The 113,807-nt window shown below is 67.7% G+C and carries 113 protein-coding genes, 3 tRNA genes and 2 pseudogenes (2 of these 118 running past the window's edge); 55 read left to right on the top strand and 63 right to left on the bottom strand.

The annotated features are described in order from the left end of the window. On the bottom strand, positions 1-1,158 hold the 5' portion of the coding sequence (locus BST17_RS11135) for a wax ester/triacylglycerol synthase family O-acyltransferase (protein WP_083057871.1). Its footprint begins 312 nt before the window's first position; the window shows 1,158 of its 1,470 coding nt (coding positions 1-1,158); it begins with the start codon at positions 1,156-1,158; the stop codon falls past the left edge of the window. A gap of 243 nt (positions 1,159-1,401) precedes the next feature. Then, on the bottom strand, positions 1,402-1,707 hold the full coding sequence (locus BST17_RS11130) for a group I intron-associated PD-(D/E)XK endonuclease (protein WP_234807627.1): 306 nt from the start codon (positions 1,705-1,707) through the stop codon (positions 1,402-1,404). A gap of 95 nt (positions 1,708-1,802) precedes the next feature. On the opposite strand from BST17_RS11130, the gene BST17_RS11125 reads away from it, so the two are divergent. Continuing rightward, positions 1,803-1,875 (top strand) — tRNA-Arg (locus BST17_RS11125). 212 nt (positions 1,876-2,087) lie between these two features. On the opposite strand, the gene BST17_RS11120 is transcribed toward BST17_RS11125, so the two are convergent. Then, complete coding sequence (locus BST17_RS11120; RefSeq protein WP_083057869.1) at positions 2,088-2,465, bottom strand: STAS domain-containing protein; 378 nt, start codon at positions 2,463-2,465, stop codon at positions 2,088-2,090. Between the two features lie 256 nt (positions 2,466-2,721). Between BST17_RS11120 and BST17_RS11115 the strand changes: the two genes are divergently transcribed. From BST17_RS11115 to BST17_RS11105, 3 genes are read left to right on the top strand one after another with little or no spacing between them, the layout of a single operon-like run. Further along, positions 2,722-4,929, top strand: a complete 2,208-nt coding sequence (locus BST17_RS11115; protein WP_234807626.1) for a SpoIIE family protein phosphatase — start codon at positions 2,722-2,724, stop codon at positions 4,927-4,929. Positions 4,930-4,989: 60 nt separating this feature from the next. Further along, on the top strand, positions 4,990-5,283 hold the full coding sequence (locus BST17_RS11110) for a putative quinol monooxygenase (RefSeq protein ID WP_083057954.1): 294 nt from the start codon (positions 4,990-4,992) through the stop codon (positions 5,281-5,283). A 6-nt stretch (positions 5,284-5,289) separates the two neighbouring features. Beyond that, the gene (locus BST17_RS11105; RefSeq protein ID WP_083057868.1) at positions 5,290-5,943 is read left to right on the top strand and encodes a class I SAM-dependent methyltransferase; all 654 of its coding nucleotides are present in this window, start codon (positions 5,290-5,292) and stop codon (positions 5,941-5,943) included. On the opposite strand, the gene BST17_RS29275 is transcribed toward BST17_RS11105, so the two are convergent. The 6 genes from BST17_RS29275 to BST17_RS28985 form a co-directional block, all read right to left on the bottom strand. Beyond that, the gene (locus BST17_RS29275) at positions 5,900-6,400 is read right to left on the bottom strand and encodes a hypothetical protein (RefSeq protein ID WP_109750090.1); all 501 of its coding nucleotides are present in this window, start codon (positions 6,398-6,400) and stop codon (positions 5,900-5,902) included. The genes BST17_RS11105 and BST17_RS29275 overlap by 44 nt on opposite strands. Then, positions 6,397-6,960 (bottom strand): hypothetical protein, encoded by a 564-nt coding sequence (locus BST17_RS28730; protein ID WP_109750089.1) that lies wholly within the window; start codon positions 6,958-6,960, stop codon positions 6,397-6,399. Before BST17_RS28730 ends, BST17_RS29275 begins: the two co-directional genes overlap by 4 nt. 75 nt (positions 6,961-7,035) lie before the next feature. After that, positions 7,036-7,527, bottom strand: coding sequence for a hypothetical protein (locus BST17_RS11095; protein WP_133053537.1), 492 nt, complete (start codon positions 7,525-7,527; stop codon positions 7,036-7,038). Between the two features lie 348 nt (positions 7,528-7,875). Further along, positions 7,876-8,184, bottom strand: a complete 309-nt coding sequence (locus tag BST17_RS28995) for a hypothetical protein (RefSeq protein WP_133053536.1) — start codon at positions 8,182-8,184, stop codon at positions 7,876-7,878. A gap of 84 nt (positions 8,185-8,268) precedes the next feature. Continuing rightward, a complete protein-coding gene (locus BST17_RS28990; protein WP_165762262.1) occupies positions 8,269-8,607 on the bottom strand; it encodes a hypothetical protein in 339 nt (112 codons plus the stop codon). 3 nt (positions 8,608-8,610) lie between these two features. Beyond that, positions 8,611-8,982, bottom strand: coding sequence for a hypothetical protein (locus BST17_RS28985; RefSeq protein WP_133053534.1), 372 nt, complete (start codon positions 8,980-8,982; stop codon positions 8,611-8,613). Positions 8,983-9,410: 428 nt separating this feature from the next. On the opposite strand from BST17_RS28985, the gene BST17_RS11085 reads away from it, so the two are divergent. Then, positions 9,411-10,163, top strand: a complete 753-nt coding sequence (locus BST17_RS11085) for an enoyl-CoA hydratase (RefSeq protein ID WP_083057863.1) — start codon at positions 9,411-9,413, stop codon at positions 10,161-10,163. Here BST17_RS11085 and BST17_RS11080 read toward each other — a convergent pair. The 8 genes from BST17_RS11080 to BST17_RS11045 form a co-directional block, all read right to left on the bottom strand. Continuing rightward, positions 10,160-11,266: a dihydrolipoamide acetyltransferase family protein gene (locus tag BST17_RS11080; RefSeq protein WP_083057861.1), complete on the bottom strand. Its 1,107-nt coding sequence runs from the start codon at positions 11,264-11,266 to the stop codon at positions 10,160-10,162. The two genes, BST17_RS11085 and BST17_RS11080, sit on opposite strands and share 4 nt — an antisense overlap. Beyond that, positions 11,263-12,294: an alpha-ketoacid dehydrogenase subunit beta gene (locus tag BST17_RS11075; RefSeq protein WP_083057860.1), complete on the bottom strand. Its 1,032-nt coding sequence runs from the start codon at positions 12,292-12,294 to the stop codon at positions 11,263-11,265. Before BST17_RS11075 ends, BST17_RS11080 begins: the two co-directional genes overlap by 4 nt. Position 12,295: 1 nt before the next feature. After that, the gene (gene pdhA / locus BST17_RS11070) at positions 12,296-13,363 is read right to left on the bottom strand and encodes a pyruvate dehydrogenase (acetyl-transferring) E1 component subunit alpha (protein WP_083057858.1); all 1,068 of its coding nucleotides are present in this window, start codon (positions 13,361-13,363) and stop codon (positions 12,296-12,298) included. Between the two features lie 95 nt (positions 13,364-13,458). Next, a complete protein-coding gene (locus tag BST17_RS11065) occupies positions 13,459-14,271 on the bottom strand; it encodes an HpcH/HpaI aldolase/citrate lyase family protein (protein ID WP_083057857.1) in 813 nt (270 codons plus the stop codon). Next, positions 14,268-14,765, bottom strand: coding sequence for a MaoC family dehydratase (locus tag BST17_RS11060; RefSeq protein WP_083057855.1), 498 nt, complete (start codon positions 14,763-14,765; stop codon positions 14,268-14,270). Before BST17_RS11060 ends, BST17_RS11065 begins: the two co-directional genes overlap by 4 nt. Further along, complete coding sequence (locus tag BST17_RS11055; RefSeq protein WP_083057854.1) at positions 14,765-15,925, bottom strand: acyl-CoA dehydrogenase family protein; 1,161 nt, start codon at positions 15,923-15,925, stop codon at positions 14,765-14,767. Before BST17_RS11055 ends, BST17_RS11060 begins: the two co-directional genes overlap by 1 nt. Next, a complete protein-coding gene (locus BST17_RS11050; protein WP_083057852.1) occupies positions 15,922-17,961 on the bottom strand; it encodes an acetyl-CoA carboxylase biotin carboxylase subunit in 2,040 nt (679 codons plus the stop codon). Before BST17_RS11050 ends, BST17_RS11055 begins: the two co-directional genes overlap by 4 nt. Before the next feature lie 8 nt (positions 17,962-17,969). Beyond that, the gene (locus BST17_RS11045; protein ID WP_083057851.1) at positions 17,970-19,508 is read right to left on the bottom strand and encodes a carboxyl transferase domain-containing protein; all 1,539 of its coding nucleotides are present in this window, start codon (positions 19,506-19,508) and stop codon (positions 17,970-17,972) included. Positions 19,509-19,600: 92 nt separating this feature from the next. Here BST17_RS11045 and BST17_RS11040 point away from each other — a divergent pair, with 92 nt between their 5' ends. Together BST17_RS11040 and BST17_RS11035 are read left to right on the top strand one after the other, a co-directional pair. Further along, positions 19,601-20,191: an SACE_7040 family transcriptional regulator gene (locus BST17_RS11040; RefSeq protein ID WP_083057953.1), complete on the top strand. Its 591-nt coding sequence runs from the start codon at positions 19,601-19,603 to the stop codon at positions 20,189-20,191. Between the two features lie 42 nt (positions 20,192-20,233). Next, complete coding sequence (locus BST17_RS11035; protein ID WP_109750088.1) at positions 20,234-20,977, top strand: MmpS family transport accessory protein; 744 nt, start codon at positions 20,234-20,236, stop codon at positions 20,975-20,977. Here BST17_RS11035 and BST17_RS11030 read toward each other — a convergent pair. Further along, entirely contained in the window at positions 20,974-22,272 is a 1,299-nt protein-coding gene (locus BST17_RS11030) for an MFS transporter (protein WP_083057849.1), read from the bottom strand. The two genes, BST17_RS11035 and BST17_RS11030, sit on opposite strands and share 4 nt — an antisense overlap. Positions 22,273-22,306: 34 nt before the next feature. On the opposite strand from BST17_RS11030, the gene cmrA reads away from it, so the two are divergent. Further along, positions 22,307-23,113 (top strand): mycolate reductase, encoded by an 807-nt coding sequence (gene cmrA / locus BST17_RS11025; protein ID WP_083057848.1) that lies wholly within the window; start codon positions 22,307-22,309, stop codon positions 23,111-23,113. 58 nt (positions 23,114-23,171) lie between these two features. Here the strand turns inward: cmrA and BST17_RS11020 are convergent, their stop codons facing one another. Next, positions 23,172-24,752: a helicase HerA-like domain-containing protein gene (locus tag BST17_RS11020; RefSeq protein ID WP_083057847.1), complete on the bottom strand. Its 1,581-nt coding sequence runs from the start codon at positions 24,750-24,752 to the stop codon at positions 23,172-23,174. A gap of 81 nt (positions 24,753-24,833) precedes the next feature. Between BST17_RS11020 and orn the strand changes: the two genes are divergently transcribed. The 3 genes from orn (at position 24,834) to BST17_RS11005 (ending at position 26,838) form a co-directional block, all read left to right on the top strand. Further along, complete coding sequence (gene orn, locus BST17_RS11015; protein ID WP_083057845.1) at positions 24,834-25,463, top strand: oligoribonuclease; 630 nt, start codon at positions 24,834-24,836, stop codon at positions 25,461-25,463. 46 nt (positions 25,464-25,509) lie between these two features. Beyond that, positions 25,510-25,582: transfer RNA gene (locus tag BST17_RS11010), tRNA-His, on the top strand. A 107-nt stretch (positions 25,583-25,689) separates the two neighbouring features. Beyond that, a complete protein-coding gene (locus tag BST17_RS11005) occupies positions 25,690-26,838 on the top strand; it encodes a hypothetical protein (RefSeq protein WP_133053533.1) in 1,149 nt (382 codons plus the stop codon). Here the strand turns inward: BST17_RS11005 and BST17_RS11000 are convergent. Further along, positions 26,835-27,590 (bottom strand): SDR family oxidoreductase, encoded by a 756-nt coding sequence (locus BST17_RS11000; protein ID WP_083057842.1) that lies wholly within the window; start codon positions 27,588-27,590, stop codon positions 26,835-26,837. The two genes, BST17_RS11005 and BST17_RS11000, sit on opposite strands and share 4 nt — an antisense overlap. A gap of 132 nt (positions 27,591-27,722) precedes the next feature. On the opposite strand from BST17_RS11000, the gene BST17_RS10995 reads away from it, so the two are divergent. Next, complete coding sequence (locus BST17_RS10995) at positions 27,723-28,415, top strand: DUF899 domain-containing protein (RefSeq protein ID WP_083057840.1); 693 nt, start codon at positions 27,723-27,725, stop codon at positions 28,413-28,415. Next, positions 28,405-28,871: pseudogene (locus BST17_RS10990) on the top strand (SRPBCC family protein). Before BST17_RS10995 ends, BST17_RS10990 begins: the two are co-directional and overlap by 11 nt. Before the next feature lie 21 nt (positions 28,872-28,892). Here the strand turns inward: BST17_RS10990 and BST17_RS10985 are convergent. Next, positions 28,893-30,113 carry a L,D-transpeptidase gene (locus tag BST17_RS10985; RefSeq protein WP_083057839.1) on the bottom strand — a complete coding sequence of 407 codons (1,221 nt, stop codon included), beginning with the start codon at positions 30,111-30,113 and terminating at the stop codon, positions 28,893-28,895. A 159-nt stretch (positions 30,114-30,272) separates the two neighbouring features. On the opposite strand from BST17_RS10985, the gene BST17_RS10980 reads away from it, so the two are divergent. The 3 genes from BST17_RS10980 (at position 30,273) to BST17_RS29270 (ending at position 31,519) form a co-directional block, all read left to right on the top strand. After that, a tRNA-Lys gene (locus BST17_RS10980) sits at positions 30,273-30,348 on the top strand. 326 nt (positions 30,349-30,674) lie between these two features. Further along, entirely contained in the window at positions 30,675-31,001 is a 327-nt protein-coding gene (locus tag BST17_RS10975) for a hypothetical protein (RefSeq protein WP_083057837.1), read from the top strand. A 341-nt stretch (positions 31,002-31,342) separates the two neighbouring features. Continuing rightward, positions 31,343-31,519 (top strand): hypothetical protein, encoded by a 177-nt coding sequence (locus BST17_RS29270; protein WP_165762261.1) that lies wholly within the window; start codon positions 31,343-31,345, stop codon positions 31,517-31,519. Here BST17_RS29270 and BST17_RS10970 read toward each other — a convergent pair. Next, on the bottom strand, positions 31,506-31,733 hold the full coding sequence (locus BST17_RS10970) for a DUF3618 domain-containing protein (RefSeq protein ID WP_083057951.1): 228 nt from the start codon (positions 31,731-31,733) through the stop codon (positions 31,506-31,508). The genes BST17_RS29270 and BST17_RS10970 overlap by 14 nt on opposite strands. 92 nt (positions 31,734-31,825) lie before the next feature. On the opposite strand from BST17_RS10970, the gene bcp reads away from it, so the two are divergent. Beyond that, positions 31,826-32,299, top strand: coding sequence for a thioredoxin-dependent thiol peroxidase (gene bcp, locus BST17_RS10965; protein ID WP_083057836.1), 474 nt, complete (start codon positions 31,826-31,828; stop codon positions 32,297-32,299). Positions 32,300-32,323: 24 nt separating this feature from the next. Here bcp and BST17_RS10960 read toward each other — a convergent pair whose 3' ends face one another. The 4 genes from BST17_RS10960 to BST17_RS10945 all read right to left on the bottom strand — a co-directional run bounded on the left by BST17_RS10960 (position 32,324) and on the right by BST17_RS10945 (position 44,717). After that, positions 32,324-33,661: a dipeptidase gene (locus BST17_RS10960; RefSeq protein WP_207573614.1), complete on the bottom strand. Its 1,338-nt coding sequence runs from the start codon at positions 33,659-33,661 to the stop codon at positions 32,324-32,326. Positions 33,662-33,747: 86 nt separating this feature from the next. Next, positions 33,748-34,137: a holo-ACP synthase AcpS gene (acpS, locus tag BST17_RS10955; RefSeq protein WP_019511614.1), complete on the bottom strand. Its 390-nt coding sequence runs from the start codon at positions 34,135-34,137 to the stop codon at positions 33,748-33,750. Between the two features lie 29 nt (positions 34,138-34,166). Then, entirely contained in the window at positions 34,167-43,394 is a 9,228-nt protein-coding gene (locus BST17_RS10950) for a type I polyketide synthase (protein WP_083057834.1), read from the bottom strand. Positions 43,395-44,099: 705 nt separating this feature from the next. Next, positions 44,100-44,717 (bottom strand): MerR family transcriptional regulator, encoded by a 618-nt coding sequence (locus BST17_RS10945; protein ID WP_083057833.1) that lies wholly within the window; start codon positions 44,715-44,717, stop codon positions 44,100-44,102. Between the two features lie 218 nt (positions 44,718-44,935). Between BST17_RS10945 and BST17_RS10940 the strand changes: the two genes are divergently transcribed. After that, positions 44,936-46,213, top strand: coding sequence for an MFS transporter (locus BST17_RS10940; RefSeq protein ID WP_083057831.1), 1,278 nt, complete (start codon positions 44,936-44,938; stop codon positions 46,211-46,213). On the opposite strand, the gene BST17_RS10935 is transcribed toward BST17_RS10940, so the two are convergent. Further along, entirely contained in the window at positions 46,210-47,415 is a 1,206-nt protein-coding gene (locus tag BST17_RS10935) for a low temperature requirement protein A (protein WP_083057948.1), read from the bottom strand. The two genes, BST17_RS10940 and BST17_RS10935, sit on opposite strands and share 4 nt — an antisense overlap. 123 nt (positions 47,416-47,538) lie before the next feature. Between BST17_RS10935 and BST17_RS10930 the strand changes: the two genes are divergently transcribed. Further along, complete coding sequence (locus BST17_RS10930; RefSeq protein ID WP_165762265.1) at positions 47,539-48,243, top strand: IspD/TarI family cytidylyltransferase; 705 nt, start codon at positions 47,539-47,541, stop codon at positions 48,241-48,243. On the opposite strand, the gene BST17_RS10925 is transcribed toward BST17_RS10930, so the two are convergent. From BST17_RS10925 to BST17_RS10900, 6 genes and pseudogenes are all read right to left on the bottom strand, one after another. Then, complete coding sequence (locus tag BST17_RS10925) at positions 48,227-48,829, bottom strand: 2-C-methyl-D-erythritol 4-phosphate cytidylyltransferase (protein WP_207573613.1); 603 nt, start codon at positions 48,827-48,829, stop codon at positions 48,227-48,229. The genes BST17_RS10930 and BST17_RS10925 overlap by 17 nt on opposite strands. A 16-nt stretch (positions 48,830-48,845) precedes the next feature. Then, positions 48,846-49,280: pseudogene (locus BST17_RS10920) on the bottom strand (hypothetical protein); the annotation flags it as partial. Between the two features lie 83 nt (positions 49,281-49,363). Then, positions 49,364-50,152, bottom strand: coding sequence for an Rv1363c family protein (locus tag BST17_RS29265; protein ID WP_083057829.1), 789 nt, complete (start codon positions 50,150-50,152; stop codon positions 49,364-49,366). Next, positions 50,149-51,621, bottom strand: coding sequence for a FadD3 family acyl-CoA ligase (locus BST17_RS10910; RefSeq protein ID WP_083057828.1), 1,473 nt, complete (start codon positions 51,619-51,621; stop codon positions 50,149-50,151). The genes BST17_RS29265 and BST17_RS10910 overlap by 4 nt, the downstream gene beginning before the upstream one ends. Before the next feature lie 8 nt (positions 51,622-51,629). After that, positions 51,630-52,820 carry an amidohydrolase family protein gene (locus tag BST17_RS10905; RefSeq protein WP_083057827.1) on the bottom strand — a complete coding sequence of 397 codons (1,191 nt, stop codon included), beginning with the start codon at positions 52,818-52,820 and terminating at the stop codon, positions 51,630-51,632. A 35-nt stretch (positions 52,821-52,855) separates the two neighbouring features. Continuing rightward, the gene (locus tag BST17_RS10900; RefSeq protein ID WP_083057945.1) at positions 52,856-54,451 is read right to left on the bottom strand and encodes an AMP-binding protein; all 1,596 of its coding nucleotides are present in this window, start codon (positions 54,449-54,451) and stop codon (positions 52,856-52,858) included. A 58-nt stretch (positions 54,452-54,509) separates the two neighbouring features. On the opposite strand from BST17_RS10900, the gene BST17_RS10895 reads away from it, so the two are divergent. From BST17_RS10895 to BST17_RS10875, 5 genes are all read left to right on the top strand, one after another. Next, the gene (locus BST17_RS10895; RefSeq protein WP_083057826.1) at positions 54,510-55,229 is read left to right on the top strand and encodes an enoyl-CoA hydratase/isomerase family protein; all 720 of its coding nucleotides are present in this window, start codon (positions 54,510-54,512) and stop codon (positions 55,227-55,229) included. Positions 55,230-55,323: 94 nt separating this feature from the next. Continuing rightward, on the top strand, positions 55,324-56,028 hold the full coding sequence (locus tag BST17_RS10890; protein ID WP_083057825.1) for a hypothetical protein: 705 nt from the start codon (positions 55,324-55,326) through the stop codon (positions 56,026-56,028). Then, on the top strand, positions 56,025-56,765 hold the full coding sequence (locus tag BST17_RS10885) for a hypothetical protein (RefSeq protein ID WP_083057824.1): 741 nt from the start codon (positions 56,025-56,027) through the stop codon (positions 56,763-56,765). Before BST17_RS10890 ends, BST17_RS10885 begins: the two co-directional genes overlap by 4 nt. Before the next feature lie 59 nt (positions 56,766-56,824). Further along, positions 56,825-57,346, top strand: coding sequence for a cytochrome c oxidase subunit 3 (locus BST17_RS10880; protein ID WP_407937743.1), 522 nt, complete (start codon positions 56,825-56,827; stop codon positions 57,344-57,346). Positions 57,347-57,351: 5 nt separating this feature from the next. Next, positions 57,352-57,630: a cytochrome C oxidase subunit IV family protein gene (locus BST17_RS10875; protein ID WP_083057944.1), complete on the top strand. Its 279-nt coding sequence runs from the start codon at positions 57,352-57,354 to the stop codon at positions 57,628-57,630. Here BST17_RS10875 and BST17_RS10870 read toward each other — a convergent pair. Continuing rightward, positions 57,627-58,298 carry a TetR/AcrR family transcriptional regulator gene (locus BST17_RS10870; protein ID WP_083057822.1) on the bottom strand — a complete coding sequence of 224 codons (672 nt, stop codon included), beginning with the start codon at positions 58,296-58,298 and terminating at the stop codon, positions 57,627-57,629. The genes BST17_RS10875 and BST17_RS10870 overlap by 4 nt on opposite strands. 159 nt (positions 58,299-58,457) lie before the next feature. Between BST17_RS10870 and BST17_RS10865 the strand changes: the two genes are divergently transcribed. From BST17_RS10865 to BST17_RS10850, 4 genes are all read left to right on the top strand, one after another. Continuing rightward, positions 58,458-59,735 (top strand): cytochrome P450, encoded by a 1,278-nt coding sequence (locus BST17_RS10865; RefSeq protein WP_083057821.1) that lies wholly within the window; start codon positions 58,458-58,460, stop codon positions 59,733-59,735. A gap of 214 nt (positions 59,736-59,949) precedes the next feature. After that, positions 59,950-60,366, top strand: a complete 417-nt coding sequence (locus BST17_RS10860) for an Rv2576c family protein (protein WP_083057820.1) — start codon at positions 59,950-59,952, stop codon at positions 60,364-60,366. Between the two features lie 73 nt (positions 60,367-60,439). Beyond that, positions 60,440-61,312, top strand: a complete 873-nt coding sequence (locus tag BST17_RS10855; RefSeq protein WP_083057818.1) for an Rv1363c family protein — start codon at positions 60,440-60,442, stop codon at positions 61,310-61,312. Continuing rightward, a complete protein-coding gene (locus BST17_RS10850) occupies positions 61,309-61,821 on the top strand; it encodes a twin-arginine translocation pathway signal (protein WP_083057817.1) in 513 nt (170 codons plus the stop codon). Before BST17_RS10855 ends, BST17_RS10850 begins: the two co-directional genes overlap by 4 nt. On the opposite strand, the gene BST17_RS10845 is transcribed toward BST17_RS10850, so the two are convergent. Continuing rightward, positions 61,818-62,279, bottom strand: coding sequence for a hypothetical protein (locus BST17_RS10845; RefSeq protein ID WP_407937742.1), 462 nt, complete (start codon positions 62,277-62,279; stop codon positions 61,818-61,820). The two genes, BST17_RS10850 and BST17_RS10845, sit on opposite strands and share 4 nt — an antisense overlap. Further along, positions 62,276-62,740 (bottom strand): hypothetical protein, encoded by a 465-nt coding sequence (locus tag BST17_RS10840; protein WP_234807625.1) that lies wholly within the window; start codon positions 62,738-62,740, stop codon positions 62,276-62,278. Before BST17_RS10840 ends, BST17_RS10845 begins: the two co-directional genes overlap by 4 nt. A gap of 111 nt (positions 62,741-62,851) precedes the next feature. On the opposite strand from BST17_RS10840, the gene BST17_RS10835 reads away from it, so the two are divergent. Then, positions 62,852-63,364 (top strand): Rv2253/PknI dimerization domain-containing protein, encoded by a 513-nt coding sequence (locus BST17_RS10835; protein WP_083057814.1) that lies wholly within the window; start codon positions 62,852-62,854, stop codon positions 63,362-63,364. Positions 63,365-63,444: 80 nt separating this feature from the next. Here the strand turns inward: BST17_RS10835 and BST17_RS10830 are convergent, their stop codons facing one another. From BST17_RS10830 to BST17_RS10775, 12 genes are all read right to left on the bottom strand, one after another. After that, complete coding sequence (locus BST17_RS10830) at positions 63,445-65,106, bottom strand: MCE family protein (protein ID WP_083057812.1); 1,662 nt, start codon at positions 65,104-65,106, stop codon at positions 63,445-63,447. Further along, positions 65,107-66,396, bottom strand: coding sequence for an MCE family protein (locus BST17_RS10825; protein ID WP_083057810.1), 1,290 nt, complete (start codon positions 66,394-66,396; stop codon positions 65,107-65,109). It lies immediately after the preceding gene. Next, positions 66,393-67,853 (bottom strand): MCE family protein, encoded by a 1,461-nt coding sequence (locus tag BST17_RS10820; protein WP_083057809.1) that lies wholly within the window; start codon positions 67,851-67,853, stop codon positions 66,393-66,395. Before BST17_RS10820 ends, BST17_RS10825 begins: the two co-directional genes overlap by 4 nt. Further along, positions 67,850-68,992, bottom strand: coding sequence for an MCE family protein (locus BST17_RS10815; RefSeq protein ID WP_083057807.1), 1,143 nt, complete (start codon positions 68,990-68,992; stop codon positions 67,850-67,852). The genes BST17_RS10820 and BST17_RS10815 overlap by 4 nt, the downstream gene beginning before the upstream one ends. Before the next feature lie 40 nt (positions 68,993-69,032). After that, positions 69,033-70,061: an MCE family protein gene (locus tag BST17_RS10810; RefSeq protein ID WP_083057806.1), complete on the bottom strand. Its 1,029-nt coding sequence runs from the start codon at positions 70,059-70,061 to the stop codon at positions 69,033-69,035. Beyond that, on the bottom strand, positions 70,058-71,257 hold the full coding sequence (locus tag BST17_RS10805; RefSeq protein ID WP_083057804.1) for an MCE family protein: 1,200 nt from the start codon (positions 71,255-71,257) through the stop codon (positions 70,058-70,060). The genes BST17_RS10810 and BST17_RS10805 overlap by 4 nt, the downstream gene beginning before the upstream one ends. A gap of 7 nt (positions 71,258-71,264) precedes the next feature. Next, entirely contained in the window at positions 71,265-72,122 is an 858-nt protein-coding gene (locus BST17_RS10800; RefSeq protein WP_083057802.1) for an MlaE family ABC transporter permease, read from the bottom strand. 3 nt (positions 72,123-72,125) lie between these two features. Beyond that, positions 72,126-72,935: an MlaE family ABC transporter permease gene (locus tag BST17_RS10795; RefSeq protein ID WP_083057801.1), complete on the bottom strand. Its 810-nt coding sequence runs from the start codon at positions 72,933-72,935 to the stop codon at positions 72,126-72,128. Next, positions 72,925-74,094 (bottom strand): thiolase C-terminal domain-containing protein, encoded by a 1,170-nt coding sequence (locus tag BST17_RS10790; RefSeq protein WP_083057799.1) that lies wholly within the window; start codon positions 74,092-74,094, stop codon positions 72,925-72,927. The genes BST17_RS10795 and BST17_RS10790 overlap by 11 nt, the downstream gene beginning before the upstream one ends. A 147-nt stretch (positions 74,095-74,241) precedes the next feature. Then, on the bottom strand, positions 74,242-75,417 hold the full coding sequence (locus BST17_RS10785) for an OB-fold domain-containing protein (protein WP_083057797.1): 1,176 nt from the start codon (positions 75,415-75,417) through the stop codon (positions 74,242-74,244). A gap of 30 nt (positions 75,418-75,447) precedes the next feature. Then, positions 75,448-76,656 carry a CaiB/BaiF CoA transferase family protein gene (locus BST17_RS10780; RefSeq protein ID WP_083057795.1) on the bottom strand — a complete coding sequence of 403 codons (1,209 nt, stop codon included), beginning with the start codon at positions 76,654-76,656 and terminating at the stop codon, positions 75,448-75,450. Next, a complete protein-coding gene (locus BST17_RS10775; protein ID WP_083057794.1) occupies positions 76,656-78,116 on the bottom strand; it encodes an aldehyde dehydrogenase family protein in 1,461 nt (486 codons plus the stop codon). Before BST17_RS10775 ends, BST17_RS10780 begins: the two co-directional genes overlap by 1 nt. Before the next feature lie 222 nt (positions 78,117-78,338). Between BST17_RS10775 and BST17_RS10770 the strand changes: the two genes are divergently transcribed. The 5 genes from BST17_RS10770 (at position 78,339) to BST17_RS10750 (ending at position 82,115) form a co-directional block, all read left to right on the top strand. Continuing rightward, complete coding sequence (locus BST17_RS10770) at positions 78,339-79,040, top strand: SDR family NAD(P)-dependent oxidoreductase (protein ID WP_083057786.1); 702 nt, start codon at positions 78,339-78,341, stop codon at positions 79,038-79,040. A gap of 17 nt (positions 79,041-79,057) precedes the next feature. Continuing rightward, complete coding sequence (locus BST17_RS10765) at positions 79,058-79,939, top strand: mycofactocin-coupled SDR family oxidoreductase (protein WP_083057785.1); 882 nt, start codon at positions 79,058-79,060, stop codon at positions 79,937-79,939. 34 nt (positions 79,940-79,973) lie between these two features. Further along, positions 79,974-80,165 (top strand): ferredoxin, encoded by a 192-nt coding sequence (locus tag BST17_RS10760; RefSeq protein ID WP_083057783.1) that lies wholly within the window; start codon positions 79,974-79,976, stop codon positions 80,163-80,165. A 52-nt stretch (positions 80,166-80,217) separates the two neighbouring features. Continuing rightward, positions 80,218-81,585, top strand: a complete 1,368-nt coding sequence (locus BST17_RS10755) for a cytochrome P450 (protein WP_083057782.1) — start codon at positions 80,218-80,220, stop codon at positions 81,583-81,585. Between the two features lie 191 nt (positions 81,586-81,776). Next, positions 81,777-82,115, top strand: coding sequence for a hemophore-related protein (locus BST17_RS10750; RefSeq protein ID WP_083057780.1), 339 nt, complete (start codon positions 81,777-81,779; stop codon positions 82,113-82,115). An 82-nt stretch (positions 82,116-82,197) separates the two neighbouring features. Here the strand turns inward: BST17_RS10750 and BST17_RS10745 are convergent, their stop codons facing one another. Further along, the gene (locus BST17_RS10745; RefSeq protein ID WP_083057779.1) at positions 82,198-83,385 is read right to left on the bottom strand and encodes an acyl-CoA dehydrogenase family protein; all 1,188 of its coding nucleotides are present in this window, start codon (positions 83,383-83,385) and stop codon (positions 82,198-82,200) included. Then, positions 83,369-84,391, bottom strand: coding sequence for an acyl-CoA dehydrogenase family protein (locus tag BST17_RS10740; protein ID WP_083057777.1), 1,023 nt, complete (start codon positions 84,389-84,391; stop codon positions 83,369-83,371). The genes BST17_RS10745 and BST17_RS10740 overlap by 17 nt, the downstream gene beginning before the upstream one ends. A 207-nt stretch (positions 84,392-84,598) precedes the next feature. On the opposite strand from BST17_RS10740, the gene BST17_RS10735 reads away from it, so the two are divergent. From BST17_RS10735 to BST17_RS10720, 4 genes are read left to right on the top strand one after another with little or no spacing between them, the layout of a single operon-like run. After that, positions 84,599-85,711: an amidohydrolase family protein gene (locus BST17_RS10735; RefSeq protein WP_083057775.1), complete on the top strand. Its 1,113-nt coding sequence runs from the start codon at positions 84,599-84,601 to the stop codon at positions 85,709-85,711. Beyond that, positions 85,708-86,853, top strand: coding sequence for an amidohydrolase family protein (locus tag BST17_RS10730; RefSeq protein ID WP_083057774.1), 1,146 nt, complete (start codon positions 85,708-85,710; stop codon positions 86,851-86,853). Before BST17_RS10735 ends, BST17_RS10730 begins: the two co-directional genes overlap by 4 nt. A gap of 3 nt (positions 86,854-86,856) precedes the next feature. Further along, positions 86,857-87,270 (top strand): Rieske (2Fe-2S) protein, encoded by a 414-nt coding sequence (locus tag BST17_RS10725; RefSeq protein ID WP_083057772.1) that lies wholly within the window; start codon positions 86,857-86,859, stop codon positions 87,268-87,270. After that, the gene (locus BST17_RS10720) at positions 87,267-88,157 is read left to right on the top strand and encodes an alpha/beta fold hydrolase (RefSeq protein WP_083057771.1); all 891 of its coding nucleotides are present in this window, start codon (positions 87,267-87,269) and stop codon (positions 88,155-88,157) included. Before BST17_RS10725 ends, BST17_RS10720 begins: the two co-directional genes overlap by 4 nt. A gap of 5 nt (positions 88,158-88,162) precedes the next feature. Here the strand turns inward: BST17_RS10720 and BST17_RS10715 are convergent, their stop codons facing one another. Beyond that, positions 88,163-88,624, bottom strand: a complete 462-nt coding sequence (locus BST17_RS10715) for a hypothetical protein (protein ID WP_083057769.1) — start codon at positions 88,622-88,624, stop codon at positions 88,163-88,165. Positions 88,625-88,644: 20 nt separating this feature from the next. On the opposite strand from BST17_RS10715, the gene BST17_RS10710 reads away from it, so the two are divergent. The 11 genes from BST17_RS10710 (at position 88,645) to BST17_RS10660 (ending at position 99,013) form a co-directional block, all read left to right on the top strand. Further along, positions 88,645-89,928 (top strand): NADH-ubiquinone oxidoreductase-F iron-sulfur binding region domain-containing protein, encoded by a 1,284-nt coding sequence (locus BST17_RS10710; protein WP_083057768.1) that lies wholly within the window; start codon positions 88,645-88,647, stop codon positions 89,926-89,928. 8 nt (positions 89,929-89,936) lie between these two features. Next, positions 89,937-90,230, top strand: coding sequence for a ferredoxin (locus BST17_RS10705; RefSeq protein ID WP_165762264.1), 294 nt, complete (start codon positions 89,937-89,939; stop codon positions 90,228-90,230). Continuing rightward, the gene (locus BST17_RS10700) at positions 90,227-91,873 is read left to right on the top strand and encodes a thiolase C-terminal domain-containing protein (protein ID WP_083057765.1); all 1,647 of its coding nucleotides are present in this window, start codon (positions 90,227-90,229) and stop codon (positions 91,871-91,873) included. Before BST17_RS10705 ends, BST17_RS10700 begins: the two co-directional genes overlap by 4 nt. A 61-nt stretch (positions 91,874-91,934) precedes the next feature. Further along, complete coding sequence (locus BST17_RS10695; RefSeq protein WP_207573612.1) at positions 91,935-92,789, top strand: alpha/beta hydrolase; 855 nt, start codon at positions 91,935-91,937, stop codon at positions 92,787-92,789. Then, on the top strand, positions 92,789-93,610 hold the full coding sequence (locus BST17_RS10690) for an NAD(P)-dependent oxidoreductase (protein WP_083057761.1): 822 nt from the start codon (positions 92,789-92,791) through the stop codon (positions 93,608-93,610). Before BST17_RS10695 ends, BST17_RS10690 begins: the two co-directional genes overlap by 1 nt. Continuing rightward, positions 93,607-94,419, top strand: coding sequence for an NAD(P)-dependent oxidoreductase (locus BST17_RS10685; protein ID WP_083057760.1), 813 nt, complete (start codon positions 93,607-93,609; stop codon positions 94,417-94,419). The genes BST17_RS10690 and BST17_RS10685 overlap by 4 nt, the downstream gene beginning before the upstream one ends. A gap of 44 nt (positions 94,420-94,463) precedes the next feature. Continuing rightward, positions 94,464-95,666: a cytochrome P450 gene (locus BST17_RS10680; protein WP_083057758.1), complete on the top strand. Its 1,203-nt coding sequence runs from the start codon at positions 94,464-94,466 to the stop codon at positions 95,664-95,666. 61 nt (positions 95,667-95,727) lie between these two features. Next, positions 95,728-95,922: a ferredoxin gene (locus tag BST17_RS10675; RefSeq protein ID WP_083057756.1), complete on the top strand. Its 195-nt coding sequence runs from the start codon at positions 95,728-95,730 to the stop codon at positions 95,920-95,922. Between the two features lie 4 nt (positions 95,923-95,926). Then, the gene (locus BST17_RS10670) at positions 95,927-96,688 is read left to right on the top strand and encodes an alpha/beta fold hydrolase (protein ID WP_083057755.1); all 762 of its coding nucleotides are present in this window, start codon (positions 95,927-95,929) and stop codon (positions 96,686-96,688) included. A 40-nt stretch (positions 96,689-96,728) separates the two neighbouring features. Continuing rightward, positions 96,729-98,126, top strand: a complete 1,398-nt coding sequence (locus BST17_RS10665) for an aldehyde dehydrogenase (protein ID WP_234807624.1) — start codon at positions 96,729-96,731, stop codon at positions 98,124-98,126. Between the two features lie 29 nt (positions 98,127-98,155). Further along, positions 98,156-99,013, top strand: a complete 858-nt coding sequence (locus BST17_RS10660) for an SDR family NAD(P)-dependent oxidoreductase (protein ID WP_083057941.1) — start codon at positions 98,156-98,158, stop codon at positions 99,011-99,013. A gap of 60 nt (positions 99,014-99,073) precedes the next feature. On the opposite strand, the gene BST17_RS10655 is transcribed toward BST17_RS10660, so the two are convergent. From BST17_RS10655 to BST17_RS10600, 12 genes are all read right to left on the bottom strand, one after another. Then, a complete protein-coding gene (locus BST17_RS10655; protein WP_083057751.1) occupies positions 99,074-99,922 on the bottom strand; it encodes a TauD/TfdA dioxygenase family protein in 849 nt (282 codons plus the stop codon). A 14-nt stretch (positions 99,923-99,936) separates the two neighbouring features. Further along, positions 99,937-100,272: a hypothetical protein gene (locus BST17_RS10650; RefSeq protein WP_083057750.1), complete on the bottom strand. Its 336-nt coding sequence runs from the start codon at positions 100,270-100,272 to the stop codon at positions 99,937-99,939. Beyond that, positions 100,269-101,495 (bottom strand): aromatic ring-hydroxylating oxygenase subunit alpha, encoded by a 1,227-nt coding sequence (locus BST17_RS10645; protein ID WP_083057748.1) that lies wholly within the window; start codon positions 101,493-101,495, stop codon positions 100,269-100,271. Before BST17_RS10645 ends, BST17_RS10650 begins: the two co-directional genes overlap by 4 nt. Then, positions 101,492-102,235, bottom strand: coding sequence for an SDR family NAD(P)-dependent oxidoreductase (locus BST17_RS10640; protein ID WP_083057747.1), 744 nt, complete (start codon positions 102,233-102,235; stop codon positions 101,492-101,494). The genes BST17_RS10645 and BST17_RS10640 overlap by 4 nt, the downstream gene beginning before the upstream one ends. Before the next feature lie 9 nt (positions 102,236-102,244). After that, positions 102,245-103,261: a ferredoxin--NADP reductase gene (locus BST17_RS10635; RefSeq protein ID WP_234807623.1), complete on the bottom strand. Its 1,017-nt coding sequence runs from the start codon at positions 103,259-103,261 to the stop codon at positions 102,245-102,247. Positions 103,262-103,308: 47 nt separating this feature from the next. Beyond that, positions 103,309-103,776: a MarR family winged helix-turn-helix transcriptional regulator gene (locus BST17_RS10630; protein ID WP_083057743.1), complete on the bottom strand. Its 468-nt coding sequence runs from the start codon at positions 103,774-103,776 to the stop codon at positions 103,309-103,311. A 16-nt stretch (positions 103,777-103,792) separates the two neighbouring features. After that, positions 103,793-105,031 (bottom strand): metal-dependent hydrolase family protein, encoded by a 1,239-nt coding sequence (locus tag BST17_RS10625; RefSeq protein ID WP_207573611.1) that lies wholly within the window; start codon positions 105,029-105,031, stop codon positions 103,793-103,795. Continuing rightward, entirely contained in the window at positions 105,028-105,357 is a 330-nt protein-coding gene (locus BST17_RS10620) for a hypothetical protein (protein WP_083057740.1), read from the bottom strand. The genes BST17_RS10625 and BST17_RS10620 overlap by 4 nt, the downstream gene beginning before the upstream one ends. Continuing rightward, on the bottom strand, positions 105,354-106,619 hold the full coding sequence (locus tag BST17_RS10615; RefSeq protein WP_083057739.1) for an aromatic ring-hydroxylating oxygenase subunit alpha: 1,266 nt from the start codon (positions 106,617-106,619) through the stop codon (positions 105,354-105,356). Before BST17_RS10615 ends, BST17_RS10620 begins: the two co-directional genes overlap by 4 nt. Positions 106,620-106,680: 61 nt before the next feature. After that, positions 106,681-106,965 carry a DUF1330 domain-containing protein gene (locus BST17_RS10610; protein ID WP_083057737.1) on the bottom strand — a complete coding sequence of 95 codons (285 nt, stop codon included), beginning with the start codon at positions 106,963-106,965 and terminating at the stop codon, positions 106,681-106,683. Between the two features lie 33 nt (positions 106,966-106,998). Next, positions 106,999-107,187, bottom strand: coding sequence for a ferredoxin (locus BST17_RS10605; RefSeq protein WP_083057736.1), 189 nt, complete (start codon positions 107,185-107,187; stop codon positions 106,999-107,001). Next, positions 107,184-108,461, bottom strand: coding sequence for a cytochrome P450 (locus BST17_RS10600; RefSeq protein ID WP_083057734.1), 1,278 nt, complete (start codon positions 108,459-108,461; stop codon positions 107,184-107,186). Before BST17_RS10600 ends, BST17_RS10605 begins: the two co-directional genes overlap by 4 nt. Positions 108,462-108,633: 172 nt before the next feature. Between BST17_RS10600 and BST17_RS10595 the strand changes: the two genes are divergently transcribed. The 6 genes from BST17_RS10595 to BST17_RS10565 form a co-directional block, all read left to right on the top strand. Then, entirely contained in the window at positions 108,634-109,407 is a 774-nt protein-coding gene (locus BST17_RS10595) for an emopamil-binding protein (protein WP_083057732.1), read from the top strand. Between the two features lie 212 nt (positions 109,408-109,619). After that, a complete protein-coding gene (locus tag BST17_RS10585) occupies positions 109,620-110,324 on the top strand; it encodes a TetR/AcrR family transcriptional regulator (RefSeq protein WP_083057729.1) in 705 nt (234 codons plus the stop codon). Positions 110,325-110,326: 2 nt separating this feature from the next. Then, positions 110,327-111,628, top strand: a complete 1,302-nt coding sequence (locus BST17_RS10580) for an acyl-CoA dehydrogenase family protein (RefSeq protein WP_083057728.1) — start codon at positions 110,327-110,329, stop codon at positions 111,626-111,628. Positions 111,629-111,666: 38 nt separating this feature from the next. After that, a complete protein-coding gene (locus BST17_RS10575; RefSeq protein ID WP_083057727.1) occupies positions 111,667-112,650 on the top strand; it encodes a phosphotransferase family protein in 984 nt (327 codons plus the stop codon). Continuing rightward, positions 112,647-113,624 carry an NADPH:quinone oxidoreductase family protein gene (locus BST17_RS10570; RefSeq protein ID WP_083057726.1) on the top strand — a complete coding sequence of 326 codons (978 nt, stop codon included), beginning with the start codon at positions 112,647-112,649 and terminating at the stop codon, positions 113,622-113,624. The genes BST17_RS10575 and BST17_RS10570 overlap by 4 nt, the downstream gene beginning before the upstream one ends. Positions 113,625-113,757: 133 nt before the next feature. Then, a protein-coding gene (locus tag BST17_RS10565) for a cytochrome P450 (RefSeq protein WP_083057725.1) crosses the window boundary here: on the top strand, positions 113,758-113,807 show its 5' portion. 1,135 nt of this gene lie beyond the right edge of the window; 50 of the gene's 1,185 nt are visible here — the first part of the coding sequence; its start codon is at positions 113,758-113,760; its stop codon lies off the right edge, out of view.

The following is a 113,807-nucleotide window of genomic DNA, read 5'->3' as shown; positions in this document are numbered from 1 at the left end:
GTTGACCACCGACCCGGCGACCGACTCCAGCACGGCATCCGGCAGGAAGCTGGCGATCGGCGCGATGGATCCCACCATGTCGATGGCGCGTTCCTCACGCTTGCTCGTCATCTGCGAGCGGATGGCCTTGATCCGTCGCTGCGGGTCGGCGATTCCGATGGGTGCGGCGAGATTGATTCCGGCGAAGCGGTTTCCGCCGGCCGGGTCGTCATCGGATCGCAGGTTCACCGGTACCGCCATCGGCAGCGTGTCGATCGGCATGCCCTTGGCGACGTGGTAGTGCCGCAGTGCCCCGCACAGGCCGGCCAGGTAGACGTCGTTGATCGAGCCGCCCGCCGCCTTGGCGGCCTGGTGCAACTCGGAGAAGACGATGTCGATCGCCTCGCTGCGGGAGTTCAGGCTGCGCCGGCGCAGCAGCGGCGAGTGATCGGCCACCGGCCGGGACACCCGGGTGGTCGACAGCGCGTAGTCGACGACACCGCTGACCGCCGACGCGGGATCACGCACCACATTGGTGACCGCCTGTACCGCCCCACCGACGAGACCCAGCACGCTGTTGGTGATCTTCATCGGCATCCGGTTGATGCCCAGCTTCATCAGGTCGGCCGACGACAGATCCTGCGGGATCGGCAGCGGCGCAAGGGCGCCGAGCTCCACATCGCGTTCCAGGTTGTAGATATGGGCGAACATCTCGACGGTGCCGACCCCGTCGGCGACGGCGTGGCTCAGGTGCAGGATGGTCGCGGCGCGGCCGTCGGCGAGGCCCTCGACCAGGGTGGCGTTCCACAGCGGACGGGTGATGTCCATCGGCGACTGCAGGTAGATCTCGGCGAGGTCGAGGACCTCGCGCAGGCCACCCGGCTCCGGGACCCGGACCCGTCGTACGTGGAAATCGAGGTTGAAGTCGGGATCGACCACCCAGCGCGGCGATGCCGTCGGCAGCGTCGGCATCACGACCTTCTGCCGCAGCCGGAGCACCTTGCGCGACGCCTGTTCGAACACAGCGCGGAACCGTTCCCAATCGGGGGTGGTGTCAAGAAGTTCGACGCCCATGATCCCCGAGCGCGTCCGCGGATTCGCCTCGCCCCGGTGCAGTAGCGTGTCGACGCCGTTCAACTTCTGGGGCAGCCCCGCCGCGTCCAACGGCACTCTGCTCATCGCGCGAACTCTCCTCCTGATAACGCCGCTTGTGCAGCGTCCACGCTAGTCGGCGCGGCGTGGGCGTGACGCCCCTTTCGTGGGGAGCGCCGAAGCTCACAGGCTTCAGGCAGAAGCTCGCGTTTTGCCGGGTGGGTCCGGCAGATCGCGGAATGCCGCAGCCTCCAGGATGCGCTTGTGCTGACCGTTCTTGGTCGGGGTGGTCCGGAGATTGACCGACGCGCCGTGGTCGGTGGGCTGGATCTAGTAGCACTCGTCGGTGTCGGGGCAGTAGATGCAGATGGCGTCGACGGCGGTCTTGTCCATGGGCGTGTTGTGCACGCCGTGACGGTCGGTCCAATTCGAACTCAGTTTCAAGGTGACCATCCCCCGCCGCATCGCCCGGTATTTGACCTGAATGCGGTGGAATGCGCCCGCTGAGTAAGCGACAAGGTCGAACGGCGCATGCTCGGTGGCTGGGATGAGAACGTCAAAGCCCTTGAAGACCAGATCGGCGTACGCCTTCGCGACACCGAGGTCGCCTTTGTCCTTGGTGTGGTGTCGAGCCATCGGCCGCCCATCCGTCAGCGCTGCGCATCGACACAGCGGTCCCTCCGCGATGAGAAAAGCCGCCGGCGAGGTGTAAATTACGTACGTTCCACCTTGCCCCCGTGGCGCAATGGATAGCGCAGTCGGTTTCTACCCGATAGGTTGCAGGTTCGAGTCCTGTCGGGGGTACTTTTGAAGTTCTTCCGCGCGGTTTCGACGGCAGCCTTTCCTCGTTGACCGCACCGTAGCGCAGACCTCTGACAAGCGACGCCACGCTCAGGTCAGACCGATGTACACCCCATCGACGACCGGGTCGTCGGCCTTGCGTCCTTTCGCCTCGGGCGTGAGGTTACGCGCGTAACTACTTTATATCCAACCCCGCCATGATCACGGAAGGGAAATCAGTCCTGCGCGCCGCGGAGCTCGTCGAAGGCTGCGCCCAGATCGGGGCGGATAGTCAGCACACTGGCAAGTCCGACCAGTTCGAGCGGCCGCCGGGTGATCGGCCCATCGGCCACCACGACCAGCGGTACGTCGGGCACCAACCGCTCATGGGTCTCCACCAGCACCGACATCCCGTAGGAGGCCAGCAGCTCGGTGTCGGTAAGGTCCACGATCATCGCCGTGGGTTGCTTCTTGAGTGCCGCCGAGATCACGTGTTGCAGGTCCGGCGCGGTCACCATGTCGACCGGGCCGGCGCAGCTCACCACCACCGTCGTATCGTGCCAGGATTCGGAGCACACGATCGGCGACGGAATGGGCTCAACTTTGTCGGACATCGAAAACCTCGCGGGAGCTTCGGCTCGGGGCGCAATGTCTCGCGGGCTGCTTCTTAACCAAACAAGCTAGAACGCCGAGTACCACGAGCCTAACGTAAACGCCCGGGCGCCGGTGTATCGCGGCACCGGCGCGAAGCCGGTTCCAGGGGCCTGGCACGCTGGTGAACAGACAGTCGGGGACAGATTCGGGGAGGTTTCCATTTCGCGTCAAGACGCCGATGACGTCGCCGTCGAGGGCCTGCTGCCGCCCGGCACCGTGATCGACCTGGATAACTGCGCCCGCGAGCCGATCCACATCCCCGGCAGCGTCCAGCCGCGCGGAGTGCTGGCCGTGGTGCGGGAACCGAGCTTCGAGATCCGTCAGGTCAGCGCGAACGTCGAGGAACTGCTGGGCAAGCCCGTCGCCGAGGTTCTCAACAAGGATCTGTCGGCGCTGATCGGTGTCGACCAGGCCTCGATGATCCGCCAGGCTGCCTCAGCGTTCGGCGACTTGCGGCAGCGCAATCCGCTGGAGCTGACCCTGGCGGTCGACGGTCTCAACCGGCCGTTCGACGCCTTGTTGCACCGCGAACCCGGCGGCGTCCTGCTGATCGAGATCGAGATGGCATACGGCGAGCGGCCGTTCTCGTTCCCGAACACCTACCAGGCCGTGCGCAACTCCGTCGAGGAGCTCAACAGGGCCGACGGGCTGACAGCGCTGTATGACACCGCGGCCCGAGCGGTCCGCGAACTCACCGGTTTCGACCGTGTCATGGTGTACCGCTACGACCGGGACTACAACGGGGAGGTGGTCGCCGAGAACAAGCGCGAGGACCTCAATTCGTTCCTGGGCCTCCACTACCCGGCGAGTGACATTCCCGCCCAGGCGCGCGCGATGTACGAGAAGAGCTGGCTACGCCTGATCTCCGACGTCGACTACACCCCCGCCCCGCTGGTTCCGGCCATGAACCCTGACAGCGGAACGCCGGTCGACCTGACGCACGCCACCCTGCGCAGCGTCTCCCCCATCCACATCGAGTACCTGCAGAACATGGGCGTGCGCGCGTCGATGTCGATCTCGTTGCTGCGACACGGCAAGCTGTGGGGGCTGATCGCCTGTCACCACTATTCCGGCCCGCATCTGCCGCCCTATGGCGCGCGCGCCGCCGCCGAATTCCTGGGTTCCACACTGTCGCTGCGGATGGTCGACCGATTCGACGAGGACCAGCTGCGCGAACAGCTCGCCGCACAATCGCTGCTCAACCATTTGACTGCCGCCACCCGAAACGACGCCGAGCCGCTGGCTGTGACGCTACTGGGCACACCCAGCGCGCTGGACCTGCTGCCGGCCGCGGGCGTCGCCGTCAACGTGGGCGGTGACTACCGGGTGTTGGGCTCCACCCCGCCGCCCTCGGTCGTCGCCGCGGTCGCGGCGTGGGCCCGTGGCACCGGCGATGAGATCGCGGTCAGTGAATGCCTGTCGCGCGACCTGCCTTCGGTACCGCTGGAGCCCGACGTGGCCGCCGGCGCACTCGCGCTCAACCTGCCCGACGACCAGTACGTGATCTGGTTCCGGGACGAGGCGTTGCGCTCGGTGGACTGGGGAGGGGATCCGCACAACAAGGCGATCGCGGTGCGGGAGGGCGATGAGGTCCGGCTGAGCCCGCGCAAATCCTTCGAACGCTGGCGCGAGGTCGTCGACAAGTGCAGTGAGCCGTGGGCGCCGATCCAGCTGGACTCCGCGGAGGCATTGCGCAGCCACCTGGTCGAGGAGCTGTACCGCCGCACCCGCAGCGCGCTACGGGTCGCCGAGGTGCTGCAGCGCAGCCTGCTGCCGGACTCCATCCCGACGATCGCGAACTGGGAGCTGTCCGCGGATTATCTTCCGGCGGCCGGCGGTCGCGTCGGCGGGGACTGGTATGACGCCTTCGAGTTGCGCGACGGCAAGTTGGTCGTCCTGCTCGGTGATGTCGCCGGCCACGGACTGACCGCCGCCGGCACCATGGCGCAGCTCCGAAACGTCCTGCGGGCCAACCTTTTTGCCGGCACCTCCCCGGGTGCCGCCATCGACGAGCTGAACACGTTCAGCGTGCACCTGATGCCGCGGACGTTCGCGACCGTGATCGTGGCCCGCATCGACCTGGACACCGGCCAGGTCGAGGCGTCCTCGGCCGGTCACCTGATGCCCTTCCTCACCGAGACGGGCGTCGCGACCGCCGCCGCCCCCATCCAGCTGTCCCCGCCGATCGGCCTGAAGAGCGCAACGTACGCCACCAGTGAGTTCACCATCGGTCGCGGGCAGAGCATGGTGATGTTCTCCGACGGCCTGGTCGAGCGTCGCACGGCCTCCATCGACGAGGGCCTGGACCGGTTGTCCGCCGAGCTCGCGGCCGCCACCGACACCAGGGCGACAGAGGTTTCCGCCGCGATGACCCCCAACGACACCGATGACGACGTCACCGTCATTGTCCTGCGCCGTCGCTGAGAAGCTATGTTGGCGGCGGTGGCGCGGCACGCCGGTGCCGGCCCGGACCGAGGAGATGACATGTCGGTGACAGTGCTGCTCGAACTTCGTTTTCAGCCCGATGCCGTGGATCGCGCGCGCGAGGTGATGGGCCGTGCGCTCACCGACACCAGAGCCTTTGCCGGCAATGTGGTCACCGATGTGCTGATCGACGAAGACGACGAAACGCACTGGATCATCTATGAAGTCTGGGAGTCGGTGGATCACGACGAGGCTTACCGCGCCTTCCGCGCCGGTGAGGGCAAGCTGACCGATCTGCCGCCCCTGCTGGCTGCGCCGCCGAACAAGACCCGGTACACCACCTCCGACGTCTGATCGCGCGTGGCAGCGGCCGACGAGTACTGGAACCACAACACCGCCTACCACCCGTGGTTGCTCGGACTGGCCGAGCGCCGACGGGGCCGCGTGCTCGATGTCGGCTGCGGGGACGGTTTGCTGGTGCAACGTCTCGCGGAGGTGGCAGATTCGGTGACCGGTATCGATCCCGATCCGGTGGCCGTCCGTCGGGCTTGCGAACGGGTCGGGCCCGATGCCTCGATTACGCTGCTGCACTGCCGATTCGACGAGTTCGACCCCGGCGACAGCGGCTTCGACCTGATCACATTCGTCGCCAGCCTGCACCACATGGATCTGCGCGGCTCGTTGGTGCGCGCCCGGGAGCTGCTCAACCCCGGCGGTTCGATCGCAGTCGTCGGGTTGAGCGCCAACGCATCTGCGGCCGACTGGCTGTTCTCTGCGCTCTGCCTACCTGCGGTACGCATCGGGTCGCGTTGGCACCGTGAGCAATCCGATGTCGGCGTAACCGTCGCCGACCCGCGCGAATCTCTTGCCGAGATCCGGCGCGTGGCCGGCGACGTGCTACCTGGCGCCCAGATCCGGCGCGCCCTCTACTATCGCTATCTGTTGTTCTGGACCCGAGACACCGGACCGGTCACCAGTCGTCGGACCGGATGGCGGCCGTCGCGTCGGGCATGACGCTGCCGGTGCCCGGCGTCGAGAGCGACCACCCGCCGACTCCCTCACACACCAGGTCGGTCGGCATCGACACCTGCGAGGGCACCGGGACGCCGAGCCCGGAGATGCCCGGCATGTTCAGTTGCGGGGTGGGCAGCAGCCCGGTGACGCCGCCGACACCCGAGGGAGCCGCCAGTGAGGGCTGCGGCAACATCTCTGCCAACACACCCGTCACACCGGCCAGCGGTGCCATCACCAGACCCGGGATACCTGACGCCGCCCCGGCTGCCGGGACGATGGCGCCCGGGATACCGGCGAACGCCGTTCCACCGCCGGCCGTCGCCGCCGGGGCTCCGACACCGACCGCACCGGCCGGCGCGGCTGCCTGAACCGCGGCCACCGCGGGAGCGGCCACCGCCTGGACGGCTCCGAGACCACCCGTGCTGGCCATCAGCGGACCGACGGCCGCGGCGTTCACGCCGCCGGCGCCTCCGGTCGCGCCGCCACCGGCAGCACCTGCGCCACCGCCTGCGGATCCACCACCAGCGGCACCTGCACCACCGGCCGCACCGCCACCACCGGCACCGCCCGCACCGGCCCCGCCGGCCCCAGCACCGCCACCACCGGCCGCACCACCACCAGCGCCTCCTCCGCCGGCTGCGCCGCCACCACCGGCGCCACCTGCGCCACCACCGGCCGCACCACCGCCGCCCGCACCAGCACCGCCGCCACCGGCTGCACCGCCGCCGCCACCACCACCGGCTGCACCGCCACCGGCACCACCTGCGCCACCACCGGCCGCACCACCGCCACCGGCACCAGCACCGCCTGCACCGGCTCCGCCTGCGCCACCACCACCGGCGCCTCCGGCACCGGGCACGGCGACCGCAGCCGCGTCTTCGATCGGCGCACCCACCGGCGCACCGGCCGCCCGTGCGGCGGCATCATCGAGCGCCGCGCCGGGCAATCCACCGGCACCGGGGCCACCACCCGCACCGGGAACACCGGCACCGGGGCCACCTGCAGCGGCAGCCGCATCGACCAACGCTGCCGCGGGACCGTCGCCGTTGAGTCCGGTGCTGGCCAGCAGGGGACCGACACCTGCGGTGTCCATCAACGGCGCGCCGCCGCCGGCCGCATCCGCCAGCGGTGCGCCGAGGGCCGCAGGCGCAGCGCCACCGACCGGAGCACCACCACCCACCGGAGCGCCACCACCCACCGGGGCACCACCACCCACCGGGGCGCCACCACCCACCGGAGCACCACCACCGACCGGGGCACCGCCACCGACCGGGGCGCCACCACCCACGGGGGCACCGCCACCGACGGGAGCACCACCACCGGCCGGAGCGCCGCCGGCCGCAGCTCCACCGGCGGGAGCACCACCACCGGCCGGAGCGCCGCCGGCCGCAGCTCCACCGGCGGGAGCTCCGCCGCCGGCCGCACCGCCCGCGGGAGCACCACCGGCTGCGCCACCCGCCGCGGGGGCTCCGCCGCCTGCGCCGCCGGCACCAGCACCGCCTGCGCCACCGGCGCCGCCACCCGCGGCACCGGCACCACCTGAAGCACCTGCGCCGCTCGCACCCGCGGCCTGGACGACGGCACCAGAGCCACCGCCGGCCGCCGCGCCTGCGTCAGCAATCACCGCGCCAGGGGCTCCCCCGACCACAGCACCGGGGGCGCCACCCGCCACCGCGCCAGGAACACCGATCCCGCCCGGAACACCGATGCTCGGAACCTCGAGATCGATCGGAACGGACAGCTCCACGGGTGGGGACGAAATCTGGGCCGGCGGACCGGAAACCTGCACCGGAGGGGCGTGCACCTCGACCGGAGGCGCCGCCACTTCCACCGGCGGAGCCGCGATTTCGACCGGCGGAGCATGCACCTCAACCGGCGGTGCCGCAACCTCAACCGGCGGCACGGTGACTTCTGCCGGGGGCAGCGCCACCTCTACCGGCGGTGCCGCGACCTCGACCGGCGGAGCCGCAACGGCAAGTTCGACCGGCGCACCGGCCGCTCCTCCACCCTCGATGGCGCCGGCAACCGGGACAGCACCACCACCGGCAGCACCGCCACCGGCCGCACCGCCGCCACCTGCACCACCCGCACCACCGCCAGCAGCTCCACCGCCACCGGCACCACCCGCACCACCGCCAGCAGCTCCACCGCCACCGGCACCACCCGCACCACCGGCACCACCGCACCGCCCACCCGCACCACCGCCACCGGCACCACCCGCACCGCCGGCGTCTCCGCCACCAATCGCTGCCGCGGGGGCAGCGGCTTCGCCGCCACCGACAACGGGAGCCGCTGCAGCCGCCGGGGCGGCCGCCGCTCCGTCGATCACCGCCGCTGCGGGGACAGGCACCTCGACCGCGGGCGGGGGCGCCACAGCGGCCGCGTCGACGAGTGCGCCGGCAGGCGGACCCGCCGGAGCCGCCTCACCCGCGGCCGGATGAATCGCGGCACCACCGGGCGCTCCACCGGGTGCTCCGCCACCACCTTCACCGGCGCCCGGGGCACCTCCTCCGCCGACTCGTGCGGCTGCGTCCGCCAGCGGGGCCCCGCCGGGAGCACCTCCACCACCCGGCGCCACTCCCGCTGCGTCCACGATTCCTGCGCCCGGAGCACCTGCTGCGCCCGGAGCACCACCGCCCAGCGGGGCACCTGCACCAGCGGCATCAATCAGGGGGGCGCCACCCGCGACGGGAGCGCCAGCGCCGCCGGCACCACCCGCACCGCCACCGGCACCGGCACCACCCGCACCGCCACCGGCACCACCCGCACCGCCACCAGCAGCGCCCGCACCCCCGGCACCGCCACCAGCAGCGCCCGCACCGCCACCGGCACCGCCCGCACCTCCAGCAGCGCCCGCGCCACCTCCGGCGGCACCGGCACCACCCGCACCGCCACCAGCAGCACCGGCACCACCCGCACCGCCACCAGCAGCACCGGCACCACCTGCACCACCTGCGGCACCACCACCGGTGACGCCTGCCGCCGGGAACGCCCCGGCTGCGGTGGCCGGCGGCACGACCACCGGAGCAGCACCGCCACCGGTGAACGGTGCCGCGATGCCCTGCAGGGACTGACCGAGGTCAGGCGGGGACGCAGCGAGGTTCTGCACCATGCCGACACAGGGCACACCGCCCGCACTCGACTGCAACGCAGGTTGCGCCTCGGCCGTCGCTATCGCCAACAGCGGCGGCGTGCACAGAGCCGCCGCAGCAAAAATGCTGACAGCCAAACGATTTGACCTACTCACCATGTCATCCCCAAGCGTTTTCAAATTGACGTTGCAGTCAGGGAAGAAGGTAAATGACACGGATGAAACTCTCCGGCGCGCCAAACGGGACGGTTACCGTTCCGATGCAAAGGAGATCCGGGCCCGTGACAGAACGGCCCCGAAACGGGCCGAAAGCTGGGCCTACGCCGATCACGACCTCGCGGCCCCGCGATATCGCCCGGACCGTAGCCTGAACGCCATGACCGACCTCGTCCTCGTCGACATCGCCGATCGCATCGCGACCATCACCGTCAACGATCCCGACCGGCGCAATGCGGTCACCGCCGAGATGTCGGCCGGCCTGCGCGCCGCAGTCCAGGCCGCCGAGGCCGACGCCGATGTGCACGCGGTCATCGTCACCGGCGCAGGCAAGGCGTTCTGCGCCGGCGCCGACCTGACCGCCCTCGGCGAGGCAGCCGAGGACGGACTGCGCATCATCTACGACGGCTTCCTGGCCGTCGCGAACTGCACCCTGCCGACCATCGCGGCGGTCAACGGCGCCGCCGTCGGCGCCGGCCTGAACCTGGCGCTCGCCGCCGATGTCCGGATCGCCGGTCCGGCAGCACTTTTCGACCCACGCTTCCAGAAGCTGGGCATTCATCCCGGCGGCGGCGCCACCTGGATGCTGCAGCGTGGGGTCGGACCGCAGGTTGCCCGCGCCGCGCTGCTGTTCGGTAAGCGCTTCGACGCGCAGGAGGCGGTCCGCTATGGGCTGGCCCTCGACGTGGCCGACGACCCGGTGGCCGCGGCCCGTGAACTGGCCGGCGGGCCGGCCGGCGCGCCGCGCGACGTGGTGATCGCCACCAAGGCCTCCATGCGCGCCACCGCCAATCCAGGCGTCGTGGACAGCGAGCAGCACGCCATTGCCGTGGACGTCGAGATCACCCCGCAGGCGCGATCCATCGAGTCCCCGGAGTTCCAGAGCCGCCTCGCCGCGGCCAAGAAACGCTAGAGGTCGGCCAGCGCCATCTCGGGCGCCTCGATCAGGTCCCGCAGATCGGTCAGGAACGCGGCCGCCTGTGCGCCATCGGCGATTCGATGATCGAAGACGCAGGTCAGCTCCATCGTCGGGCGGGCCAGCACCGCACCGTCGATGACCACGGGCCGCGGCTTCAACGACCCCATGCCCAGGATCGCCGCCTCCGGATAGTTGATCACCGGCACGCCCGAGTCCAGGCCGAGCGCCCCGAAATTCGACACCGTGAACGTCGACCCCATCAGTTCGCCCGGACGCAACGTCCCGCCGCGCGCCCCGTCGATCAGCCGCGTCACTTCTGCGGCGAGCGCGCGGGTGCTGCGCTGCTGCGCGTCGGTGACCACCGGTACCAGCAGCCCGCGCGGCGTAGCCACCCCGACGCCCAGGTGCACCGACGCATGCCGATGGATCCGCGGACCGTCGGCGGTGTCCACCCACGTCGCATTGAGCATCGGATGCCGCCCCAACACCAGCGCCAACAGCCGCAATGCGAGGACGAACGGGGTGATCTGCAGACGGTGCGAAAGCTGCTGCAGCGCAGTTCCGTCCACCTGGACAGACGCATGCGCGTCGGCGATTCTGCTGCGCGAGAGCACCATCCGCTTGGCCATCTCGGTCTGTACACCGGACAGCGCCATCATGTCCGGGGTTGCCGCTGCGGCCAGCACGTCGTCGCGCGTGACGATGCCGTCCGGCCCGGCCGGCTTCAGCGAGGTCAGATCAACACCGTTCGTGCGAGCCAACTTTCGGGTGGACGGCTTCGCGCGCACCCGCCGGGATCCGTCCAGCCGGTCATCGGCGCCGTAGCCCACCAGGACCGGCCCGGGCCCGGCAGACTCGTCCGCCCCGATCCGTACCAGCAGTGCGCCGACGGCCAGCGTGTCCCCGACCGCGCCACCGAGTTCGGCGATCTGACCGGCATGTGGACTGGGTATCTCCACCTCGGCCTTGTTGGTCTCCAAGGTGCACAGCACCTGGTTCAGCTCCACCGTGTCACCCACCGCCACGGCCCAGCCCGTGATGGTGGCCTCCTCCAGCCCCTCGCCCAGGTCGGGAACCCGGAACTCGTAGCCGCTCACTGGTCCACCACCTTCTCGACGCAGTCCAGCAGCCGATCCACTCCGGGTAGCCACAACTTTTCCAGCCGCGCCGGTGGGTACGGGGTGTCGAACCCGGTGGCGCGCAGCACCGGGGCCTCCAGGTCGTAGAACAACTCTTCGGAGATGCGCGCCGCCAGTTCGGCACCGAAACCCAGCGTGCGCGGACCCTCGTGCATCACCACGCACCTGCCGGTCCGGCGCACCGACTCGGCGATGGTGTCGAAGTCCAGCGGATTCAGCGTCCGCAGGTCGACGACCTCGATGCCGACACCGCGCTCGGCCGCCAACTCGGCGGCGTTGACGGCGGTGTCGACCAGGCCGCCGTAGGTCAGCACCGTGACGTGTTCACCGGGGCGACGGATGGCGGCGCGCCCGAATGGCAGCGGTGCGGCCTCGGTGTCGACGGTTCCCCTGGTCCAGTACCGTCGCTTGGGTTCCAGATAGATGACCGGATCCGGGCAGCTGATCGATTGTCGCAGCAGCCAATAGGCATCCGACGGCGTCGACGGCACGACCACCTTCAGTCCCGCGGTGTGCAACCAGTATGTCTCGGTGGACTCGGAATGGTGTTCGACCGCACCGATTCCCCCGAACGACGGAATGCGCACCGTCACCGGCATGTCGACATCACCGTGCGTACGCATCCGGTACTTGGCCAGATGGCTGACCATCTGGTCGAAGGCGGGGGCCGAGAAGCCGTCGAACTGGATCTCCGGCACCGGGACGAAACCGCGGATCGCCATCCCGATCGCGATACCGATGATCGCCGACTCGGCCAACGGCGTATCGAAACACCGCTGTTCCCCGTATGTTTCGGCCAGACCGTCGGTCACCCGGAATACCCCGCCCAGTCGCGCGACGTCCTCGCCGAACACCAGGACCCGCTCATCGGCAGACATGGCGTCGTGCAAGCCCTGATTGATGGCCTGCGCCACGGTCAACGTGAGCAGTGCCGGTCGGGGTTCTCCGAAGTCGCCCATGGCCGGTCGTTCGATGATCTGTGTCATGTCAGGACTCCTTCCCCAGTTCGACGAGCAACTCCTCGCGTTGGCGGGCCAGCTCCGGGGTGATGTCGTGATAGACGGTGTCGAACACCTCGGCGATATCGGGGTCGGGCGCGCCGACCAGCGCCGCTCGCAGTTCCGTTCGCATCCGCGCCGCCTTGGCGCCAACTCGCTCCTCGAGCCGGTCGGTCAGGTCTCCGGTCGCTCGCAGATAGGCGGTGTACCGGGCGATCGGGTCACGGGCGGCCCAGTCCTGGACGTCTGCGTCGGCGCGGTAGCGGGTGGGGTCATCGGAGGTGGTGTGTGGTCCCATTCGATAGGTGACCGCCTCGACGAACGTCGGTCCGCCACCGTCGCGGGCCCGCTGGGCCGCCTCGGCCATCACGGCGAAGCAGGCCAGCACGTCATTGCCGTCGACGCGCACCGCGGGCATGCCGTATCCGGCGGCGCGATCGGCCAGCGAGATCGCCGCGTGCTGGCGGCGCTCCGGCGTCGAGATGGCGAACTGGTTGTTCTGGATGAAGAACACGGTGGGCGCGGCGAACACCGCGGCCAGGTTCAGGGCCTCGTGCGCATCGCCCTCGGAGGTGGCGCCGTCGCCCATGAACGCCACCGTGAGCGAGTCCTCACCGAGGCGCTGGGCGGCCATCGCCGCGCCCACGGCGTGCAGTCCGTGGGTGCCGATCTGAATGGATATCGGCGCGCAGCACCGGTCGGTGAACGACATCCCGCCGTGCCACGATCCGCGCCACACCGCGCCCATCTGCGCCGGCGCGATACCGCGCGTCAGGAACGCGCCGAGCTCGCGGTACTGGGGAAACAGCCAGTCGGTTTTACGCAGGCATGCCGCAGCTCCGACCTGGGCCGCCTCCTGCCCCCGACAGGACGCGTAGAGCGCCAGCTCACCCTGCCGCTGCAGGTTCACGAACTCGGTGTCGAGCTCGCGGGTCAGCACCATCAGCTCGTAGAGCCAACTCAACGTCTCGGGTGGCAGATCGCGTCGATAGCGCGTCTCGGAGGTCGGGGCGCCATCGGCACCGACCAGTTGTAGGGGTGCAGAAATGACAGCCATACCGCCTCCTTCAGGGTGGCGGCATGTTCGGCCGCCGTTTCCTCGAGGTGCTCGGCACAGAGGCGGTCGTGCGACCCCCTGGTCAGGGGCGCCGGCTAGCTACCGGGGTGAGGCGCAAGCTGGACTATCCGCTCCGCCCGCCGCAGTACCGGGGCATCCACCATTATGCCCTCGAAGGCGAATGCACCCCGGTGGTTCGTCGCGGCGGCCAGAACGTGTCGCGCCCACTCGACCTGCTCCCCGGTGGGCGCGTACCCGTCTCGGATCACGCTCACCTGCGTCGGGTGCAGGGCCACCTTGATGTCGAAGCCGACGGCGACGGCGTCGTCGGTCTCGCGCCGCAGCCCTTCGAGATCCTTGATGTCGATGTACACCGAATCCAACGCCAGCTTGCCGTAGGCCTTGGCAGCCAGCAGTGACTGGGACCGGACGTGCTTGGCGACCTCCCGGTAGGTCCCGTCGGGGAAACGGTTGGCGGTGCCGCCGAGTGAACCGAACAGGTCCTCGGCACCCCACATGACGCCGATGGTGTTGGCCGCGGCGGCCGTCTCGACCACGTTCAGCGCGCCCAGCGGTGTCTCGACGATGAGGACCACCTCCAACGGCGCCAGCGCGGTCACCTGATCGGGCGCCTCGCATTTGGGCAGCATCACGGTGGTGTAGCCGGTGCGACCCAGGGCCTCCAGATCCAGCCGCTGGTCGTCGGTGCCGTGCGGGTTGATCCGGATGACGGTGCGGGCCGGATCCAGCGGGGTGTCGACGATCGCCTTCCGCGCGGCGGGCTTGTCACCGGCGCCATCCTCCAGGTCGAGGATGACGACATCGGCGGCGGCCGCCGCCTTGGCGAAGCGTTCGGGGCGGTCGGCCGGGCAGAAGATCCACGCCGGACCGTTGCTGGCGATCGTCACTGATCCTCCTGAGGCTTCTTGCGCACCATCGTCTTTCGCGATGCGGTCGCCACGATGTCACCGTGCTGGTTGCGGCCGACGTGGGAGAAGGTGACGATCCCCTCGCCCGGACGGCTCTTGGATTCCCGCTTGTCGACGACCTCGGATTCGGCGTAGAGCGTGTCACCGTGGAAGAGCGGCTTGGGGAACGCGATCTCGGAGAACCCGAGGTTGCCGACGATGGTGCCCTGGGTCAACTGCGCCACCGACAGCCCGACCAGCGTCGACAGGGTGAACATGGAGTTCACCAGCCGCTGGTTGAACGGGGGCAACGCATCGGAGAATGCCGCGTCCAGATGCAATGCCTGGGTGTTCATCGTCAAGGTGGTGAACAGGACGTTGTCGGCCTCGGTGATCGTACGGCCGGGGCGGTGCAGGTAGAGCACCCCGGTCTCGAACTCCTCGAACCACAGCCCGCGCTGCTCGACCGTTCGCTTCGGCGTCTGGTCACTCATCACAGACCCAGCCCCCGCGCGATCAGCATCAGCTGCACTTCGGTTGTCCCCTCGCCGATTTCGAGGATCTTGGAGTCGCGGTAATGGCGGGCCACCGAGTACTCGTTCATGAACCCGTAGCCACCGAAGATCTGAGTGGCGTCGCGGGCGTTGTCCATGGCCGCCTCACTGGACACCAGTTTGGCCACCGACGCCGCCTTCTTGAACGGCTTGCCCGCCAGCATCAGTGCGGCGGCGTCGTAGTAGGCGGTGCGGGCGACGTGGGCGCGTGCCTCCATCCGGGCGATCTTGAAGGCGATCGCCTGGTATGTGCCGATCGCCGCGCCGAATGCCTCGCGTTCCTTGGCGTACTTCACGCACTCGTCCACGCATCCCTGGGCGGCGCCCACCGACAGCGCGGCGATCGCGATGCGGCCCTCGTCGAGGATGCTCAGGAAATTGGCATACCCGCGGCCGCGGGCGCCGAGCAGATTCTCCTGCGGCACACGCACGTCATCGAAGCTGAGCGGATGGGTGTCCGAGGCGTTCCAGCCGACCTTGTTGTAGGCCGGTTCGGCGGTGAACCCCTGGGTCGGAACCGGAACCAGGATGGCCGATATCTCCTTCCTGCCCGCGGTCTCACCGGTGACGGCCGTGACGGTGACCAGCTTGGTGATATCGGTTCCGGAGTTGGTGATGAACTGCTTGGAGCCGTTGATGACCCAGTCCGAGCCGTCCTCCTTGGCGGTGGTCTTGGTGGCGCCGGCATCGCTGCCGCCGCCGGCCTCGGTGAGCCCGAAGGCACCCAGGGCCTTGCCGCTGGCCAGCAGCGGCAGCCACTGCTGCTTCTGCGCGTCGTTGCCGAACCGGTAGACGGGCATGGCGCCCAGGGACACACCGGCTTCCAGGGTGATGGCCACGCTCTGGTCGACCTTGCCGAGTTCCTCCAACGCCAGGCACAGCGCGAAGTAGTCGCCACCCATGCCGCCGTACTCCTCGGGGAACGGCAGGCCGAACAGGCCCATCTCGGCCATACCGTCGACGACCTCGTACGGGAAGCTGTGCTCCTCATCATGTTTGGCGGCCACCGGCGCCACGACGCTCTGCGCGAAGTCACGCACGGTCTTGGCCAGCTGGGCGTAGTCGTCGGGCAGTGTGCCCGTGGACAGGTAATCACTCATTGTTCGGACTCCTTGCTTGCGGTGATGCGGGCCAGCGGCTGCCCGACCTTGACCTGGTCGCCGACGGCGACGAGTAGCTCCACGACACCGTCGACCGGCGCCTTGAGCGCGTGCTCCATCTTCATCGCCTCGACGGTGACGACGACCTCGCCCGCGGTCACACCGGCTCCGTCGTCGACACCCACGGCGACCACCGATCCCGGCATGGGGCTGTGCAGTTCGGCGTCGCCCGCGTGCTCGTCGTCGGCGCGTACCGGTGCCTCACGCACCTCGTGTACCACGACGGTGCGGGCCGGACCGGCCAGCCAGATATCGGCGCCGTCGGCGGCAGCAACATATTCGGTGCGCAGCCCGTCGACGTTGAGGGTGAGCACCCGACCGGACAGGGCAGCGCGGATCTCGTAGGTCTGCCCGTGTTCGACGGTGGCCGTTGCCGATTCGGGCACGCCCGTGAGGCTGACATGCTCGACACGCTCCCCCGCCCCCAGCCGTGCGACGGTCGGTGCGTGCGCACCGGTACGCCAGCCCGACGGGACCGACCATACATTGTCGTCGCGGTCCTGCCAGGCCTGCAGCCACCGGTAGGACGCGGCGGCGATCAGGTCGATGTCATCTGCCTGGGGTGCGGCGTAATCCGGCAGCCGTCGATCCAGCAGCCCGGTGTCGAGTCGGCCCGCCCGCACATCGGCATCGGCGAGCAGGAAGCGCAGGAAGTCGATGTTGGTGGTGACCCCGAGGACGGCGGTTCCCGACAGCGCGCGGTCCAGGCCCCGCAACGCAGCGGCCCGGTCCGGACCGTGGGCGATCACCTTGGCGAGCATCGGGTCGTAGTCGCTGCCGACCACCGTGCCCGGATAGATCCCGGAATCGACCCGCGCGGTGCAGTATCCGTGATCGCCCGCCGGTTCGACGACGTCGAGGACCGTTCCGCCGGTCGGCAGGAACCCGCTGCCGGGGTCCTCGGAGTACACCCGCGCCTCGATGGCGTGCCCGGTCAACGTGACGTCCTGTTGAGCGATGTGCAACGGGTCGCCGGCGGCGATGCGGACCTGCTGTTCGACGAGATCCACCCCGGTGACCATCTCGGTCACCGGATGCTCGACCTGCAGCCGGGTGTTCATCTCCATGAAGAAGAACTCGTCGGGCCGGTCGGCCGAGACGATGAACTCCACCGTGCCCGCCCCGGTGTAATCGACGCTGCGGGCGGTGTTGCAGGCGGCCTCGCCGATGCGGGCGCGGGTGGCCGCGTCCAGCAGCGGGGACGGCGCCTCCTCGATGACCTTCTGATGGCGCCGCTGCAGACTGCATTCCCGCTCACCGAGGTGGATCACATTGCCGTGCTGGTCGGCGAGCACCTGCACCTCGATGTGCCGGGGATTCAACACGAACCGTTCCAGGAACAGCGTGTCGTCACCGAACGCCGAGGCCGCTTCGCGCCGCGCGGAGGTCAGCGCGCCTGGTAAGTCGGCGGCGTCGTGCACCACCCGCATGCCCTTGCCGCCGCCGCCCGCGGACGGTTTCACCAGGACCGGGAAGCCCACCTCGGGTGCGCCGGCGATCAGGTCCGCATCGGTCAGTCCGGGTCGCGAGATGCCGGGCACCACCGGGACATCGAACTCCGAGACCGCCGCCTTGGCCGCGATCTTGTCGCCCATCGTCTTGATGGCGTTCACCGGCGGGCCGATGAACACGATGCCCGTGGCATCCAGAGCGGCCGCGAAATCCGCGTTCTCGGCCAGGAATCCGTACCCCGGGTGGACGGCCTGGGCGCCGGTGCGCCGGGCGGCATCGACGATGGCCCCGATGTCCAGGTAGCTCAGCCGGGCCGCGGCCGGACCGATGCGCACCGCGATATCGGCCTCGCGGACATGCCGGGCGCCGGCGTCGGCGTCGCTGTAGACGGCGACCGAGGTGATCCCCAGTGCGCGCAGTGTGCGGATGACGCGGACGGCAATCTCACCCCGGTTGGCGACCAGGACCGTGTCGAACAATCCGCCGCTGTGCTCGCCCGTGGCGCTGAACAGCTGTGTAGTCATCGTGTGCCTCACATCCTGAAGACGCCGTAGGACACCGGCTCCAGCGGAGCCTGTGCAGTCACCGAGAGCGCCAGCCCGAGAACGGTTCTGGTGTCGGCAGGGTCGATCACCCCGTCATCCCACAACCGTGCGGTCGAGTAGTACGGATTGCCCTGGTGCTCGTACTGTTCGCGGATCGGGGCCTTGAAAGCCTCCTCCTGCTCCGGTGTCATCTCACCGCGCACGGTGGCCAGCACCGAGGCGGCCTGCTCCCCGCCCATCACCGAGATGCGGGCATTCGGCCACATCCACAGGAAGCGGGGCGAATACGCCCGGCCACACATCGAGTAGTTGCCCGCGCCGTAGGAGCCGCCGATCACCACCGTGAGCTTGGGCACCCGCGCACACGCGACCGCGGTGACCATCTTGGCGCCGTGCTTAGCGATACCGCCGGCCTCATAGTCGCGGCCGACCATGAACCCGGCGATGTTCTGCAGAAACACCAGCGGCGTGTTGCGCTTGTCGCAGAGTTCGATGAAATGCGCGCCCTTGACTGCGGATTCACCGAACAGCACGCCGTTGTTGGCGATGATGCCGACCGGATGACCATGGATGTGGGCGAACCCGGTGACCAGTGTGGTGCCGTATTCGGCCTTGAACTCCTGGAATTCGCCGCCATCGACGACCCGGGTGATCACCTCGTGCACGTCGTAGGGCACCCGGGAGTCGACCGGCACCACGTCGTAGAGCTCGGACTGGTCGGCGATCGGCTCGACGACCGGCCGCGTCTGCCACGGCGGATCCTGGCGGGGCCCGAAGGTGGACACGATGCGCCGCACGATGCGCAGTGCGTCCCGGTCGTCGTGGGCCAGATGGTCTATCACCCCGGAGGTCTTGGAGTGCAGGTCCCCACCACCGAGTTCCTCCGCGGTGACCACCTCACCGGTCGCGGCCTTCACCAGGGGCGGCCCACCGAGGAAGATGGTGCCCTGGTTGCGGACGATGACGGCCTCGTCGCTCATCGCCGGGACATACGCACCACCGGCGGTGCAGGATCCGAGCACCGCGGCGATCTGCGGGATCCCTTGCGCGCTCATGGTGGCCTGGTTGAAGAAGATCCGGCCGAAGTGTTCGCGGTCGGGGAACACCTCGTCCTGGCGCGGCAGGAAGGCGCCGCCGGAATCGACCAGATAGATGCACGGCAGTCGGTTCTGCGCGGCGATCTCCTGGGCGCGCAGGTGCTTCTTGACCGTGATCGGATAGTAGGTGCCGCCCTTGACGGTGGCGTCGTTGGCCACCACCATGCATTCGCGTCCGCTCACCCGGCCGATGCCGGCGATCATGCCGGCGCCGGGGCATTCGTCGTCGTACATCCCGTCGGCGGCCAGCGGTGCGATGTCGAGGAAGGGGCTGCCCGGGTCGAGCAGGGTGTCCACCCGGTCCCGGGGCAGCAGCTTGCCGCGCCCCACATGGCGTTCCCGCGCCTTGTCCGGTCCGCCGCGCGCAGCGGTGGCCAGCTTCTCGCGCAGTTCGGTCACCAGCGCGGTGTGCGCCTCGCGATGCGTCATCGGTGAACCCGTCCAGTTGAGTTAATGATGATTAACTCGTACGATGTTAATTGGCATTAACTCAAATGTCTACGGGGAAGATGGAGCCGGGCATGTCCACTGAGACTCCGCGCAGCAGAGCCAAATCCGACCGGCGCGGCCAACTGATCGCCGCCGCCGAGCGGTTGGTCGCCGAACACGGCTATCTGTCGGTCCGGCTGGAGGACATCGGCGCGGCCGTCGGCGTGAGCGGGCCGGCGATCTATCGCCACTTCTCCAACAAGGAGGCGCTGCTGGTAGAACTGCTGGTCGGTATCAGCACCCGCCTGCTGGCCGGTGCGCAGACCGTCGTCGCCGAGGCCCCCGACGCGCGCGCCGCGCTGGACGGCCTGATCGACTTCCACCTGGACTTCGCACTCGGGGAGTCCAACCTGATCCGCATCCAGGATCGTGACCTCACCCACCTGCCGGCGGCAGCGGCACGACAGGTCCGGAAAGCGCAGCGCCAGTATGTGGAGATGTGGGTCGATGTGCTGCGCCGGATCGACCCCGATCTGGACGAGGCCGACGCCCGGGTGCAGGCGCACGCCGCGTTCGGCCTGCTCAACTCCACCCCGTACAGCCTCAAGGCGCCCAGTACCACCCACGCGTCGCGCGCGGTGCTGCGCGCGATGACGGTCGCAGCGCTGACCGCTGCGCACTGAAATCCGCAGCCGCGCGGGTACCGTGGGGCTCATGAGGTGGGCATGACCGAATATCCACGTCGGGACGAGCCGACCCGTCGGCTCGACGGTGGTCCGTACGGCAACCCCGGATACTCCGACCCCGCCTACGCGGATCAGACCCCCTATGGCGCGCGGCCCACCGAGCAGATGCCCGCCTATCCGGCCTACGGGTACGACCCCTACACCGGTCAGTACGGAACTCCGCCCCCACCGCCGGGCGCGCCCGGCCCCCCGGAACCGCCCCGCGCACCGCGCTGGCTGTGGATCGTCGCCGGCATAGCGGTACTCACCGTCCTGGGACTCGTCATTGCGTTGGTGATCGTCAACAGCAGCCAGCAGCAGACCGTGGTCGCGCCGGTCCCCTCGCTGACCGAGCCGACGGCCGCGCCCGCCCCGCCCAGCACCAGCCGACGCCCGACGACCACTCCCCGTACGGTCGCCCCGACGCCGAGCACCACACCGTCGACCCCGACCACGACCGCCCCGGCCACCCCCGGTGCCACCCAGACCGTCATCTACAACGTCATCGGGCAGGGCCGCGCCATCAACATCACCTATGTGGACAACGGTGGCGTACTACAGACCGAGTTCAACGTGGTGCTGCCGTGGAGCAAGGAGGTGGCGCTGCCCGAGCCGGCCAAACAGTCCGCCAGCGTCAGCATCATCAACGTCGGCCGCGAGGTCACCTGCTCGATCGACATCGAGGGCGCACCGGTGCAGCAGCGCACCGGGTCCGGGCTCACGATCTGCAGCCCGCTGCCCTAACGGGCCGTCCGCGGCGTCTTCACTCCCAGCATCAGGATCAACCCGAGCGCCAGCACCACACACAACCCGCCCATTCCGGCGCGGTCGGTGCCGAACATGTCGATGAACAGGAAGAACAGCCACGGCGCCAACGGTGCGGCCGCCCGCCCCGTCGTCATGTACAGCCCGAAGGCGACACCTTCCTTGCCCTCGGTCGACATCCGCAGCATCTGGGTCCGCGCCGCCGACAGCGTCGGGCCGATGAACAGGCACAGCAGCAGGCCGCACACCCAGAACGCGAGCTGACCGGACAGCGTCATCAGCGTCAACCCGACCGCGATCATCAGCGTCAGCGCGCCCAGGATCACCGGCTTGGCCCCGAACCGGTCGTCGAGCAGCCCGCCGACGACCGCGCCGGCGGCGGCCACCAGGCAGGCGCACACGCCGAACAACAGCACACTGGCCGGTGAGATGCCGTAGACGTTGACCCCGAGCACCGCACCGAAGGTGAACACACCGGTGAGGCCGTCGCGGAACACCGCACTGGCCACCAGGTAGAACACGACATTGCGGTCGCGGCGCCACTCGCTGCGCACCTCGTCCCACAGCCTGCGGTAGGAGGCGAAGAAGCCGACCGGCCGGTGCGCGGCATCGGCGGGCGGGTTGGGTCCGCGGAGCACCAGCGGCAGCGCGAACACCAGGAACCAGACCGCGGTGAGCAGCATCGCCGCCCGCACGTTCTGTCCGTCGTCGGTGGGCAGCCCCAACAGGCCGCCGTCGCCGGAGATGAAGAGGGCGTAGACGATCAGCAGCAGACCCACGCTGCCGCCGTACCCGACGGCCAGGCCCGCTCCGGAGATCCGACCCGATGTCGCCGGTGTCGACAGCTGGCTCAGCATCGCGTTGTACGGCACGGTCGCCAGGTCGTTGCAGGCCGCGGTGATCGCCAGCAGCGCCAGCCCGGCCCACAGATAACTGTGGTCGGTGCGGATGAAACTCATACTGGCCACCAGCAGCACGACCGCGCCGGTGAGCAGGGCGAGCGCACGCCGGCGCCGGTGCGGCGCGTCCACCCAGATGCCGGTGACCGGCGCCAGCAGCGCCACGATCACGCCGGCCACCGTCAACGCCCGACCCAGCCAGCTCGACGGTGTCGTCTCCCCCGGCAGGCCTTCCCCGACGGCATTGGTGAGGTAGACGGAGAAGACGAAGGTCACCACGATCGCGTTCACCGCGGTGGCCCCGCAGTCGTAGAGAACCCACGATCGGACCTGGGACCGCCGGGCCGTATCGGGCGCCGACCCGGGGCTGCTCATGGCCGCCACCCTAACGCTCCCTACGATTCCCCCCATGCCTGTACCCGCACCCCATCCCGATGCCCGCGCGGTCGTCACCGGCGCCTCCCAGGGCATCGGCGAGGCACTCGCCTTCGATCTGGCCGGACGCGGCCACCACCTGATCATCACCGCGCGCCGCGGCGATGTGCTGACCGACCTCGCCGAGCGGATCACCGCCCGCCACGGCGTCACCGTCGAGGTCCGCGCAGTCGATCTGGCCGACCCGGCGGCCCGCGATGTCCTGTGCGAGGAACTCTCCGGGCGCAACATCTCGATCCTGTGCGCCAACGCGGGCACCGCGACCTTCGGACCGCTGGCCAAGCTGGATCCCGCCGGCGAGAAGGCCCAGGTTCAGCTCAACGCCATTGCGGTGCACGACCTTTGCCTCGCGGTCCTGCCGGGCATGCTGGCCCGCAGAGCCGGCGGCATCCTCATCTCGGGGTCCGCGGCGGGCAACTCCCCGATCCCCAACAACGCCACCTATGCCGCCACCAAGGCGTTCGCCAACACCTTCAGCGAGTCGCTGCGCGGCGAGGTCAAGAAGGACGGCGTGCACGTCACGCTGCTCGCGCCGGGCCCGGTGCGCACAGAGCTGCCCGACGTGTCCGAGCAGTCGCTGGTGGAGCGGCTGATCCCGGATTTCCTGTGGATCGACACCGAGTACACCGCCAAGGTGTCACTCGACGCGCTGGAGGCCAACAAGATGCGCGTGGTGCCGGGACTGACCTCCAAGGCGATGTCGGTGGCCAGCGGGTACGCACCCCGCGCAATCGTCACCCCGATCGTCGGGGCGGTCTACAAGAAGCTCGGCGGCGACTGAGGCCCCCTTGCGATTTCGGTGAGGAAACGTGCGGTGGGCGCACGTATCCTCACCGAAATCACCGGCGCCGACGCCGGCCGGTGCCGAAGATGCTGCGGGTGATCTCCCGCCCGATCACGGTTCCGGCCGAGCGCATCGCACTCTTGAACGCCGGGTTGGCCGCCATCTTCTCCAGAAATCCGGGCTGATCCGGCGGCGGCGGCAGATCCGGGGCCGATACCGGGTCCGGGTACACCGGCGGCGGCAGGTCCGGGACCGGCGTGGGGACCTGCTCCGGCGGCGCCAGCCGGGCGTTGAGCATCTCGTAGGCCGATTCGCGGTCGACGGTGCGCCCGTAGGTCGCCTGCAACGGGCTGACCTGGGCGGCGGCCCGGATGGCGTCGGGTCCGATGGTGTCCATCAACGAACGCGGCGCCCGCATCCGCGTCCAGGCCACCGGGGTCGGGGCGCCGTTCTCGGCGAGCACCGTGACGATCGCCTCGCCGATGCCCAGCGAGGTCAGCGCGGTCTCCAGGTCGTAGATCTTCGTCTTCGGGTAGGTGCGCACCGTCTTCGACAATGCCTTCTGATCGTCGGGAGTGAAGGCGCGCAACGCATGCTGTACCCGGGCGCCGAGTTGGCTGAGCACGTCGTTGGGGACATCGGTGGGCAGCTGGGTGCAGAAGAAGACGCCGACACCCTTGGACCGGATCAGCTTGACGGTCTGTTCGACCTGCGCCAGGAACGCCTTCGACGCGTCGTCGAACAGCAGGTGCGCCTCGTCGAAGAAGAACACCAGCTTCGGTTTGTCGACGTCGCCGACCTCGGGCAGCGTGGTGAACAGGTCGGCCAGCACCCACATCAGGAAAGTGGAGAACATCACCGGGCGGGCGGCCTGCGCGCCGAGTTCCAGCAGGGTGATCACACCGCGCCCCTGCGCGTCCACCCGGATCAGATCCTTGGGTTCCAGTTCCGGCTCACCGAAGAAGGTGTCCGCGCCCTCGGCCTCCAGGTTCAGCAGCGCCCGCAGGATCACCCCGGCCGTCGTCGTCGACACCGCGCCCAGCGCCTTGAGCTCGGGCTTTCCCTCGTCGCTGATCAGGTAGCCGATGACCGCGCGCAGATCCTTCAGATCCAGCAGGGCCAGTCCCTTCTGATCGGCGAAGTGGAAGATCAGCCCCAATGTCGATTCCTGGGTGGCGTTGAGCCCCAACACCTTCGACAGCAGGATGGGTCCGAAGCTGGTGATCGTGGCGCGCACCGGAACGCCGATCCCATCGGTGCCCAGTGACAGGAACTCCACCGGATATGCGGTCGCAGCCCAGCTGTCCCCCGTGTCGGCCGCGCGCTGGGCTGTCTTGTCATTGTTGTCCCCCGGCCGCGACAGGCCGGACAGGTCCCCCTTGACATCGGCCATCAGCACCGGCACCCCGGCGGCCGACAACTGCTCGGCCATGACCTGCAGTGTCTTCGTCTTACCGGTCCCGGTGGCGCCGGCGACCAGCCCGTGCCGATTGACCATGGACAGCGGTATCCGCACCGCGGCGCTCGCGTCGACCATGCCGTCGACCACCACGGTGCCCAGCTCCAACGCCTGTCCCTGGACGGCGTAACCTGCGGCGATCTGCTGCGCGGGGGTAGCGGCCGGTTCGGTGCTCATGGCGCAGACCTTACTGACAACGGCACTGTCGGGGCGGGTTCAGGCGGCTGAACGGCGGGGGTGCGAATACTGTGGATCGCTGTGCGCGAAGAACTGGTGTGGATCGACTGCGAGATGACCGGGCTCGACCTGAAGTCCGACAAGCTCATCGAGATTGCCGCGTTGGTCACCGATGCCGACCTCAACGTCCTCGGCGAGGGTATCGACGTGGTGATCCACGCCGATGCCGAGGACCTGTCCGGCATGGTCGAGGTGGTTGCCAAGATGCATTCCAGCTCCGGGCTGGACAAGGAGGTGCTGGCCTCCGACGTGGACCTGGCCACCGCGGAGACGATGGTGCTCGATTACATCCGCAGCCACGTCAAGGCGGCGAAAACCGCGCCGCTGTGCGGGAATTCGATCGCCACCGACCGCGGCTTCATCGCCCGTGACATGCCGACCCTCGACGAGTACCTGCACTACCGGATGATCGACGTCAGCTCCATCAAGGAACTGTGCCGGCGCTGGTATCCGCGGATCTACTTCGGGCAGCCCGAGAAGGGGCTGGCGCACCGCGCGCTGGCCGACATCCACGAGTCGATCCAGGAACTCAAGTACTACCGGCGCACCGCGTTCGTGACCGCGCCCGGGCCCACGACCAGCGAGATCGCCGCGGTGGCCGCCGAGCTGGGACCTGCAGGCAGCGCGCCGAAGGAAACCGATTCGGTGTAACGACCTCCATGCGGTTAAGATCGTCAACGCCGCGCGAGCGGTGATGGTGGCTGTAGTTCAGTTGGTAGAGCACCAGGTTGTGATCCTGGCTGTCGCGGGTTCGAGTCCCGTCAGCCACCCCGATGATCGGGAACGCCGTCCACACACGTGGGCGGCGTTTTCGTATTTCGGATCGATGCGGCGCGTTCGCCTGACGCCGCGGGGTCTCACCTGCATGATTTGGCAGGTGGGCACCCCGAGAGCCGGCACCGCGGGCGCCAGGATCCAGCTCGCCGTCGCGTGCGCGGCGCTGCTGACGGCCGCCTGCGCGACGGCGGTGTCCAGCGGGCCGGTCACCGCGCAGGACACCCCCGCCCAGTTGATCGACCGTTCCGTCCCCTGGGCACAGGTCGGATCGGGCTGGACGCTGGCCACCTGGACCGTCGGGCAGACGACGACGCTGACGATGGTCAGCCCGGCCGGGGACCGGCATCCCATCACCGAACTGTCCGAACGGCACCGGCTCACCGACTGGTCCGGTGACGGCCGGCGCGCGCTGTTCAGCGCGAGCGACTACGACTCGGGTACCTACGGCACCACCACCCTGACCGAGATCGATCTGAGCACCGGGGCCACCGACACCATCACGATGGAGGGTCGGGTCACCGCGCGCTACACACGGCCGACCGGCAAGGCGCTGTTCGTCTCGGACATCGACCGCAGGACGCTGCGCCGGGTCGATCTCACCGGTGTCGAACAACTCTCCTATCCCACCGACCGGCTGGGCGCGGCGGGCACGTACAACGGCCACCACCTGGCCAGCATCGACGGGACGCTGCTGGTGCTGGGCGGCGACCGGGGCCTGGCGGTGATGGGCAACAACGGCCGGCTGCGCGACCATCTGAGCGTGCCCGGCCCGCACACGAACTGTGTGCCGGTGCGGTGGTGGAGCAGCGGGTCGGTCCTGGCGCGCTGCTCGGATGCCGACCAGATCGGCACCCAGCTGTGGCAGGTGCCGCTCGACGGCGGCCCGCCGACGGCGTTGACGCCCTACAGTTCCGGACGCCGCGACGACTACGGCGACGTCGCGGCCTGGCGGCTGCCCACCGGATCGTTCGTCCAGTCGCTGGGGGCGTGCGGGGCGACGTTCCTGTCGCGGGGTAATCCGCAGCGCGGCAACGAGATCCTGCGGGTGCCGGGGGTGGATGCCGGCCGGTCGGTGGTGGTCGTCGGGGCCGGTGGGCCCACGCTGCTGCTGCGGGTCACCGAATCGTGCGGGCCGGGCATCGCGCTGCTGGCCTACGACCCGGCGGCCGGCACATCGCGGGTATTACTCGGCCCACCGGCCACCGAGGGCGGGGTGTCGGCGGCCCTGGCGTTCAGCGACGACCGCTAGCCGCGCCGGATCCGCGGCGCCAGCTGCACCACCTCGGGCACCACGGAGGGGTTCAGATAGGCGGTGCCGACCAGCGACACCAGCGTGTTGGCGACATCGGTGAGCGCCGACATCTGTTCGGGTAACTGCCCGTGCGCCTGCCAGGACTTGAACAGCAGCGACAGCAGCTCGCGGTCGGCGCCACGCAGGATCTCGGTGTCCTCGGTCGGTCCGATGCCCACCCGCACGATCGCCAGGTCGGGGTGCTCGCTGCGCCACGAATGCAGGATCTCGTTGAGCGCGGCCTTGCTGGCGTTGTATGCGGCCACCCCGGCGCGCGGCCGGCCCACATCGTGGCTGGAGGTGATCAACACGACGCCGGTGTCGGACAGGTGCGGGCGCACTGCCCGCAGCACATTGTGCGCGCCGAGGGTGTTGACGCTGTAGGCGTGGATCCAGGTGGCCAGGTCGGTGTCCTCGATGTGCGCCATCGGGGCGACGGTGCTGGTGAACACCACCGCATCCAGGCCCCCGAGGGCTGCGACGGCATCGTCGACCACCCGCGGGATCGAGGTCGGGACCTCGACGTCGAGTTCGTGCGCCGACCCGCCGATCTGCTCGGCCAGCGTCGCCAGCAGGTCGGTGCGGCGGGCCGCGACGGCCACCTTGGCGCCACGCTCGGCCGCCTGCCGCGCCACCGCATGCCCGATCCCCGACGACGCGCCGACCACCAGCAGTCGCAAGCCGGCGATATCCGAACCTTCACCACTCATTGTTGTGCGACTCGCTTTCCGTCCACCGTGTCTTAGGGCACCCTTTGTTGTGTCGGACAGTACCGCGCGCGATGAGTAACGGCCGCACGGCGGGTCTACCCGTTGACCCTGTGTTGGCAGAAGGAGACCGCGATGACAGCCAAACCACCCGTGGTGGACCAGGACACCTGGCGCACCGCACTCGACGATCTGCGCCGGCGCGAGAAGGCCGCCACCCGCGAATTGGACGCCATCGCCGCGCAGCGGCGCCGGCTCCCGATGGTGGAACTGCCCGCCTACACCCTGACCGGCGCGGCCGGGCCCGTCCGGCTCGCCGACGTGTTCGACGGGCGGTCCCAGCTGATCACCTACCACCACATGTGGAACGACGGCGCGCAGTGGCAGTGCGGCGGCTGCACCGGATTCACCTCACAGTTCACCCGTCTGGAGTTCCTGCAGAACTACGACGCCCGCTTCGTCATCGTCACCAACGGGCCGATCGAGGAGGCGCTGGCCTACCGAGAGCGGGTCGGCAACAAGATGGACTGGTATTCCGCGGCAGGCACCAGCTTCGGGGCCGATGTGGACGCCGCTCCCGGCGAGGGGTTCGCGGTGAACGTCTTCTTCCGCGACGGGGAGACCGTGTACCGCACCTGGCACACCAACGGCCGTGGCACCGAACAACTCAGCCATTCGTTCGCACTCATCGACCTGCTGCCATGGGGCAGGCAGGAGGAGTGGCTGGACTCCCCCGATGGCTGGCCGTCGCGCCCGACGTACTCGGGTTGGCTGGACAGTCCCGATATCGCCCGCTTTTACGGAAAGGACTCCGCACGTGTCCAGTGAACGTTTCGTCGTCACCCGCACCATCGCAGCCCCGCCTGCCGAGTGTTCGCGGTGCTGGCCGACCCGCAGCGGCATCAGGACACCGAGCCCGGCGACTGGGTACGCGACGCCGTCAGCCGGGAGCCCATCACCGGGACCGGCCAGATCTTCGTCATCAACATGTTCCTGGAGTTCGCGGGCGGCCATTACGTCATGCACAACCTGGTGACCGACTTTGAGCAGGACCGCACCATCGCCTGGCTGCCGGGCCAACTCGACGAGTCGGGCGTCCATCAGCCGGGCGGCTGGTGGTGGCGCTACGACCTGACGCCCAATGGCGACGGCACCGATGTGACCATCACCTACGACTGGACGGACACGCCACAGAGCTTCCGCGACCAGGTCGGTGGCATGCCGCCGTTCCCGCAGCAGTACATCGAAGAGTCCCTCGCCGCCCTGGAGCGTTCAGCGACGTAATAATGAAGAGCGCTCGGCGGTCTAGGCGCTGGCGTTGCCGGCCTTCCACTGCGGCCACGGGATGTTCCAGTCCCCGAGACCATCGGTGCCGGGCAGTTGGGAGCCCACGGTGCCGACGACCTCGACGATATCGCCGCGCTTGGTGTTCTCGTAGAACCACTGCGCGTTGGAGGTGCTGACGTTGAGGCAGCCGTGGCTGACATTGCTGTAGCCCTGGCTGCCCACCGACCATGGAGCGCCGTGCACGTAGATGCCGCTGTAGGACATCTGCGTGGCGTAGTCGACCTCGGTGCGATATCCGTTGGGCGAGTTGACCGGAACGCCATAGGTGGACGAGTCCATCACCAGCTCGGCGAACCGGTCGCCGATGATGTACACGCCGTTGTTGGTCGGGGTGCTGTCCTTGCCCATCGAGATCGGCATGGTCTTGACGACCTCGCCGTTGCGTCGGACGGTCAGCGTCTTGGTCGCGTCGTCGGCGACGGCGATGACCTGATCGCCGATGGTGAATTCGGTGCTGACGTTCTCCTGGCCGAACAGCCCGTCGCCCACCTCGACACCGTAGGTGTTCACGTCGACCGAGACCTTGGTGCCGGGCTTCCAGTATTCGGCGGGGCGCCACCGGACTTCACGGTTGTTCAGCCAGTAGAAGGCGCCTTCGACCTTCGGGGTGGTGGTGACCTTGATGGCCTTCTCCGCTGCGGCCCGGTTGGTGATGTTCTCGTCGAAGCGCACCGCGATCGGCTGACCGACGCCGACGACCTCGCCCTCGTTGGGCAACAGGTAGGGCATGGTCAGGTTCTCCGGGGAGTGCGTCTCGAAGCTCATCCGGCTGGACGCTTCCCCGGCCAGTCCCTGCGAGCTGGCCGTCAGGGTGTAGCTGGCGTTGTAGTCCAGCGGGTCGGTGGTCGACCAGGTGAGCCCGTCCTTGCTGAGCTCACCGGGCACCGCGACGCCATCCTCGTCGACCAGGCTGACCGGTCCGAGCACGCCGCCCTCGGTGCTGACGGTCACCGGCTCGTCGACGGTGACGCCGACGGCGCCGTTGGTCACCGACGCGGTCAGCTTGGGCACCAGCAGATCGCCGAAGGGCGTGCCCTTGTCGGCAATGGTCTTGGGGTGCTCGGGGGCCTGCTGGGTGCTGCAGGCACTGAGGGTGATCACGGCGATCAGCCCCACTGCGAGCGCGGTCGACCACGTCTTGACACGACGCGCGCCCACCTTCGGCGAATCCTGCACCATCTACTTGCCCCACCTCATGACACGGACCCGCGGGGGTCACAACTTCTTGGCGATAGTCTAAGGGAACGACCGACAGCCGGCCGCCCAGCGAGCCCCGAAACCGCCTCTGTCATGCGGATTTCACCTATACGCGGCAGTCCTGTTATTGTTTCTCCCGCCGCGCCGTTAGCTCAGTTGGTAGAGCAGCTGACTCTTAATCAGCGGGTCCGGGGTTCGAAACCCTGACGGCGCACCAGACCTCTGGTCGCAGACGCCCCCTTCCTCGAAGGGGGCGTTTTTGTTTTCCGGCAGGAAAAGGCTGCACATTCCGCCCGGCCGTGTAAAGATCACTGCCTTGCAGCAAATTGATGACCATCGAATTAAATTTGCACCTTCGTAAATTCAATAAGGCGCCATTCTTCGCTTTTCCACCCTTTGTTGGACCGTGACCGTCAGTGAACTTCACACAGCAGCCGGGGTACTGGAAGGAGAGCCGAGACGATGCCATCTCATACCGCCTTGGCGCGCCGAATTACCCTGTCCGCATTGGTTTTCTCCTGCCTCGTCAGCAGCGCGTGCGGGGTGCGCTTCGAGACCATCGCCGCGCCGCCGCCGCTACCCGCAGCGCCGGTCGCGGCCTTCGGACCGGCCGAGGCTGCCGGGCTGATATTCACACCCTGCATTCCCGGGGCCGGTCGACCGCACGCTTTTTCCGGGATCAGCGATCGACTTCTGGGCAAAGACCCATTCGCTGTCGATTGCGAGCATCGCACCAACGGTCCGGCCAGGCCCGCGCCGCCCGTCGACCGCGCGGTCAGCGCCGACCTGGTCGTGACAGACGAATTGATCAACGCGGTGCTGACCGGGACCGGCGAATATTGGTATCAGCCGGGGATCGGGCCCGCCTGAGACCTTGTGTCGCGGGTAAACAGCAACCGATTCGGGCAACGAGCTTGTACGAAGCAAATGGCAAACTCCGTCACCGCGCCGGCGCCGTTGCGATCGACGCGGACGTCAATTGCCTCCCGCTCGATCATCCGTATAGCGAAGAATGTGCTGTGATTGCGCTGTTCGGCGCGGTTCGGTCACATGACCGGATCAAAAATGCTTGCTGACAAATGTAAAAAGCCAGGTCGAGCGGCAATCATCTGTTGACCGCCAGGCGCTCGATCGTGCTAATCTCAAGTTAGCTGTACGCCGCCAGATCAGGCGTCGGCGCTTTGTCGGGGGACGAAACGAGGTATTAGCTGATGCAGAGCGAGAGCGCATCCAGGCCACCGGCCGCCATCCACGATGGCGCCGCGCCCGCTGATACCGCCGTCGACGTCATCAGCTGCAGCCGCCTCGGGCGGGTCGCGAATCCGCCGACCCGGTCCCTCACCGACTGGCTGCGGCCGCGTTGGCGGCGCAGCGTCAGCGGCGTGTGATCCTGCGGATCACCAGAACGACGACCACCGTGCCGACGCCGGCCAGCGAGACCAGGACCGGCGGCTTCGTCACGAACGCCAGCACCTGAGCCTTCACATCATCGGCGATCCGCTGCGGATTGGCCCGCACGGCCAGGGAGTCCACCGTCGCGGCCAGCTGATCGCGAGCCTGGTCGATGTCCTTCTTGATCGCCTCGGGGTCCCGATCAGCCACTGTGTCCTCCATGTCGTCGGCGTACCGAATTACCCTAGAGCAGCCGGAGCCGACCACGTTGCCCCGGTCGCGAAAGAAAGGCGCATCCACGCATGGCACAGACCCCGCGGTTGGCAGTCGGCGACAAGGCACCCGCCTTCAGCCTCCCCGATGCCGACGGCAACACCGTCACGCTGTCCGACTTCAAGGGCCGCAAGGTCATCGTGTACTTCTACCCGGCAGCGTCCACGCCGGGCTGCACCAAGCAGGCCTGCGACTTCCGGGACAGCCTCGCCGAGCTCAACGATGCCGGCCTCGACGTCATCGGCATCTCCCCCGACAAACCCGCGAAGCTGGCCAAGTTCCGCGACGCCGAGGGGCTGACGTTCCCACTGCTGTCGGACCCCGAGAAGAAGGTGCTGACCGCGTGGGGTGCCTTCGGCGAGAAGTCCATGTACGGCAAGACGGTGCAGGGCGTCATCCGGTCGACGTTCCTGGTCGACGAGAGCGGCACGATCGAGGTCGCCCAGTACAACGTCAAGGCCACCGGGCACGTCGCCAAGCTGCGCCGGGATCTATCGGTCTGAATCACACCCCCGGTCGCTGCGCTCCTACCCCCCGATATTCCCGAGCGCTTCCAGGAACAACGCCTCCGAGACAGCGGCCCGTTCCAGCACACCCAGGTGCAGGCTCTCGTTGATGCTGTGCGCCTGGGTGCCGGGGTCCTCCACCCCGGTGACCAGGATCTCCGCATTCGGGAACGCGGCCGCGAACTCGGCGATGAACGGGATCGAGCCGCCCATCCCCATATCGATCGGCTCGCGTCCCCAGGCGGTTCGAAAGGCTTGTCGCGCAGCCTCGTACACCGGCCCGGTCGCGTCGATCGCGTAGGGCTGCCCGACGTCTCCGGGTGTCACCGTGACGTGTGCGCCCCACGGCGCATGCGTCTGCAGATGCCGGGTCAGGGCCGCCAGATGCGCGCGGGCATCGCCGCCGGGGGCCACCCGCATGCTGACCTTGGCTCGTGCCCTGGGCACCAGCGTGTTGGATGCCTTGTCGATCGGGGTGGTGTCGATGCCGATCACCGTGATCGCGGGCCGCGCCCACATCCGTTGCACCACCGGGCCGCTCCCGATCTGGCGCACTCCGTCCAACAGCCCGGCGTCGGCCCGCACGCGGTCGTCGCCGAACTCCACCTCCGCGGCCGTGGCCTCGTAGAGACCGTCGACGGCGACGTTGCCGTCGTCATCGTGCAGGCTGGCCAGCAGTCGCACCAGCGCGCTCAGCGCGTCGGGCACCACCCCGCCCCACAGCCCGGAGTGCAGCCCATGGTCCAGCGTCGACACCTCGACCACGCAGTCGGCCAGGCCACGCAGCGAGACCGTCAGCGCCGGGATGTCGACGGCCCAGTTGTCCGAGTCGGCGATGATGATGACGTCGGCCGCCAGCAGATCGCGGTGGGCGGCCAACAGAGCCGGTAGCGACGGCGAACCGGACTCCTCCTCGCCCTCGACGAAGACCGTGACCCCGACCGGCAGGTCGCCGCCGAACGCCCGGATGGCCGCCAGATGTGTTGCGATACCGGCCTTGTCGTCCGCGGTACCGCGGCCGTAGAGCCGGCCGTCGCGCTCGGTGGGGTGAAACGGCGGCGAATGCCACTGGGTCGGGTCACCCTCGGGCTGCACATCATGGTGGGCATACAGCAGCACCGTGGGCGCGCCCTCGGGTGCCGGACGCCGGGCGATCACCGCCGGCGCGCCACCTTCGGAGACGGTCCGGATGTCCTCGAAACCGGCCTGGGACAACAGCGTCGCCGTCAGCTCGGCGCTGCGGTACACCTCGGGGCGACGGGCCGGGTCGGCCCACACCGACTCGATGCGCACCAGCTCTTCCAGATCGGCCCGCACCGAGGGCAGCAGCTCGCGGACACGCGCGGCAATATCGGTCATGGCTCAAGGCTAATGACCCGCGAGCGTGCGCGAACTCCCGTCCGCGAGCGGCGTGTCTGGGTGCAGACACGCACGCTCGCCGGGGACTAGGCCTCCAGGATGGCCACTGCCGCGGCGGTGTCCGCCTCGTGGGTCAGCGACAGGTGGATCGTCACATCTTTGAGGTGCTCGGCGATGGCGCCCGTCAGGCGTACCTTCGGCCGGCCCCACATGTCGGTGACCACCTCGATGTCGCGGTGGATACCCTCGGGCAGCATCGGCCGCTTGGAGAACCGCGACCCCGACCACGCCTTGATCACGGCCTCCTTGGCCGCCCACCGCGCCGCGAGGTGGCGCGCCGCCGACGAACTCTTGTCCGCGGCGTCGCGCCTCTCCCCCGGCGTGAAGGTCTCGGCGAACACCGTTCCCGGCTGGTCGACCTGCTCGGCGAAATCCGGAATCGACACGAGATCGATCCCTACTCCCACGATGCCCATTCCCGAAACGGTATCCGACGTCCCCTCACTCACTTCGAGTAGTGGTTGTCAGCACCCAGGCGCGCCTCGGGATCGAGCAGCATGGCCGCTTCCTGAGGCTTCTCCGGGGTGTCGTTGCCGAACCGGCGGTCGGCCGGCTTCTCGTACAGCGCGGGTCCACCGGCGATGGCCGAGGCCAACCGGCGCTGACCGTCCAGCACGCGGGCGTTGGCCCGGGCCTGGTAGTCGGCGCGCTGATCGGCGGGCAGGGCGGCCAGCAGCGCCTGCGGATGCACCAGCGCCACCAGACCGGACACGTGCCCGAAGCCCAGGCTGGTCACCAGACCGGCCTTGATCGGGAACTTCTCGCCCAGGTGCAGCGCCTCCCGGACCCAGACGAAGTGCTGTGCATGCGACAGCTCGTCGTCGACGCAGTCCAGGCTGCGGTTCGGCGGGATGACGCCGTCGCGCAGGATCTGGCACAGACCCATCATCTGGAAGGCCGCCGCGCCACCCTTGGCGTGCCCGGTGAGGCTCTTCTGGCTGACGATGAACAGCGGTGCGCCCTTGGAACGGCCCATCGAGGCGGCGAGGCGCTCGTGCAACTCGGTCTCGTTGGGGTCGTTGGCCAGCGTCGAGGTGTCGTGCTTGGACACCACGGCGATGTCGTCGGCGGTCACGCCGAGCTTGGCCAGCGAGCGCGCCAGCCGCGACTGCGCGCCACCGCGGCCCGCGCCCAGGGCACCCAGGCCCGGAGCCGGGATCGAGGTGTGCACACCGTCGCCGAAGGAGGACGCGTAGCCCACCACCGCGAGCACCGGCAGACCCATCTGCACCGCGAGGTCACCGCGGGTCAGCAGGATCGTTCCGCCGCCCTGCGATTCGACGAACCCGAGCCGGCGCCGATCGTTGGCGCGGGAGAACTTCGAATCGCTGATGCCCTTGGCCCGCATGACCTCGGTCTCGGCGGTGGCCGACATGTCGCCGAAGCCGGTGATGGCCTCCAGCGTCAGGTCGTCGTAACCGCCGGCGACCACGAAATCGGCCTTGCCCAGCTGGATCTTGTCGACGGCCTCCTCGACCGACACCGCCGCCGTGGCACATGCCGCGACCGGGTGGATCATCGAGCCGTAGCTGCCGATGTAGGACTGCACGACGTGCCCGGCGAAGACGTTGGGCAGCACCTCCTGCAGGATGTCGTTCGGCTTGCTGCGACCCAGCAGGTTGCCGTGGTACATCGTCTGCATCGAGGTCATGCCGCCCATGCCGGTGCCCTGCGTGCTGGCCACCAGGCTGGGGTGCACCCAGCGCATCAGCTCGGCCGGGCTGAAGCCGGCCGACAGGAACGCGTCCACGGTCGTCACCAGGTTCCACAGCGCCACCCGGTCGATCGAGGTCGCCATGTCCGGCGAGACGCCGTAGACCTGCGGATCGAACCCGGTCGGGATCTGCGCGCCGACGGTGCGCGACAGCTTCACCTTGCGCGGCACCCGGATCTCGGTACCGGCCTTGCGGGTGACCTGCCAGTCCGCGCTGTCGGGAACCGGGGCGATGACGGTGTGCTCCGGGTCGTACTTCGCGAACTCGCGGGCGTCGTGCTCGGAGGACACCACGAAGGTGAAGTCCTTGTCGAGGAACACCGAAACCAGCAGCGGCGCAGCGTGATCCGGATCGATCGCACCATCGTCGACCCACTCGCGGATGCCGACCTTGGCGACCACGGCGTCGTGGTAGCGCTCGACCAGTTCGGACTCGTCGACCAGGTCACCGGTCTCGGTGTCGTACCAGCCCGGCTTGGGATCGTCCTCCCACTTGACCATGCCGGTGGTCCACGCCAGCTCCAGGACGCCGGCCGCGGACAGCTCGCCGGCGACCTCCATCTCGAAGCGGGTACGCGACGAGCCGTACGGGCCCAACTCGGCACCACCGACGATGACCACCATGTCGGCCGGATCGATGTCCAGGTCGTCCCAGGCCGGAGCCGGGGCCGCCTGATAGCCGCGCGGCGGCGAGGGCAGCGCCTTGATGGTGCCCGCCTGGTCGTCGGCGTCCTCCTCGGTGGCGGCGGCCGACATGTCCTCGCGGGCCTTGGCCGCCAGCTCGGCCATGTCGATCTCGATCTCGCCGAGCCCACCGGTCATGTCGACCTGGATCGGCTCACGGGCGGCGGCGACCTTGGAGTTGATATCGCACAGCGACAACAACATCGAGGCCATCTCGTCGGTCGTGTAGGTGGTCAGGCCGGCCTCTTCGACCGCGCCGACGATGGCGTCGTTGTGACCCATCAGGCCGGTGCCCTTGGTCCAGCCGATCAGCGCGTGCGCCAGCGAAACGCGCTGGCTCCACGAGGATTCGGCCTTCCACCGGGTGACCACCGCATCAAGGGCGGCCTTGGCCTCACCGTAGGCGCCGTCACCGCCGAACATGCCGCGGTTGGGCGAGCCCGGCAGCACCACGTGCAGGCGCGAGGCGATATCGCGCTCGGCACCCAGGTGCGACAGGCCGGCGATGAGCCGCTGCACGGCCCACAGCAGCACCTTCATCTCCATCTCGGAGCGCGCGCCCGCCTCCGACAGGTCCCCGCCGACACGCGGTGCGGCGAACGGGAACAGCAGCGTCGGGTTCTGCGCGTCCTTGAGGTGGATGGCCTTGGGACCCAGGTTCTCGGTCTGTTCGCTGCCCACCCACTCGACCAGCGCATCGATATCGGAGTAGGACGCCATGTTGGCCGGCACCACCCACAATGTCGCGTTGAAGCGGGCGCTGTCGCGGTACAGGTTGCGGTAGAAGGCCAATCGGTCGTCGTCCAGCCGCGAGGTGGTGGCGATGACGGTGGCACCGCCGGCCAGCAGCTGGGACACCACCGACGCGGCGATGGACCCCTTGGAGGCACCGGTCACGACGGCCACCTCGTTGGCGTAGCCACCCTTGTCCGGGTTCTCCGCACCCGCGGCCGCGCGACCGTACAGCGCCGCGTGCACGTTGCGGCCGGCCGCCAGGGCCTTGCCCTGCCACCAGCTCGCCTGGGTGCCGACGACGTTGCCCGCGCCTTCGAACCGCTCCGACCACTTCTGCCAGTCCGCGTCGATCTCGCTCTCGTCGAGCAGCCACAACCGGGCCAGATCCTCACGGGCACTTGCCCACCGGTCGTCGAAGACGACGGCCTTGCGGGCGTCGAACACCGGCGAGACCAGCCGCGGCCAGTCCGACCCGAGCTCGGCGGTCACCAGATCGATCAGATCGGCGTCGCTGACGGTCTCGGGGGCGCTGACCGGGTTGTCCAGGCCCAGCTGGCCCAGGATGGTGCGGGCCGCGTTGGCCAGCACACCGTTGGGCCCGGTGACCTGCTCGGCGAATTCGCCGAGGGCCGCCGAGTCCACCACGCCACCACCGGCGGCACCGGAGGACGGCAGGCTGACCGCGACACCCTTGCGGGCGCCGACCGCGGCTACCGCGGCATCGATGACCTTGTCGACCGAGGCCGCGTCGGCCAGGGCGCCCTCGTGCAGACCGCCCATGTTGCCGCCACGGACGCTGGAGCCCTCACGGGTGCCCAGCGCGACCTCGGCGGTCACGTGCTTGGCCCAGCCCGGTCCCAGTTCCCAGGTCTTGGACACACGTTCGGCGATGTAGGCCGGACGCTTGCCGGACGGACCGAACACCGTGCGCAGCTGGTCGTTGATCGAGTCCGAGAGCACCGGACCGAACGGCTTGTAGGTGCGGGCCAGCTTGGTGACCTGTGCCTTCAGACCGGACAGATCGGCCTCGGCGGCACCGTCGATGGCACCGAGGTTCAGCTCGGAGCCCAGGTCGACCAGCATCTGGTTGCGTCGCGAGGACGCGCCGTCGGTGATCGACTCGATGGAGTCCAGCGGCTCGATCTGGTCGATGCGCATCTTGGCCGCCAGCGCGATCAGCACCAGCGTGGCATCGGCCGCGTCGAAGGTGATGTCGTCCGGACGGGGCCCGCCCGACGGCGCGGCCGCCGGGGCCGGCGCCGCGGCGGGAGCCGCCGCCGGTGCGGCCTCGGGAGCCGCGGCAACCGCCGGGATCTCCTCGACCTCGGGCTCCGGATCGGTGTCGGTGGCGAACAGCACCGCGGCATCCCGTTCGGCGTTGAGCACCTCGGTGGTGTTGTGCGAGTACTCCGGCAGCTTCAGCGTGTTGGTCGCCAGGCCCGCCACCGTCGGCGCGGTCTTGACACCGATCTCGACGAACCGCTCGATGCCGAGGCCGCCCGCGGCCTCCTCGATGAAGAGCAGGTCCTGGGTCTCGATCCAGCGCACCGGGCTGGCGAACTGCCAGGCCAGCAGCTCGATGACGATCTTGCGCATCAGCTCGCGGGGACGCTCGTTACGCCAGGTGTCGTAGTCGGCGAGGACCTCGTCCAGCGGCTCGGCGGGCACCAGATCCCGGATCTCCTGGATGAAGTCGCGGTCCAGGGTGAACGGGCGCGGCACCAGGTTCGGGATGTACTTGCCGATCAGCAGTTCGGGATCCGCATCGACGGGCATGACCCGCTCCAGGCTACGGCGAAAGTCGGCGACGCCGACCCGGAGCACCTCGGAGTGGAAGGGCACGTCGATACCGGGCACCAGGATGAACGACCGCTTGCCGCCGCTGATCTCGCGGCGCCGCTCGATCTCCTCCTCCAGCGCCTCCAGACCGCGCACGGTACCGGCGATCGCGTACTGCGAACCGCGCAGGTTGAAGTTCACGATCTGCAGGAATTCACCCGTGCGCTCGGCGATCTCGGCGACGAACGCGGTGACGTCGTCGTCGGGCAGATCGATCTGCGACGGCCGGATGGCGGCCAGCCGGTAGTTGGACCGGCCCTTCTCGTCACGCGGGACGATGTCGTGCATCTTGGAGCCGCGGTGGAACACCACCTCCAGCAGTGCTGGCAGCTCGTAGACACCGGATACACAGGCCAGCGCCGTGTACTCGCCGACCGAGTGACCGCAGGCGATCGCGCCCTCGACGAAGGCACCCTGCTCGCGCATCTCGGCGACCTGCGCCGCGGCGACGGTGGCCATGGCGACCTGGGTGAACTGCGTCAGGTACAGCACGCCCTCGGGGTGGTGGTAGTGCACACCGGAGGCGATCAGGCTGGTCGGGTTGTCCTTGACCACGTGCAGCACCGAGAAGCCCAGCGTGTCGCGGGTGAACTTGTCGGCGGTGTCCCACACCTTGCGGGCGGCCTTGGACCGGGCGCGGACCTCCATGCCCATGCCCTTGTGCTGGATGCCCTGACCGGGGAAGGCGTACACCGTCTTCGGGGCGGCCAGCTGCGCGGAGGCGGCCATCACCAGGTTGCCCTCGACCTTGGCGGTCACCTCGATGATCTCCGCACCGCGGTCGATGCCGACGCGGTCGACGCGGAACTCGATCTCGTCGCCGGGCAGCACCATGCCCAGGAAGCGCGAGGTCCAGCCCACCAGCCGGGCGGGCGGGGTGGCCCGGCCGTCGGTGGCGGTCACCACGTGCTGGGCGGCGGCCGAAAGCCACATGCCGTGCACGATCGGGCCCTTCAGACCGGCCAGCAGCGCGGCGGCCCGGTCGGTGTGGATCGGGTTGTGGTCACCGGACACCACGGCGAACGCGCTCATGTCGGTGGGCGCGGTCAGCGTGACGTCGCGACGGCGACGGCGCGGGGTGTCGGTGGCGTTGTCGGTCATCGCACCGCCGGCGCGGATCGGATCCTCCAGCTCGACGGCACCGGTGCGGCCGCGGATGGCGAAACGCTCGACCAGACGGGCCAATTCGGTGCCCGCGGCGTCACTGATCACGACGTTGACCGGGACGACGCGACCGACCTCGGTGTCGACCGCGGCCGAAGCCGTTGCGGTGACCGTCAATTCGGCGACATCCTTGGGCATCGGCGCGAGCAGGTGCGCGGCGTGGTCCAGGTGGACCAGGCTCAGCAGACCCTCGATGACCGGGAATCCGGCGTCGGTGACCGCGGCGCCGATGGTGGCGAACACCGCGGGCCAGCACTTGCCGACCAGGGCATCGGGCACCAGGGTCAGGCCCGGGGCGAGCGGGGCGCCGAAGGTGGCGGTGACGCCGGTGTGGTCGGCGACCTCCTCGGGATCCCAGCCGACGGTGACGGTGGCCGTGTTGTCCGACACCGCGGGCAGCGCGTCCACCCCGTCGACACCGGCGGCGATGGCCAGCACGGCGCGCATGGCGGCGGCGGCATCCTCGGTGGTGACGACCGGCATACCGCCGTTGACGGTGGCGGCCGGCAGCGTCAGCTTGATGTCGATCCAGATGTCACTGAGCGGGACGCTCAACGTCACACCCTCGTCGGTGAGCTCCAGGCGCGACCCGGTGGACGGGTGTGTGGCGGCCCGGTTCTCGTTGACCTGCCATTCGCTCGGCGCGCCGATGCGGTGCACCGGGTTGATGGCGGTGCGGCCGGCCCACAGCACATCGGGCGAATCCAGCACGACGGCAATGGGTCCGGTGGCGCCCGGGTTGGCCTGGCGGCGCGAGACGACCGGCACCGGATCGGCACCGCTGGCCACGACCTCGTCGATGGCGGCCTGCTCGAAGCGGTCGAGCAACTCGCCGACCGGCTCGTCGATGCGGGTGATACCCGCGACGGCGGCCGTACCCGGGATGATGCACACCTGATCGGCGGTGTAGCGGGCGTCGTGGGCCTGCCACAGCGAGTCGCTGCGCCACCAGCGGCGGACATCCTTGTCGATGACCGGCACGAAGTTGACCGGCTTGCCCGGCGTCTTGCACAACGTGATGAAGAACGGGACGTCGGCCGGGTGCAGCTTGATGGTCTCGGCGTCCGGGTAGCGGTTGAGCAGGGTGTCGACTGCGGCGGCCGGATGCTCCAGCAGCGCAGCACCTTCGGGGGTGCCCGCGAACAGCGTGTCGATCGGTCCGGAATCCTTGGGATGCAGGCGGGCCTCGGCGCGCTTGAGCATCTCCTCGAACCGGTCCCGCCAGGTGACGTCGAGCCACGGCGAGTCCGCGGACTTGGTGTCGGCGGTCGAGTCGCCGTCGCCGATCGCCAGTTCCACATAGCGGTCCAGCCACTGCAGGTAGGTCATATCGGACACGTCGCCGAAGTACGGCTTGGCGGTGTCGGCCATCGCGGCGATGATCTCGTCGCGGCGGTCCGCCACGGCATCGGCGTCACCAGCGACCTCGTCGAGCAGACGGCCGCAACGGGACGCGGTGTTGTCGATCTCGTGGATGTCGGCACCCAGCTGGCTACGGCCGGAGGCCATGCCGCCCTGGGCTTTTCCGGCGCCGACCCACACATCGGTGCCCTTGGTGTCGACCAGCAGCTGCTTGACCGCAGGGGAGGTGGTGGCCTCCAGGGTGGCCATCGCGGCGGTGCCGACCAGGATGCCGTCGACCGGCATCAGCGGGAAGCCGTAGGTCTGTGACCACCGGCCGGCCAGGTAGTCCGCGGCCCGCTCGGGCGTGCCGATGCCACCACCGACGCAGATGGTGATGTTGGACAGCTTGCGCAGATCGGCGTAGGTGCTCAGCAGCAGATCATCGAGGTCCTCCCACGAGTGGTGACCGCCGGCGCGGCCGCCCTCGATGTGGGCGATGACGTCCTTACCCGGAACCTCGGCGGCGATCTTGATGACGGCCTTGATCTGGTCGACGGTGCCCGGCTTGAACACCACGTGGGTGATACCGATCTCGTTGAGCTCCTCGATCAGCGCGACGGCCTCGTCGAGCTCGGGGATGCCTGCGGTGACGACGACACCGTCGATGGGCGCGCCGGACTGCCGGGCGCGCTGCACCAGTCGCTTACCGCCCAGCTGCAGCTTCCACAGGTAGGGGTCCAGGAACAGCGAGTTGAACTGGATGGCCCGGCCGGGCTCCAGCAGCTCGGTCAGTTCGGCGATGCGGTCGTCGAAGATCTTCTCGGTGACCTGACCGCCACCGGCCAGCTCGGCCCAGTGGCCGGCGTTGGCGGCCGCGGCGACGATCTTGGCGTCCACCGTCGTCGGCGTCATGCCGGCGAGCAGGATCGGCGAGCGACCGGTGAGGCGGGTGAACTTGGTGGACAGCTTCACCGAACCGTCGGGCAGGGTCACCGTGGAGGGGGCGTAGCTGGTCCACGGCGCGGGCACCTCGGGAACGGCGCCGACGGTGAACAGGCTGCGCTGGCCGGCGCGGGTGGCGGCCGGCACGATGCCGATCCCGAGCCCGCGGATGACCGGGGCGGTCAGCCGGGTGACGGTGTCGGCGGGGCCGAGGTCGATGATCCAGCGGGCGCCCGCGGTGTGCAGCGCCTCGACGTCGGAGACCCAGTCGATCGGGCTGACGAAGATGGACTCGGTCATCGCGTGGGCGAGTTCGGTGTCGATACCGCACTTGGCGGCCCACCGGTCGACCAGGGCGACGCCGTCGGCCAGCCGCGGGGTGTGGAAGCCGACCTCGACCTGGATCGGGTTGAACACCGGGGAGAACACCGCGCCACCGCGCGTCTTGTTCTTCCGCTCGGCCTCTTCCTTCTCGGTGATCTTGGAGCAGTACAGCTCGAAGCGGCCGAGCTGTTCGGGGGTGCCGGTGATGACCACCGAGCGGCGGCCGTTGCGGATCGAGAGCACCGGGGGCAGCACGGTGCGCACATCGGTGGAGAATTCTTCGAGCAGTTCGGCGATCCGGTCGGGGTCGACGTTGGTCACCGACACCATCGGGGTCTTGTCCCCACGGCCGACCATGCCGCGGCGGCGCGACACCAGCGAGCCGGCCGCACCGATCAGCTGCAGCAGGGCGAGCAGTTCGGCGTCGCGGGTGCCCTTGGCCTTGAGCGACTCGACACCGAGGATGCCCTGGGAGTGACCGGCCATGGCGACCGGCGGGGTGCCCATCAGGTCGAGGCCCTGGCGGGTGAGCGCACGGATGGCGGCCATCTGGGTCAGCAGGATGCCGGGGCCCGAGATCGCGGCGGTGGTCAGCTGCTTGGTATCGGGCAGCGGCTCCTCGGCGGCCAGCGCACGGACCCACTGCAGCGGCTCGAAGCCGATCGGGCGGACCACAACGAGCTCACGGGCCACCGGCTCGAGCAGCAGCGCGGCCTCGCCGACGAGTTCGCTCAGTTCGGACTCGATGCCCGCGGAGCTGACCAGCTCCTCCAGGCTCTCCAGCCAGGCGCCGCCCTGTCCGCCGAACGCGACGGCGTACGGCTCGCCGGCGTTGAGCAGATCCACCAGTGCGTGCGCGCCACCCAACGAACCGTCGTTCAGGCCGTTCTTGCCGGCTGTCACCCTGTCGTGTTCGTTGATCGTCACGTCTTTTATCTCCCTCGGTGCAGTCTTGTCGCGCAATATCACTGGTCGTGCCCGGTGTGCCGCGTCATCGCGGCGAGGATGCGAATCGGGATCCCCGACTGGCCCGATTCGTCCTGTGGTCTGTGGTGGTGATTCAGCGTTGAAACACCATGTGGTCGGTTTACGTCCGGGCGGTCCGGGTATCAGTCGATCCGGCCCAGGCGTGTCCAACGGACAGTCCGACCCCATAAGAGTGTCATAAGGATCGCGCCGGTTTTTCGTACTTAAATGGTTACTGGCGAGTTCTACGCCCGGGTAACCAGACGTTGGGTAACAACACCCTACGAGGCGCCCAAACCGCTGCGGGACAAACGTCCTGCATGCGGGTGGTTACGGTCGAGTAGCTATAACTTCCCAGATCAGCGCGATGCCGTTACCAAATCGTTATCTAAGAATTCCGTGGTCTTCGCCACTCTCACGCGCCGCGCAACGGCGGTCCGAAAAGTGACAGATCGGACCGAAGTGTCTGCCGCGACGTACCGAGATCGGAATTGAGTTTGCTGGAAATTATTACTGATCGGTAAGTTTTCGGTTGCCCGGTGCGGCGATGGCGAACCCGATCACGGCGACAACGCAGTCGCAGCCGCGACATCGAGCGCCGCAGCGGGCCGCACCGGCCGGTTGCATCGTGGCGGCCGGACCGACGAGCCGATGTAACTGCCGGGATCAGGGTCGGACATCCGGCCGGCGTCGCAAGGCCCGGCTCACCCGATCGACGATCAGCCCGGCCATCTCATCGCGCATGACGGGGGCCGCGCGCTGCAGGACACCCTCGGCCCGCGCAATCAGTGCTGCCACGTGGTCGCCGGTGGCGTCGAGCAGGTCCAGCATGATCCGGGCGTCGCCGCGCGGATCGTCCGAGCGCGCGATCACCCGGTCGACGGCGTCATCGGTGAACACCAGCCCCGCACCGGACCGCTGCGCCAGCCCGGACGCCACCAGTCGCACGCCCTCGGCGCTGTGCGGGTCGATACCGACGAGCGGTTGACCACCCGGTGCGGGACGCGGCTGCAGCACCGCCCGTCGCAGACCGAGGAATTCCGCCAGGCTGCCGCCGGTGCGGACGACATCGAAGAAGTCGGCGATGTGCGCCGAGGTGAACCCGCGCGCGAGCAGCGCGTTGATGGTCTGCAACTGCGCCAGGTGATGGGCGTCGTAGAAGGCGGACCGACCCTGCCTCCGGGGTGGATCCAGCAGGCCTCGTTCGCGGTAGGCCCGGATGTTGCGTGCGCTGACCCCGGAGACTCGTGCGAGATCCTGCAGCCGGTACTCGGTCAGCGCCATGCGGCCGCCACCGCACCATCGCCCCCGAGAATCGCAGTCATGAACACACTCTAGCGCGCGAACGTGCAATTTGAGCAAACTGATAAACCACTGAGAAACAGCGGCTATGCAAACTGCCGCAACGCGGGTGAGGGATGTCACCGGAAAAGGATTCGCAATTCATCCCACCAATTTGGAACGATGGACGCATTCATCCACCGCGACGAGAGGGGCACGTCATGCGTCCCTGGATCGTGTGGGCCACCGGATTGCTCGCCTACATCGTCGCGGTGCTCAACCGGACCACACTGGGCGTCTCCGGCCTGGAGGCCGGTGAACGGTTCCACGCCGGGCCCAGCGTCTTGTCCACGTTCGTGGTGTTGCAGATCGTCGTCTACGCCGGCGCCCAGGTCCCGGCCGGTGTGCTGTTGGACCGCTTCGGTTCCAAGGTGCTGATCATCAGCGGTGGCGCGCTGATGGCGGCCGGCCAACTCGCCATCGCCGTCACCGACTCACTCCCTCTGGCCCTTGCCGCGCGCGCCGTCGTCGGACTGGGCGACGCCGTCACCTTCATCTCGGTGCTGCGCCTGGTGCCGCACTGGTTCCCGGCCCGCCGGGTGCCGCTGCTGACCCAGCTCACCGGCATCAGCGGACAGCTCGGACAGATCCTGTCCGCCGTGCCGTTCCTGGCCCTGCTGGGCGTCGCGGGCTGGACGTCGGCCTACCTGTCGGTCGCGGCCTTCGCCGTGATCACCCTGGTGCTGGCGGCCGCATTGGTGCACAACACCCCACACGGTCGGTTGACCACCACCTCGTCGATGAGCGTGCGCGGCACGCTGGCCAGCGTGCGGACGGTCTGGATGCGTCCGGGGACCCGGCTCGGTTTCTTCACCCACATGGGCACCCAGTTCTCGGTGACGGCGTTCGCGCTGATGTGGGGTGTGCCGTACGTGACCACCGCACAGGGCCAGACGCGTGGCGTCGCCGGGATGTTACTGACCATCTCGGTCGTCACCGCGATCGCCGCCGGAATCGTGCTGGGCATCCTGTGCGGCCGCTTCCCGCACCGCCGGTCCCGGTTCGTGCTGGCGATCATCACCAGCAACGCCGTCATCTGGACGGTGGTGCTGGCGCTGCCCGGGCGGGCTCCGCTGTGGCTGCTGATCGTGCTGATCGTGATCATCTCGGTAGGCGGCCCCGGGTCGATGGTCGGATTCGATTTCGCCCGCACCTTCAACCCCAGTGCCACGCTGGGAACCGCCCAGGGCATGGTCAACATGGGCGGGTTCCTCGCCTCGCTGCTGCTCATGCAGGCGATGGGGTGGATCCTGGACGCCGCGGGCGGCTACTCCCCCGAGTCGTTCCGGTTGGCCTGGACGCTGCAGTACGTGGTGTGGGCGCTGGCCGTCGTCGGCATCCTGATCACCCGCGGCAAGACGCGACGCCAGCTAGGTCTGCAGGGCAACGCCTCGGACCGCTCGTTGCTGGAGACGTTCGAACCCGAACCCGCGCGCTAACCGGTCCGCGCCGCCACCGCTGCGGCGGTGTGCCGGTGCCCGATCACCTCATGGCCGATCACCACGACGACCGGTGCGGCCGTGGTGACCAGCAGACACACCGAGATGGCCACCCCGGCCGCCGCGAGCAGCACCGCGCCCGCGAGCACCCCGGTGGCCAGTACGCCGAGCCCGAGATGCACCGCACTGTGGGTCTTCAGCATCAGCGACTGCAGCAGATAGACCAGCCAGATGTACACCCCGACCGGCACCGCGACGGTGGCCACGCAGGCCGCCGATCCCAGCTCCGAATGCTCGTCCAGGTAGTAGGCGGCCAGGTGCAGACCGGCGCCGGTCCCCACGATCGCACCGAACAGCACGATCGGCAGATAGCCGAACCAGAACGACGTCTCGCGGTGCGCGTGCAGCAGCTCGCCGGTGGGCACCATGAAGTACATCCACCACATGCCGAAGGTCAGGCCCACCCCGGCGACGGCGACCAGGATCGCATCGGTGCTCCAGCCGTGGTCGTGCACCACCGCGGTGAGTGTCGCGACGGTACCGACCACCCCCTCGCCCAGGGCGATGATCGCCATCAGCCCGTACCGCTCGGCGATGTGGTGGGCGTGCCACGGGGTGCCGCCCGCGCGGCGTTCGGCGATCACCGGTCCCGCCATCTCGAACAGGGTCAGCGCCACCACCAGCAGCGCCGTCACCGCGAGCCCGGTGTGCAGCAGGATCACCGCGATCCAGCCGATCTGGGCGACGGAGATGATGCCGGCATAGGTCAGGCAGGCGCGGCGCCGGGCCGGGTCCTGCCGCGCGGCCCGCAACCACTGCGCCACCATCGCCACCCGCATCACCACGTAACCGGCCACCATGACGACGTTGTCGACGTGTCCGCCGTGCTCCAGTGACGCGAACATGTCCGGCAGGCCGAGCGCCAGGATCAGCACGCCGACCATCTGCAGCATGGTGGTCAACCTGTACACCCAGTCATCGGTGTCGTACGCCGAGGCGAACCAGGTGAAGTTGATCCACGCCCAGCAGACCGCGAAGATCGCGAACGCGAATCCGGCCAGGCCCGCGCCGACGTGCCCGGCAGCGAACGCATGCGCGAACTGCGAGGCGGCCACTCCGAATGCGACCACGAAGGTCAGGTCGAACAGCAGTTCCAGCGGGGACGCCACCCGGTGCGATTCATGCGGGTCGCGCCCGGACATCACGACGATCCCGCGCGGCCGCGACGGCCCGGTCTCCGACAAGTTCACCTGACATCCCCTCCCCACCGGCACACGCCGGCATCACGACAGGATGCAACACGCTAGCGTGAGCGCGTGCCCCGGATCGGTGACCCGCCCCTCGCCGTCGGCGTCGTGCTGGCCGCGGGCATCGGATCACGGATCGGAGCCGACGGCAACAAGGCGTATCTGACGCTGGCCGGCCGGCCGATGCTGGCCTGGTCGGTGCGCGCGGTCGCCGACACCACCGAGATAGGCCGGGTGATCCTGGTGTACCGGCGCGGTGAGTACGACATGGCCGCCGAGCTGGTGCGCACGGAGTTACCGGACCGCACAATCGAACTCGTCGAGGGCGGCGACAGCCGGCACGAGTCCGAGTTCAACATGCTGCGCCACATCGCGCCCGACATCGATTCCGGCGCCGTCGACGTGGTGCTGATCCACGATGCGGCCCGGCCGCTGGCCGGTCCCGCCATGATGCGCGCCGCCCTGGACACCGCGCGTCGGTTCGGCGGGGCGGTACCCGCCATCGAGGCGGTCGGCCTGGCCCGGTGCACCGCGAGCGGTCCGGCACCGCTCACCGAAGCCGTCGTACGCGTGCAGACGCCACAGGCCTTCCGCGCCGCGCCGCTGCTGGCTGCCTACCGCAGGGCCGACACCGAGGCCTTCGACGGCACCGACACCTCCTCCTGCGTGCAGCATTTCACCGATGTCGACGTGCGGGTGTTCCCGGGCGCGGCAACCAATCTCAAGGTCACCTATCCCCCGGACATCCGGCTCGCCGAACATCTGCTCACCGGCAGGCGATGACGGCCTCCAGCAGCGCCGCGTCCGCGGGCAGTTCGGCGGCCACGGCGTCGGCGTTGCCGGCGACGGTGACCGCACCGGCCAGGTCGTCGACGGTCAGGCGGTCGATTGTCGAACCGCGAGGATACTGCAGCAGTTGCAGCGTGGCGCGGTCGACCGTGGCGGTGATGGCGCCGCCGGCGTCGACGACCTTGACGGTGTCGGTGACCGGCAGCACCGGGATCACCAGCTCGGCGCCGCCGGCCAACGCCTCGGTGACCCGCTCGATCAGATCGCCCGCCAGCAGCGGATGCCGGTGATCGGCGAGCAACACATGGGTGATGTCGTGCCGGCGCAGGTGGCCGGCGGCCGCGGTCAGACAGTCTGCACGACGGTGTGATTCGTCGATCTCGAGGATCTCGGCGGGCAGCCCGTCGAGCGCGGCGACGACCCGGGCGGCCAGCGTCGCCCCGGCGAGCACCAGGATCCGATCGGTCGCGGTGGCCAGCGATCGGACGATCCGGCGCACCGCGGGTTCGCCCGCCAGCGGGGTGAGGGCGGCGGCCGGGTCCTCGTCCGGGGGCAGCGGCAGGATCGCGCAGAGTCTCACGGCCGCCAGGGTAGCGTCACACCGGGTCGAACGCCGCGATGCGCCAGGCACCGTCGACCTTGGACAGCCCGACCTTCACGCTGCTGGTGGAGAACGACCCGTCCGGGTTGTCGGTACTGGTGGTGGACTGATTCAGGAAGACCAGCACCACCGCGCGGTCCGGATACAGCTCGGAGACAGCGGCATTGACCACCGACGCCGAGGTGGTGACGGCGTTCTTCTTGGCCGCCGGGCTGACGATCTGCTCGGTGAACTGGTTGTAGTAATTCAGGAAGTCACCGGTGAGGTGCGAGCGCGCGTTGGTGAAGTCCGTCTCGAGGTTCTCCGGCGAATAGGACAGCAGCGCAATGGTTCCGTCCGAGGCGGCCTTCACGGCGGCGTCGGCCGCGGCGCTACCGGTGGCCTGGTCCGGTCGATACTGCGTCTGATACAGCCATCCGGTGACACCACCGGCAACCGACAACAACACCACCAGCACGATGGCGACCCAGAACCGGCGCAGGGTGCGCCGCACCCGCTGCACGGGGCCCGCGGTCACGGCGCGAACTCCACTTTCGCGACCTTGAGCTGGTCACCGTCGCGGGCCATGCTGACGATCAACCTCCAGGTTCGCGGTTCCTCCTCGGCCCCTTGGGCATTGGTGACCGTCGAGTAGGCGGCCACCAGGACATCGGCGGTGTCCTCGGTCATGTTCTTGACGCCGGTGGCGGTGACGGTGGCGTCGGTGATGACCTTGGACTCCTCGGCCACCCGGATGAAGTCCGCGGACTGGCCCTCGAAGTCCTCCTTGAACGGTCCGGTCGAGTTGTCCACGATCCGCTGGACGTCGTCGGCGGCGCTGTTGAAATTCAACGACATCAGCGTCACCACGCCCTGGCGGGCGGCGGCGGCGAACTCGGCGTTCAGGCTGCGTTGCTGCTCGGCCTGCTGGTGTTTGACGATGATCCAGGCGCTGGTACTGGCCAGTCCCGCGATGCCGAGCACCGCGATGATCACGGCGAGGGCCTTGGCGGCGAACATCACCCGGCGGCGGCGCACCGGCACGGGCGCCGCCTCGCCCGCGTCGCCGTCGACGTCCGCGTCGTCGGCCTCGGTTGTCTCGCTGGTGGCGTCGGATCCCTCGGTGACGGATTCCTCGGTGTCGGATTCCTCGGTGTCGGATTCCGGGGCGGGTGCGGCGGCCGACTCGGCCTCCTGACGCAAGCGCGCCACCTTGGCGCGCGCGGCCTCGGCCGCGGCGGCCGCCTCGGCGGCCAGCGCCTCGGCTTCCTCCGCGGTCAGGTTCTCCTCGGCGCGCTCCATCGATCCGACCATACCGTTCATCGCGCCAGCTCCTGCAGACGATCCTTCATCACCTTGCCGGTCGCGTTGAGCGGTAACTCGTCGAGGAATTCGACCGTGCGGGGCACCTTGTAGCCGGCCATCCGCGCCCGGCTCCAATCGATGAGATCACTCTCGCTGACACCGTCGGCGCCGTTGGCACCACGGTGCAGGACCACGAACGCCTTGCCCACCTGGCCCATCCGGTCGTCGGGCACGCCGATCACGGCAGCCTGGTGGATCGCGGGGTGCTCGAGCAGGAAGCCCTCGATCTCGGCCGGGTAGGCATTGAAGCCGCCGACGATGAACATGTCCTTCTTCCGGCCGACGATCTTGAGCCGGCCGGCATCGTCGAAGGTGCCCAGATCCCCGGTGTGCAGCCACCCGTCGGCGTCGATGGTCTGCGCAGTGGCCTCCGGATCGTTCAGATAGCCCTGCATCACGCTGTAGCCGCGCACCAGTACCTCGCCGTCGTCGGCGATGCGCACCTCGACCCCGTCGCACGGCAGACCGGCGGTGGTGGCGATGTCGGTGAACGAGTCCCCGGGCCGCGACAGCGTCACGGTGCCGGCCTCGGTCAGTCCGTAACCGGTGGCCAGCGTCTGGAACGGAAGCTCTTGGTGCACACGGCGGATGAGTTCGACGGGGATGTCGGCGGCACCGGTGACCCCGGCCCGTAGCGTCGCCAGCCGCGCCTTGTCGGGTACCGCCAGCAATTCGTGATACAGCGTCGGCGCGCCCGGCAGCATGGTGATCCGCTCGGATTCGATGAGGTCGACCACCGCGGGCACATCGAACACCGGCACCGGCAGGATGGTCGCGCCGCGGATCAGCGCGGCGATGCAGCCGGCCTTGTAGCCGAAGGTGTGGAAGAACGGGTTGACGATCAGGTAGCGGTCACCCTCGCGCAGATCGGCCAGCTCACACCACTCGGTGTAAAGCCGCAGCGTCTGTTCGTGATTCATCATCACGCCCTTGGCGCGACCGGTGGTTCCGGAGGTGTAGATGATGTCGGCGGTGTCGGTGCCGCGCAGTCCGGTCGCCACATGAGGGCGCCCGCTGCTCAGGAAGTCCGAGGTGATCTCGATGGCCGGCACCCCGGCCGGGACGCTGAAATCCTGCCCCAGGAAACCGTTCTGGATCAGCACCGCCTTGGCGCCGCTGCGGGTGATGATGTCCGCGGCTTCCTCGGTCTTGAATCTGGTGTTGACCGGGACCACGATCGCGCCTGCGGTCAGCGCACCGAAGGCGGCGATGAGCCAGGCCGCGGAGTTGGGCGCCCAGATCGCCACCCGGTCTGCCCGCGTGATCCCCAAGTCGGCGAAGGCGCCGGCAGCGCGGCAGATCCGGTCGGCCAGCTCGGTGAAGCTGAGTCGCAGTGGCCCGTCGACGACCGCTTCGGAATCACCGAAGCGGTCGCCGACGCTCAAGACCATCTCGGGGATGGTCTCCCACTGTGGGTGGTAAGCCACCAGGGGAACTACGTCGTGATGAGGCGACCCAGGTTGCCGCCCATGATCTTCGCCTGGTCCTCCACCGAGAGATGATCCAGCGCGGTGACATAGTGCGTCGGTTCCGCCAGGCCCTCCGGGTGCGGCCAGTCCGAACCGTAGAGGACCTGGTCGACGCCGATCAGGTTGATCAGATCGTCGATGCCCTCCTCATAGAACGGGCTGACGTAGATCCGGTTCTTGATCTCTTCCATCGGGTTGCCCAGGAAGGCTTCCGGCGCCTTCTTGTAGACCTCGGTCATGGAATCCAGGAGCGGGAACATCCACTTCGAGCCGGCCTCGACGATGCCGACCTTGAGCTTCGGGTGCCGGAACAGCGCGCCGTGAATCACCCAGGACGCCACCGCATCCTGGATCGGACGCCACTCGTTGAGGATGTTCATCGCGTTGGTCTGGAACGGCAGCATCTCTTGCGCGACGCCGTCCCACTCGGAGGTGTAACGCGAGTAGCCGGAGTCCGACGAGTGCATGCCGACGAAGATGTCGTGTTCGACGCAGCGCTCCCAGAACGGATCGAACTCGGGCAGTGCGAACGAGCGCGGCCCGCGGAAGCCGGGTACCGGTGCCGGGCGGATCAGGATGGCCCGGGCACCGCGCGCCACTGCCCACTCCAGTTCCTCGATCGCCTTCTCGACGATGGGCAGCGTGATCACCGGAGTGGTGAAGATACGGCCCTGGTAGTTGAAGCCCCAGACCTCGTGCAGCCACTCGTTGAGCGCGTGGATGATGACGTGGATCGCGACCGGATCATCGGAGAGCCGTTCCTCGATCAGGCTGGCCAGCGTCGGGAACATCAGGCTGCGGTCGACGCCGAGCTCGTCCATCACCTTGATGCGCGGCTCGGGCTCGAAGAACGCCGGGATGGCCTTCATCGGCTCCCCGAACAGTTCGCGCTTGCTCTTGCCATCGGGGTTGCCGTACTTGAAGTACTCCTCCCACGCGCCCGGCTTGGCCACCACCGAGAAGGTGGGGTTCGGGATGTAGTTGGAGATCTGACCCTTGATGGCGATCTTGGTACGTCCGTTGATCTCGACGTACTGGACGATGTCCTTGTACTCCTTCGGGAGGTACTTGGTCATCGCCTCCGGCGGCTCATACAGGTGGTTGTCCGCATCGAAGAGCGGAAATGGAATGTCGACCTTGTGCGACAGCTGCCCCATGGAATTCTCCCTTCCAGTTCGTGAGAATCATATTCTCATGTCTTGCTCGCCGCAATGCCCCTGGGTAATGCGGTTACCAACGACTGTCGGACCCGGAACTTCTGCACCTTGCCGCTGGCGGTGCGCGGCAGGTCCATGCCCGCGGGCACCTCGTGCAGTTCCTCGGGCCATTTCTGCCGGGCGACACCGGCCCCCTCGAAGTGCGCACGCACCTCGGGCAGGGTCGGCATGGCCGCACCGTCCCTGATCCGCAGCACCGCGGCCACCCGCTCACCCAGGCGGTCATCGGGGGCGGCCACCACCACCGCCTCCACCACGGCGGGCATCGCCAGCAGCACCTCCTCGACTTCGAGCGCACTGATGTTCTCGCCACCGCGGATGATCAGGTCGGCAGTGCGGTCGGTGATGGTCAGGTAACCGTCGGCGTCGAGCACCCCGATGTCGCCGGTGCGGTACCAGCCCTCCGCGTCGAAGGCCGTCGCCGTCAGCTCGTCGTCGGTGTAACCCAGGCAGAGATCCGGTCCGCGGCTGAAGATCTCGCCGTCGGGTCCGAGCCGGATCTCCACGCCGGTGCGCACGTTGCCGTCGGTGAACAGCCGCTTGTCCTCGGGAGCGGTCGGTCCGGACCCGGTGATCGAGGGATGCTCGGTGCTGCCGTAGGCGCGGAACACGAACAGTCCCAGGTCGGCCAGCCGCCGGGTGACCGCCGCCGGCACCGTCGACCCGCCGAGTCCGACGGTGGTGAACTTGGCCAGATGCTCGTCGCTGAAGCGCGGGTGATCCATCAGGCTGGTGACGAAGTACGGCGGGCCGCCGCCGATGGACAGCCCGTCGCGTTCGATCAGATCCAGCACCTTGCCCGGATCCCAGACATCGCACAGGTCGATCGGCGCACCCTCGATGACCGGGATGAGGAAGGCGCCGACCATCCCGATGAAATGACCGACCGGGGTGGCCGTGAGCTGCCGGCCGCGATTCGGCGGGTAGTTGGCCAACAGCTGCCGCGTCTCGAAGGCCAGCGTCTGGTGACTGTGGATGACGCCCTTGGGCTGTTTGGTCGTGCCGGAGGTGAAGGCGATCAGCGCCGGCGCGGCCGGGTCGGCGGGCAGGGTGCCCACCAGCGGCTCGTCGGCCAGCAGATCGTCGAAGCCGTGCACGTTCCCGCGCCGGTCGGCCTGTCCCACGAGACCCACGATCGGAACCTCGGCGCACAGGTCCGGCTGGAAGGCCATCCGGCCGAACTGCTCGGTGGACAGGAACACCTTCGGCTTCGCGGTGCCGATGATGTGGGCCAGCTCCTTGCGGCCGTAGAAATGCACGATGGGCACCGTCACCGTGCCCAGCAGTGCCGACGCCCAGAATGCGACGGCGGCTTCCATCCAGTTCGGCAGCTGCATCGCGACCACGTCGCCCGGGCCCACGCCCCGGTCGCGCAGCCCGGCCGCCAGCCGGCGGGCCTGCAGTTCGACCTCGGCGAAGCTGCCCCGGTACGGCCGCACGTCGGAGTGCACGTAGAAGCCGGCCTCGGGGTGGGCGGCCAGGCCCTCGGCCAACATCTGACCGAGCGTTTCCGGGCGCCACCAGCCCTGCTCGACGTAGCGTTCGGTCAGCTCAGCTGGGATGCGACGCACGTTGGTGATGCTATTCTCAGCCAACGAGAATGCCAATATCGGATCTGGAGAATGCTTGATGGTCGACCTCGATGTCGAGGATGGATTGGCGGTCATCACGATCGACCGTCCGCATGCCCGCAACGCGATTTCGTTGGACACCATGGATGCCCTCGGCAAGGCGCTCGACGGTGCCGCCGGCGCCGCGGCCCTGGCGATCACCGGCGGCGGGGACAAGGCCTTCGTATCGGGTGGCGATCTCAAGGAACTCGCCGCGTTGCGCACCGAGGCCGAGGCCGCCGAGATGGCGTGGCGGATGCGCACCATCTGTGATCGCATCGCCGGGTTCCCCGGACCGGTGCTGGCCGCGCTGAACGGGCACGCACTCGGCGGCGGCGCCGAGGTGGCGGTGGCCGCCGACATCCGTATCGCGGCCGACGACATCAAGATCGGCTTCAACCAGATCTCCCTGGCGATCATGCCGGCCTGGGGTGGCGCCGAACGCCTGGGCAAGCTGGTCGGTCGCAGCCGCGCCCTGCTACTCGCCGGCACCGGCCGCATCCTGGACGCCGCAGCGGCCGAACGGGCCGGCCTGATCGACCAGGTGGTGCCGCGCACCGAGTTCGACGCCACCTGGCGCGAGACGGCGCGGCTGCTGGCCCGCCGCCCGGCCGGCGAGATCAAGCGGGTCATCGACGGGGCCACCACCACCGAGGCGGTGTCCGCCTTCGCCCGGCTGTGGGTCTCCGACGAGCACTGGGACGCCGCCGACCGGGTCATGAAGAAGGTCAAGCCGTAGCAGGCCTGACCCAGATGCTTGAGGCCGACTAGCCGATCGGCTACCCTGATGCCCGGCTAGCCGAACGGCTAGCGGAAGCGATGGGCGGGTGCCGATGAACACCAGAGGTCAACGGATCCTGTTGTGGACCGCCCCGCCGGCCGCAATCCTGTTTGCGCTGGCTTTCCTTGTGTTCCCGGTCTTTTCACCACCACTGTCGCCGACCCTGACCCCCGACGAGGTGGCGGCCTTCTTCCGCGACCACACCACCGGGATCCTCGGCGTGGTCATCCTGTGCAATCTGATCGCCGGGTCCCTGGTGCCACTGTTCGCGGTGATCGCCGTGCAGATATCCCGCACCGCGACATCGAGCAGTGTGTTCAGCTACGCGTACGTCATCTGCGTCGGAGTCGGCACCACGGCGTTCATCCTCGCCGATTACTGCTGGGGCGTGGCCGCGTTCCGGCCCGACCGTGACCCTCAGCTGATCAGTCTGCTCAACGACATGGCCTGGTTCTTCTTCATCGCGCCGGTCGGCACCATCGTCGTGCAGAACTTGTGCTTCGCGGTCAGCATCTACCTCGACGAGCGCGCGGATCCGGTATTCCCGCGCTGGGCGGCGCATTTCAACGTCGTCACCGCCATCCTGCTGGTGCCGGGCGCCTTCTCCGTACTGTTCACGACGGGCCCGCTCGCCTGGGACGGCACGGCGACCTTCACGCTGCGGATCGCGGTGCTCGCGAGCTATCTCGTGGTGATGTTCCCGGTGCTGCTGCGGGTGGTGAACCGCCAGGGCAGCGAACAGGCGATCCTCCTGTGAGCGGTGTCGCGACGGCAACACCGGCCCGCGGCGCCGCGGCGCGGCGCAGCAAGCGCGATCAGTGGATCGCCTTCTGGACGGTGCCGGTCTTCTTCACCCTGTTCGGCATCGTGTTCGTCCCGCTGAGTTGGATGATGCCGCCGCGGTCCCCGAGCAGCCCCCAGGCCCAGGTCGTGGACTTCATGCAGTCGCCCAACCTGCTGATCGCCTGCGCCATCCTGACTGCCTGCTTCGGCCTGGCCCCGCTGTCGAATGCGGTGTACCTCAGCCAAATCAAGCGGATGTCGGTGAGCCCGGTGTTCCGGTACTCGCTGCTGGTCGGATCCACGAGTGGAGCCATCGTCGGGATGCTGTTCCCGATGTTCTGCTTCGGCCTCGGGTCGTTCCGCGCCGGATACGATCCCGAAATCCTGCAGATGCTCTACGACTTCGGTTATCTGGCCTACATCGGCTCGCTGGGCTGCTTCTGTGTGATGTGGATGGCGTTCGGGCTCGCAATCATCCTCGACACCAATCGAGTGCTGCCGAAATGGCTCGGCTACTACACGGTCTGGCAATACGTCACCGAGCTGATGGCGGCACCGGTGTGGATCGCCAAATCCGGCCCGTTCGCCTGGAACGGTCTGATGACGTTCTGGTTCGCCATGCTGATCTACGTACCGTGGCAGATCATCGTCTACGTCTGCATCTACCGATCCATCCGGAACCAGCCCGACGACACCGGCGAGAACGCATGACCGACGTGGCGAGCGTAGCGAGATCGCCGGCGAATAACCGTATTCCGGGCGAATCCAGTATGTGGTTCTTCGTCATCGGCGATCTGATCATCTTCGGCGGTTACTTCCTGGCCTATGTCTGGTACCGCGGCCAGCAGCCCGAGGTGTTCCTGGCCGGCCAGGCGCGGGTGAACCTCGGAATCGGAGTGGCGAACACCATCGTGCTACTCACCAGCTCGCTGTTCGTGGCCCTGGGCACCGCGGCGGCTCGCGCCGCACGGACGGCAGAGGCGTTGCGGCTGTTCGTGATCGCGCTGATCTTGGGGGCCGCGTTCCCGGTACTCAAGCTGAGTGAGTACGTGCCGGAGATCCTGGCGGGCAACACACCGGGAACGAATCTGTTCTTCATGTACTACTTCGTCATGACGGGACTACATCTGTGTCACGTCATGTTGGGCCTGGTCATCCTGTCGTTCGTCATCCGGGATCTCAACGGGTCTGCCGCACCGCGGATGTCGTTGATCGAAACCGGCGCCACCTACTGGCACATGGTCGATGTGCTCTGGATCGTACTGTTCGCGTTGCTCTATGTGATGAGGTGAGGCCGGTGACGTCCTATGTCCGCAATCCGTTGACGATCGCATGGGCCGTGCTCACCGCGGTGACGGTGCTGTCCTGGTTGACCGCTCGCGACGGCGGCGCCGCCCACACCCTGAATGCGACCGTCACCGTCGTGGTGCTGGTGATCGCCGCCGTCAAGGCCCACCTGGTGATCTGGTATTTCATGGAGGTCCGACACGCGCCGATGTGGTTGCGGCTCACCATGTCCGGCTGGGTGATCGTCCTGTTCGCTGCGTTACTGGGCCTGTACTTTGCGGGACTCTAGGACGACGGGGCGCTCGGGCGGACCTTGCCGGATGCGGCCTCGAACCCGCTGCCGGCCAGGTCACCGAAGATCTCCTCCAGCGGCAGCGCCTCGCCCTCCAGCTCGCGCAGCCAACGCTCCACGAACTCCAGGGTCTCGGCATGCCCGGCGGACATCCCGAGGGCCTGCTCCATGACCAGCGCCCAGGACAGGCTGGTACCGATCACGGCCCAGACCACCGGCGGCACATCGCCGGGGTCCACTCCGTAGCGCTCCAGCGCGGCCGTCATCGCCACCCGCTGGTCCTCCCGGAAACGCTCCGCGTAATAGCTGATCTCGGCGCGCAACTCCTTGCGATGGTTGGCCAGACCCATGAACTCCATGGTCAACCGGGTCGAGGCGGGATCGGTGCTGAACAACCAGATGGCGCGCAGCGGCTGCGCCGATTTCAGCGCCGCCTCCAGCACCACCAGGCCCTGCTCGGCGCGGCGACGGAAGACCGCCAGGAAGAGTTCGTCCATGGTGCGGAAGTAGTAATGCACCAATTGCGGTTTGAGGCCGGCTCGTTCGGCGACGCGACGTGATGTCACCGCCGCGTAGCTCTCCTCGATCATCAAGACCTCGGCGGCATCGAGCAACACGCCCCGGTTCTTGGCATCCGGCGCACCGATCCTGCGCGTCGTGGCCATCTCGCCTCACTTGTCGCTCGTCTGCCTGAACTGCCGACTGAGATCGTATCGACCCGCCGGTTGTGACCTTGACCACGACTCTACCCACATGCTAAGCAGGTGCACAGCAGTTTCGGCGAACGTCCGCCCCCACCCCACAGCCCGGGAGAACCACCCACCATGAGCGAATACGCGACCCTGGATTTTCTGACAGACCAGTCGCTGGTGCCCAACCCGTACCCCTACTTCGACTATCTGCGCGAGCAGAACCCGGTGCTGCAGGTCCCGCCGTGGGGCTGCTACGCGGTCACCGGCTACGAGGAAGCGGTCGCGGTCTACAAGAACACCGATGCGTTCTCCAACGCGGTCGCGCTCGGCGGACCGTTCCCGCCGCTGCCGTTCACGCCCGAGGGTGACGACATCTCCGAGCAGCTCGAGGCGCACCGCCACCTACTGCCGATGTTCGAGCACATGGTCACGATGGACCCGCCCGACCACACCAAGGCCCGCTCCCTGCTGAACCGGCTGCTGACCCCGCGCCGGCTCAAGGAGAACGAGGACTTCATGTGGAAGCTGGCCGATGTCCAGCTCGACGAGTTCCTCGACAACGGCAAGTGCGAGTTCCTCGCCGAGTACGCAAAGCCGTTCTCGCTGTTGGTGATCGCCGACCTGCTCGGCGTACCCGAGGAGGACCACAAGCAGTTCCGCACCAAGCTCGGCGCCGACCGCCCGGGCGCGCGGGTCGGTTCACTTGAGCAGGAGGTCGTCGACGAGAACCCGCTGCAGTTCCTCGACGATAAGTTCATCGCCTACCTCGAGGATCGTCGCGCCAACCCGCGCGAGGACGTGCTGACCTCACTGGCCACCGCGCTCTACCCCGACGACTCGGTGCCGCCGGTGATCGAGGTGGTGCGCTCGGCGACCTTCCTGTTCGCCGCCGGTCAGGAGACCACCACCAAGCTGCTCAGCGCCGCCATGCGGGTGCTGGCCGAAAATCCCGAGGTGCAGCAGAAGCTGCGCGACGACCGCAGCCTCATCCCGACCTTCATCGAGGAATCGCTACGACTGGAGAGCCCGGTCAAATGCGACTTCCGGTTGGCCCGCAAGACCACCGAGGTCGCCGGGGTGCGGATCCCGGCGGGCTCGCCGGTGATGGTGCTCCCGGGGGCGGTGAACCGCGACCCCAGCCGCTTCGAGAATCCGCACGAGTTGCGGTTGGACCGCAAGAACGTGCGCGAGCACATGGCGTTCGGCCGCGGTGTGCACTCCTGCCCCGGCGGACCGCTGGCGCGCGTGGAGGGACGGGTGTCCATCGAGCGGATCCTCGACCGGATGGGCGACATCACGGTCGACCCGGAGAAGCACGGACCCATCGGCGACCAGAACTTCAACTACGAGCCGACGTTCGTGCTGCGCGGCCTGACCGAACTCAACATCACCTACACCCCGCTGGGCTGAGACCCACCCATACCCCCTCGGGACCTCGGCGCGTCCACGCTCGCCCAGCGAGTGTGGACGCGCCGATGTCGTCGGTCGAGCAAACACGTCTCATGATTTCTGTTTTGGAGAATGGTATTCTCCGATTAAGCAAGGCAGAGATCGTCGATTCCCGGTGCCGAGCGGCGCACGCGTTCTATGCTCAGCCGAAGACGCCGAACCGTGGAGGAACACTGTGAAATCCGTCGTGGTGCACGCCGCGGTCGTCGCGGCGGTCGTCAGTCTGGCCGGTGCCCCCGCGGCCGCCGCCGAACCCGTTCTGCACCACGTGAAGTACACCGTCGGCGCGAGTGAGCCGATGCAGGCCGTGATCTACTACCGCGACACCCAGCCGCCGAGCTGGGCGGACTACAGCCACAACCCGTATGTCTTCAGCCCGAAGGCCGAGGCGGAGCTGGGTCCCGGCAAGCCGTGGGTGCTGGAGGCCATGCTGGCCGACCCGAACCAATGGGCCATGGTCGTGGCCACCACTCCCCCGCACACACCTCCATTGGCCGAACCCGGGTTCGTGTGCGAATTACGGGTCGATGACGTCGTGGTCGCCACCGACGCCGGGCCCAAGGGCGCGCTCTGCTCACTGCGCACCTGGTAGCAGCATCGTCTCGCATCGGCGCTCGGGTAGCGTGAGTGGTCGATGGCTGCCCACATGACGGACAGGAGGTCCGATGCGTTTCCGCAAGTCCGGCAAATCGGTGACTCCTGACGAGTTGACCACCACCGCCCAGGAATTGGAGCCCGAGACCGCGACCGACCCGGACACCGCGTTGGCGCTCGCCGAGGCCGAGGCCGCCGCTGCGGAGGCCACCGCCGAGGCAGCCCGCGCCCGCGCCGAGGAGATCCGACTCAAGAGCGAAAGTCCGGCCGAGGCAACCGAACAGGGCGCCGAGGTCGAGGAGTCCGATGCCGGGGACACCGCGGTGTCCGACACCGAGCCGGCCACGGAGTCGGCCACCGAATCGGCCACCGAGGACGACGAGGACGACGAGGTCGCCGAGGACGACGAGGTCGCCGAGGACGAACCCGACGCACCCGCGCCCCGGGCCGGCGGCGCCGGTCGCGTTCTGCGCTGGGCGGCGGCCACCATCGCCATGCTGAGCATCGGAGCACTCGTCACCGTCAGCGTCCTGATGGTCATGCACCATCGCAACGTGGAAGACGAGCAGCGCCAGGCCGCCGAGTACGCGGCCGCGGCGAAACAGAGCGTCGTCACCCTGATGTCCTTGGACTTCAACAGCGTCGACGAGGACGTCCAGCGCATCATCGACAACTCGACCGGCGATTTTCGCAAGGAGTTCGAGGGCCAGGCCAAGGACTTCGCGACCGTCGCCAAGGAGTCCAAGGTGGTCACCGAGGCAACGGCCACCGCCGCTGCCGTCGAGTCGATGACCGACAACGACGCCGTCGTCCTGGTGACCGCGACCTCCACCGTCACCAACACCTCCGGCGCCGAGCAGGAACCGCGCACCTGGCGCCTGACGGTGAACCTGACCCGTGACGGTGACCAGATCAAGATGTCGAAAGTCGAGTTCGCACCGTGACATCCCGCACCCGCAATCCCATCCTGCAACGGTGGCTCGCGCCGGCATTGCTGATCGTGCTGCTGCTGGCCTCCGTCGGTGTGGCGGCCTGGCTCTACTTCACCGATTACCGCGCCGACCAACAGGTCGACGCAACCGCCAGACAGGCCGTCCTGACCGCCGCCGACGACGGCGCCGTGGCGCTGCTGTCGTACTCACCGGCCACGCTCGACGCGGATTTCGCCAACGCCAAGGATCGCCTCACCGGCGACTTCCTGTCGTACTACACGCAATTCACCGATGAGATCGTGGCACCGGCGGCACGGGAGAAGCAGGTCCAGACATCTGCCGCGGTCGTCCGCAAGGCGATCATCGACATCGAACCCGATCGCGCCGAGGTGCTGCTGTTCCTGAACCAGACGACGACGAGCAAGGAGAACCCGGACGGCTCCTACTCGGCCAGCGCGGTGAAGGCAGTGCTGGAGAAGCGCGACAATACCTGGCTGATCTCGGCTTTCGACCCGGTCTAGAGACGGACCAGCGCGAACGTCCAGACGTTCATCCCGGGCGGACCGTTGAAACAGCCGACATCGAAGCGTGATTCGACGGTGCCGGCCAACGTGACGGCATCCCAGCTGTAGGTGTCCTTGGTGGGCATGACGTGGCCGGGGCACCGCAGTCCGTCGGGAACATCGGTGGTGTAGGACCATCGGCCGTCCACCAGATGGGCCTCCCCGCCGTAGTACGCACCGAACTTCGGGCGGGGAATCGCCTGTATCGAAACGCAGTCCGGAGTGGGTGTGTCGTACTGGTCGTAGTCCTCGCACGGATAGACCGCCCACACCCAGGACGCATCGGTCCAGCGGTTGCTCCACACCTCGTAGTTGCCCAGCCGTAGCTCGGCGTCCGCGGGGGCCGCCACCACGGTCGCGGCGGCGATGGGGGTGAGCGCGGCGGCCAGCAGTGCCTTTTTCATGGTGGTCCTCATCGGATGGGATCGGATGCCGAGACGTCCCCGCGCAGCCAACGGCTGAAACCGTTCTTTGTCACGCAGGTCAGGAACAGCCCGTCGGGAGACTGTGCCATCTCGCCGTCATAGCTCGAGCACAGCGCCCCCTCGGCCTTCACCCCGTGCATCTCGGTGGCCCGGAACCAGCGTGGCTCGTAGCGGCGCGGCGAGCCACAGAAGACCAGCCGGCCCCAGGATGTCACGCCGAACGCGTAGTAGGTGGTGTTGGTGCAATAGGAACCGAGCACGATGTTGGGCGCGATACCCGGCGTGCACGCGGGTTCGTTGCAGTCGTGCAGCATCGGCGGTTCGACGGCCGGCGGCGCCGGCGGCGCCGGGTCCGCGGCCGCCGCGGGCGGCGAGATCACCGCCACCGCCGGCGCCGAAATCACCGCCGCCACAGCGAATGCCACGGCCAGCAGACCCTTGAAGACGCGCATGATGCCCACCTTTGCATATCGCGGTAACAAAGTTCTCGCAAACTGCGAGGGTCGCTCTACTTCGGCATTACGCTGGAGCGCGAGAGAACTCGAAGAGTGTGAGGAGACGTCATGCGTGCACTCCGTACTGCAGCAGGCGCAGCAACGATACTGATCGGCACGGCCGCCGGGGCGGGTCTCGCGCCGCCGGCGCACGCCGACCTCAACATCGCGCTCAACGGCACCTACCGCGTCATCTCCAACGGGGAGTGGGCCAAGACCAACGAGGTCTTCATGGACGAGGCGGTCCAGGTCTCCTTCTGGACGTTCGCCACCAGTTGCACCGACGCCCAGACGTGCGACGGCACGGTCAGCAGCGACAAGGGCTGGACGGCCCCGGCCCAGTACCGGATCAACCGCTGGATCGTCGAACTCGAGCATCCGAACTGGCTGCCGTGCCCGGACGGCAGCCGGGCGACCGGCTACCAGCGTTTCCAGTTCTTCGGCAACGATGACAACGGCCAGGTCGACGTCGACAATCTGCAGCGGCTCTCCGGATTCGACCGGACCGAGGGACCCGGTGGCGCCTGCGGCCGCAACACGCCAACGGTCATCGAGATGCCGCTGCGCCTCGACCGGGTGTAGCGCCCTCCCCCGCACCGCGGACACACCGGACATCCCCGGCCCGACGGCCGGGGATGTCCGTGTCTGATGGCGTTGCGCCATCAGGTCGGCATCAGGTCCTGCCATGACTTCGGTGCGCCTCCGGCGATGAGGTTGGTCTGCTGCTCATAGCGACCGTCAGGGGTCATGTACTTGCCGGTCTCCGGGTCGTACGGCACCACCGCGACCGAGGGACCGCCGCCATCGGTGGAACTCGGCGCGACCGGCAGCGCGCCTCCCGGCGCGGGTACCGGCGGCACCGGCACACCGTTGACCGAGTTACCCGGTGGGGGCGGCGGGATATACGCCGTCGGCGGGGCAGGCGGGGCAACTGGTGCGGGTGGCGCCACCACCGGCGGCGGAGGCGGCCCGGCGGCGCCACCGGGCGGCGCCCCCGACGGCACCGCCCCGGGAGGCAACGGGGTCCCCTCAGTCGGCGCGTAGATCTGATCCTGGAAAGTGGCACGATCATCCGGCGGGATGCCCTGGGCGACCAAGTTCGGGTCGAACGGCAACGGCCCGAGGATGTGCTGACGCATCGCCATCGGCACGAATCCCCGGGGGTCGTTGCACAGTTCGACGGTGGGTGCACGCTTGCCCGGATGCTCCATGCACGGGATGTTGCGCGCGCCGCGCACCGAAACCGGCGAGTCCTGCGGCAGCTTGCAGTACAGGTTGTCCGGGGTGTCGATGGTGGTGGTGTCCGCCGGCGATCGCCACGCCGACGGCGGCAGGAAACCGACCGTGCACGGGTTCGGATCTCCGATCGTGATCGAGAAGTCACCCATCGGCAGACCGGTCGGATTGTTTTTCGGTAGACCGAATGACTGCTGTGCGGCAATGTAATTCGGCAGCAGCACCAGCAACTGCTCCAGCGCTGGGTTGTAGGTCAGCAGGATCTGGCTGATCGTCGTCATGTTGGCCAGCAGCACCGGTAGCGTCGGCTTGATATCGGTCAACAGGCCCGACACCTCCTGCGCGAACCCGGAACCACGCTGCAACAGGGTGCGGATCTGCGGATCGTTGGCGACCACCTGATCGGTGATCCCGGCCAGGCTGCGCGACCAGGTGCGGATCGCATCGGTGGTCTGCACCTGGGTGTCGAGCAGCGGCACGCTGTTGTCGATGAGCGAGCGCATCTCATCGGACACGCTGTCGGCGTCGCGGGTCAGCTTGCCCGCGGAGTCGACGAGTGACTGGAAGTCGTAACCGGCTCCGTTGAAGGCCTGATACGTCTCGCCCAGCAGATCGTTGAGCCGGTCCTTGGGTATCGACTGGACCAGCGCGCTCATCTGGTCGAGCATCGGCCCGACCTCCTGCGGAATGGTGGTGTTGTCCGCCGCGATCACCGCGCCGTCCTCCAGGTACGGACCGGCTCCGGTGTTCGGGCGCAGATCGACGTACTGCTCGCCGACCGCCGAAACACTGAGCACATGCGCGGTGAGATCGGCCGGGATCTTCGGCGACCGGTCCAGCGACAGCGTCGCCCGTGCGCCGCTGTCGGTGAGCGCGACACCGGTCACCCGACCGATCTGGACACCGTTGTAGGTCACGTTGGAGAACCGGTACAGGCCGCCGGTGGCGGGAAGGTCGAGGCTGACGGTCAGCCGGCCCACACCGAGCAGTGTGGGAAGTTGCATGTAGCCGAACACCATCACCGCGACACCGACGATGGACGCCACGGTGAAGATGATCAGCTGCGTCCTGACGAAGCGAGTCAGCATCTACCCACCACCTCCCTGGGAACCGGCGGGCGCGTATGGCCCGGCGAAGATGGATGCCGTGGGTACCGGCGGTGCGCTCTGCGGGCTGACCGGTGGCGGTGACACCGGCAGGATCGGTCCGGTCGCCGGCGGCGGAGCGGACGGTGCTGCCGGTGCGCCGGCCGGCGGGGGCGCGGCGGGCGGTGGGGCCAGCGGTGCCGACAACGGATCGTAGGAGTAGTTCAGATACCACGGATCCCCGGGTGCCGGAATCAGTTTCGCGTCCTCATCGCCCCATCGGGTACCCAGCAGCAGCGTGCGCTTGAGGCGCGGATAGGTCAGATCGAAGACCGCGAACAGGTTCAGGAAGTCGCCCTTGACCGCGCGGTCGATGGCGTTGGGTCCGTACGGGAATGCCGACGCGTAGGCGACGGCGCCGTTGATGTCGGGTCCGATGTCGGCCAGCGCACGCAGCGCCGGCTCGAGGTTGGTCAGGTCGGCCACCAGTTCCTTACCCGCATCGTTGACCAGACCCGTTGCGGTGTCGCTGAACTCGCCGAGGCGATCGAGCGCGGCGGTGAACCGGGGCCGGCTGTCGATCAGGACGTCCAGCGCGGGCGGGATATCCTTGAGCGCGCGGTCGATCTTGTCGTTCTGCGATGCGAAAGTGCCCGCCACGGAATTCAGCTGCTGGATGGACGCGACGATGTCGGCCCGCTGGGTGTCGAGCACCCCGACGAACTTGTCCAGCCGGATCAGCAGATCGCGGATCTCGGTCTCCCGCCCGGACATCGCGGTGCTGAAGTTGTGGATGATGTCGCCGATCTGTCCCAGCCCACCACCGTTGACCAGGGTGGACAGCGAGGACAGCGTCTGCTCGGTGGACGGGTAGGTCGACGAATCCGCCAGTGCGATGGTGGAGCCCGACGGCAGCTGTCCCGACGGGTCCTGGCCCACCGGGGGGTTGAGCGCAAGGTGCATCGAACCGAGCAGACTGGTCTGTCCGACGGTGGCAACCGAATTGGCGGGCACCACGACACCGGGGTTGACCCGGATCGTGACGTCGGCATGCCAGTCCCGCACGGTCATGTCACCGACGCTGCCCACCACGGCATCATCGATGAGCACCGGTGAATTGGACTCCAGGGTACCTACATTGGCCACCTGCACGGTGAACTCCTGGGCGTCGGCACTGTTGCCCTGCACACCCGGCAACGGCAGCGAGTTCACCCCGTGGAAGGCACAGCCGCTGCCGGCCAGTGCCACCGTGGCGCACAGCACCACCGCACGTGCGGATCCCTTGCCGATCATGCGGGTGGTGTCCCTTCAGCAGGCAACAGCGGAGCGTCGGGTGCCGGACCCGGCGCAGGACCCGGCGGCGGACCGCCGTACCCCGGCAGCAGCATGCCGTCGAAGGTGGTCGGACTCGGCTGGGGCGCACCGGGAAGCAACGGGGCGTGCGGTGTCGCGGGCAGTCCGTTGGGCGCGTAGGCCCCGCGGCCCGGCGCCGGCGGCGCATTCCAGCCGGGCGGCGGCGGAACATCACCGGCGCCGGTGTAGGCGGAGACGGTCGGCGGCGGTTCCGGCGGACGCGGGATACCGCCACCGTTGGGCGCCAGCCGCATATCCGAGTAGATCAGCTTGTCCGGGCTGGCCGATTTGGTCAGATAGGGGTTGATCGGGAACGGGAAGCCGTTGAAGTTCAACAGCCGCAGCGCGGGCCCGAAGTACTGCTCGCACAGCTTCGCGGTCTCCGGCGCCGTGGTGTTCTCGACGGCTCCGATCATGCCGCAGACCGCCTGCACCGGATTGCTGAAGTTCGCGAAGGCGAACGAGCCCAACGGCGTACCGCTGGAGACGTTGTACATGTTCAGCGTATTGGCGATGGCCGTCGGGGTGATGTGCAGGATGTTTTCGATCGACATCCGGCTGTCCAACAGGTTCTGCATGACATTGGACAGCCGGGTCACCTGCTCGGAGGTTTCGTTACGGGTGCCCGCCACGAAACGCTGCACATCGTCGATGGCCACCGACAGATCGTTGAGCATGGCGTCCAGGCTCGAGCGGCTGTCGTTGACCACGCTGGTCAGCGTCGCCAGCCGGTTCTCGAACATGACGATCTGCTCGCTGCTGCCGCGGACGGCGTCGACGAACACGTGCAGGTTTCTGATGATGTCCACGATGTCGCCGCTGCCGTCGGCCATCACCCGGGCCACCCCGGACAGTTGGGCCAGCGTCTCGCGCAGTTTGGCACCGTTGCCGTCCATGGCGTTGGCGGCGCTGTCGATGAAGCGGGACACCGATGTGCCGTCGACACCACTCTGCGGGCCCAGTTCGGATGCCAGGCGCTCCAATTGCGTCTTCACCTGATCCCACTCCACGGGGATGGCGGTCCGCTCCTCGGGGATGACGGCCCCGTCGGCCATGGCATCGGAATCCCCGTCCCGGAACGGCGGGGTGAGCTGGACGAAGCGGGCCGCGACCAGGTTCGGCGCCACGATGATCGCCTTGGCCTGCGCGGGCACCGACACTCCCGGGTCGACCTCCAGGGTCAGCCGGGTCTGCTGGCCCTCGGGATCGATCGCCTTGATGGAGCCGACCTTCACCCCGGACACCCGTACCTCGTCGCCCGGGTAGATCGCCGTCGCGGTCGGGAAGTACGCGGTGATCGTCGTCGGCTTGAAGAACAGCTGGCGTACCAGGAATCCGGCGGCGACCACCACGGCCACCACCACGACGACGGTCAGCAATTTGTTACGTGTCCTCATCGCGGAGCCTCTCCGGGCAACGGCGGGATGACCGGCGGCGGGAACGACCGCGGCGGCAGGTCACCCGGCTGCGGAATCCCGTTGACGGGGAACGGGAGTTCGGCACGCGGGCCGGCATTGTCCGGCGGCTGACCGGCGTTGACACCACGGCGGAACCCGAAGGCGTAGTCCAGGAACGGCTGCAGCAGCTGGCCGAACACCAGGTTCGGCACGAAGGCACTGTAGTAGAAGCCGTTGGACACCGTCTCACCCTGGGTGAGTTCGTATTTGGCCAGCCCGGGCAGCGCTTTGCTGATGTTGTCGCGGTTCTTCTCGAGCACCGCGGTGACCGAATTCAGCCGATCCAGCGCAGGTTTCAGCTGTTCCTCGTTGTCGGCCACCACCCCGGAGAGCACCCGCGACACCTCGGAGGTATTGGCCAGCAGACTCACGATCGCCTGCCTGCGATCGTTGAGCACACCCACCAGGTCGTTGGCATTGAGGATCAGGGTGTTGACCTGCTCGCTGCGCTGCGACAGCACACCGGTCACGTCACCGGCACTCCTGAGCAGATCCCCCAGACTCTCGTTGCGGCTGTTGAGCGATCGCGACAACCGGCTGAGACCGTCGAAGGTGGGACCGAGCTGCGGTGCGATCTGATCGATTGTCTGCGACAGCGTGTCCAGGGACTGGTTCAGCGACTGGGTGTCGGTGCCCGCGGTGTTGGTGGTCAGCTCACCGACCGCATCGGTCAGCGAGTACGGCGAGGACGTCCGCGACAGCGGGATCTCGTCGAGCGCGCCCATCCGGCCGCTGCCCGCGGGCTCCAGAGCCAGCACCCGCTCACCGAGCAGAGTGCCGGTACGGATGTGGGCCTCGGTATCCGATCCCAGCCCATACTTGCCCTCCAGGGTGAACAGCACCAGCGCGTCACCGTTGTCCAGGCCGATATCCGACACCGACCCGACCTTGATACCGGCCAGCGTGACATCGTTGCCCACACTCAGGCCACCCGCCTCGGCGAACCGGGCCTGATACCGGACCGAGCTCGCCCATTCCGAGAGGCGTTCGGGCTGTAGGCCGACGGCGATGACGAGCACCATCAGCACGACGCCCATGATGCCGGTGCGGACCAGATGGCCGCCGCGATACTTCAGCATCGAGGATCACCCTTCATTGCCGGGCGTGGTTCGCAGAGCCTCATGATGAATCCGAGCACCTGCCCTCCTCCTGCCTGATCCACGGGAACACGACGGTGCGACCCTGCAGATCGCTGGCGCGGAACGCGACGCCGCAGATGTAGTACTGGATGAAGCCGCCGTAGGCGCCCAGCCGGATCGCCTTGCGGTAGTTCTCCGGGGCCTTCTGCAGGGAGGTGTCCAGGGACTCCTTGCCCGCATCGATGTTGGCCGCCAACCGGTTCACCTGGGCGATGGTGCCGGCCAGTGGTTGGCGCGCGTTCCCGAGGAAGTCGGCCAGCGATGCGGTGCCATTGTCGAGCGCCTCGATCGCGGTGGCGATCGGATCACGATCCTCGTGCAGACCGCTCACCAGCCGCTGGATGCGGTCGACGGCTCCGGAGAACCGGTCGCCGTCCTTGGCCAATGTGTCCAGCACGGTGCGCAACTCGTCGATCAGCGATTCGACTACCTGATTGTTGTCGGCCAGTTCGGTGCTGAACGACGAGGTCTTGGACAACAGGGATTCGATGGTGCCGCCCTGGCCCTGCATGATCTGGATGAGCGAGGCGGTCAGCGCGTTGACATCCTGCGGGTTGAGCCCTTGGATCACCGGTTTGAGGCCGCCGAGCAACAGGTCCAGATCAAGCGCCGGTGCGGTGCGCTCCACCGGGATCTGCGCGCCGGCCGGCTGCAGCTGGGTCGAACCCGGCCCGTCCAGCAGTTCCAGATAGCGGTCGCCGACCAGGTTCAGGTACCGCACGGCCGCCTTGGTACCGGTCGTCAACGCCACCGACCGATCGGCGTCGAACTCGACCAGCACCGTCCCGTCGGACTGCAGCGACACACCGTCCACGGTGCCCACTCGGATGCCGGCAACCCGCACGCTGTCACCGGCTTTGAGCCGGGAGGCATCCGTGAACACCGCCGAGTACCCCTGGGTGGAACCGGTCCGTACCTCGGAGAAGACCGCGAACAGCGCACCGGTCAGCACCAGCATCACCACCGAGAAGATGCCGAACTTGATGATGACTCCGCGTGATCCCGTCATCCGGGCATCCCAATCTGTGCGCTGTTGCGTGGCGGGCCACCCAACGGTCCGAACAACATCTGCTTGAGGCCATCGGAATTGAGCAGGATGCCCTGGTTTCCGTACTGATAGCCGTTGGCCCCGGTGTCGGCCACCAGCGCGGGCACCCGGTACTCCGGCGGCACATCCGGCAGCCCGTATTCCTTGCAGTAGGACCGGTCCGCCTTGGCGGCCACCCGCGGCAGATCCTGCGGATAGCGGTAGCGCTCGGCACCCAGGGTCAGACTCGCCGAGATGATGATGCCCGGCACGTTGAACGGCGGGGACTTCGAGAACGGGACGATGCCGCCGATACCGCAGCCGAGCCCCTCGTGATACTTGGCCAGCAATTCGGTGGTCGGCACCAGGATGTGGGCCAGGTCGCGCAGCGCCTGGCGGTTTCCGCCGACCACCTCGATGCCCACATCGGCCAGGCCGGTTGCGCTGATGAGGAACGCGTCCAGGTTGTCCTGCTCCTCGACGATGCTGTTGCTCAGCGTGCTGGTGTTGTCCACCGCGGTGACCAGATCCTGCGCGCCGTCGGCATAGGCGGTCAGCACCGGCGGCAGCTGCCGGGTGATGGTGGCCATGTTGTCCAGGCTCGGTTCGATCTTGGCCAGGAAGTTGTTGAAATCGGTGAGCGTGCGGCCGAACTGCTCGCCGCGGCCGTTGAACGCATCCGAGATCGCACCGAGGGTTTCGTTGACCTTGAGTGGATCGATCGAGTCCAGCAGCTGGGTGAGTTGTTGGAAGACGGTGTTGATCTCGACGGTGACGTGATCACCCTGCAGGGTGGCCCCGGCCCGGACCGGCTCCGCGGACGGGTCCGGCGGACTCTGCAACTGGACGAACTTGGCCCCGAACACCGTCGAGGAGGCGATGTCGACCTGGACGTTGGCCGGGATGCGGTGCAACTGAGCGGGATCCATGGCCAGATGCAGGACCGCCACCCCGTCGGGCCGCGACTCGATGGAGGCGACGGTGCCGACCTGCACACCGCGCATCTTGACCTTGGCGTCGGGATTCATCACCAGGCCGGCGCGTTCGGAGACCACCGTCAGCGGCACCGTCTCGGTGAAACTGCCCCGGAACAGCCCCACCGACAGCGTCACGATCAGCACGATCGCGACCAGCATGGCCAGCCCGGCCAGGGCGCGTACGTTGTCTTGCTTTGCCATACTGCCCCTAGCCCGACAGGTTGAAGTTGCCGTTGGAGCCGTAGATGGCCAGTGAGACCAGCAGGGTCACCGAGACCACCACGACCAGGGAGGTGCGCACGGCGTTGCCGACCGCGACGCCGACGCCGGAGGGCCCGCCCGTGGCGAAGAACCCGAAGTAGGTGTGGATGAACAGCACCGCCAGCGCCATCAGGATCGCCTGCAGGAACGACCAGAGCAGGTCGATCGGGTTGAGGAAGGTGTTGAAGTAGTGCGAGTACAGTCCGCCGGACTGGCCGAACAACACAGTGGTGGTGAATTCGCTTGCCAGGAAGGACAACACGACGGCGATCGAGTACAGCGGGGTGATCGCGATCATGCCCGCCACGATGCGGGTGGACACCAGGTATTCCACCGAGCGGATCGCCATGGTCTCCAGCGCGTCGATCTCCTCGTTGATCCGCATGGCGCCCAGTTGCGCGGTCACACCGGCGCCGAAGGTGGCCGCCAGCCCGATGCCGGCGATCACCGGCGCGGCGATGCGCACATTGATGAACGCCGACAGAAACCCGGTCAGGGCCTCGATGCCGATGTTGCCCAGGCTCGAGTAGCCCTGCACGGCAAGCGTTCCACCGGTGGCCAGGGTCAGGAAACCGACGATCACCAGGGTGCCGCCGATCATCGCCAGCGCCCCGGCACCCATGGAGATCTCGGCGATCAACCGGATGACCTCCTTGCGGTAGCGCATGGCGGCCAGCGGGATTCCGGCGATGGCCCGCCCGTAGAACAGGGTGTGGTCGCCGAGGCCGGCAAGGGTCAGGATCGGGCGTCGGACTGTGCGCGCCAGCCGCGGGTACGTCGACTTGAGGACTGCGATGTTTCCCATGACTCAGTTGTCCGTCATCTGGATGCCGATCGCGGTGACCACCACGTTGACCACGAACAGCGCCATGAAGGCGTAGACCACCGTCTCGTTCACCGCGTTGCCGACCGCCTTGGCGCCACCACCGGAGATGGTCAGACCCCGGTAGCAGGCGATCAAACCGGCGATCAGACCGAACAATCCGGCCTTGATGCAGGAGATGATCACCTCGGGCAGGCCGGTCAGCAGAGTGATACCGGCGGCGAACGCGCCCGGGTTGACGTCCTGCACGAACACCGAGAACACGTAGCCGCCGAGGATGCCGATGATGACCACCAGGCTGTTGAGCAGCAGGGCCACCAGGCCGGCGGCCAGCATCCGCGGGGTGACCAGGCGCTGCACCGGGTTGATGCCCAGCACCTCCATCGCATCGATCTCTTCCCGGATGGTGCGCGAGCCGAGGTCGGCGCACATCGCCGTGGCGCCGGCACCGGCCACGATCAGCACCGTGACCATCGGACCCACCTGGGTGACGGCGCCGAATGCCGCACCGGCACCGGACAGATCAGCCGCGCCGAGCTCACGCAGCAGGATGTTGAGCGTGAAGGACACCAGCACCGTGAACGGGATCGCCACCAGCAGTGTCGGTCCCAGCGACACCCGCGCCACGAACCAGGCCTGCTCCAGGAATTCCCGCCAGAAGAACGGCCGCTGGAACAGATACTTGACGGCGTCGGCGCTCATCGCGAACAGACCACCGACAGCCTGCATGGGCCCGGAGGCGCCACGCGCTATCGAGATACCGGGGGACCACCGGTCCGGACCCTTACCTGCCATCCCCACCGGGTCCTTCCAGGATTGTGACCGCTGCTACTGCTGTCGGGCCGCCGACGTTGTGCGCCAACGCGACTCGGGCGCCGTCCACCTGGTTGGCCGCCTCGCCGCGCAACTGCTCAAACAGCTCAACGCACTGTGCCACACCGGTGGCACCCGGCGGATGCCCTTTGGTCTTCAGACCCCCACTGGCATTCACCGGCAGCGCTCCCCCGACGCTGGTGACTTCTGCCTCCGCGAGTTTGTATCCGTCAAACCTGTCGGCGAAGCCTAGATCTTCATAGCTGATCAGCTCGATCCCCGTGAAGAAATCGTGCACTTCGGCGACATGAATATCCGCGGGTGTCATATTTGCCATCGCGAAGGCCTGTTTGGCCGCCCGGACCGTCGCCGGGAAGGTCGTCAGGTCGGCCTTGTGCTGATGCATCACCGAATCGAGCCCCAGTCCGACGCCGCGGATCCACACCGGGCGGTCGGTGAAACGATCCACCACATCCTCGGCCGCGATCACCAGTGCAGCGGCCCCGTCGCTCTGCGGGGCACAGTCGTAGACATGGAACGGTGTGACCACCACCGGCGCTGCCATGGCCTGCTCCATGGTGATCTCAAAACGCAAGCGGGCCTTGGGGTTGCTCACCCCGTGCCGGTGGTTCTTCACCGCGATCATCGCCAGGTGCTCCCGGGTGGCCGGCGACTCGTGCAGATAGCGCCGCACGTGCAGGGCGAAGCCCGCCGGGGCGACCAATCCGAGCGGGTAATCCCAGGCCTTGTCCCTGGCCATCGCTTCCCACTCCCACAGCATGTCCGCCGACGTGGTATCGCGCAGCTTGTCCGCACCCATCACCAGTGCGACGTCGAAAGCCCCTGAGGCGACCGCGAACAACGCGTTGCGCACCGCGTCGTTACCGGTGGCGCAGGAGTTCTCGATGCGGGTGACGGGCAGGTCCGGCAACCCCAGGGTGTCCGCCAGGATCCCGGCCGGGAACCCGTCGGCGGTGCCCATCGAGCCGTACCAGGCCGCCTGCAGATCGAACTTGTCCAGGCCCTTGTCGATGCTGCGCACACAGTCGGCGAAGGCAAGCGGCAGCAGATCCTTGAGTCCGAGCGCGAAATGCTCCCCGAAGGTGGTCATTCCCGCGCCGACGACGGCGACGTTTCTCATGACCTCCTCCCGGTTGCGACGGCGATCGTATCGAATGGATTACGGTAAAGATGCCGATATTTGCCGAACTCACAGCATCCGGTCATGCGGTCACCGCGCGGGTCCGGCGGCCGCCGGCCTGACCGATGGTTAGCTCGCACGCGTCGCTCATGCCGCGGCCTCGTCCGGCGCGAACGCGTAACCGTAGTCGGGCACCCCGGAGCGCATCGCGACACGTCGCAGCGCCATCCGGCCGCGGTCACCGATCTCCACGGCGCCGGGCTCGACACCGGTCACCTTGACCAGCGCCCGCACCCGCACCCCGTCGAGTTCGACGATCACCAACGAATAGGGCGTCCGCAACCCCGGTACCGGAACGTGCACCGTAACCTCGGTGTAGACGGTGCCGGTGCGCGGCAACGGCACCAACGCGTAGTCGGTGGAAAGCGTGCCATCCCGGGCGACTCGGAAGCGCGGCGGGAAATCCAATTCGTCACTGCCGGTGAAGGTTCCCGCCTCCCAACGCACCTTCGCCTCAAAGGCGCGCTCGTAGGCGGCCAACGAGATGGGGATCTCGGTGCCCTTCACATAGGAGTACGTCGGTACCGGGCGCGCGGATGTTTCACGGCGACGGGTCACCGCCGTACCGCCGCCGACCGTCAGCCCGGACAGGATGGCCTGTTCGACGGCGACCAGCGCACCGGTACGGCCCGATTCGGCCATCCCGGCGAGGGCGAAAATGCCCGCACTGGCACCCACGGTCGGCAACCGCGGCGGGCCGGGCAGGCACAGTTCGACGGCGCGGTCGTGACCGACCCCGGCCACTGCCACCGGCGTGTCCAGCCAGGCGGCCTCCAACGACGCGATCAGCCCACGCTCGTGCAGCAGCCGCGGGTCCCCGTAGTCCTGCACACCGCCGGCCTCGGTACGGATGCGGACCGGCAGGCTGCGGGCCACCCGGGCGGCGGTGCGCACCCGCAGGCCGTGTTCGGCGGTCACCAGCGCGGCCGCGCCCGCCGGGTCCAGGTCCACCCCGATGATCAGGGTGCGGGGTCGCGCGGAGCTGACGGCGTCGGCGGCCGCCGGTGCGCCGCCCAGCCTTTCGTCGACCTCCAGTTCGGGGTCCAGTCCGAGCCCGGCCAGCAGAACGGCGGCATTACTGCTCTCCACCAGCGGCAGGTTGCGGCTCACCAGCACCACCCGCTCGACAGCCGCACCCGATGCCAGCGCGGCCCGGCCCGCCTCCACCGCCAGGGTGATGGCGTCCTCGTCATCACCGGGCACCCGGTGCCAGGGGGTACCCCAGCACGGCAGGTAGGTGCCGATCGACGAAACGTAGGGCATGGGCTGTCTGCGTACCTTCCCGGGAAACCGTCAGGTGACGGCGCCTGCGGTCTTCAGCTCGATGATGCGATCCCAGTCCAGGCCGAGCTCCAGGAGGATCTCGTCGGTCTGCTCGGCGAATGCGGGGGCCGGACCGCTGGTGGGGGCGGCCACATCGAACTGCACCGGGTTGGCGACCAGTTCGAGATCTCCCGCCTGAACCAGGTATTCGTTGGCCCGGATCTGCGCATCCTGCGCGGCCTGCAGGGTGTCCTGCACGGGCGCCCACGGCCCGGCCAGCGTCGAGAACCGCTCACTCCATTCCGGCAGCGTGCGCTTCTGCATCGCGGCGGTGAGGATCTCGTTGGCCGCCGCGGTGTTCTCGGCGATCGACTCGGCCGTCGCGAAGCGCGGGTCGTCGATCAGGTCCTCGAGCTCCATGTGCCGGCAGACATCGGCCCAGAACTTGGTCGGCTGCATCATCACGAACGAGATGTAGCGGTCGTCGGCGGTCGGATAGAGCCCGACCAGCGGGTTGAACGGCGAACCCTGCGTCCCCGGCGGGAACGCCTCCATCCGCTCGTTGAGGTGGTTGGTCAGTGCGACGGTGTGCCCCATCGACCACAGCCCGCTGCCCAGCAGCGAGACGTCCACCACCGACGGCTCCCCGGTGCGCTCACGCTTCACCAGGGCCGCGGCGACACCTCCGGCCAGATTGGTGCCGGAGATGGTGTCGCCGTAGGCAGGTCCGGGCGGGCCGATCATGCCCGGCATGTCCGGCGGGGTGATGGTACGGGCCGTGCCGGCGCGGCACCAGAACGCCGTCATGTCGTAGCCGCCCTTGCCGGCTTCCTCGCCGCGCGGGCCCAGCGCGCTGCCGCGCGCATAGATGATCGACGGGTTGACCGCCCGGATGTCGTCGACATCGATACCGAACTTGGCCCGGTGCCCGGGTAGGAAGCTGGTCAGGAACACGTCGGCCCGCTTGGCCAGTTCCAGCAGCACCTCCCGACCTTCGGGCACCGACATGTCCAGCCCGACACTGCGTTTGAGCCGGTTGGCGTGCTCGATGTTGGGATTGGGATCGCCGTCGACCCGCAACAGCCCGGTCTGCCGCAGACCACGCTGCGGATCACCGGTGACGGCGTGCTCGACCTTGACGACGTCGGCACCCCATTCGGCCAGGACCGCGCCGGCCGACGGTACGAAGCCGTACATGGCGACTTCGAGGACCCGGATTCCGTCGAGTGGCTTGGACATCAGCCCACCACCGGCACGGCGAAGGTCTTGGCCTCCAGGAATTCCTCGAGTCCGGCCCTGCCCATCTCGCGACCGATACCGGACTGCTTGAACCCACCGAAGGGGCTGTCGGGGCTGAAGTAATTGCCGCCGTTGATGGAGAAGGTGCCGGTACGGATCCGCCGGGCCACCGCCAGGGCGCGCTCCTGACTGCCGAACACGGCGCCGGAGAGACCGTAGATGGAGTTGTTGGCGATCCGCACCGCGTCGTCGTCATCGTCATAGGCGATCACCGCGAGCACCGGCCCGAAGACCTCTTCCTGGGCGATCTCGCTGTCGGGGTCGACATCGGTCAGCAGGGTCGGCGTGTAGAAGTAGCCCGGCCCCTTCTTCTCGCCACCGGTGACCAGCGTCGCCCCGGCCGCTACGGCACGCTGCACCATCGCGTCGACCTTGTCACGCTGCTTTTCACTGATGAGCGGTCCCATATAGGTGCCCGGCTCGTTGGGATCGCCGTAGCGGACGTGCCCGAAGTTGGTCTTGACCAGTTCCACGATCTCGTCGTGGTGGCTGCGCGGCACGAGCAGCCGCGAGGTCAGCGCACAGCCCTGCCCGGCGTGGGTCACCATGCTGAACGCGGAGAACAGCGCGGCCGTGCCGAAGTCGGCATCGTCGAGCACGATGGCCGCGGACTTGCCGCCGAGTTCCAGGAACACCTTCTTCAGGGTGGAGCTGGCGGCGGCCATGATCGCGCGCCCGGTCGGGGTCGAGCCGGTGAAGGTCACCATGTCGACGTCGGGGGCGGTGGTGAGCACCGCGCCGACCTGCGGATCGGCGCCACTGATGACATTGACCACGCCGGCGGGGATGTCGGTGTGATTGGCGATCAGCTCGCCGAGGGCCAGCGTGATCAGCGGGGTGTCCGGTGCGGCCTTGAGGATGACGGTGCAGCCGGCGGCCAGTGCGGGAGCCAGCTTCGCCAGTGCCAGCTGATTCGGGTAGTTGTAGGCGATGATCGCGGCGACCACCCCGGCGGCCTCCTTCTCGACCCACCGGTGGTGCTGCTGCCCGCGGACCTCGACGTTGCCGAGATCCTCGGTGAGCGGATAGTCACGCAGCAGATCGAGGTAGTACTTGACGATCGCGATCGGCTGGTCGAGCTGGGCACCCTGGGTCAGGGCCGGCGTCGCGCCGACCTCGGCGATGGTCAGCGCGGCCAATTCGTCACGGTGTTCCACCAGCGCAGCGTGGAACTGTTCGAGGCAGCGGATGCGCAGCGCGACATCGGTGGCCCAGCCCGAGGTGTCGAAGGCCCGCCGGGCGGCGGCGACGGCCGCCTCAGCATCGGCCACCGTGGCGTCGGGGGCGTGCCCGAGGACCTCTCCCGTGGCGGGGTTCAATGATGCGAAGGTGCTGGGCGTCTCGACCAAATTTCCGTCGATCAGCATCCGCTTGGCGGTGATCGTGGACGTCTCGGACATCGGGCTCCTCACTGTGATGGAAATTTCATTCTCATCAACGGCGAATACTACATCCGGTGGATGAGAACGCAAGAAAGCGTAGCCACGCTAGTCGTATGGTTCGAGCGCGATGGAGACGCCGAACTTTTGTTTCCCGGATTCGAGACGCCGAGTCTTGCGACAACGACCGACCCGAGAGTACGGTTCTCATAATCGGAAGGGCGATTCTTAGGAGGCTCGCAGGTGAAGAATGCTGTCGTGACGGGCGGCGGGTCGGGTATCGGACGGGCCATCGCCGACCGACTGCGCGCCGACGGCTACCACGTTGCCACTCTCGATCTGAACCCGTCGGATACACCGAATGCGTTCATCGCCAACGTCACCGACCGGGCCGCCGTGGACTCCGCACTCGACGCCATCCGGGCCCAACTCGGTCCCGTCACGATCCTGGTCAACGCCGCCGGCCTGGACAGTTTCCGCAAGTTCACCGATACCTCCTTCGAACAGTGGCAACGTGTCATCGACGTGAACCTCAACGGCACCTTCCACTGCATCCAGGCCGTGCTGCCCGGCATGATCGAGGCCGGCTGGGGTCGGATCGTGAACATCTCGTCGTCCAGCACGCATTCGGGCCAGCCGTTCATGGCGCCCTATGTCGCGGCCAAGTCGGCGGTCAACGGCCTGACCAAATCGTTGGCGCTGGAATACGGCCCCATGGGCATCACCGTCAACGCCGTCCCGCCCGGTTTCATCGACACCCCGATGCTGCGTAAGGCCGAAGACCGCGGCTTCCTCGGCGACACCGCCAAGCAGATCGAGCAGACCCCGGTGCGCCGGATGGGCAAACCCGAGGACATCGCCGCGGCCTGTGCCTTCTTCATCTCCGAGGAGGCCGGCTACATCACCGGACAGATCCTGGGCGTCAACGGCGGCCGGAACACCTAGAAGCGAGAGGGCTATTCATGGGTACGACAGGAAGCAGCGCAGGCCGGGTGGCCGGGAAAGTCGCCTTCATCACCGGCGCCGCCCGTGGCCAGGGCCGCAGCCACGCGATCCGGCTCGCCGAAGAGGGCGCCGACATCATTGCCGTCGACATCTGCAAGAACTACGACACCGTCGGCTATGCCATGGCCACCGCCGAGGATCTCGAGGAGACCAAGAACTACGTCGAGAAGACCGGCCGCCGCATCGTCACCGCCCAGGCCGACGTCCGCAACGAGGCCGAACTGCGGGCCGCGCTGGACGCCGGGCTGGCCGAGCTCGGCAAGGTCGACATCGTCGTCGCGCAGGCCGGTATCGCGGCCATGAAGGGCCAGCCGGCCATGCAGGCGTGGACCGATGGGATCAACACCAACTTCGTCGGCACCATCAACGCCATCCAGGTCGCGTTGCCGCACCTGAACGAGGGCGCCTCCATCATCGCGACGGCCTCCGCGGCGGCGCTGATGGACGCGCACAACAAGCCCAACCCGGGCAATGACCCCGGCGGCATGGGCTACATGGTCAGCAAGCGGCTGATCTCGGAGTACGTGCACTACCTGGCCACCGAGTTGGCCGTGCGCGGCATCCGCGCCAACGTGATCCACCCGACCAACTGCAACACCGACATGCTGCAGAGCGAGCCGATGTACCGCTCGTTCCGCCCGGACCTGGAGAACCCGACACGTGCCGACGCCGAACCGGTGTTCAGCGTGCAGCAGGCCATGAAGGTCAACTACATCGAGCCCGAGGACATCAGCAACGCCGTGCTGTGGCTGGCCTCGGACGAGTCCCGTTTCGTCACCGGTATGCAGCTGCGCGTCGACGCCGGCGGCTACCTCAAGTGGTACGACTACCACGTCTGATGCTTCCAGGAACGAACCGAAAGAGGTTGACGCAGTGAAGGTTTCGGTTGACGGAAGTCGTTGCCAGGGCCATACCCTGTGCGCGATGATCGCGCCCGACGCGTTCGAACTCGACGATGTCGACGGCCACGCCTCACCCGCCTCGGATGTGGTCCCCGCCGATCAGGAGGACGCGGTGCGCGAGGCCGTGCACTCCTGCCCGGAACAGGCCATCGTCATCGAATGACGCTGCCGCCCAGCCAGACAACGCCATGAAATGCGCCTGAAGAAAGCCAGCCATGACCATCGATGACATCTCGGCCGACGAAGACCGCAAGAAGAACACCTACCACTTCGACCGGCACACCCCGGAATACCGGCTGCAATTCGAGAAGATCACCGAAGAGATGCAGTCCAAGTGCCCGTTGGCGTGGACCGATGTCTACGACGGGCACTGGGTCGCCGCCGACAGCAAGCACGTCTTCGAACTGGCCCGCTGCCCGGTGGTGTCCAACCACCACGACATCTCCGGTGAGACGCCGTTCAAGGGCATCACCATCCCCAAGGCCAGCCGCGCCACCGTGGTGCGCGGCGGCATCCTGGAGATGGACGAGCCCGAGCACAGCGCCTACCGCGGCGCGCTGAACCCCTACCTGTCCCCCGCGGCCATCAAGCGCTGGGAACCGTTCGTCGACGAGATCACCCGCGCCGCCCTCGACGAACACATCGAGTCGGGCCGCATCGACTTCGTCGACCACCTGGCCAACGTGGTGCCCGCGGTGTTCACGCTGGCCATGATGGGCCTGGACCTGAAGAAGTGGAAGGTCTACAGCGAGCCCACGCACGCCTCGGTCTACACCCCGGAGCATGCCCCGGAACGCGAGAAGATCAACGAGCAGCACCGCGAGATGGGCATCGACATCATCAACAACATGATGGAGATCCGGGAGAACCCGCGGCCGGGGTTGGTCAACGCCATGCTGCAGCTGCGCATCGACGGCGAGCCGGCGCCGGATATGGAGATCCTGGGCAACCTGGGCCTGGTCATCGGCGGCGGATTCGACACCACCACCGCATTGACCGCACACGCCCTGGAGTGGCTCGGGGAGCATCCCGACGAGCGCGAGCGGCTCTCCCGCGACCGCGACACACTGCTGAACCCGGCCACCGAGGAATTCCTGCGCTTCTTCACCCCCGCGCCGGGCGACGGACGGACCTTCGCCGAGGACGTCGAGGTCGAGGGGCAGCAGTTCAAGCAGTACGAGCGACTGTGGCTGTCCTGGGCGATGGCCAACCGCGACCCGGCGGTATTCGATCAGCCCAACGAGCTGATCATGGACCGCAAGGGCAACCGGCACTTCAGCTTCGGGATCGGCGTACACCGCTGCGTGGGCTCCAACGTCGCCCGCACGGTGTTCAAGTCGATGCTGACCGCGGTGCTGGACCGGATGCCGGACTATGTGTGCGACCCCGAGGGCACCGTGCACTACGACACCATCGGCGTGATCCAGGGCATGCGCAACCTGCCGGCGACCTTCACCCCGGGCAAGCGACAGGGCCCCGGCCTGGACGAGACGCTGGACAATCTGCAGCGCATCTGCAACGAACAGGAACTGGCCCGGCCGATCACCGAGCGCAAGGAAAAGGCCGTCATCGACTGGAAGTGACCCGCCGCCGCCCCCACCGTCGGCGGGAATGCGCTGCCGTTTTGGCAGCGTTGTTGCCGGGTAAAGGACTTGCATGGATCAACGGCGATCCTGTTAGCCTTTTGATCACAAAGATGTGTAACAAATTAGATGCCCTCCACGACAAGGAGGATGTCGCCCGAATCAGTCGGGTGGGGAAAGGTATAAACCACATGCTCAAGGTGTCGCGCACGAAGCTGGCCGTCGTGATCGGCGGGATCGCGGTCGCGCTGCCGATGTCGGCCGGGATCGCCTCTGCCCAGCCCGACCTCAGCAATGTCGTCAACACGACCTGCACGTATGACCAGGTGATGGCCGCGATGAACGCGCAGCAGCCCGACCTGGCCGCCCAGTTCAACGCTCAGCCGATGGCGCTCGGCATGCTGCGGACCTTCCTGAACTCCGGTCCGGCCGAGCGGCAGAATACGGTCAACCAGATCGCCGCCTACCCGGGCGCCGCGAGCTACCTGGGTGCCGTGCAGAACCTCGCGGGTACCTGCAACAACTACTGACCCGCTCAACGAAAGAACGTCCCGCCCTCCGGTCCGGAGGGCGGGACGTTTTTCGTTGTCGGGAGAACGTCGTCGCGCGGACTCAGCCGCGCGGCAGGCCGAGCACCTGCTGGGCGATGATGTTGCGCTGGATTTCCGACGTGCCACCGGCGATCGTGCCCGAGAAGCTGCGGGCATACCGCTCGAACCAGCTCGCGTAGTAGTGGTCCAGGTTCATGTGCGCGTACGGCCCGCTGAACGACGGATGGATCAACCCCTCGGCACCGGCCGCGACGAGCGCATTGTTCGATGCCCGCAACTCGGCCTCGGCGCCGAGCAGCTTGGGCACCGACACCGACGCGACGTCGACCTCACCGCGGGCGGCCTTGGCCAGCCCGACCGACCCGAGCAACCGCAGCGCCTGGTAGTCCATGATGGTGCTGGCCAGCTGATCGCGTTCCAGCGGCGTGGACGGAGTGAAATCGCCGATGGAGTTGGCGATCCGGTCGGCGAAGCCCAGCCACATCATGGTGCGCTCGTGGCCCAGGGAACCGTTGGCCACCTTCCAGCCGCCGTTGAGCGGCCCGACGAGATTCTCGGCGGGCACCCGGACATCGGCGAAGAAGACCTCGTTGAAATCCTTGTTGTCCTCGCCGCAGATGTCGGCGAACGGCCGGCACACCACCCCTTCGGTGTCGGTCGGGATGATGAGGACACTGATTCCCTTGTGCTTGGGCGCATCCGGATCGGTGCGGACGAAGGTCAGCAACCAATCGGCGTCGTGTGCGCCGGAGGTCCACACCTTCTGTCCGTTGACGACGAAGACCCCGCCTTCTGGGCCGTCCTCGAAAGTTGCCTTGGTGCGCAACGATGCCAGGTCCGATCCGGCGCTGGGCTCACTCATGCCCAACGACGCGGTCTTCTCGCCGCGCAGCACCGGGACAGCCCACTTCTGCTTCTGCTCGTCAGTGCCGAACGAGATCAGGGATGCGGCAACGATGTTGACGCCCTGGGGGTTGAAGCTGTGGTAGATCCGGCGACGGCACAGTTCTTCCAGATGCACGTAGGTCTGCAACACCGTGGCGTTGCGGCCGCCGAACTCGGGTGGCTGAGCGGGCAGTAGCCAACCGTTGTCGAACAGCAGTCGCTGCCAGTCGCGGGCCCACTGCGGCATGTGCGACACCGAGCGCGGACGCTCCAGAGTCTGTGCGGCAGAGGGCAGGTGCTCGTCGAGGAAGGCCGCGAACTCGGCGCGGAACTCTTCGACGTCGGGATCAAATTCGAGTTGCATCAAACTCCTCGGCGATGAGAGCGCGGTGTTGGGCGGCGCCACCGAGCAGAAGCTCGCCGGCCTTGGCCCGCTTCAACGCGAACTGAAGGTCGTTCTCCCAGGTGAAGCCCATGGCTCCGAACGTCTGCAGACCATGCTGGAACACCAGGGTCTGGCACTCCCCCGCGCTGGCCTTGGCCATGGCGGCGGCGATCCGGCGGCGCGGGTCGTCGGCGGCGATGGTGAGCGCGGCGAAGTAGGACAGCGCCCGTGCCCGCTCGATCGCCACGTACATATCGGTCGCCTTGTGCTGGATGGCCTGGAACGAGCCGATCGGCACCCCGAACTGATAGCGGCTCTTGGCGTGTTCGAGCGCGAGATCGAGCACCCGTTGGCAGGCGCCGACCATGGTGATCGCCATGCCCATCAAGGCGATGTGCCGCCCCCGTTCGACCAGCGTGCGCGCGGCCGACGGATCGAGGTCCAGCCGGTCGGATTCCTCGACCCGCACGGACTCGAAACTCACCTCCGACACGTGCAGCACCGGATCGAACACGTCGCGGCGCCGCGTCACGGCCAGGCCGGCGTCGACGACGAACACCCCGGCCGGGGTCACCACGGCGAGCCGCTCGGCGCGGTCACCGTCGAGCACGAACTTCGAGGTGCCGTCCAGGATCCAGCCGTCGACCGACCAGTTCGCGCTGACCCCGTCGTAGACCGCGGCGCCTGCGGTGTTCGGATCGAACCGGTCACCGGCCAACGGCGCGAACTGCGACAGCGTGGCCAGGAACGGCGTCGGGTCGGTGGCGCGGCCCAGTTCCTCGAGCACGATCGCGAGCTCGACCGCGTTGTCCGGATCGGTCAGCTCGGTCCAGCCGGCCTCCAGATAGGACCGCCACAGCGGCTCGGCACCGTCGTGTTTCCCCTCGGCGATGCTGCGTACCAGCGAGGCGGGGCACTGTTTGCCCACCGCATCACGCACCGTCTCCTGCCAAAGCCGCTGATCAGCGTCGAACTCCAGAAGCATCCGGCACCTCCCGCCTCTCCCTCGTTCCGTCGCCATGAGAATACCATTCTCGTCAGCGGCGTCACCATTCTCGAATTCTCACTATGTGGTTCCAGCGCACCGGCGCTACGCAACTGACCAGCAGACACTCTCACCAGCGCGGATGTAAGCGATCCGCTGGAGAACAATATTCTTGATATTGAAGAACAAGGATCTACACTGGGGTCCATGAGGGACCTGCCGGACGGTGCGGGCGGTGTGGTGCGCACACCCGTGATCGATGCCAGCGTGCACATCTTCGTCGAGTCGAACAAGGACCTGCGCAGGAACTTTCTGCAGGAACCGTTCCGCAGCCGGGGATTCCCGGACTACGAGATGGACTGGTACGGCGCGCCCGGCGGCGAATATGCCCCGCGCACAGAGGGTCCCGACGGTCAGTACCCCGGCTCCGACCCGGCGGTGGCAGCCCAGCACCTGTTCGGCGACCGCGGCGTCGACATCGCGATCCTGCATCCGATGACCCGCGGCATCATGCCCGACCGTCATCTGGGCTCCGCGCTGGCCGCCGCGCACAACGAGATGATGGTGACCCGCTGGCTGGAGCATGCCGAGTTCGGGGAGCGCTTCCGCGGCACCATCCGGGTCAACCCGGACGACATCACCGGCGCGCTGCGTGAGATCGACAAGTACCGAAACCATCCGCGGGTGGTTCAACTCGGCATCCCACTGCAGTCGCGCGAACTCTATGGCAAACCGCAGTTCTGGCCGCTGTGGGAGGCTGCCGTGGACGCGGGCCTGCCGGTGGCCGTGCACTTCGAGGTGGGCTCCGGGGTGATGCTGCCGCCCACCCCGAACGGGCTCACCCGCACCTACGAGCAGTACGTCGGCTTCACCGCGCTGAACTTCCTCTATCACCTGATGAACATGATCGCCGAGGGCGTGTTCGAGAAGTGGCCGGAGCTGAAGTTCGTCTGGGCCGACGGCGCCGCCGACCTGCTGACCCCGTTCATCTGGCGGATGGATTGCTTCGGCCGTCCGCATCTGGAGCAGACCCCGTGGGCGCCGAAGATGCCCAGTGACTATCTGCCCGGACACGTGTTCTTCGTCGAGGGCAGCCTCGACGGCCCCGGTGATGTCGAATTCGCCGGTGAATGGGCCGGTTTCACCGGTAAAGACGACATGGTGATGTACGGCTCCAGCTACCCGCACTGGCAGCTCAACGAACTGGCGGTGCCCGGCGCCTACAGCGCCGAGCAGCGCGACAAGCTCTGCTGGCGCAATGCGGCTGCGCTGTACGGGATCGAAGTCGGGGTAACCGCGAACGAGGAGGCACGCCTATGACCACCACCGCCAATCCCCGGGTGCCCGCCGCCGAGCGCATCGGGGTGCGCTGCGTCGACTCCGATGTCCATCCCGCGCCGCGCTCCGGCGACCTCGGCCAGTACATCCCGGAGCCGTGGCGCAGCAAGTACTTCGGCACCCACAAGGTCGGCGACCAGATCTACTACGATGCCCCCGACTATGCGCACTCCTACGCGATGCGCCTGGACGCCTTCCCCGCCGACGGCGAATTCGCCTGCAGCGATCCCGAACTCGCCTTCAAGCAGTTGATCATGGAGGCCGGCGCGGACGTCTGCATCCTGGAGCCCGCCGCGTACCCGGCCCGCATCCCGGAGGCCCAGCACGCGATGTCGGTGGCGCTCAACCACTGGCAGGCCAACCACTGGCTGGACAGCAAGAACAACTGGCACGAGCGGTGGCGCGGGTCGATCTGCCTGGCCATCGAAGAGCCGGAGAAAAGCGTCGAGGAAATCGAGAACTGGGCCGACCACCCGTTCATGTCGCAGATCCTGATCAAGGCCGAGCCACGCCCGTCCTGGGGCAACCCCAAGTACGACCCGATCTGGGCGGCGGCGACCAAGCACGACATCCCGGTCAGCTGCCATCTGTCCCGCAGCCACTACGACGAGCTGCCCATGCCCCCGGTCGGATTACCCAGCTACAACCACGATTTCATGGTCACCTACTCGCTGCTGGCGGCCAACCAGGTGATGAGCCTGATCTTCGACGGCACCTTCGACCGCCACCCGAGCTTGAAGATCGTCTTCGTCGAACACGCCTTCACCTGGATCCTGCCGCTGATGTGGCGGATGGACGCTCTCTACGAAGCCCGCAAGTCCTGGGTGGACATCAAGCGCAAGCCCAGCGAGTACGTCAAGGACCACATCAAGTTCACCACGCAGCCGCTGGACTACCCGGAGGACAAGACCGAGTTGACCCGGGCCTTCGAATGGATGGAATGCGAGAAGATCCTGCTGTTCAGCAGCGACTACCCGCACTGGACGTTCGACGATCCACGTTGGCTGGTCAAGCATCTGCCCGACCACGCCCGCGAGCCCATCATGTTCCGCAATGCCCAGGCCACCTACCGGAACGTGCCGGATACCGTCCCGGCACTCGAGGGCCAGGTCAGGGTCTTCTGACCGATGGAGCAAGAGAAGACGCCCCGACCTGCACCGGGGCTGGCACCGCGATTGGCACAGGGGCGTGAACACGTCGTCGCCACGGTCGACGAGATCCCGCACGGCTCACACAAATTGGTCCCCATCGGCCGCCACGGCGTCGGGGTGTACAACGTCAACGGCACGTTCTATGCGATTGCCAACTACTGCCCGCACGAGGGCGGCCCGTTGTGCGCCGGACGCGCACGCGGACTCAACATCGTCGACGAGAACGTGCCCGGAGACTCGGTCATGGTGCGCGACAAGGAGTTCATCTTCTGCCCGTGGCACCAATGGGGCTTCGAGCTGGCCACCGGCACCACGGCGGTCAAGCCCGAGTGGAGCATCCGCACCTACCCGGTCCGGGTGGTCGGCAACGATGTCCTGGTGCAGGCATGAGTGGGTTGGCCCTCGGGCCCGGTGAGCAATCCATCGAGATCAATGGCGGCGACGTCGTCTACGAGATCCTCGGCGATACCGGGGAACTGATCGCGCTGACCCCGGGTGGCCGCTTCAGTAAGGATATCCCGGGGTTGCGGCCGCTTGCCGAGGCGCTGGTGGCCGGCGGCTACCGGGTGCTGCTGTGGGACCGGCCCAACTGCGGCAAGTCCGCCGTGCAGTTCTACGGCGAGAGCGAATCGCACATGCGCGCCGAGACGCTGTACAAGCTGGTGACCGCGGTGCACGACGGCCCGGTCATCATCCTGGGCGGCTCGGGCGGGGCCCGCGACTCCATGCTCACCACCATGCTGTACCCGGAGATCGTCCAAAAACTGGTGGTGTGGAACATCGTCGGCGGTGTCTACGGATCGTTCGTGCTCGGTGGTCACTACGTGATCCCCAGCATCCTGGCCGTCCGCGGCCTGGGCACCGAGGGTCTGCTCAACGTGCCCGAATGGCGGGAGCGCATCGAGCAGAATCCGGACAACCGGCAGCGGTTGCTCGCCCTGGACGCCGACGCCTATCTGAAGGTCATGCTGCGCTGGCTGAACGCCTTCGTGCCCAAGCCGGGTCAGACCATTCCCGGGGTGCCCGACGAGATGTTCGACAACATCACCGTGCCCACGCTGATCATCCGGGGCGGTGCGAACGACTGGGACCATCCCAAGCGCACCTCGCTGGAGGTGAGCTGCCTGATCAAGGGCTCCACGCTGATCGACCCACCCTGGCCGGAGGACGCCTGGGAGCGGGCCGGCGAGAAGTTCGCCCGCAGTGGCGGAAAGACATTCTGCCTCTTCGACACCTGGGTGCAGGCCGCGCCGCCGATCCTGGACTTCCTGCGTTGATGGACTCAGGTCACCACGATGCGCACCTCGCTGTTGAGCGAGGCCTCCAGCGCGGTGTGGATCCGGCTCTCCGGCACCCGGCGCAGATCGGCGCGGCTCAACGTCACCTCCACCACGTCCCAGCCCTGGCCGCTGGGATACCGGTGCACCTCGCCCGTCAACCCGAAACCCGCCAGCACGCCGTGCGCGTCATCATCGGTGCCATGGCTGACAAAGGTCAGCACCCCCACCACGGGGTCGGTGCCGAAGGCCACCGCGCACATCGACAGCGCCCGCTCCTGCAGGACGGCGGCATCGGTGCCCTCCATCAGGATCTCGGCCTCCCGCGAATACTCCAGCCCGTTGTCGATGACCCGGGCATCGGCATCGACGGCCAGCCTGACCAATTCGGCCTTGCCGCTGCGCAATTGCTCGGCGGTCAGACCGCCCGCCGGGTCGACCCCGATCCGCACCACCGCCGTCCGCATGCAGGGAAGGGTAGCCGGATATGAGTACGGCGATGCACACCGAACTGACCGTGACCGTCTGGCCGGGTCTGACGGCGCGCCTGCTGCGCACCGACGAGGGGCGCGAAACGCTGGCGCAGTACCGTGATTCGGGCGGCTACCGCCCGCTGTCGGATGCCCAGGGCCTGCTCGGGGACATCGGCGCCGCCGGCGTTCTCGGCCGGGGCGGCGCGGCCTTCCCGATGGCCGTCAAACTCAGCACGGTGCGCCGGGCATCGGCACGCGGACAGGACACCGTGCTGGTGGCCAACGGCGAGGAGGGCGAACCCGCCTCGGTGAAAGACCGCTGGTTGCTGCGCAACCGTCCGCACCTGGTGCTGGACGGACTGCGGCTGGCGGCACAGATCGTCGGTGCCCGGCATGCCCACGTCTATGTCTCGGATCCGGCGTCGGCCGAGGCCGTACACGCCGCACTCGCCGAACTGGCCGGCGAACTCGACGGTGTGACGGTCGGCGTGCGCACCGTGGCACCGGCGTATGTGGCCGGCGAGGAATCGGCGGCCGTGCGCGCCATCAACGGTGGACCTGCCAAGCCGACCGACAAACCGCCGCGCGTCTTCGAGGAGGGTGTGGGCGGCCTGCCGACCGCGGTCTGCAATGTCGAGACACTGGCCAATCTCCCGTTCGTGCACCGGCACGGGGCGGCGGCCTACCGTGAGGTCGGCACCGACAGCTCCCCCGGCACATACCTGGCCACCGTCACCGGCGGCGGCCGCCCGCCCGGACTCTACGAACTGCCCCTCGGCGTGCCCGCGGCCGACCTGCTGATCTCCCACGGTATCGACATCGACCAGGTGCGCGGCGCGTTGATGGGTGGGTACTTCGCCGGCATGCTGGACCGGCGCATCCTGGACACCACCCTGGATCATGCGTCGCTGCAGGCGGCCGGCAGCGGACTCGGTTGCGGCGCAGTCTCGGTCATCACCGAGGAATGCCCCGTCGCGGTCGGCGCGGCGGTGCTGGCGTACTACGACCGGGAGAATGCCGATCAGTGCGGCTCGTGCTTCAACGGCACCGCGGCGATGGCGGCGGCGGCCCGGGCACTACGCGACGGCGTCGCCGACGCCGACGATGTGGCCCGGCTGCAGCGCTGGTCGACGGTGCTGCGCGGGCGCGGTGCCTGCGCGACGCTGGATGCCGCCTGCAACATCGCGGCGAGCATGCTGGCGATGTTCGGTGCCGACGTCACCCGCCTGCTGGCCGGTGAACGCGGAGGTGCCACCCCGTATGACGCACTGCGGCCCTTCGAAGTGGAGTCCCTGTGAGCGACCCGATGCGGATCAAACTCGACCGGACCCTGTGCGACGGGTTCGGCATCTGCGCCCGGCATGCCCCGGAGTACTTCTCGCTCGACGACTGGGGGTACGCCGTGCTGGTCGGTGACGGGATCATTCCCGAGCAGGACCGCGCGGACGTACAGCGGGCGCTGCTGGACTGTCCGGTACACGCCATCCTGGAGATCGCCGAGCGGCGCCCCGATGACCCGCCACAGCCCACGCTGGAGGAGCCCGATCTGGACAACCTGCGCACCGATGCCGATGCCGCACAGTGGGATATGACCCGATGAGCCGACTTCCGTTGCCGCAACTGACCTTCGACAACGAGTTCTTCTGGACCTCCGGCGCCGACGGCGTGTTGCGGATCCTGGGCTGCGACGACTGCAAGTCACTCATCCACCCGCCGCAGCCGGTGTGCCGGTACTGCGCCGGCCACAACCTGAGCCCGCACGAGGTGTCCGGTCGCGCCGTGCTGTCGGCCTTCACCGTCAACGAGCGATTCTCCATCCCTGGGCTGCCCGCCCCCTACGTCGTCGCGCAGGTGGCGATCGAGGAGGATCCGCGCGTCCGGCTCACCACCAACATCATCGGCTCCGAGCCCGCCGAGCTGGAACTCGGCCGCGTCGTGGAGGTGGTCTTCGAGCAGCATGACGACGTCTGGTTGCCGTTGTTCCGTCCGACCGCCGAGCCCGAGACCGCACCGCTGCCTGAGGACGAGATCGCCCCGCAGGACTTCGCCACCTTCGTCCGCCCCCGGCCGACCGAGGACAAGTTCGAGGACGCCGCGGCCATAACGGGCATCGGGGCGTCGAAACTCGGTCGCCGGCTGATGGTTTCGCCGTTGTCGCTGACCATCGAGGCGGCCGAGGCCGCCATCGCCGATGCCGGGCTGACGCTGGCCGATATTGACGGTCTGTCGACCTACCCGGCCGTGGATGCGATGGGGATGGGCGAGGGTGGCTGCACGGCCCTGGAGAACGCCCTGGGCCTGCGGCCCACCTGGATCAACGGCGGCATGGACACCTTCGGACCGGGTGGTTCGGTGATCGCCGCGGTGATGGCGGTGGCGACCGGGATGGCGCGGCACGTGCTGTGCTTCCGCACGCTGTGGGAGGCCACCTTCAACCAGCTGATGAAGGAGGGCAAGGTCTCCCCGCCCGGCGGCGCCCGGGTCAACAACTGGCAGGCGCCGTTCGGGGCCACCTCGGCCGCACACACGCTCGCCCTCAACGCCCAGCGGCACTTTCACCGGTACGGCACCACCAGGGAGACCCTCGGCTGGATCGCGCTGAACCAGCGGGCCAATGCGGCGCTCAACCCGACGGCCATCTATCGCGATCCCATGACGATGGACGACTACCTCAGCGCCCGGCCGATCACCACGCCGTTCGGGCTCTACGACTGCGACGTACCGTGCGACGGTGCGGTCGCGGTCGTCGTCTCCGCCGTCGACGCCGCCGCGGACGCCCCGAAGAAACCGGTCTACTTCGAGGCCGTCGGCACCCAGATCATCGAACGCACGGACTGGGACCAGACCACACTCACCCACGAGCCGCAGGTGCTCGGCCAGGCCGCCCATCTGTGGACCCGCACCTCGTTGCGGCCCGATGACGTCGATGTCGCCCAGCTCTATGACGGGTTCACCTTCAACTGCCTGTCCTGGCTGGAGGCGCTGGGGTTCTGCGGTATCGGCGAGGCGAAGGACTTTCTCGACGGCGGCAGCGCCATCGCGCGGGACGGGACCATCCCGCTCAACACCCACGGCGGTCAGCTGTCCCACGGCCGCACCCACGGAATGGGACTGGTGCACGAGGCGGTGTCCCAGTTGCGCGGGGAGGCCGGTGAACGGCAGGTCGCCGGTGCCCGCGTCGCCGTCGTCAGCAGCGGCGGTCTGACACCGTCGGGCGTATTACTGCTGCGCACCGATGGCTAGCCGCGCGAGTGCGGATCGCAGCGCGGCACGAGCGAGGATCGAAGCCAACGGCGGCCGAGCAATGACAACCAACCGCATCGTGCTGGTCGACGCGGTGCCGATGTCGGCCCGCGTCGCCGCCGTGCCGGATCCGCGCGCGGTCATCATCGCCATCCACGGCGGGGCGACCTCGTCGGTGTACTTCGACTGCCCGGACCATCCGGAGCTGTCCCTGCTGCGGGCCGCTGCCGCAGCGGGGTACACCGTCATCGCTCTGGACCGCCCTGGCTACGGCGCGTCGGCGCTCTATCAGGATCAGCTCGACGACCCGGCCCGCCGGGTCACGCTGGCCTTCGGCGCGGTGGACAAGATCCTGGCCGACGGTCCGCGCGGTGCCGGGTTGTTCCTCTTCGCACACTCGCTGGGAAGTGAACTGGCACTGCGGATGACAGCCGACCGCGATGACGTCATCGGGGTGGAGGTGGCGGGCACCGGGCTGCGCTACCGCCCCGAGGCCGCCGAGATATTGAGCACCACCACATTGACGCGGCGGCCGGCGGGTCTGCGCGAGTTGTTGTGGGAGCCTGCCGAGCTGTATCCGCCCGAGGTTCTGACCGGCGCGCTGTCGGCCCCGGGCGTCGCCTACGAGGCCGCGGTGACCGCGGACTGGGCCCGCCGCGACTTCGCGGACCTCGCCGCCCGCGTGCGGGTTCCGGTGCAGTACACCGTGGCCGGGAACGAGCGGGTGTGGGACACCTCGGCGGAGGCACTGGCGGCCATCACCGGGCTGTTCGCCGCGTCGCCGCAGGTAACGGTCAACCACATGCCCGACAGCGGGCACAATCTGAGCGTCGGCCTGTCGGCGCAGACCTATCACGGTCGGGTGTTGTCGTTCGTCGAGGATTGTCTCGGCGCGGAAGAAGCGGAGGCTGGTTGATGCGCGTTGGGTTCATCGGACTGGGCAGTCAGGGTGGGCCGATGGCCCGCCGCATCGTCGAGGGCGGCTACGAGCTGACCCTGTGGGCGCGCCGGCCCGCCTCGGTGGAACCGTATGCCGACACCGCGGCCAAGGTGGCCGGCACCCCCGCCGAACTCGGCGCGGCCAGCGACCTGGTCTGCCTGTGCGTGGTGGGCGACGACGATGTGCGCCAGGTGCTCTCCGGCGATGACGGCGTGCTTGCCGGGATGGCGTCCGGCGGCATCATCGCCATCCACAGCACCATCCACCCCGACACCTGCCGGGAGATCGCCGAATTGGCCGAGGCCAAGGGTGTTTCGGTGATCGACGCCCCCGTCAGCGGCGGGGGGCCGGCGGTGGAGGCGGGCACCCTACTGGTGATGATCGGCGGCGACGAGGCGGACGTGGCGAAGGTGCGACCGGTGTTCGCCACCTATGCCGATCCGATCGTGCACCTGGGCCCGCTGGGCAGCGGCCAGGTTGCCAAGATCCTGAACAATCTGTTGTTCACCGCGAACCTGGGCGCCGCGATGAGCACACTGGAACTCGGTGAGGCCCTGGGTGTGCCGCGGGAACGGCTCTGCGAGGTGATCACCCGTGGCTCGGCCACCAGCAAGGCGTTGGGCAGCATCGCCGCGTTCGGCGGATCGCTGGACAATCTGGCCCCGATCGCCGGGGCGTTGCTGCAGAAGGATTGTCGGCACGCCGCGACGCTGGCGGGCCACGCGTCGGCGCCCGAGGGCGCGGTGTTCGACGCCGCCGATGCCGCCCTGCAGCTGATGCAGCATCCACGGTCGTGACACGCGTCGGCTTCATCGGTACCGGCCGGATGGGCGCACCGATGGTGCGCCGGCTGGCCGCGGCGGGCCATCAGGTCCTGGCCCTGGGGCGCAGCGACGACAAGCGCCGCGCCATCGCCGATCTGGGCGCGACGCCGGTGTCCGAGCCGGCCGAGGTGGCCGCCGCCGCGGAGGTGGTGGTGATCTGCGTCTTCACCGACGAGCAGGTGCGCACGGTCGCGACACCGCCGCTGCTGGACGCCATCCCGGCGGGGGCGGCGCTCGTGGTCCACACGACCGGCAGCCCACAGACGGTGGAGACCATCGCGGCCGCGGCGCCGCATGTCGGCGTGCTCGACGCGCCGGTCAGCGGTGGACCGCACGATATCGCCGCCGGCCGGGTGACCGTGTTCGCCGGTGGCTCCGATACCGCCCTCGCCCGAGCACACGCGGTGCTGTCGGCCTACGCCGACCCGGTGGTGCACGTCGGATCGCTCGGCGCGGGCCAGAAGGTCAAACTGGTCAACAACACGCTTTTCGCCGCGCAGATCGGGCTGCTGGCCGAGGCGGCGCGGCTGGCGGACCGGCTCGGGGTGGACGAGGCCTCGCTACTACGGGCGTTACCGCACGGCAGCGGGGCCAGCCGGGTGCTGGACAACGTCGTGCGTGCCGGGTCGACGGCGGCGTTCATCGGCGCAGTCCGGGAGTTCATCGGCAAGGATGTCACCGTCGTGCGCAACGCGGTCGCCGAACTCGGAGCCGACCTGGGGGTGCTTGAACCGGTGGTCAATTTGGCGGTTTCGCATCCAGCCGGACAGGACTACAGTTAGCGTTACAGTTTCACAGCCTTCCGTAACGCTGAGGAGTGCCGAGGATGACCACTGCGGAACTCGTGTTCGACCCTTTCTCCGAGGAGTACTTCGAGAACCCGTTCGAGATCTACCGGCGGATGCGTGTCGAGGCGCCGCTGTACTACAACGCCGACCGCGACTTCTACGCCCTGACCCGGCACGAGGATGTCTCGGCGGCCCTGAAGGACCATGAGGCGTTCTCCTCGTCCCGCGGGTGCGATCTGGCCATGGTGCAGAGCGACACGCCGCCGCAGAAGTCGATCATCTTCATGGACCCGCCCGAACACCGGCACATGCGCAGCCTGCTGAACAAGGCCTTCACGCCGCGCGCGGTGCAGGCCCAGCGGGACACCATCGTCGAGCAGATCGATCGCTATCTCGGTCAGATCGCCACCGCGGAGTTCGACATCGTCGAGGATTTCTCCGGGCCCTTCCCGGTCGAGGTCATCACCCGGATGGCCGGCGTCGAACCCGACTACCGCCAGATGGTGCGGCACTGGATCGACACCAGCCTGTCCCGCGAGCCGGGACAGTTCAGCACGTCGGAGGCCGGCGTGCAGGCCAACCTCGACACCGCGATGTACTACTACTCGCTGGTGCAGAAGCGCCGGGAGAACCCGACCGACGACATGATCAGCAGGCTGATCGCCGCGGAGATCCCGCGCGAGGACGGTGAACTGCACAAGCTCGACGACATCGAGATCACCGGATTCGCCACCCTGCTGGGCGGGGCCGGCGCCGAGACCGTCACCAAGCTGATCGGCACCGCGATGGTGTTGTTCGCGCGCCATCCCGACCAATGGCAGAAGCTGCTCGACAACCGCGACCTGGTGCCGGCGGCCGTCGAGGAACTGCTGCGCTTCGAGGGCCCGGTGCAGTACAACGTGCGCTACACGCTCAAGGAGGCGCACGTGCCCAGCGGCACCATCCCGGCGGGCAAGCCGGTGTTCCTGATCAGCGCCGCGGCCAACCGCGACACCGACGCCTTCACCGACGCCGACAGGTTCGACATCGAACGCGACCGCACCGAGGCCCAGAACCTGGGGCTCGGCTACGGGATCCACAGCTGCCTGGGGGCTGCGCTGGCCCGCCTGGAGAGCGTCATCGCGCTGGAGAAGCTGCTCGACTTCATGCCCCGGTACGAGGTCAAATGGGATGGCCTGCAACGTGTTCACATGCAGAATGTGGCCGGCTACTCGCATGTGCCGGTGCGGAGGCTGCCATGACTGACGCCGGGACAGCGACTCGAGATGTCACATTTGGGAGCCTTGCCCGCGAGGTCGCCAGATGAGCCGTATCGAAGTGGATTTCGGCCTGTGTGAGAGCAACGGCGTCTGCATGGGCATCATCCCGGAGGTCTTCGACCTCGACGACGAGGACTATCTGCATGTGCTCACCGATGAGGTGACCCCGGACAACGAGCAGCAGGTGCGCGAGTCCGTCCGGCAGTGCCCCCGGCAGGCGATCGCGATCGTCGAGTAGGCGGATGCGATTCCTGTTCGTCCACGGCGGTTTTCACGCGGCCTGGTGCTGGGACCGGACCATCGAGGCGCTCAGCGCGCTCGATCACGACGCCATCGCGATCGATCTACCGGGGCACGGCTCGCTCGTCGATCAGGAGTCGACCTTGGCCAACCGGCGGGACGCCATTCTGGCCGCCCTGCGGCCCGGTGACGTGCTGGTCGGCCATTCCGGTGGCGGATTCGACATCACGCTGGCCGCCGATGCCGCACCGGATTCCGTACGCCACCTCATCTATCTGGCGGCGGCGCTGCCCCGGGAGGGCCGCACCTATCCGGAAGCGATGGCCATGCGCGATGACGAGGCGCCCGACGACGGCTTCGACGCCGATGTCGGAGAGATGCTGAGCTACCTGCAGTTCGGCGAGGACGGCTCGATGACCTTCGCCGACTTCGACGGCGCGCGCCGGTACTTCTACCACGATTGCGATGAGCCGACCGCCCGCTGGGCATTCGACCGGCTCGGGCCGGAACGGTTCGGTGACACCACCGTCACACCGGTATCGGTACCGACCTTCTGGCAGGCCGACTTGCCGCGCAGTTTCATTGTCTGCGAACAGGATCGATCGATGCCGCGGTGGCTGGCCGATACGGTGGCCCGACGCCTGGGTGTGGGACAGCTCTCGATCGACAGTTCGCATTCACCGTTTCTGAGCAGACCGCGGGAGTTGGCCGAGTTACTCGTCCACGCGACGACCACCACGCCCGTCGGTCCGCTCATCCCGTAAGCTGGATATCACAAGTAGTTGACATAGAGGAGTGCGTCCCGTGGAACATCTGCACCTGGTCTCACCGCACTCCGAAGAGCATCTGGCCGATGTGCCCATCTCGACGCCCGAGCAGATCGACGCTGCGGTGTCCGCGGCCCGCACCGCCGTCGACACCGGCGCGTGGTCGCGAACCTCGCCGGCCGAACGCATCGACGTGCTGCGCCGGTTCGCCGATCTGTACAAGGCCCGCGGGCCCGAACTGGCCGAACTGATCACCGCCGAGATCGGCGCACCCATCACCTTCGCCAAGCGCGCCCAGATCGGCCTGCCGACGATGATGATCGGCGCGTTCTGCGACACGGCGGCAGCCTATGAGTGGCAGGAGGTCCGGCCCGGATTCTTCGGTGCCGACATCCACGTTCACAAGGAACCGGTCGGGGTGGTGGCCGCGATCGTGCCGTGGAACATGCCGCAGTTCCTCACCATCGCCAAGGTGATCCCGGCACTGTTGGCCGGCTGTGCGGTCATCATCAAACCGGCACCCGAGACATCCCTGGATGCCGTGCAATTGGGCTCGCTGTTCCGCGAGGCGGGGCTGCCCGACGGTGTGGTGTCGGTGCTGCCCGGCGACGCGGGTGTGGGTGAGCGGCTGGTCGGCCATCCCGGGGTGGACAAGGTGTCCTTCACCGGGTCCACGGCGGTGGGCAAGGCGGTCGCCGCGGCGTGTGCGGCCAATCTGACCAAGGTCAGCCTGGAACTCGGCGGCAAGTCGGCGGCGATCATCCTCGACGATGCCGACCCGGCCACGGTGGCCGCCGGAGTGCGATCGGCCAGCCTGTCCAACAGCGGCCAGATCTGTAATGCGCTGACCCGCATCCTTGTTCCGGCGGCCCGGCAGGCACAGTTCGTCGACGCGCTGGCGGCCGAGCTCGACGGGATCAAGGTCGGCGATCCCACGCAGAAGGACACCCAGATGGGGCCGCTGGTGAACCGGCGGCAGCAACAGCGGGTGCTGGACTACATCCGTATCGGTCAGGACGAGGGCGCCCGGGTGGTGGTCGGCGGTGACTCGCTGCCCGAGGGAATCGACCGCGGCTGGTACGTGCGGCCGACGCTGTTCACCGAGGCGCAGAACTCCATGCGGATTGCCAGGGAGGAGATCTTCGGCCCGGTGCTGACGGTCATCGGGTACACCGGTGACGACGAGGCGGTGCGGCTGTCCAACGACTCGGGTTACGGGCTGGCCGGTTCGGTGTGGACGGCGGATGTCGAACGGGGGCTGGGCATTGCGGCGCGGATCAAGACCGGTACCTTCGGGGTCAACCAGGGCTACACGATGGATCCCTTTGCGCCGTTCGGCGGGGTGAAGGACAGCGGGTACGGCCGCGAACTCGGTCGCGAGGGCCTGGAAGGCTATCTGGAAACCAAATCGATCGCCGTTGCGGCAGGAGCGTGAATCAGTTGTCCCTCACGGATTCAGAGACATTGAACTTCGACGGTCGGGTCGTGGTGGTGACCGGTGCGGGCGGTGGCCTGGGTCGGTGCCATGCGCTGGAGTTCGGCAGACGCGGAGCCCATGTCGTGGTCAACGATGTGGGCGCGTCCGTCGACGGGACCGGTGCGTCGACCTCCGCTGCGCAGGCGGTGGTCGATGAGATCACCGCCGCGGGCGGGTCGGCGGTGGCCAACACCGATTCGGTCGCCACCGAGGAGGGCGGCAAGGCCATCATCGGGTCGGCGACCGAGGCATTCGGCCGGGTGGACGTGCTGATCAACAATGCCGGGATCCTGCGGGATGCGGCGTTCAAGAACATGACTGCCGAACAGGTGGACGCAGTGCTCGATGTCCATCTGCGCGGAGCGTTCAACGTGACACGGGCGGCGTGGCCGGTGTTCCGCGAACAGGACTACGGCCGGATCGTGATGACGACATCGGGGTCGGGGTTGTTCGGGACGTTCGGGCAGTCCAACTACGGAGCGGCCAAGACCGGGCTGGTCGGGTTGATGAACGTGCTGGCGATCGAGGGCCGACGCAACAACATCCGGGTCAACGCCATCTCCCCGATCGCCAAGACCCGGATGACCGAGAACACCATGACCGAGCTGGTGAAGGATCTCGCCCCCGAGGATGTCACCCCGGTGGTGGTGTACCTGGCGCACGAAAGTTGTGAGCGCACGGCCAACATCTACCGGGTCGGCGGCAAGCACGTGTCGCGGGTGTTCATCGCCGAGACCGCCGGCGTCGACCTGCAGGCCCGGACGGCCGAGGCGTTCGCCGCGAACATCGACGCGATCGACGATGCCACGTCCTTCACGATCCGGGGTGGGCCGGCGCGGGCGTAGCCGAGCCGGCCGCGGCGTCCACGTCGATCAGGTCGGCTGAACGACGATGTCTCCGCAGTCCTACTGGATCGGCTCGTCCCCGAGCACCGTGGTGCGCAACATCTCTCGCCGCGAGTTCGGCTCATAGGGTGCCGCTCGGTGCAGCACACCCTGGTTGTCCCAGATGACGGTGTCCCCCACCGACCACGTGTGGCTGTACACCTTGTCCGGCGTCGTCGAATGCTCCAGCAGTTCGGCGAGAAGGGTCCGGCCCTCGTCGAGGTCCATACCGACGATATGGTCTGCCGACGTGCCGAGCACCAGGGACTTGCGGCCGCTGCGGTGCGTCCAGATCAACGGGTTCTCCTGCGTGGGGCGCGATTTCCAGCGCGCCAGTTGCTCGGGGGTGGGGTCGGGGTACACCCGGCGTTGCGACGCCTCCAGGGAGTGCACCACCCGCAGCCCGGCGTAGCGCTCCTTCTCCCCCTCGGTCAACGTCTCGTAGGCGGCATAGGAGTTGGCGAATTCCGTCTCACCGCCGCGGGCGGCGACCTGCAGTGCCGAGAGCACCGTGGCCTTCTGCGGGCATTCGTCGGGAGCCGACGGCGTACATCCGTCGATATGCCAGTCGAAGGTCGCCTTCAGATATTCGGCAACCTTGTTCTTCGACTTGTCCAGCGTGATCGGGTAGATCCCCGACACCGGATGGTGCCCGTCGGCGGACCGGTCGATCTCCCCCAGCCGCTCGCAGAACGCCACCTGGGCCTCGGGATTCAGATGCAGGTCGTGAAAGACCAGCACCCCGTTGTCCTCCAGGGCCTCCAGGATCGCCGTCGCCAGACCGTCATCGGCACCCAGTCGGTCCGGGTCGACACCGGTGACCTCGGCACCCACCGAGGAGGTGAGCTTGTTGATGGTGAGCACGCTCATGGCGCGTCCTTTCGTCAGGGTGTGGGTTCGCCGGTGCGGATCATCACCGCGTCGGCGGCGTCCACGGGCGCGGGTTGGTGCATGATCTCGATCGCCATCGCGACCATCACCAGTGAATAGATCAGGTGCAGCAGGTTCAGCGCGTCGTCGGGCACATCGTCGAGTGGGAACTTGTCGCAGTAGTCGATGGCCTCTTCCAGCCGCGGGAAGAACGCGTCGTAGAACTCCTGCATCACCGGCATCGTGCTGGACAGCCGTCGCTCCCAGCGCTCGGTCTCGGTGGCCAGACACCAGGTGTCGGCGAAGGGCTCCAGCTCGGCGAAGGCGCTCGGTAACCGCTTGACACTCATGAGTTCTGGTACTCCTCGACCCAGTCGACAGCCACCTTGTGCAGATGCCGCACCAGGATCTCCTGATCGTTGACCGGGAAGTCGTCGATCACGTCGTACTCCAGCGCGGCCTGGGTGCCGCCCAGCATCCCGGCATCCTGCAGGGCGAACTCCTTGAGCACCACCGCGGCGACCTCGTGCTCGATGCGCTCGCGCACGGTGCGAGCCGGGTGGAAGTAGGTGTACGCCTCGAACCGGTGGGTGTTGTGCGAGGTCGGCCAGTACCGGTACAGCAGGTACCAGCCGCCGTAGATCAGGATCTCCAGATTGGGGAAGATCTGGAAGTTGCTGATGCCCCACGGCTCGATGCCGCCCGGGTTGAGGCCGGCGGGCAGGTCCCCGATGTCCGGTGTGCGCCACGGCCCGACGAGTCCGCTCTCGGTGGCGCGCTCGATGGGGTACATGTACTCCGGCGCCAACAACCAGCGCCGGGTGCCGGCGGTGGAGACCAGCCGGTGCGGGCCGTCGAGCTGGAAATGCCCACAGGTGAAGCCGGCGCTGGGGTTTCGCACCTCGGCCGGCACCTGCTGGGTGTGCAGCGAGGGCACGTGGTAGTACTCCTGGAAGGCATCGGCGAAGATCTTCCAGTTGCTGTTGTTGTGCGCCACCCAGTCGTAGCGTTCGGTGAGCGTGCCGAACGGGTAGTCGTCGAGGCCGGTGATCATCGGTCCGAGGAACTCGCGCAGGGTCTGTCTCGGTTGGGCGTCGAAGTTGATGAAGACAAATCCCGCCCACACATCACAGTGCACCTCGAGCAGACCATAGTCCGCGACGTCGAAATCGACGTATCGCTCGATATTCGGGACGTGGCGCAGTCTTCCGTCCAGGCTGTAGCGCCAGCCGGACTGCGCACACACCAACTCCGGCACCTTGCCGGTGCCCTCGACCAGCTTGGCACCACGGTGCCGGCACACATTGTGGAACGCCCGCACCCGGTCATCATCGCCGCGCACCAGTACCAGCGTGGCGTTGGCGGCCTCGACCTCCTTGGTCAGATAGCTCCCCACCGAGGGGATTTCCTCGACCCGGCAGAGGTTCAGCCAGGCGCGTTTGAAGACCGCCTCGCGTTCCAACTCGTAGAACTCCGGTGAGATCGAGTCGCGGAACGAGATCGGACCGGTTCCCAGCTCCGGATAGTGCTCGGTCCAGGATCCCTCGCTCGGTTTGGCCCACTGGGTCGTCACATCACACCTCCACCGTTGACGCCGAGGGTCTGGCCGGTGATGTAGCCGGCCTCCTCGGAACACAGAAATGCCACTGCCGCCGCGATATCGGCCCCGGTTCCCAGCCGGCCGATCGGGATGTTCGCCGCGATCTCCTCGTTGCTCTTGAGGAATCCGGCCGCCTGACCCTGATGCTGCATCGGCGTCTCGATGCCCGACGGCGGGATGTTGTTGACCGTGATACCGCTCTTGGCGTATTCGCGCGCCAGCGATTTGGTCAGCGTCAGCAGCGCCCCCTTGGAGGCCGCGTAATGGGCGGCGAACGGCGACCCGCGTTGCGCACTGGACGACGAGATCATCACGATCCGGCCCCAGCCGCCGGCCACCATGTCGGGCAGTGCCGCCTGACAGCAGTGAAACGTCCCGGTCAGGTTCACCTCGATGATCCGGTTCCAGGATTCCAACGAGATCTCCTCGAAGGGCGCGAATCCGAACAGCCCGGCACTGGTCACCAGGATCTGAACCGGTCCGAGCTCCGTGCGCACCTTGGCGTACGCGTCATCGACGGCCGTCCGGTCGGAGACGTCACCGGCCACCGCCAGCGCGGTCACGCCGTCGGCCCGTAACTCCTCGGCGACCCGCTGCGCCGCCTCGGCATTCACGTCGAACACGGCAACCTTGTGCCCCCGCCTGCCCAGTTCGTGGCAGGTGGCCTCGCCCATACCGGACGCCCCGCCGGTCACCACCGCAACGCGACTCATCGACCCTCCCTACTCGTAGACAAACCGGATGGTGCGACTGGTCGGCAATGCCTGGCAGGTGACGACGAACCCCTCGGCGATCTCGTCGTCGTCGAGCGCATCGTTGTTCAGCAGGCGCGCACTGCCCTCGGTCACCTGCGCGATACACGTTCCGCAGGAACCCGTCTCGCAGGACGACGGCGCCTTCAGTCCGGCCATCCGCGCGGTCTGCAGCAGGGTGTTACCCGCCCGGTAGTCCACGGTGACGGTCTGCCGGTCGAGTTCGATGGTGACCTCTTCGGTGACCGGCGCCTCGTCGTCGACCGGTACCGGCGCCACGCTGAACCGCTCCAGGAACAGCTGATCGGCCGGCACCCCGGCGGAAAGCAGGGCCTGCTCGACGGTGTCCATGAAGGGAGCCGGGCCGCAGACGTAGTAGTCGGCACCGGCGACATCGGCTGTCGCGCCCAGAAATTCGGTGATGATCTCGGCGGTCACCACGCCCCGTTCGGCATCGAGGTGATGATGCAGGACGAACCTGTCCTCGTGCCGATCGGCGAGCCCGGCCAACGCATCGGCGAAGATGACCGACTCGGCGGCGCGGTTGGCGTAGAGCAGTCGCGCCCGGCCCGCCGCGGCGAGCACCGTCTGGATCAGCGAGTACACCGGCGTGATCCCACTCCCGCCGGCGAACGCGATGAGTTCGCGATCGCTGTCGGATCGGACGAACCGGCCCTCCGGCGCAGCGGCCTCGATCTGATCCCCCGGCGCCGCATGGTCATTGAGCCAGTTCGACACCACACCGGCACCGTCGCGCTTGACGGTGACGCGCAGATCCTGTTGCAGCGCCGGTGATGACGACATCGAATAGCACCGCCGATATTCCTGACCGCCGACGGTGACGCGCAGGGTGAGGAACTGCCCTGCCTGGTAGGTGAACCGGCGCTGTTCGGATTCCGGGATATCGAGCACCAGCGACAACGCATCACGGGTCTCCCGCACCACCTCTTTGATGCGCAGCGGTGAAAATCCGTCGACGGGGTTCATCCCGTCGAACATATCAAGTACTTGTCATGTATCTCAAGTAGTTGGCATCAATCGACATGATCGGCGTACAGCGTGTGCCCGGTGCCCTGCTCGACGACCCGGCTGAGCAGCTCACGTAACTGCTCCTGCTCGGCCCGGCTGAGCACACCGAACACCGCGTCATGGGCCTTGACGGCGTCGCTGACCACGGCGGCGGCGATGCTGCGCCCCTCATCGGTGAGAAAGGTCTGCAGGATCCGACCGTGCTGGGGATCCTGCTTACGCTCGACCAGTCCGCGCTTCTCCAGCGCGGTCACCGCGAGCTGCACTCCCTGCGGGCTGATCAGCAGCCGGCGGGCCAACTCGGCGGCCGACAGGCCGGGCTGGTTCGCCAGCTGACGCAGGACGCCGATCTGGGCAGTGCTGACACCATGCGGTTTCACCGAGTCGTTGACCGAGGTGAGCGAGAAGTAAAAGGCCTGCTTGAGCAGCCAGAGAATGTTGTCGGTCAGCTCAACAGCAATATCGTCGCCCATCCCAGCCGCCCATCCTCTAACTCTTGACGACCACGCCATCCTTCATGACGAACCGCACGTCCAGCGTGGCCGAGATATCGCGGGACACATCTCCCGGTACGGCGATGATATCGGCCAGATAGCCCTCGGCCAGCCGTCCCAGTTCGTGTTCGGCGTCGACGAGCTCGGCCGCCACCACGGTCGCGGACCGGATCGCCTGCATCGGCGTCATCCCGCGACCGACCAGTGCGACCAGCTCCTTGGCGTTCTGTCCGTGCGGGATGGCCGGCGCATCGGTGCCACACGCGATGCGGACACCGGCCTCGATGGCCTTGGGCAGCATCGCCTTTGCGCGCGGGAACACCTCGAGGGCCTTCTTGCGAAGCTCCGGCGCGATCCGGTCGATCGCCATCGCATCGGTGAGATAGGTGGTCGACACCAGGAAGGTGCCGTGGTCGACCATCATCTGGATCGTCTCGTCGGTGGCCAGGAATCCGTGCTCGATACAGTCGATCCCGGCACGGATACATGCCCGGATGGCGCTGTCGCCGACCGCGTGTGCGGCCACCTTCACCCCCGCCCGGTGCGCCTCGTCGGCGATTGCCTCGAACTCCGCGTCGGAATACTGCTGCGCGCCCGGTGCCGTGCTGTGCGACATCACACCACCGGAGGCGGACACCTTGATCAGCTTGGCGCCGTGCCGAACCTGGTACCGCACGCAGGCGATGACATCCGGCACCCCGTTGGCGATTCCCTCGGCCACCGAGAGCGGCATGACGCCCGGGGCGAGCCGCTGGAAGACAGTGGGATCCAGGTGTCCGCCGTACGGTGTGACGGCATGTCCGGCCGGGTAAATGCGCGGGCCCGCATGCCAACCCTGGTCGATGGCGCGCTGCAGCGCGACATCGAGCAGGTATCCCCCGGTCTTGACCATCAGCCCCAGGTTGCGCACGGTGGTGAACCCGGCATCCAGGGTGGTCCGCGCGTTCACCGCCCCGCGCAACGTCCGGTAGGCCGGATCGTCCTGTACCCCGTGCATCGGCGTGGGCAATCCCTCGGGACTGCCCGGCCCACCGATCAGCAGGTTGAGCTCCATGTCCATCAGGCCCGGCAGCAGGGTCACGTCACCGAGGTCGATCACGGTGGCCGAATCCGGTAGCGGGCCCTCGGGATCCACTGCGGTGATGCGATTCTGTTCGACCACGATGACCGCCGGCGAGTGGATCTCACCGGTGTCGACGTCGGCCCACCGCGCCGCCTTCAGGATCGTGCTCAAGGGATGGGCTCGTAAACGCAGTCCAGGCTGGTCGCACCGGAATCCGGTACCCGGGGCTGCTTCCAGCATTCGACCGGGAAGGACACTGTGACCATCGAGTACAGCAGGTGCATCAGGTGCAGCACATCCTCGGGCATGTCGTCGAGGCTGAACTTGTCGCAGTAGGAGATGGCCTCCTCGGCGCGTGCGGTGATGGCCTCATAGAAGGCCTGCATCTCGGCCATGGAACTGCCCAACCGCTTGGCGTAGCGCTGCGCCTCGGCGGGCAGCACCCAGTCGGAGAAGCGTTCCAGGTCAGCGAATTCAGTTGGTAGCACGGTGGTCACACCCCCGCCGTCTTGCGCTGGTAGTCGTCGATCCAGGCCGCGGTCTCCTTGTGCAGGTGGCGCAGCAGGATCTCCTGATCGCAGTAGAGGAACTCGTCGACCACCCGGGATTCGATGCTGGTCTGGGTTGCCTCCAGGGTGTTGGCGTCCTGCAGGCCGTACTCCTTGAACGAGGCCGCCGCCAGTTCCTGGGCCAGCCGTTCCCGCGGTGTGCGTGGCTGCGGGAAGTACAGCGTGCACTCGAAGGTGTGCGTGTTGAACGATGTCGGCCAGTAGTGGTAGGTCAGGTACCAGCCCTGGCCCCAGAACAGGATGACGAAGTTCGGGAACAACTGGAACGAATCCAGGCCCCACGGATCGCATTTGGCCGGATTCAGCCCGGCCGGCATCTCACCGAGATCAGGTTTGTCCCAGGGTCCGAAGAGTCCGCTCTGACAGATGTCCTCGATGGGCTTGCGCATCTCGTCGGCCATCTCCCAGGCACGCACCCCGGAGGTGCTCACCAACCGGTGCGGTCCCTCGATCCGGTAATGCGGTGCTTCGAAACCGGCCTCGGCGGCCGCCTTGGAGTAGGCGGTCGGCGTCTGATTCGCGTGCAACACGGGCGCGTGGTAGAACTCCTGGAACGCGTCCATGTAGAGCTTCCAATTCGCCTTCACCTCAGAGCGATAGGTGAACCGCGATGTCATCGTGCCGAACGGATAGCCGGCCAGGTCGGTGATCATCGGGCCGAGGAACTCGGTCAGCGTCTGCTCGGGTTCGGGCGCGAAGTTGACGAAGATGAATCCCTCCCACACCTCGCAGTGCACCGCCACCAACCCGTAGCGATCCTTGTCCAGGTCGAAGAACTCCTCCTCCTGCTGGACGTAGGTCAGCTTGCCTTCCAGGTCATAGCGCCAGGCGTGGTACTTGCAGATGAACTGACGACAGGTGCCGGCGGTCTCCGCCAGCGGCATGTCGTTCCACACCAGCTTGTTCCCGCGGTGCCTGCAGATGTTGTGGTACGCCTTCACCTCACCTTTTGTCGTGCGGCACACGATGATCGAGGTGTTGGCGGCCTTCATCTCCTTGGTGAAGTAGCTGCCCTTGCGGGGCAGCAACTCCACGCGGCCCACGTTCAGCCAGGCCCTCTTGAAGATGGCCCGGCGTTCGAGTTCGTAGATCTCCGGGTTGATCGAGTCCTCATAGGAGATCGGTCCGGTACCCAGATCCGGGTAGTGCTCGGTCCAACTACCCTCTGCCGGTTTCGGGAAGCGCGCCATGATCTGACGGTAGCGCCCACCGAGTTGAATGACAAGTAGTTGATACTCCCGACCGGCAGGGTCAGAAGCCGGAGATGATCGCCCCGTTGCAATCCGCGGCGGCCTGACGCAGCTTGACCGCCTCCTGGTAGGCGTCGGAGTAATACCACTCTTTGGCCGCTTCGACGGATTCGAATTCCAGCAGCACCGTTTGGGTTCCGTGCCACTCGCCCTCGAGCGTCTCGACGGCCGGGCCGAAGCCGAGAACCGTGGCTCCGGCCATCGCCTTGCTCGCCAGCTTGCCGTATTCGGCCATTCCGGCCGGGTCCTTGATGTCTTCGGTGATGATCACGTAGCCCTTGGCCATGGCGTGAAACTCCTTGTCGGTGAATGGATGTGGTCAGAGTTTGTGGATGGCGTTCTCGGGACAGCACGCAATGGCCTCTTCGACGGCCGCCTCGTGTTCGGCCGGCACCTCCCCCGGCGCGGCGACCGCCCAGCCGTCGTCGGACAGGTCGAAGACCTCGGGACACAGCGTCAGGCACATACCGTGGCCGGCGCAGCGATCCTCGTCTACTTCGACCTTCATTTGACGTCGAACTCCAGGTGCAGATGCGTCAATCCACGCAGGATGAACGTCGGGATGTAGTTGTAGTCACGCTGCCCGGCCGGCCCGTGCTTGTCCTCCGAGATGCGGATGTCGGTGGTGCGGTCCAGCAGGCGTTCCAGTCCGACACGCGTCTCGGCGCGGGCCAACGGCGCCCCCGGGCAGGAGTGGATGCCGCGCCCGAAAGCCAGATGCTGACGGGCGTTCTTGCGCGCCGGATCGAAGGTGTCCGGATCCTCGAAGCGACGCGGATCCCGGTTGGCCGCGCCGTTGACCACCATCACGGTGCGCCCGGACGGCAACTCCTGGTCCCCCACCGTCACCGGGGTCCGCGACAGCCGGAAGTCCCCCTTTACCGGACTCTCGAAGCGCAGCGCCTCTTCGATGAAATTCGGCAGCAGGCTGCGATCGGCGCGCACCTGCTGTTGCACATCTGGACGATCGCCGAGCACCTTCAACGCGGTACCCAGCAGTCGGACCGTGGTTTCCTGGCCGGCCGAGAAGACGTTGGTGGCAACACGTGCCACGTCACCCGGGCTCGGGGTGGTGCCATCGGGGAACAATGCGGTGGCCATCCCGGTGAGGATGTCCTCGCGCGGATTGTTGCGCCGGTCCTCGATGTAGGCCTCGAACTGGCCGTAGAGGAACTCCAGCGGGCTGTGCGAGAGCGACTCGCTACTGGTGCTGCCGACGCCGCCACCGGAGTTCTGCGAGATGCCGTCGACGAAGGCATTGCGGTCCTCGGGCGGGATGCCGAGCAGGTCGGCGATCACCAGCAGGGTGAAGGGGCTGGCGAAGCCCTTGATGAACTCACCGTGCCCTGGGGCGAGGTAGTCGTCGAGCACCTCGTCGGCGAGCTGCCACATGGCATCCTCGTTCTCCTTGAGGCGCTTGGGCGTGATGAGGCGCATCATCAGGGAGCGGTGATTGGTGTGCACCGGCGGGTCGAGGGTGGGCAGCTGATCGCTGAACGGCAGCTCGTCGCGGTGCTTCTCGATGAGTTCGGCGACGTCGTCGCGGCCCTCCAGCGGCACCGGGAAACCGGGGAAGGGACCCGTCACCGAGGTGCACGAGGAGAAGGTCTCCTCGTCGTTGTACACCGAGACGGCCTCTTCCCAGCCGGTCACCATCGTGACGCCGTAGATGTCCTCGGGCTGCACCGGACACTTGTCCCGCAGCGCGTTGAAGTACGGATAGGGATCGGCTACCAGCCGCGGGTCCTTGAACCAGTCGATGCCGGCGGGGTCGATCGCCATAGATTCACTCCGTTCCTGCGACCATGAGAATGAGCCTCTCATTGTTGAGTATTACATTTCCACAGGCTCGCGCCGCCGTCAACGAGGGCAAATGCCTGACCACGCCGCTGAATTCTGGCAATGCTGAGCATTCGCACAACATAGCCGGAATGACCGCCTATCCTGACGCCAAATGACAGATCTCGCCGAAGCCAGGGACACCGAGCCCGACCTGGCCCAGCCGTGGGCTCCGCACCGACGCAGGACCTACATCGCGCTCACCGCGATCACCGGATTCGCGTTCACCGCCGCCGTCATCGGTGTCGGCACCGGAGTACTACCACCCAGCTTCACCGTCGACGTCGTCGCCAACCTCGCCTTCGGGCTGCCCGTCATCGTGCTACCGCTGGTGTACTTCTGGACCGGGCGCGGCGAGCAGCGCACGCGGCTGCAGCGGGCATCGGAGCTCACGCTGATCTATCTGCCCTACACCGCAGGCAGCCAGCTCGGCTACGAGACCATCTTTCTCATCGGCCATCCGCTGGACTGGTGGACGCCGACCACCGACCCCGGCTGGAAGTGGCTGTGGTGGCAGTACGGTCTGGCCGACACCCGCTACACCAGCGGCAACGCTTGGATCTTCGGACTGGAGCTGGTCGGCGTCATCACCGGGGCCATGCTGTTCATCGTGTGGCTCCGGCTGATTCGCACCGATCTACCGACCGAGTCCCGGATCAGGTACCTGTGGCTGGCGTTCACCGGGTGCGCCGTGCTGATCAGCAGTACCGGGGTCTACTTCCTGTCCGAGGTACGCGCCGGCTTCGGCGATATCGGCCAGGGCGCGTTCGGGTTGTGGTTCAAGTTCATCGCCGAGAACGTGCCGTTCATGATCCTCCCGTTCTTCGCCCTGATCGCGATGCACCGTCAGATCGATTACCTGACAAGGAAATCCGGCCCGAAGCCGTGACGAGGACGCACAGTCCGACCGCGCAGGCGAACACCCCGAGGATCAGGTGCCGCGGCCAGTCGGTGGCCGCGTAGGCCCACAGTTGCAGGCCGCCGGCCACCAGCGCCAACAGCCCGAAGACCATGCCTGCGATGCGCAAACCCATGAAATAGTCTGCCCTCACTCTTAGTTTGACTCTGGTCAGCTTAACTGCGGCGCGGTACGGTGCGTCAATGGCCACGTCGTCGCGCAATGCCGAAGCTGACCGTGGTCAGCGCCGAGCCACCTTCCGGCGCGCCAACTCGACCGCGACCAAACGCGTGCTGGTGCAGGCCGCGATGGCGCTGTGGCGTACCAAGGGCTACGCGACGACGACGGTCGCCGAAATCTGTACGGCCGCGGGTGTGTCGAAGGCATTGTTCTACTTCTACTTTCCCCGCAAGGAGGACGTGCTGTTCGAGGTGGGGGTGATGTCGACCCGGTCCGCACAGCGCGTCGTCGCCGAGCTGCTCACCGGCGACTACGACATCGGCACCGTCATCGCGGCCGCGCTTGCCGACCTGGAACGGTCGATGGCCCGTAACCCCCGCGAGCTGGTGATCGAGACGATCCTGGAGGGCTACCGACACGAACACCGACTGCTCGCCGCCGGCGAAGCCGGCACATCAAACACCGCCGGCGAAGCCGGCACATCAAACACCGCCGGCGATACCGCCCCCGACCTGAACGGCGGCATGTTCACCGAACTGTTCGACCGCGCGCTCGCCGACGGCAAGCTGCCCGCCGGAACCGACACCGGCCATCTGGCCTACCTGGCCATGACGCTGGTCAGCGAAGGCGCCCGGCACTGGGCCGCCGGCGCCTTCGGCTCCCGATCGTTCGCCGACGTCGTCGGCGCCGACATCCTCACCCTCATCGCCGGATATCGAAGGAGCTAGCCATGGCATGGGATTTCGAGACCGATCCGGAGTTCGCCGAACTCCTGGCGTGGGCGGACGCCTTCGTCCGCGATGAGGTCGAACCGCTGGATCTGATCTGGCCGCATCTGCAGTTCACCCCGCTGGACGAGGCCCGCCGCGCCGTGGTGGACCCGTTGAAGCAGCGGGTGCGGGACAAGGGCCTGTGGGCCACCCACCTGGGACCCGACCTCGGCGGCCAGGGTTTCGGACAGCTGAAACTGGCTCTGCTGAACGAGATCCTGGGCCGCTCCCAGTGGGCGCCGATCGTATTCGGCTGCCAGGCACCCGATACCGGGAATGCCGAGATCATCGCGCACTACGGCACACCCGAGCAGAAGGAGCGCTATCTGCGCCCACTGCTCGACGGCGAGGTGTTCTCGTGTTACTCCATGACCGAACCGCAGGGCGGTGCCGACCCCACCCAGTTCCGCACCGCCGCCGTGCGCGACGGTGACGACTGGGTCATCAATGGCCACAAGTTCTTCTCCTCCAACGCCTCGACATCGTCGTTCCTGATCGTCATGGTCGTCACCAACCCCGATGTCAGCCCGTACCAAGGCATGTCGATGTTCCTGGTGCCCACCGACACCCCCGGCGTCACCATCGTGCGCAACTCCGGTCTCTACGGCGAGGCCGACGGGCAGGGTTCACACGCACTCATCCACTACGACAACGTGCGGGTACCCGACTCGGCGTTGCTGGGCGGCGAGGGGCAGGCCTTCGTGATCGCCCAGACCCGGTTGGGCGGCGGGCGGATCCACCATGCGATGCGCACCATCGGGCTGGCCCAGAAGGCGCTCGACATGATGTGCGAGCGGGCGCTGTCCCGGCACACTGCCGGCAGTCTGCTGTCCGACAAGCAGACGGTGCAGGGCTATATCGCCGACTCCTACGCTCAGCTCAAGCAGTTCCGGCTGATGGTGCTCTACACCGCCTGGGAGATCGACAAGTACAACGACTACAAGAAGGTACGCAAGGACATCGCCGCGGTGAAGGTCGTCATGCCCACCGTCCTGCACGACATCGCCTGGCGGGCAATGCAGGTGCACGGAGCGCTCGGCGTGACCAACGAGATGCCGTTTCTCGGCATGGTGACCGGGGCCGCGGTGATGGGGCTGGCCGACGGTCCGACCGAGGTGCACAAGACGACGGTGGCCAAGCAGGTGCTGCGGGACTACACCGCCACCGACGGGCCGTGGCCGACCGAGTGGATTCCCGGCAAGCGCGACGCGGCCCGCGCCAGGTTCGCCGAACATCTGGAAGCCGAGGTGGGCAACCTGTGAGCACCCCGGCGATCGATGTTGGCCGTCTTGCTGCGTGGATGGATGCTGCCGACCTACCGGGCAGCGGCGCCGCGCTGCAGTCGCGGTTCCTCTCAGGTGGGACGCAGAACATCATCTTCGAACTCACCCGCGGCGAGCATCGCAGCGTGCTGCGGATGCCGCCACCGGGCGCCCCGCCCGACCGCGACAAGGGCATCCTGCGGGAATGGCGCATCATCGAGGCGCTCGACGGCACCGACGTGCCGCACACCGAGGCCATCGGCGTCTGCGCCGACCCGGACGTCCTCGGCCGGCCGTTCTACCTGATGGGTTTCGTCGACGGCTGGTCCCCGATGGACCGACAGGGGCGGTGGCCGGAGCCCTTCGACAGCGACCCGGACACCCGGCCCGCTCTGAGCTACCAACTGGCCGAGGGCATCGCACTGCTGTCCAAGGTCGACTGGAAATCCCGTGGTCTCGGCGATCTGGGCAGACCCGACGGCTTCCACGAACGTCAGGTCGACCGCTGGATCGGTTTTCTGGAGCGCATCAAGAAGCGGGAACTGCCCGGGCTGGAGGTCGCGACGGCCTGGCTGAGGGCGCACAAGCCACTGGATTTCATCCCTGGACTCATGCACGGTGACTATCAATTTGCCAACGTCATGTACCGGCACGGGGCGCCCGCGCAGTTGGCCGCGATCGTCGACTGGGAGATGGGCACGGTCGGTGACCCGAAACTCGATCTGGGCTGGATGGTGCAGAGTTGGCCTGCACACGAAGACGACCACGCCGCCATGGACTACGTCGACATGCGCGGGGCGCCGACCCGCGACCAGGTGGTCGCCCACTATGCCGAGGTGTCCGGCCGACAGGTCGACGATCTGGACTACTACCTGGTGCTGGCGAAGTGGAAGCTGGCCATCGTGCTGGAGCAGGGGTACCAGCGCGCCGGTGACGACGAGAAGCTGCTGGCATTCGGACCGGTGGTCACCGATCTGATGCGCTCGGCCGCCGAACTCGCCGAGTCCAGCGACTACCGGTGAGGGCCGCGCTCTGCCCGGCGCATGGTCCGCCCGAGGTGGTCGAGGTCCGGGAGCTGCCCTCCCCCGCGCGTGCCGACGGACAGCTCCGTGTGCGGGTACACGTGGCGGCGGTGAACTTTCCGGATGTGCTGCTGGTGGCGGGCCGATACCAGGTCGCTGTCCCACCGCCATTCGTGCCGGGCAGCGAGTTCGCCGGTGTGGTGGTCGAGACCGACGGCGTGGCATCGGGGTTCACCGTCGGTGACCGGGTGACCGGAACCGCGATGTTCGGGGCGTTCGCCGAGCAGGTCTGCCTGCCGCCCGAGGCGTTGGCCAGGGTGCCGGACGGCATCGACGATCGGGCCGCAGCGGCATCCGGCGTGGCGTTCCGTACGGCGTATCACGCCCTGCGTTCGGTCGCGCGGGTGACACCGGGTGATGACGTCGTGGTGCTCGGCGCCGGCGGCGGCGTGGGTCTGGCCGCCGTGGCGCTGGCAACCGCGCTGGGCGCCCGGGTGACCGCCGTGGCGGGAAGCGCCGACAAGCTCTCGGCCGCTGCCCGATACGGCGCTGTGCACGGCATCGACCACCGCGGCGGGGATCTGCGCGAGGCATTGCGCGCGGCCCTGCCCGACGGGGCCGCCGCGGTGCTCGACCCGGTGGGTGGCGCACTCGCCGAGCCCGCGCTGCGTTCCCTGCACCGCGGCGGGCGATTCGTCACGATCGGATACGCCTCGGGTGACATCCCGCGGATTCCGCTGAACCTGATTCTGGTCAAAGGCATCACCGTCGCGGGGTTCGGTTTCCGGGATGTGCCCGCCGACGAGTTCACGCGCAACGAATCGGAATTGCGGCGGCTGCTGGCAACGGGTGCCGTCACGCCGCACATCGGTGCCGAGTATCCCCTCGCCGAGGCGGCCGCGGCATTGCGGCATGTCGCCGACGGCAGGGCGATCGGAAAGGTGCTCGTGCAGATCAACCCGGCCGCATACTGACCATTACAGCCACCGCGGATACCGTAAAGCGGGTCGATGAGTTCCGATGTCCTTGACCCGGCCTCGACCGGCCTGCTAAGCAGGTGCTCAGGAGCGCCAGCCCCGTTCGACTCCGCCCACCGATGGAGCACCGATGTCACAGCCCACCACCGCACCTGCCGATCTGTACTACGACCCGTACAA

Origin of the sequence: Mycolicibacterium bacteremicum (genome assembly GCF_002086115.1) — a bacterium.
Lineage (GTDB): Bacteria > Actinomycetota > Actinomycetes > Mycobacteriales > Mycobacteriaceae > Mycobacterium > Mycobacterium bacteremicum.
The sequence above is the reverse complement of the archived record's forward strand: the minus strand, read 5'-3'. Positions and strand labels throughout refer to the sequence as shown.

Coding starts and splice junctions, on each gene's coding strand:
- BST17_RS11120 (WP_083057869.1), bottom strand. CDS start 2,465: ATGTCCGACAAAGTTGAGCCCATTCCGTCGCCGATCGTGTGCTCCGAA.
- BST17_RS10695 (WP_207573612.1), top strand. CDS start 91,935: ATGACAACCAACCGCATCGTGCTGGTCGACGCGGTGCCGATGTCGGCC.
- BST17_RS10790 (WP_083057799.1), bottom strand. CDS start 74,094: ATGAGAAACGTCGCCGTCGTCGGCGCGGGAATGACCACCTTCGGGGAG.
- BST17_RS10855 (WP_083057818.1), top strand. CDS start 60,440: ATGCGTTTCCGCAAGTCCGGCAAATCGGTGACTCCTGACGAGTTGACC.
- BST17_RS10630 (WP_083057743.1), bottom strand. CDS start 103,776: ATGGGCGACGATATTGCTGTTGAGCTGACCGACAACATTCTCTGGCTG.
- BST17_RS10940 (WP_083057831.1), top strand. CDS start 44,936: ATGCGTCCCTGGATCGTGTGGGCCACCGGATTGCTCGCCTACATCGTC.
- BST17_RS10785 (WP_083057797.1), bottom strand. CDS start 75,417: ATGCCCTACGTTTCGTCGATCGGCACCTACCTGCCGTGCTGGGGTACC.
- BST17_RS11085 (WP_083057863.1), top strand. CDS start 9,411: ATGACCGACCTCGTCCTCGTCGACATCGCCGATCGCATCGCGACCATC.
- BST17_RS10800 (WP_083057802.1), bottom strand. CDS start 72,122: ATGGGAAACATCGCAGTCCTCAAGTCGACGTACCCGCGGCTGGCGCGC.
- BST17_RS10755 (WP_083057782.1), top strand. CDS start 80,218: ATGACCATCGATGACATCTCGGCCGACGAAGACCGCAAGAAGAACACC.
- BST17_RS10580 (WP_083057728.1), top strand. CDS start 110,327: ATGGCATGGGATTTCGAGACCGATCCGGAGTTCGCCGAACTCCTGGCG.
- BST17_RS10865 (WP_083057821.1), top strand. CDS start 58,458: ATGAGCGAATACGCGACCCTGGATTTTCTGACAGACCAGTCGCTGGTG.
- acpS (WP_019511614.1), bottom strand. CDS start 34,137: ATGGGCATCGTGGGAGTAGGGATCGATCTCGTGTCGATTCCGGATTTC.
- BST17_RS10575 (WP_083057727.1), top strand. CDS start 111,667: ATGGATGCTGCCGACCTACCGGGCAGCGGCGCCGCGCTGCAGTCGCGG.
- BST17_RS11040 (WP_083057953.1), top strand. CDS start 19,601: ATGTCCACTGAGACTCCGCGCAGCAGAGCCAAATCCGACCGGCGCGGC.
- BST17_RS10730 (WP_083057774.1), top strand. CDS start 85,708: ATGACCACCACCGCCAATCCCCGGGTGCCCGCCGCCGAGCGCATCGGG.
- BST17_RS10905 (WP_083057827.1), bottom strand. CDS start 52,820: ATGGGGCAGCTGTCGCACAAGGTCGACATTCCATTTCCGCTCTTCGAT.
- BST17_RS10740 (WP_083057777.1), bottom strand. CDS start 84,391: ATGCTTCTGGAGTTCGACGCTGATCAGCGGCTTTGGCAGGAGACGGTG.
- BST17_RS10995 (WP_083057840.1), top strand. CDS start 27,723: ATGACAGCCAAACCACCCGTGGTGGACCAGGACACCTGGCGCACCGCA.
- BST17_RS10775 (WP_083057794.1), bottom strand. CDS start 78,116: ATGTCCGAGACGTCCACGATCACCGCCAAGCGGATGCTGATCGACGGA.
- BST17_RS11075 (WP_083057860.1), bottom strand. CDS start 12,294: ATGACACAGATCATCGAACGACCGGCCATGGGCGACTTCGGAGAACCC.
- BST17_RS11130 (WP_234807627.1), bottom strand. CDS start 1,707: ATGGCTCGACACCACACCAAGGACAAAGGCGACCTCGGTGTCGCGAAG.
- BST17_RS11020 (WP_083057847.1), bottom strand. CDS start 24,752: ATGAGCACCGAACCGGCCGCTACCCCCGCGCAGCAGATCGCCGCAGGT.
- BST17_RS11035 (WP_109750088.1), top strand. CDS start 20,234: ATGACCGAATATCCACGTCGGGACGAGCCGACCCGTCGGCTCGACGGT.
- BST17_RS10825 (WP_083057810.1), bottom strand. CDS start 66,396: ATGATCGGCAAGGGATCCGCACGTGCGGTGGTGCTGTGCGCCACGGTG.
- BST17_RS10985 (WP_083057839.1), bottom strand. CDS start 30,113: ATGGTGCAGGATTCGCCGAAGGTGGGCGCGCGTCGTGTCAAGACGTGG.
- BST17_RS10805 (WP_083057804.1), bottom strand. CDS start 71,257: ATGGCAAAGCAAGACAACGTACGCGCCCTGGCCGGGCTGGCCATGCTG.
- BST17_RS10615 (WP_083057739.1), bottom strand. CDS start 106,619: ATGGCGCGCTTCCCGAAACCGGCAGAGGGTAGTTGGACCGAGCACTAC.
- BST17_RS10820 (WP_083057809.1), bottom strand. CDS start 67,853: ATGAGGACACGTAACAAATTGCTGACCGTCGTCGTGGTGGTGGCCGTG.
- BST17_RS10650 (WP_083057750.1), bottom strand. CDS start 100,272: ATGAGTGTCAAGCGGTTACCGAGCGCCTTCGCCGAGCTGGAGCCCTTC.
- BST17_RS10720 (WP_083057771.1), top strand. CDS start 87,267: ATGAGTGGGTTGGCCCTCGGGCCCGGTGAGCAATCCATCGAGATCAAT.
- BST17_RS10585 (WP_083057729.1), top strand. CDS start 109,620: ATGGCCACGTCGTCGCGCAATGCCGAAGCTGACCGTGGTCAGCGCCGA.
- BST17_RS11060 (WP_083057855.1), bottom strand. CDS start 14,765: ATGAGTGACCAGACGCCGAAGCGAACGGTCGAGCAGCGCGGGCTGTGG.
- BST17_RS10935 (WP_083057948.1), bottom strand. CDS start 47,415: ATGTCCGGGCGCGACCCGCATGAATCGCACCGGGTGGCGTCCCCGCTG.
- BST17_RS10690 (WP_083057761.1), top strand. CDS start 92,789: ATGCGCGTTGGGTTCATCGGACTGGGCAGTCAGGGTGGGCCGATGGCC.
- BST17_RS10960 (WP_207573614.1), bottom strand. CDS start 33,661: ATGACCGATATTGCCGCGCGTGTCCGCGAGCTGCTGCCCTCGGTGCGG.
- cmrA (WP_083057848.1), top strand. CDS start 22,307: ATGCCTGTACCCGCACCCCATCCCGATGCCCGCGCGGTCGTCACCGGC.
- BST17_RS10795 (WP_083057801.1), bottom strand. CDS start 72,935: ATGGCAGGTAAGGGTCCGGACCGGTGGTCCCCCGGTATCTCGATAGCG.
- pdhA (WP_083057858.1), bottom strand. CDS start 13,363: ATGGCTGTCATTTCTGCACCCCTACAACTGGTCGGTGCCGATGGCGCC.
- BST17_RS10725 (WP_083057772.1), top strand. CDS start 86,857: ATGGAGCAAGAGAAGACGCCCCGACCTGCACCGGGGCTGGCACCGCGA.
- BST17_RS10635 (WP_234807623.1), bottom strand. CDS start 103,261: ATGAACCCCGTCGACGGATTTTCACCGCTGCGCATCAAAGAGGTGGTG.
- bcp (WP_083057836.1), top strand. CDS start 31,826: ATGGCACAGACCCCGCGGTTGGCAGTCGGCGACAAGGCACCCGCCTTC.
- BST17_RS10670 (WP_083057755.1), top strand. CDS start 95,927: ATGCGATTCCTGTTCGTCCACGGCGGTTTTCACGCGGCCTGGTGCTGG.
- BST17_RS10845 (WP_407937742.1), bottom strand. CDS start 62,279: ATGAGGACCACCATGAAAAAGGCACTGCTGGCCGCCGCGCTCACCCCC.
- BST17_RS10600 (WP_083057734.1), bottom strand. CDS start 108,461: ATGGCGATCGACCCCGCCGGCATCGACTGGTTCAAGGACCCGCGGCTG.
- BST17_RS10655 (WP_083057751.1), bottom strand. CDS start 99,922: ATGAGCGTGCTCACCATCAACAAGCTCACCTCCTCGGTGGGTGCCGAG.
- BST17_RS10780 (WP_083057795.1), bottom strand. CDS start 76,656: ATGTCCAAGCCACTCGACGGAATCCGGGTCCTCGAAGTCGCCATGTAC.
- BST17_RS10835 (WP_083057814.1), top strand. CDS start 62,852: ATGCGTGCACTCCGTACTGCAGCAGGCGCAGCAACGATACTGATCGGC.
- BST17_RS29270 (WP_165762261.1), top strand. CDS start 31,343: ATGCAGAGCGAGAGCGCATCCAGGCCACCGGCCGCCATCCACGATGGC.
- BST17_RS29265 (WP_083057829.1), bottom strand. CDS start 50,152: ATGAACGGTATGGTCGGATCGATGGAGCGCGCCGAGGAGAACCTGACC.
- BST17_RS10830 (WP_083057812.1), bottom strand. CDS start 65,106: ATGCTGACTCGCTTCGTCAGGACGCAGCTGATCATCTTCACCGTGGCG.
- BST17_RS10895 (WP_083057826.1), top strand. CDS start 54,510: ATGGTCGACCTCGATGTCGAGGATGGATTGGCGGTCATCACGATCGAC.
- BST17_RS28990 (WP_165762262.1), bottom strand. CDS start 8,607: ATGCCGCTGGTGCAGGTGCCCCGCTGGGCGGTGGTGCTCCGGGCGCAG.
- BST17_RS10870 (WP_083057822.1), bottom strand. CDS start 58,298: ATGGCCACGACGCGCAGGATCGGTGCGCCGGATGCCAAGAACCGGGGC.
- BST17_RS10810 (WP_083057806.1), bottom strand. CDS start 70,061: ATGACGGGATCACGCGGAGTCATCATCAAGTTCGGCATCTTCTCGGTG.
- BST17_RS11050 (WP_083057852.1), bottom strand. CDS start 17,961: ATGACTACACAGCTGTTCAGCGCCACGGGCGAGCACAGCGGCGGATTG.
- BST17_RS10710 (WP_083057768.1), top strand. CDS start 88,645: ATGAGTACGGCGATGCACACCGAACTGACCGTGACCGTCTGGCCGGGT.
- BST17_RS10715 (WP_083057769.1), bottom strand. CDS start 88,624: ATGCGGACGGCGGTGGTGCGGATCGGGGTCGACCCGGCGGGCGGTCTG.
- BST17_RS10765 (WP_083057785.1), top strand. CDS start 79,058: ATGGGTACGACAGGAAGCAGCGCAGGCCGGGTGGCCGGGAAAGTCGCC.
- BST17_RS10890 (WP_083057825.1), top strand. CDS start 55,324: ATGAACACCAGAGGTCAACGGATCCTGTTGTGGACCGCCCCGCCGGCC.
- BST17_RS10610 (WP_083057737.1), bottom strand. CDS start 106,965: ATGGCCAAGGGCTACGTGATCATCACCGAAGACATCAAGGACCCGGCC.
- BST17_RS10750 (WP_083057780.1), top strand. CDS start 81,777: ATGCTCAAGGTGTCGCGCACGAAGCTGGCCGTCGTGATCGGCGGGATC.
- BST17_RS11045 (WP_083057851.1), bottom strand. CDS start 19,508: ATGACGCATCGCGAGGCGCACACCGCGCTGGTGACCGAACTGCGCGAG.
- BST17_RS10700 (WP_083057765.1), top strand. CDS start 90,227: ATGAGCCGACTTCCGTTGCCGCAACTGACCTTCGACAACGAGTTCTTC.
- BST17_RS11000 (WP_083057842.1), bottom strand. CDS start 27,590: ATGAGTGGTGAAGGTTCGGATATCGCCGGCTTGCGACTGCTGGTGGTC.
- BST17_RS10880 (WP_407937743.1), top strand. CDS start 56,825: ATGTGGTTCTTCGTCATCGGCGATCTGATCATCTTCGGCGGTTACTTC.
- BST17_RS10815 (WP_083057807.1), bottom strand. CDS start 68,992: ATGCTGAAGTATCGCGGCGGCCATCTGGTCCGCACCGGCATCATGGGC.
- BST17_RS10840 (WP_234807625.1), bottom strand. CDS start 62,740: ATGCGCGTCTTCAAGGGTCTGCTGGCCGTGGCATTCGCTGTGGCGGCG.
- BST17_RS10705 (WP_165762264.1), top strand. CDS start 89,937: ATGCGGATCAAACTCGACCGGACCCTGTGCGACGGGTTCGGCATCTGC.
- BST17_RS11030 (WP_083057849.1), bottom strand. CDS start 22,272: ATGAGCAGCCCCGGGTCGGCGCCCGATACGGCCCGGCGGTCCCAGGTC.
- BST17_RS10605 (WP_083057736.1), bottom strand. CDS start 107,187: ATGAAGGTCGAAGTAGACGAGGATCGCTGCGCCGGCCACGGTATGTGC.
- BST17_RS10640 (WP_083057747.1), bottom strand. CDS start 102,235: ATGAGTCGCGTTGCGGTGGTGACCGGCGGGGCGTCCGGTATGGGCGAG.
- BST17_RS10675 (WP_083057756.1), top strand. CDS start 95,728: ATGAGCCGTATCGAAGTGGATTTCGGCCTGTGTGAGAGCAACGGCGTC.
- BST17_RS10680 (WP_083057758.1), top strand. CDS start 94,464: ATGACCACTGCGGAACTCGTGTTCGACCCTTTCTCCGAGGAGTACTTC.
- BST17_RS11110 (WP_083057954.1), top strand. CDS start 4,990: ATGTCGGTGACAGTGCTGCTCGAACTTCGTTTTCAGCCCGATGCCGTG.
- BST17_RS10735 (WP_083057775.1), top strand. CDS start 84,599: ATGAGGGACCTGCCGGACGGTGCGGGCGGTGTGGTGCGCACACCCGTG.
- BST17_RS10595 (WP_083057732.1), top strand. CDS start 108,634: ATGACAGATCTCGCCGAAGCCAGGGACACCGAGCCCGACCTGGCCCAG.
- BST17_RS11055 (WP_083057854.1), bottom strand. CDS start 15,925: ATGAGTGATTACCTGTCCACGGGCACACTGCCCGACGACTACGCCCAG.
- BST17_RS28730 (WP_109750089.1), bottom strand. CDS start 6,960: ATGCGGCTGCCGCTGCAGGTGGCCCCGGTGCCGGTGTTCCCGGTGCGG.
- BST17_RS10745 (WP_083057779.1), bottom strand. CDS start 83,385: ATGCAACTCGAATTTGATCCCGACGTCGAAGAGTTCCGCGCCGAGTTC.
- BST17_RS10945 (WP_083057833.1), bottom strand. CDS start 44,717: ATGGCGCTGACCGAGTACCGGCTGCAGGATCTCGCACGAGTCTCCGGG.